Source organism: uncultured Stenotrophomonas sp. (genome assembly GCF_945952405.1).
Lineage (GTDB): Bacteria > Pseudomonadota > Gammaproteobacteria > Xanthomonadales > Xanthomonadaceae > Stenotrophomonas.
In genome coordinates this window covers 112,804-226,277 of sequence record NZ_CAMFIA010000006.1, presented here as the reverse complement: position 1 = coordinate 226,277, position 113,474 = coordinate 112,804, and the positions used below count along the sequence as shown (strand labels likewise).

Sequence of the window (113,474 nt, the reverse complement as noted above, 5' to 3'; positions counted from 1 at the left end):
CTTCGAACAGGGTGACATCGTGTTCGCCGTCCAGCCACCAGGCGCTGGCCAGGCCGGCAATGCCTGCGCCGATGATCGCGATGCGCATGTCAGTCCCTCGCCTTGGCCAGCACCCACGCGGGAATGGGCTTGAGCCCCCAGACCAGGCCGAGTGCCGCCATCAGCCGCAAGCCGTACCAGGTCAGGTCCAGCTCCCACCAGCGGAACCCCTGGCGGACAGTGCCGGGGAAGAAGTGGTGGTTGTTGTGCCAGCCCTCGCCGAAGGTCAGCAACGCCAGCCAGAGGTTGTTCCTGCTGTCATCGCGGGTCTCGAAGCGGCGCCCGCCGAAGCGGTGCGCCAGCGAATTGATGGTCACCGTGGCGTGGAACAGCACCACCGTGGAGATGAAGAAGCCCCACACCAGCAGCTGCGGGCCGGTGGTGTGCAGGCCGGGTGCCCAGCGCTGCAGGGCAGCGCCCAGTGCATACAGCGCCGCGGCCAGCAGCACCGGGACCACGGTGTCGAAGCGGTCCAGCCAGCGCAGCTCCGGGAAGCGCGCCAGGTCCGGTACCCGCGACAGGTCGGTGGCGAAGGCTTCGCGGGTCAGGAACCAACCCATGTGGCTGCGCCAGAAGCCACCCTCGCGGGGCGAATGCGGGTCCAGCGGCTGGTCGGCATGGCGATGGTGGTGGCGGTGGTGGGCCGCCCACCACAGTGGGCCACGTTGCACGCTGGAGGCGCCGATCACGGCGAATACGAACTGCACCGGACGCGACGCCTGGAAGGTGCGGTGCGAGAAGTAGCGATGGTAGAACGCGGTGATGGCGAACATGCGCAGCGCGTAGAGCGTGGCGGCAACGATCACGGCGGTCCATGAGGCCCCCACCCAGATCACTGCAAGGCAAGCGACATGCATCAGGGCAAACGGAACCGCGCGCAGCCAGTCGATGCGGCCGGGCGTTCCCGCAGCGCCTTCTGCGGCGCTGCCGGTGTCGACCCAACGGCGCACGGTTCGCAGCAATCGCCAGCGACGGTTTGGGACGGGCGCTGCAGAGGCCATGAGGGTTCCCGACGGAAGTTGTGTATTCCTTTACGCGCGACGATGCACGATGGATGCGCAGGACAGGAGAAAAGTGCTTTCACCCGGGCGTCACGCCGCACGAGGCGACGAGCGGTTGGCGCCACGCCTGCTGCCACTCCGCGGCCGTGCCGCTGCGGGGTGCCGAGCTGAAGCGCACCACCACCTGTGGATAGGTGCCGCGCGCATCGCGGAGATTGCTGGTGCCTTCGAACTGCAGGAGCCGGCGGTCCGCATCGGCATAGACCAGCTGCAGGCGGGGCGCGATGCCGCCATACCAGGTGTCGAGGGTGACCTGGATCTGCTGGGCAGCGGTGCCCTGCCAGCGCACTGGCCCGATCCGGCGAACCTGGACCGGGTAGTAGCGCTGCCGGCCCGGCACCAGGAATGGCAGCGAGAGGCGTTCGCCGCGCATCAGCGCCGGCCAGTGCCGGCGTACCGCGGCGTCAAAGCCGGCGTCGATCACCGCGTCGGCGGGCAGTGCCAGGCGGCGTTGCCGGCGGGCGGAGGCGGCGTCCTCCTTCCAGCTGATCAGTACGCCGGCGGCAGAGACCGCGATGTCCGCCTGCTGGCCGCTGCGCGCATCCTCCAGCGCATACCCGCGCGCCTGCGCAAGCGAGGTTGCCGGCAGATGCTTGCGGGCGAAGGGGCGGCCGTCCGCACACTGGTACAGCACCCAGCGCTCGGCGCCGTCTTCGGCTGCCTGTTGCCAGTGCGCTTCGCGGTAGGCAACGGTGCCTTGCCCGGTGCTGGCAACGCCCTCGAAGTGCAGCCAGGGCGCCGCGCAGGCGGCATGGGGCAGGCACAGCAGCAGCCAGAGGGTTCGCATGATCGTCATCCGCAGGGAGGGCTACGGGCATACGTCAGCGGCGCCCGCCTGGATGCACGCAGCCGCTGCATCCAATCGCCGTCGTCGCGCGTACAGAGGACAGACCTTCACGTGCCCGCCGCGAACGCAGATGTACCCTGACGCCGCCAGCCCCGCCTTCAACTTCGACAGCGCACGCATCGTGTCCAGTTCACAGCAGCCGAGCAGCGAGCCGAAGAACTGGTCCGGTGACATGGACGGGGTGGCGCGGTTGCGTGACCGCGATTGCTTCATGCGCATCTATGACCACTTCATGCCGCGCTTGTGCGTGTACCTGCGTGGCCTTGGCGCGCAGGATGCAGTTGCCGAGGACCTGGCGCAGGAGTGCCTGCTGCGGCTTTGGCTGCGTGCCTGCGAGTACGACCCGGCACAGGGCGCGCTGAGCACGTGGCTGTATCGCATTGCGCGCAACCTGCACATCGACCGGGTGCGGCGCGAGCGGAGCTGGATGCTGGTGCAGGCGGCGGTGGAAGAGGCTGCCACCGCGGACGTGGGGGAGCGCAGCAGCGCCGAACAGTTCGCCGACCAGGCACGATTGCGCCAGCGCATCAACGAGCTTCCGGCGGTGCAGGCGCGGCTGGTGCGCATGTCCTATTTCGAGGCCAAGAGCCACGGTGAGATCGCCCAGGCCCTGGGCATGCCGCTGGGTACGGTCAAGTCACACCTGCGGCGCGCCTTCCTGCAACTGCAGTCGAAGGTGGGAGGTGTACCGTGAATCCGCACCACCACCTGCACGAATCCACGCTGTTGAGCTACGCGGCCGGCGCGCTGCCCGCGCCGCTGAGCATCGTGGCAGGCGCCCACCTGGAGCAGTGCCCGCATTGCCGCCAGCGGCTGCGCGATGCCGAGGCGATCGGTTCGGTGCTGCTGGAACAGACCCAGCCCGCGGCGGTCGAGGCTGACGCTCGGCGGGAAAGCTTGCGGGCGGCGATGCTGGAGCGGCTGGGTACCGAGCCGCCGATCAGCGTGGCAGCGCCGGTGCGTATCGCCCGGCCGGAGCGGCCGGAGTCTGATTCCGATCATCTGCCGCTGTCGCTGCATCCCTACTTTGGCGCGTCGCTCGCTGGCCTGCGCTGGCGCTGGATGGCGCCCGGGGTGCACTGCATCCGCGCCGAACAGATGCCATCGCTGATCATGCTGAAGATCGCTCCGGGCAAGTGCCTGCCCATGCACAGCCATGGCCGCAGCGAACTGACCCAGATCCTGCGCGGCGCATACAACGACGCGCTGGGCCAGTTCGCGCCAGGCGATGTGGCCGATCTGGACGAGGACGTCGAACACCAGCCCGTCACCGCACCCGGCGTGCCCTGCATCTGCGTGTCGGCACTGGATGCGCCGCTGGTGTTCAGTGGCTGGCTGGCGCGGAAGATCCAGCGCTTCGTCAAGCTCTAGCGCGGAGATGGCCATGGCCAGAGGCGGTTCAATGCAGGTGTTGCTGACCGGTGCTGCCGGGTTGGTGGGGCAGGGGGTGGCACTGGCCTGCCAGCGTTCGGAGCGGGTGGCCGGGTTGACCGCGCTGGTCAGGCGCCGTGGCAGCCTCATTGGGGCCGGTAGCGAGCGCGTGGTGCCTGACTTTCTGGATCTGGATGAGCAGCCCGAGCCATTGGCAGGCTTCGATGCCTGCTTCTACTGCGCGGGCGCGCCGCCGTTGGGGACGGCCGAGGCCGAGTACCGCCGGGTCACCCTGGATACCACGCTTGCCGTTGCGCGCGCCTGGGCTGCGGCCAATCCGCAGGGCTGCTTCCTGTATGTGTCAGGTGCCGGCGCCGATGCGCGCAGCCGGCTGATGCCGCTGCGGATCAAGGGCGAAACCGAGCAGGCGCTGCAGTCACTGCCGGTGCGCACGGTAATGCTGCGCCCCGGAGGTGTGCGCCCGGTTGTGGGTACCGGCACGCGCCATGGCCTGCTGAAACCGTTGTACTGGGGTGGGGCGCCGTTGATGGCGCTGGCGGAAGCGATCACGCCCGCGCTGGTGGTCAGCAACCTGGTGCTGGGCCAGGCGATGATTGCGCTGGCCGGCAGGGAGCACCCGCCCGCCACGGTCGAGTGCGCGGACATCCACCGGATCGCAGCAGGGGGGCGCGATCCGGCGGGCTGAACTCAGTGCGCCGCCGTCTCCAACGCGGTGCGTACCGCCTGCGCCAGATCACTGCGGGTGAACGGTTTCGGCAACAGCGCGGCGACCCGACCCTGGCTGCCCACGGCGTCGTGGTCGCGGGGGTAGCCCGAGGTGAACAGGACGGCGACCCCGTGCCAGCGCTCGCGGACTTCGCGGACCAGCTCCCAGCCCGACATGCCCGGCATCACCACGTCGGAGAACAGTAGATCAACCGTGGTATCCGGACGTTCCAGCAGGCGCAGTGCGGACGGACCGTCATGCGCCTCCAGGACGCGGTAGCCCAGGGCGCGCAGCGCGTCGACGGTGTGCGCGCGGACATCGTCATTGTCCTCGGCCACCAGGATGGTCTCCTCACGCGGCGAGTAACCGGCCAGCCCGGTCTGCGGTGCACTGGCCTCGCAGGGCAGGGCCAGGGTGGAACGCGGGAACATCATGGTGATGCTGGTGCCGACACCGGGCACCGAGTCGATCAGTACATGGCCGCCGGACTGCTTGACGAAGCCGTGCACCATCGACAGCCCCAGCCCGGTGCCACGGCCGACCTGCTTGGTGGTGAAGAACGGCTCGAACACCCGCGCCAGCGTCTCTGCATCCATGCCGTGGCCGTTGTCACGGACCCGCAGCATCACATACTCGCCAGGCTGTGCGTCGGGGAACAGCGCGGCGTAGTCGTGGTCGAGGTGGCTGTTGTCGACTTCGATCACCAGCCGCCCGCCATGCGGCATGGCATCGCGCGCATTGACCGCCAGGTTGAGCACGGAGGCCTCGAGCTGGCTGATGTCGATTTCCACGCACCAGATGCCCTCCGCGGCACGAATCTCCAGCTGCACCAGCTCGCCCAATGCGCGCTGCAGCATGTCATGCATGTCCAGCAGGCGGGCATTGAGATCGGCGGCCTGGCTGCGCAGCGGCTGGCGGCGTGCAAAGGCCAGCAGGCGCTGGGTCAGGCTGGCAGCGCGGCCGACGCCCTTGAGGGCGTTGTCGAGTGCGCGGCCGACCATCGCACCCGGTTCACCGGCGCGCTCGCTGAGCAGCATGGCGTGCTCGACGTTGCCGGAGATCACGGTCAGGATGTTGTTGAAATCGTGCGCGATGCCGCCGGTGAGCTGGCCCACGGCCTCGATCTTCTGTGACTGGCGCAGTGCGTGCTCGGCCTGCAGGCGGGCCGTGGTCTCCACCGCCTCCGATACCACGGCGGTCACCACGCCGTCCGCATCCAGCAGCGGGCGGAACGAGAAATCGAAGCTGCGCCGGCCGGTAGGCAATTCGAGTTCCAGTGCATGCAACGAGGCGTGGCCCTGCGCGGCGCTGGCGACGGCCTGGTCAATGGTTGCGCCGACGTCCTCGGTGAGCGCGAACCAGAGCGACTGCCCATAGCGCTGGCCGATCACATCGGGCTTGTCGGCCAGTACGGCGGCCAACGATGCCACATTGGCATCGACCACCTGGCCGGCAGGATCCAGCAGCACCTGGTGCTGGAAGCTGGATTCGAAGATGGCCTGCAGGCGGCGCTTGCTGGCCCGCAGTTCGGCTGTGCGCGCCTGTACCTGCTGCTCAAGCAGCTGGTTGTCCTCGCGCAGGGCCAATTCGGCCTGCTTCAGCACGGAGACGTCGCTGCCCAGGCAGATATAGCCCACCACATCGCCATCGGCACCGCGTTCCGGCACGCAGTCCATCTGCACGAATCGTGATTCGCCGCTGCGATGGACCAGCTCTACCTGGAAACGGGTGCGCTCGCCCTGCAGTACCTGCTGCAGGCTGGGCAGGGCATGCTCGAATGCGGTGATGCCACTGACCTCGCGGGCGGTGCGGCCGAGCAGCTCGGCCAGGCTGACGCCATGCCAGTCCAGGAACGCCTTGTTGGCGAAGCGGTAGCGGTGCGTCCGGTCGAGCTGGGCGATCAGCGCTGGCACCGCATCGGTGACCTGCTGCAGCTGGGCCTGGCTGTCGTTCAGGGCAGCCTGCGCATGGGCAAGCTGGGTGCGTTCACGCGCTTCCTGGCGTGCGCGCCGGATCGCATCCGGCAGTCGCTGCAGTCGCTGCTTGACCACGTAGTCGCGTGCGCCACGGGTCAGTGCCTGCACCGCCAGCTCTTCGGTGAGCGTGCCGGAGACGAAAATGAAGGGCGTGTGCGGAATCCGCTCGCGCGCGAGTGCGAGCGCCGCATCGCCATCGAAGCCCGGCAGGACATGGTCGGCCAGGATGACATCGAAAGCGCGGTTCTCGATCGCTTCGATGAACGCATTGCGTGTCCACAGGCGCTCGGCTTCGAAATCGAGGCCGGCCCGCTGCAGCTGTGCGGTGATCAGCTCCGCATCAAGCGCACTGTCCTCCAGCATGAGGATGCGCAGGCGCTCGCTGCGGCGCGATCCATCATGCATTGTGCTGCCCCGATCCGTTGGGGCGATGCGGCGGTGGCTGGTTGGTGATGCCCCAGAACATGCCCAGGCCCTGGATGGCATCGAAGAATTCCTTGAAATCGACCGGCTTGACCACGAACGCATTGACGCCCAGCTCATAGCTGCGCACCAGGTCCTGTTCTTCACGGGAGGAGGTCAGCATCACCACCGGCGTGCTGCTCAGGTGCGGGTCGCCGCGTACCTGCTCCAGCACCTCCAGGCCGTTCACCTTGGGCAGCTTCAGGTCGAGCAGGACCACCACCGGGCCACCGTGGCGGGCGCCGGCGAACTTGCCTTCGCAGCGCAGGTAGTCCAGCGCTTCGGCGCCGTCGCGTACATGGATGACATCGTTCAGCAACTGGCAGCGCGAGAGCGCGGCCATTGTCAGTTCGGCATCCTTGGGGCTGTCCTCGACGAGGAGGATCGGCCGCAGGTCCCTCATGGGTGTTCTCCGGGTGTAATGGGCAGGGTGAAATGCAGCGTGGCGCCTTTGCCGGGCTCACCCTCGGCCCAGGTCCTGCCGCCATGGCGGCTGACGATGCGGCGTACATTGGCCAGGCCGATGCCTGTGCCTTCGAATTCCTCCACATGGTGGAGGCGCTGGAACACGCCGAACAGTTTGTCGACATAGCGCATGTCGAAGCCGCACCCGTTGTCGCGCACGAAGAAGTGGTCTTCGTCCTCGCTGCGCGCATGGCCGACCTCGATCATCGCGTGTTCGCGTTCGCGGGTGAACTTGACCGCATTGGACAACAGGTTCTGCCAGACCAGGCGCATCATGGTCGGGTCGGCCAGGACCTGGGGCAGCGGCGCCAGTTCCCACTGCACGTCACGACCTGCGTAATCCAGCGCCAGGCTGTCGCGGACGTCCTTGGCCAGTGCTGCCATGTCCAGCCGCACCCGCCCGAGCGTGGAACGCCCCATCTGCGAGAAGCTCAGCAGATCGTCCACCAGGGTGCCGGCTGATTTGGCCGATTCAACGATGGTATCCAGGAAGCGGCGTTCGGTCTCGTTGAGGCGTTCGCCGGCCGAGCTGGCCAGCAGCTCCGAATAGCCGACGATGTGGCGGAACGGCGCGCGCAGGTCATGGCTGACCGAGTAGGAGAACGCTTCGAGTTCCTTGTTGCTGCGCAGCAGCTGCTCGTTCAGCTCGGCCATTTCCTCGGCCTTGCGCAGCACGATGTCGACGATGGCGGTACGCATTTCATGCGCGGCATCACGGTCGGCATCGTTCCAGGGCAGGCTGCGTTGCTGCACCGTTTCCTTCCAGGCCTCGAAGGAGTTGCGTGGAGACAGGGCAACCCCGGCGCTGGCCGTCTTGCGCGGGTCGCCGCCCCAGCGCACGGTGCGCACCACTTCGGGGCGGAACCACATCAGGTAGCTGTCGTGCAGCTGCGAGATGGAAACCGCCAGCAGGCCGCTGGCCAGGTCGCACAGGCGTGCGCCCGGTGCCCACTCGGCGGCCAGGTGGTCGCTGCAGTAGATTTCCTGCCCGGCCTGCTGCTGGGCCAGCCAGTCGGCCAGCGCCAGTACATCGCTGGCGGCCGGGCACTGGCCGACACGCATGCAGTCGCCCTTGTGCACGATGGCGGCGCCAGCCGCACCGGTCAGCGACAACAGGCTGGCCTCGTCGCGGTGCAGCGCCGCCATGAAGTCTTCGTCGCCGGCCATGCGGGCCAGCAGCTTGACCAGCAGCGAGCGGCGGGCTACGCGCTCTTCAATGGCGCGGGCGCGCTCCTTCAGGGCAATCTGCAGCGACAGGATCTGGCCCATGAACTCGCAGGCGGTTCGCACGTGGTAAGGCAGCCGGCGGGGCTGCACCGTGTGGCAGGACACCAGGCCCCAGAGCTGCCCCTCATGCACCAGCGACACCGACATCGATGCACCTGTGCCCATGTTGCGCATGTACTGCAGGTGCACCGGCGAGACACTGCGCAGCACGGCCAGGCTCAGGTCGGTCGCCGGCGCATTGCGATGCGCCTCGCTGCGCAGCAGCGGGGTCGCGGTGTAGTTGTTGTCTGCGATCAGGCGTACCCGGTTGCGCCGATACAGCTCGCGGGCCTGGGCCGGAATGTCCGATTCGGGGAAGCGCAGGTCCAGGTAGGAGGGCAGCAGGCCGTTACCATCCTCGGCGACGACGATGCCGTTCCAGCCGGCGTCGAACTGGTAGACCAGGGTGCGATCGAAGCCGGTGAGCTGGCGCATGTGGGCGGCAGCCAGCCTGCACAGGTCTTCCACGCTGGTGGCGGTCTCGATGCCCGTCATCAATTCGCGGATCGCCGGGTAGAGTTCTTCGAGCGAGCCCGGCTGGCCGGGAACCGGCGCTTCCAGCTCGATCAGCAGGTCGGTGGCAGAGCGGTGCAGCAACAGTTGATGGCGGCCAAGACCGTCCAGGTGCACGGCGCCGACATGGGCGCTGCTGCCGACGGTGGCCTGCTGGAACAATGCCTGGAAGGGCGTCAGCACGCCGCCGAGGACCTCGCTGACATGCTGCTCGAGGGGTTCTCCGAACTGTTGCAGCAGGCCTGGTTGGCTGATGGCGCGCTCGCGTACGCGCAGTGAGTGCGGTTCAACGACCAGAAGCACGCCGTACGGCTGGATGGCTCCGGGGGTGTGAATCGGTTCGCGCGCACAGTGGTGGAGATCAACGTCGTGCGCGGACTCAGCAGAAGGCATCAAAGGCAGGGCTCATGATTCGTGGATGGCTGCAGTGGCTCAGCACGGCAGCCGGTGTCCATGGATGGTGAAGCAAAAGTGTCGGTTCGGATACCACCATGTGCATGTGAAGAACCTCTCATTGAAAACTGAACTCTTCATCTTTCGCGGAAAGTACATCTGCGCTGCACGCCGGCTCCACAGCCATTTGCCTACGGTGGCGTCCTGCCCATCAACCACCACGCCCGTGAACCTGCAGACCCTGCCTCCAGCGCCTTTCCGTATGCTTGCCGACAGCTGCCAGTTCGAACTGCTGGATGTGGACGCGCTGCAGGATCCGTCCAGCGGGCGTCTTCTCCACCTGTATTCGCTGGTGGCGCGCTGCTTGTCCTGCGAAACGGTGTTCAAGGCGCAGGAAGGGCAGGGCCTGGTCAGCCATTGCGCGGTCCGGGTGGTGAGATGTCCGGGCGGCTGCGGGCAACAGGCCTTCAAGCCCGCCCTGCTGCGGGCGTGGCGCCCGCATGCCGCCGCGGCCCAGGCGTGATCGGCTTGCGCCGTGGTCACAGCAGACCGGGATTGGCGCGCCAGACCGCGTAGTTGAGCGCGGCGGCGAATGAAATCCAGGCGAAATAGGGCACCAGCATCATTGCCGCACCGCGGTGGATGCGCGCGAAGGCAGTGAGGGTGGCGCCGACCAGCACGATCAGCACAAGGATATCGGCGAAGGCGGGTCCGCCCAGCTTCCAGCCGAAGAACAGCCAGCTCCACAGTGCATTGGCGGCCAGCTGCAGCAGATAGAGCAGCAATGCCGGTTGTGCTGCACGCCAGCCGCGCTCACGCCACACCCACCAGGCCGCAATGGCCATCATGGCGTAGAGCAGGGACCACACCGGGCCAAACACACTGGCCGGCGGTGCCCAGCCGGGCAGCGCCAGCGTGCTGTAGAAGCGGGCGGCCGAGGTGGAGGCCCAGGCGCCCAATGCGCCTGCGGCGAAGGTGACCGCGATCCATCCCAGAAGTCCCAGCGCCGATGTGCCTCGCTTCATTCGAGCAACTCCCTGATACGTATGCAGTCGCATACGTATGGGCGCGGCAAATGGATGCAATGGCGCCTGGATCAGTCTGAAGAGCCGGCGCTGCCATCGGTCCCGGTCGTGGGCAGCAGCGACGGCCGCTGATCGAACCACTCGCGGGCCTTGGCCAGGTGCCACTGGCGCTGGTCGCCATCAAGCTCGATGGCCGCGCCCAGCAGACCCCAGCGCAGGTACAGGTCGCCGCGCTTGCGCTGCTCAAGCAGATCCAGGCGGGCGCGGAGCGAGAGGCGATCGTTTTCTGCGTGCAGGCCATCGACCAGCAGACGGCCCGGGCGCCAGCGCAACCTGGCCTGTGCGTCCACCTGTCCGGAATCCAGCAGTGACAAGGTCCAGCGTGGGTAATCGGTGCGCTCGGCAAACACCGCCAGCAACGGGCGCGCGTCACTCAAGGCAAGGTCGGCAACAGCATCGATCTGGAAGGGTGGCTTCGCGTCGATCCGGCCACGCGTGAAGGTGGCGCGGCCTTTCCAGGCAGGGGAGCCCTGCGTTGCGGCCACCTGTACGTTGCGCAGCTCGACGGTGCTACCGGACAGATCGAAGTGGCGCTGGTTGAAATCGCCTCGGCGCAGCGTTGCGTTCACCTCCACGTCGCCGCCCATGTCCAGTCCGGCCACCTTCGCGCTGGCGTTGCGTCCCTGCAGGCGTGCCGTGCCGTGACCGACGCGGCCGTCGGTGTCGAGGGTGGCATCGCCGCTCAGGTGGCCGCTGCCCCGCAGCAGCCGCACCTGTGAAGTACCGAGGTAGCGGTTGTACGCAGCCAGGTCCGGAATGCTGGCCTGGCTGAAGCGGACCCGGGCACGCACCCCTTTGCGCAACGCCTGCAGCTGACCATCGCCGCTCAGGTCCACGGCAAGATCCTGGCCGTCGAACAGGCGCACATCGCTGGCGTCGCTGGGGCGCGCAGTGAAGCGGGGCAGCCGGATCGCCAGCTGGGCCTGGCTGGGGTGGCCGGCCTTCAATTCACCATGCGCGCTGGCGGTGCCGGCCAGCTGCACCCCGGCGATTTCGGCCACTGCCTCGGCCGAGGGGATGTCGATCGTGCTGCCTTCGATCAACTCGCCGTTGCGCAGGCGCAGATCGGCCTGCAGCGTGCCGCCTCCGTCCAGCTGCAGCCAGGGCTTGCGGACAAACAGGGCAGGGATCCAGTTGAGCGAGGTGAAGGTCCACTCCCCACGCACGCGGCCGGAGCTGCGTTCCAGCAGTTCGGCCGGCTGCTGGAACGGGATGTCACGGCCACGGACATGCAGGTCGGCATCGATGCCGCTGGCCGAGCCCGGACGGGGCGGCAGCCGCGCCTGCACGCGCATATCGTTGGCGACGTTGAGCTGCAGCGCCAACACGCCACGTGCGGGCGCACCGTCACCCAGGTAGAGCGGCACCTGCCAGAGCGCATGGTCGCCCGGTTGCAGCTGGCCATCGAGCAGGTGCACCGCCACCTGCAGGTGGCCGGGAACGGGGGCACTGGAGATCCTGGGGGTGCGTGCATCGGTATCCATGCGCAGGCCCTGGCTGCGGGCATCAATGTCGAGCTGGCCACGCAGCAGCTTCAGCTTGGCCAGCCCCGGCGCCTGGTCCCGGTAGTGACGTGGATAGCTGAAGCGTGCGGACAGATCCATGTCGCCCAGCAGCTGCACACCGTCATAGCTGGTATCGGCCGCACTGAACGAGAGGGTTGAATCGAACAGCTGCGAAGGGCCTCCGCGCAGCTGCTTGAGAAAGCCGACGGTTCCCTTGCCCTGGCCGATGATCAGCAGCTTGCCCAGCCGTGCGCTGCGGATGCTGTCGCTGTGGATGGCGTCAAAGCGCAGGGTCCAGCCCTGGTCGCCACGCGGTGGCGATGGAACGGCTTCCGCGACGCGGCTGATCTCGGCTGAGACCCCGGTTGCCTGCAGCCATGGCACCCGCACTTCGCGGCGGAACAGGGGCAGTACCGCCAGGCGCGCGCTCGCCCGGTCGGCGCGCAGGACGTAGACGGTATGGTTGACATGGCCGCGCAGGCGAACGTTCCAGGCGACCACATGGCCCGGCAGCAGGGTGAGCGCCGGCCCGGTGGTCATCACGAACTTGTGCGGCTTGCGGTTGGTGACCTGGTCGAACAGCGGTGTGTTGAGGAAGATGTTGCCGGCCAGCAGGTACGCGGCGTACATGATCAGCAACAGGCGCACGGCGAGGCGCGCTGGGCGGGGCCACTGCGAATAGCGCGCGGAGATCAGGGGGCTTCACCTTCTGGACGTAGACTGCAGCGCCACTATTGCGGAGCGATGGGGGGCGCAGCGTGAAAGATCGCGTGCAGGGCGGTTGAAAGTGCCGCATCGGGTTGATTAGGTGGCTGTGCAGATAAGTGCAATGTGTTTTCCCGGGATTATCAATGCAATCCGGCCGGCCTACGCTGTGCCTGTCGGTTCCATCCCATGGAGACAACAAATGAGCAAGCAACAGACTGTCAGTTTCAAGAACCGTAGCTGGGACGTCGCGGCAACCCTGCGCTTCCCGGAAGGCTTCGATCCGTCCGCAAGGTACGCCGCCATCGTCTGCGCGCACCCGATCAGCAGCTGCAAGGAGCAGACCTCGGGTGCCATCTACGGCGAGGCGCTGACCGCCGCCGGGTTCATCACCCTGGCCTTCGACGCCTCCACCCAGGGTGCCAGCGGTGGCGAGCCCCGCTTCATGGAAGATCCGGCCAGCCGCGTGGAGGACTTCCGTTGTGCCATGGATTACCTGATGACGCTGCCCTACATCGATGAAGATCGGGTGGGCGTGCTGGGCGTCTGCGGCGGTGGTGGCTATGCGGTGAGCGCGGCCACCACCGACCATCGCTACAAGGCAGTCGGCACGGTGGTGGCTGCCAACTACGGCCGCCTGATGCGCGAGGGTGACATGTCACCGGACGCTGCGTTGAAGACCCTGCAGGCGCTGGCCAAGCAACGCACCGCCGAAGCACGGGGTGCCGAACCGTTGATCGTGGGTTACATCCCCGGCTCCGAGGCTGAGCGCGAAGCGGCGGGTATCAACGACATCGACATCGTTGAAGCCGTGCAGTACTACTGCACGCCGCGTGGCCAGCAGCCGGGATCGCCGAACAAGCTGCGCTTCACCAGCACCGGCGGTGCGCTGAACTGGGACGCCTTTGCGTTCACCGAGCATCTGTTGATCCAACCCCTGCACATCGTCATCGGCGGCGTACCTGGGGGCTTCGGTTCGTATCGTGATGGCCTCGAACTGTACGCCAAGGCGCGTTCGGCGCAGAAGAGCATCCAGATCGTCGCAGGCGCCAGTCACTACGAACTGTATGACCAGCCCGAGGCGACCGGGCAGGCCCTGCAGCAGCTGATTCCGTTCTACCAGAAGCACCTCGGCGCTTGATCGCCCGGCGACATCCAGAATCGAGCCTACCCCGCCGGCCCATTGCAGGCCGGCGGGTGTCTGCGTTACAGCTGGATCTGCACCGTGGCAGCGCCATCGAAGGCGGTATCGATACCACGCGCACGCCACTTCGCCAGATCCGCCTGGCGGTTGGCCAGGGTCGCCTCCCAGATCGAATAGGCATCCGCACCCAGCATCAGCCGCACCGGCGGATCATTGCTGGCGACAACGTCCAGCATGCGCTGCGCGGCCTTTGCCGGGTCGCCCATCTGCTGCCCGGAGGACGACTCCAGGTAGGTTTCGAACGGCTCCACGACCGGCCGGTAGGCGTCGATGCGGTGTGCGGGGCGCATGTTGACATCGCCGGCGAACTCGGTACGGAACGCGCCCGGCTCCACCAGGGTTACCCGGATGCCGAGCGGCTTTGCTTCAATCGCCAGCGCTTCGCTCCAGCCTTCGATGGCGAACTTGGCCGCACAGTAGGGGCCGGCCGCGTTCATTGCCACGAGCCCGGCGATGCTGCTGACCGTGAGAATATGGCCGGCGCCCTGGCGCCGCATCTGCGGCAGGACCGCCCGGCTCATTTCGGCAGCGGCAAAGAAGTTCAGCTCCATCTGCTCGCGCAGCTGTTGCAGGCTGAACTCCTCGCAGGCACCGACCACGCCGCGGCCGGCCACATTGGCCAGCACGTCGATGCGCCCGAAGCGTTCGATGGCTTCGGCCACGGCACGGCTGCGGCCATCGGCATCATTCACGTCCAGCGCCAACGGCAGCACACGGTCTTCGTGGCCTGCGGCGATCGCGCGCAGGCGGTCCAGCCGCCGCGCGGTGAGGATGGCGCAGTCACCGTGGGCGATGACTGCTTCAGAGAGGGCCTTGCCCAGGCCGGAGGAGGCGCCGGTGATGAACCAGACGCGTGATTTTTGTGTCGTCATTGGAGATTCCTGCGGGATGTGGAATGGCACGCGATCAGATGATGGTCAGTCCACCGTCCACCACCAGCTCGGCACCGATGACATAGGAGGCATCGTCACTGGCCAGGAACAGCGCGGCCTTGGCGATTTCCTCCGAAGTGCCGACGCGGCCGATCGGAATGCCCTTGAGCAGGCGTTCCAGCAGCTGTGGGTCTTCGGTGAAATGGGTCGCCATCGGCGTGTCGATCAGCCCGGGGTAGATGCCATTGACGCGGATGCCACGGCGGGCGAAATCGACGGCGGCGGCCTTGGTCAGGTGCCGGCTGCCGCCCTTGGAGGCGCTGTAGCCGGGGGGTACGTCGGGGAAGACGATGATGCCCGCGGCGGACGAGATATTGATGATTGCGCCGCTGTGCTGCCGCTCCATCTGCGGCGTGACTGCCTTGATGCCATGGAACTGGCTGGTCAGGTTGACGTCGATGACGTGGCTGAAGTCTTCGGCGGTGGCGTTGTCCCAGCGGCCGTCGCGCGGGCCGGGCGTACCGGCGTTGTTGACCAGGATATCGATGCGGCCATGGCGTTCGACCGTGCGCGCGGCGACCTCGGCCCATTGCTCGGGCCGGGTCACGTCAAGGAAGGCCGACGTGGCGCGTTGGCCCTGCGCAGCAAGGTCCTGCACGAGGGCGTCAAGGTTCTGCTTGCGATCGGGGGTGCCGGTGGCGACGACGATGGCGCCTTCGCTGGCGAAGACCCGGGCGATGACCGCGCCCATGCCGGTGCCGCTGCCGGCGCCGGTGATGATCGCGACTTTGTCCTGCAGGCGTTTCATGCGGAATTCCTGTGCGTTGACGGGGGCGGGGCGGTGGTGTGCCGCCGTGTAATCCACGATAGGCCCCGGATTCCGTACGATCCATGCCGTGGCGTCCGCCTGGCTTCTTCGAGCGTACGGAAATGAGCGCAGATCCGTTGTCCGACGTGTTGTCATTGCTGCAGCCGAGCAGCCAGTTCTTTGCCGGTTTCGATGCCGCCGGCGACTGGGCGTTCGACTTCCCGGCGCATGAGGGCATCAAGTTCACGGCGGTCATGCGGGGCGGTTGCTGGGGCAGCGTCCACGGCGAGCCGGAGCCGCTCCATTTCGAAGCAGGGGATTGCTTCCTGCTCAACAGCCGGCGCCGCTTCGTGCTCGCCTCGGATCCTGCAGTGGCCATCCGCAGCGGCGAGCCCATCATCGAAGCGGCGGCGCGGCAGGGCGTTGTCACCCACAACGGAGGCGGCGATGCCTTTCTCATCAGCGGCCGGTTCGCGTTTCCCGGGCGCCACGCCGCGGTGCTGTTCGATGCGCTGCCGCCCTTGATCCACGTGCCGCGGGCGTCCGGGCAGGCGGGCGTGCTGCGCTGGGCGCTGGATCAATGGGCCAGTGAGCTGCGCGCACCGCAGCCGGGGGCAGGGCTGATGTCCACCCATCTGGCCCACCTTATGCTGGTGCAGGTATTGCGCCTGCACCTGGCCACCCCGGGCAGGGTGCCGAAGGGCTGGTTCCTGGCCCTGACCGACAGCCACATCAGCCTGGCGCTGGGCGCGATGCACGCGGCGCCGGCCACGAGCTGGTCGTTGCAGTCTCTGGCGCGCATCGCCGGGGTGTCGCGCACGGTGTTCGCGCAGCGCTTCAAGGCGCTGGTCGGGTATGCCGCGATGGACTACCTGTCACGTTGGCGGATGCTGCTGGCGGCGGACCGGCTGGCCAACAGCGGCGATGCCGTATCCAGTATCGCCTTTGCGGTGGGCTACGAATCGGAAAGCGCGTTCAGCACCGCCTTCAAGCGCATCATGGGGCAGGCGCCCGCTCAGTACCGCAGGCAGGCCGCGACGGCCAGTTGAACGGAATCAGGTCGTGCGCCGAGGCGACTTGGCCGGCGTATGCTTTCCTGTGCCACGCGCGGGCTTCGCTGTGCTGCGCTTCCGGCTGTCGTCCAGGTTGTCGCGCAGTGCCTGCAGCAACAGCGTGAACACCGGCGATGCCAAGCGCCGGTTCGGGTAGTACAGGTGATAACCCTCGTAGGTCTTGCGCCACTCCGACAGCGCCTCGACCAGCTCTCCTGACTCCAGCCGGTCCTGCACATAGTGCAGCGGCAGATAGGTGAGGCCGACGCCCTGCAGGGCGGCATCGCGCATCGCCGAAATGCTGTTGACCACCACCTGGCCTTCGGACTTGACCCGGTGGTCGCGACCTGCACGGGTAAAGGTCCAGGCATAGATTTCACCATGGGTGGGCAGCCGCAGGTTGACGCACTGGTGCTCCACCAGCTGCTGCGGCTGCTGCGGCGCCGGGTGGCGGGCGAAATAGGACGGCGATGCGACCACCACCATCGGGATGGGCGCGCTGATCGGCACGGCAATCATGTCCTTGGCGACCAGGCCGCCACGACGCACGCCCGCGTCGAAGCGGCCGCTGACAATGTCGGTCAGCCCGTAGTCGGTGGTGATTTCCACGCGGATATCCGGGTAGTCGGGCACCAGCCGGGCGATGGCGGGCATCAGCACGGCATGCACCGCGTACTCGTCCGCGGTCAGGCGCAGGGTACCGGCCGGCTTGTCGCGCAGTTCCCCGATGCGGGCCAGCCCGGCTTCCAGTTCGCTCATGGCCGGGCCGATGAGGCCGAGCAGGCGCTCGCCGGCTTCGGTCAGGGCCACGCTGCGGGTGGTACGGGCGAACAGGCGCAGCCCCAGGCGGGTTTCCAGTCCGCGGATGATCTGGCTGAGCGAAGACTGGGTGATGCCCAGCCGGATCGCGGCGCGGGTGAAGCTTGCCTCTTCGGCAACCATCAGGAAGGCCGAGAGATCCTTGAGGTGACTGCCTGCCATTGGGTGACCCTGCTTATAAGTCCATTACGATTTTTGCGGATTATCACCGCGCACTGCCAGCCCTATCGTAGCTGCCATTCCACACAACGTGGACAGCAACCTGTGAGGACGGCAATGAAAGCAGTGCAATTCCCCAATGGCAACATCACCATGGCCGGCCAGCTGCATGTGCCGGAGCACGCCGCATTGTCGGCCCGTCATCCGGCCATCGTGGTCGTGCACCCGGCCGGTGGCGTGAAGGAGCAGACCGCGACGGTGCATGCGGCCGGCCTGGTCCAGCAGGGCTTCGTGGTGTTGACCTTCGATGCCTCCTGCCAGGGCAACAGCACCGGTGCGCCACGCGGCAATGAGAACCCGTATGCGCGCGTGGCCGATGTGAGCGCGGCGATCGACCTGCTGGTCACGCTGCCGTTCGTTGACGCCGATCGGATTGGCGTGCTCGGTATCTGTGCCGGGGGCGGCTATGCGGCACATGCCACGATGAACGATCGCCGCATCCGCGCGGTGGGCACCGTCAGTGCGGTCAACTACGGCCTGATGTTCCGCCAGGGCTGGGAAGGCGGCGCAGATCCGCGGGATTCGCTTGCGCTGCTTGACGCCGCAGCGCAGGCCCGCAGCCGTCAGGCCGAGGGCGGACAACTGCAGTACCAGGATGCGCTGCCAGCCAGTCGCGAAGCGGCCACACACCCGGACTTTGCCGAAGCCTTCGACTATTACCGCACGCCGCGCGGCCAGCATCCAAACGCCAATGGGCTGTTCCCGCTGCAGAACCTGGCCGAACTGGTGGGCTACGACGCCTTCAACAATGCCGAACTGTTCCTCACCCAACCGTTGCTGGCGATCGCCGGCAGTGAGGCGGGCACCCGCTGGATGAGCGAGGAGCTGCACCGTCGCGCGGCCAGCACCGACAAGCATCTGCTGATCCTGGCCGGTGGTACCCACGTGGCGCTGTACGACCAGCCCGAATTCGTGACGCGCGCGGACGCCGCCCTGGGCGACTTCTATCGTCAGGCGCTGGTTGCGCGCTGATCACGCCGATACGGCGCTTCGTTGAACTACTCAAGGATCCTGCAGATGAAGACCCAGGCCTATGCTGCGCTGTCGGCAACCACACCCATGGTGCCGCACACCATCGAACGTCGTGAACTGCGCGACGACGATGTCGCTATCGAAATCCTCTACAGCGGCGTCTGCCATTCGGACCTGCACATGGTCCGCAACGACTGGGGCAGGGCGATCTATCCGGTCGTGCCTGGCCACGAGATCATCGGGCGTGTAGTGGCCACCGGTGCGTCCGCGCATCGCTTCAAGGTAGGCGATGCGGTGGCTGTCGGCACCTTCGTCGACAGCTGCGAGCACTGCGACCAGTGCCACAAGGGCGAACAACACATGTGTCGCGACGTGCTGACCGAGACCTACAACGGCCTCGACCGTGTCACCGGCGAGCCGACCCTTGGTGGCTATGCGCGGCACATCGTGGTGAAAGAGGCCTTCGTTCTGCGCGTCCCGGAAGGGCTCGACCTGTCTCGTGCCGCACCGCTGCTGTGCGCCGGCATCACCACCTATTCGCCGCTGCGTACCTGGAACGTCGGCCCCGGCAGCCGGGTGGCCGTGGTCGGCCTGGGTGGGCTGGGCCACATGGCGGTCAAGCTGGCGATCGGACTGGGCGCACACGTCACCGTCATCAGTCGCTCGCGCGCCAAGCAGGCCGACGCGCTGGCCCTCGGTGCAGAGGCACTGCTGCCGACCGACGATGCGCAGGCGCTGGCGGCTGCGGCCTCCAGCTTCGACCTGATCGTCGACACCGTACCGAGCAAGCACGATATCAATCCGTACATTCCGCTGCTGGATATCGACGGCACGCTGGTGGTGGTCGGGCAGCTGGGTGACCTGCAGGAGCCGTTCACCGTGCCCATGATCATGGGTCGTCGCCGCGTGGCGGGCTCGATGATCGGCGGCATCCGCGAGACCCAGGAAATGCTGGATTTCTGCGCGCGGCAACAGATCCTTCCGGATTGCGAGTTGATCCGCATGGACCAGATCAACGAAGCCTTTGATCGGCTTGAGCGCGCCGACGTGCGCTATCGCTTCGTCATCGACATGTCGACGTTGGCCTGACGGCCTGCGTTGCACTGGACAAGGAGCAGGGCATGCGCACGGCATTGATCATTGGCGGTTCGCTGGCAGGCCTGTCAGCGGCCCTGGCACTGGCCAACGTCGGCGTGGCCTCCACCGTGCTCGAGCGGGCACCGGCGCGCGAGCGCAGCGGTGTGGCCATCCGCGCCGGCGGCACGGCCTTGCGCATGGCATTCACTGCGCAGGCCAGCCAGCGGGTAATGGATGCACTGGGCGGCGATGCCATCGAACAGGCCGTGCTGCCGCATGCGTGGTGGGACGTCTACCGTGCGCTCCGCCAGGCGGCCAGCGTTGAGCCTGGCATTACGCTGGTTGATGGCGAGGCGGTGGCCATCGTTGGTGAACGGGTCGGCGCGGCATGGGCGCGTAGCGCAGAAGGGCGGGAGTGGACCGCCGACCTGCTGATCGGGGCCGATGGCCACCGCAGCGTGGTTCGACGGAGCGTCGCGCCAGGGCAGCCCGAGGCTTCCTACGCAGGCTACCTGGCGTGGCTGGGGCAACTGGACGTGCCCTGCCGGAACGCGCGTGCGCTGCGCGGTGTCGAATTCCATTCGGCCGGTCACGATGTGCTGGCCATCTACCCGCTGCTGGAGGCTGCCCAGGCCAGCCCGCGACGCGTGGGGTGGGCGTGGTTCGAAGCCCGCAGCACACCCTTGTTGCAGGCCCTCGGTGCGGTTGGCGAGGACCGGGTGCGATTCACGCCGACCGCGGAAGCGGTGCCCGAAGACGCCCGCATTGCATTGGCCAACCGTGCACGGGCGCAGTGGCCTGCGCCGTGGGGCAAGGCACTTTCGCGGGCCATCCGGCAGGCAGGCGCGCTGCCGATGCCCATCTCCGAATACGTGCCCGCGCAGGTCGCGCGCGGGCGCCTGGCGCTGGTGGGGGACGCGGCCCATGCGCAGTCGCCGATGACCGGCGCCGGATTTGCCGAGTCCATGCTTGATGCCCTGCACGTGTCGCGGGCGTTGCGCCTCGAACCGGACGTGGTGGACGCCCTGGCGCTCTACCAGCAACGGCGCCTGCCCCACATGCGCGAGCAGGTGCTGCATGGCCAGGTCTTCGGGCGTTCGTTCCGCGACGCCACTTCACCGGGTGCGGCGCGCCGGCGCTGGGCCTGATTTCATTCCGAACCGAGACAGAGACATGTTCAGTCACGTAACCCTTGGCAGCAACGATCTTGTGCGGTCCCGTCGCTTCTACGACGCCGCGCTGGGAGTACTGGGCGCGCGCCCGGCACTCAGCCTCAATTTCAATTCCGAACGCATTCTCTACCAGCACGCCGGTAGCCTGCTGGTGCTGGCCACGCCGTTGAACGGCGAAGCGGCCACCGCCGCCAATGGCGGCACCATCGGCCTGCGCATGGCCAGCCCGGCACAGGTGGACGCCTTCCATGCTGCGGCGCTGGCCAACGGCGGAACCTCCTGCGAGGACCCGCCCGGTGTGCGCGAGACGCCGGCGGGCACGCTGTATCTGGCCTACCTGCGTGACCCGGACGGCAACAAGCTGTGCGCGTTCCATACGCTGGCCGATTCCGCTCCGGCGCACGACACTGCGGAGGCCTCGTCGTGAAGCGCGCTCAGCATCCCCTGGACTCCGGCTTCGACCGGAACAGTACCGCAGCCGATGTGGCGCGGGGCATCGACCTGCGCGGCAAGCGGGCCATCATCACCGGCGGCCACGGCGGCCTGGGCCTGGAAACCACCCGGACCCTGGCCAGCGCCGGCGCTGACGTGCTGGTACTTGCGCGCAACCCGGCGGCGGCCCGTGCGACGCTGGCCGATCTGCCCGGAGTGGAGGTGGACCTGCTTGATCTGGCGGATCAGGCCAGCGTGCGCGCCTGTGCCGGGCGCTTCGTCGGCAGCGGACGCAAGGCCGATATCGTGATCTGCAATGCTGCGGTCATGGCCAATGATGAATCGCGGGTGGGTAACGGTTGGGAGTCGCAGTTCGGTACCAACCACCTGGGCCATTTCGCTTTGGTCAATCTGCTGTGGCCGGCCATTGCGCCCGGTGCACGCATCGTTTCGCTGTCCTCGATGGGACATCACTATTCGCCCATGCGGTGGACGGACGTGCAGTTCGAGGCAGGGTATGACAAGTGGCTGGCCTACGGGCAGTCCAAGACCGCCATCGCGCTGTTCGCGCGGCACCTGGATGTACTCGGTCGCGATGCCGGCGTGCGTTCCTACTCGGTCCATCCGGGCAAGATCCACACGGCGCTGCAGCGCCACATGGCACTGGAAGAAATGCAGGCATTGGGCTGGCTTGATGCAGAAGGCCGGTTGATCGACCCCAGTTTCAAGACGCCGGCGCAAGGTGCGGCGACGACAGTGTGGGCGGCCACATCACCGCTGCTGGACGGCATCGGTGGGGTGTACTGCGAGGACTGCGACGTCGCACGGGAGGAAGACCTTCCCGCGCCGAGCGAAACGGGTGTTCGGCCGTATGCGGTGGACGCCGTGCAGGCAGAACGCCTGTGGTGGCTGTCGGCCGAGCTGACCGGGATCAACGCGTTCGCTGGCGTGACACCAGGCGCGGCGTGATGCCGGCGGTGCGCGCCCCCCTGGCCGAACGACTGCGCCCGGTATCGCTTGCCGGCGTTGTCGGGCAGTCCCATCTGCTGGCGGAGGGGCAGCCGCTGCAGCAGGCATTGGCAGCAGGCCTGCCACGATCGATCATCCTGTGGGGACCGCCGGGGTGTGGCAAGACGAGTATCGCGCACCTGTTACTGGCGGCATCGGGGCATCGCCACCTATCGCTGTCTGCAGCGTCGATGACGCCCTCCGAACTGGGCCGGGCATTGGCGGTGGTCAAGCACCAGGCAGGGCACGGCCACCTGCTGTTCGTCGACGAGGTTCACCGCCTGGATCGTGCTGCGCAGCAGCTGCTGGTAGGTCATCTGCAGGCCAACGATGCCCGTTTGCTTGCTGCCACCACCGAGAATCCGTCGTTCCAGCTGCGTCCGTCACTGCTTGGACGCTGCGACGTTCATGTACTGCAGCCGCTGCAGCCCATCCACATCATCCGGCAGTTGCGGCGTGCGCTGGCAGATCGGAAGCAGGGGCTGGCACATCGCAATCTGAGGATCGACGACGACGTCCTGGTCACCATCGGCGCGCGCGCCGATGGTGACCTGCGCAGGGCACTGAATGCTCTGGAGATCCTGGCGGATCTGGCGCCTGCGGATGGCCGGATCACCCATTCGCTGCTGGAGGACGCGCTGCCCCGCCGGGTGCGCCGCTTCGACAAGCAGGGTGAACTGTTCTACGACCAGATTTCCGCGGCGTTCAAGTCGGTGCGCAGCTCCAATCCCGATGCGGCGCTGTACTGGGTGTGCCGGATGCTGGATGGAGGCTGTGATCCACGATACCTGGCCCGCAACCTGAGCAAGATGGCCATCGAGGATATCGGCCTGTCCGATCCGAGAGCACAGACCAAGGCCCTGGAGGCATGGAAGGTGCTGGAGCGCTTTGGTGGCGAGCTGGGCGCGGCTGCGCTGGCCAACGCCACCCTGTACCTGGGGGCTACCCATAAATCGAATGCCACGGTCATGGCGTGGCTGAACGCGCGCTCGCGCAGCGGGTCAGTTACGGACGCTGGCTGAGTGATTGCGGTCAGGCGCACATGGCCTGCGTGTCGCACGCGGCGCCTAATGACCTCAACACGAGGTTTGCGACCGGTGCGTGGAATCCCAGGCCCGGCGCAGCTGTTTCAACTCGCGCACGATGTGCGCCTCAACAAGGTGAATGTGAGATGCTACTTGGTATCCAGAACAAGCTAGCCGTCGTTACCGGTGCGACCCAGGGCATCGGCTATGCCATCGCCAGTACGTTGCTGACGGAGGGTGCGACGGTGGTGGTGAATGGCCGCAGGAGCGACCAGGTGGACCTGGCTGTGGCGCGGCTGAAGGCCGAGCACGGCGCTGCGGCACCGGTGCAGGGCGTGGTTGCGGACCTGGCCAGTGCGGCGGGCTGCAACGTGCTGCTGGAGCGGGCGCCGGCGTGCGACATCCTGGTCAACAATGCCGCGGTCTTCGAGACCGCCGACTTCTTCGACATTGCCGATGACACCTGGGACACCTACTGGGCGGTGAACATCATGGCAGGCATGCGCCTTGCACGGTCGTACCTGCCGGCCATGGCAGGCAAGGGCTGGGGCAGGGTGGTCTTCATCGGCTCGGAGTGTGGCATCAGCACGCCGCCCGACATGCTGCACTACGCAACCACCAAGACCGCATTGCTGGGCCTCTCGCGTGGCATGGCCAAGCGCATGGCGGGTACCGGCGTGACTGTCAACGCGGTGTTGCCGGGGCCAACCCTGAGCGAGGGCGTCGAGGCGATGCTGCAGGAGGAAATCCGCCGCACCGGCAAGAGCATCGAGGAACAGGGCGCAGCGCTGGTGAAAGCCATGCGGCCGTCGTCGATCACCGAGCGCTTCCAGACTGCGCAGGAGGTGGCCAACCTGGTGGCCTACACCTGCTCCAGCCTCGCATCCGGCACCACCGGCGCCGCACTGCGTGCCGATGGTGGCGTGGCCGACACCCCATTCTGATGTCCCTGGCTGCCGCCGTCAGTCCGCATCCATGTCGGTGCGGAGCTGACGGCGATAGCGGCCCGGCGCAACGTCCATCACCCGGGTAAAGGCTGCGATGAAGGAGAACTCGGAGCTGTAGCCGACGTCTGCGGCGATGCGTGCCAGCGTCTGCTGGGTGCTGCGCAGGCGGGAGGCGGCCAGCAGCATGCGCCAGTTGGTCAGGTACTCGATGGGCGAAACGCCCATCAGCTGCTTGAAGCGGCCGGCGTAGACCGTGCGTGACATGGCCGCGATGCTGGCGAGATCATCCAGCCGCCAGGTGCGGGCCGGCTCGCCATGCATGGCACGGATGCTGTCGGCGATACGCGGGTCGGTCATGGCCTGCATCCAGCCAGGTGGCAGGGCAGGGTGCTCGACGGACAGGAACAGGCGGAGCATCTCCACCAGCATCAGATGGGCGAGGTGCTCAACCACCAGCGCGGCGCCCGGGCGTGGCTGTACAAGTTCCTCGGCAAGGCGGGCCAGGGCGCGGCGCAGCAGGAGGGCCTCGCTGTCGCCATGTGACACCTGCACGATGCCGGGCAAGGGGTCGAGGACGCGCACCGCATCGGTATCGGCGAAACGGAAGCTGCCGCTGACGATCAGATGGTCGCCGCCGCCGTGCAGGGTCTTGCGGCCGGTGGCTTCAAGGTCGAGTAGCGAGGCGGCATCCACCGGCGTGAGTTGAGGGTCACTGCACAGTACATACGAGCCGGCCTTGCTGAGCAGGAAGCAGTCGCCTTCCTGCAGATACTGCGGCCGTTGGCTGCCCTCGGCGGAGATCCAGCACTCGCCGCGCTCGACGTCGCAGAACTTGATGCCCTGCCGGTTGGGAAAACGCAGTGACCAAGGGCCCGCCACATCCAGCGCTGCGGTGCGCGTATGGGTGGGGCGGAGCAGGGTGAGTACTTCAGACAGAGGATCCATGCACCAGAACGGCAACAGAAGGGCCGGGCATAGCGTACCGCGCCAGCCCATGCTCCGGCGCGAGGCGGGCGGACGATTGCACATCAACCACGAACGGTGGCGAATGGTGCAGCCGGTGCTCCGTTCCTAGAATTTCCCGCTGGACGTGCCGGTCGCCGGCCTGCGTCCCGGTCCATCTTTCCACCTCGGCCGCAGGGTGCTTGCCGCCCTGCGCCTTCCGGGCCTTCTACGTGAACCCACTTCCAGAATTACGGTGGCCGGCATGAACGCGGCGGCTACCCTGTTGTTCGCATTGAAGCTCTATGTGGCCTGCATGCTGGCGTTCGTCGCCTCCGTACACCTGGGCCTGGAGCAGAATTACTGGGCCAGCGTGACCTGCGTCGCGTTGGCCAATCCAATCTCGGCCAATGTCCGTTCCAAGGCGCTGTACCGTCTGCTGGGCACTCTCGGTGCCGGCGCGACAGCGCTGGCCATCGGCGGCCTGTTCGGCATCCTCTCGTTCCCGGTGGTGCTGGCCAGTGGTGTGGTTGCCACGCTGGGCTTCACCGTGGCGGCGGCCAACCGCACCCCGCGGGCGTATGCGCTGCAGTTGTTCGCCGTCACGTTGTGCCTGATCGCCGTCGGCAACGTCGAACATCCCGGGCGTCTTTTCGACATCGCGCTGCTGCGTGTCACCGAGATCTGCATCGGCATCGCCGCGATCACCGTGGTGGACGGCCTGGCACCCACCGCACTGGGTCCTTCGGTGAGAGCCCGCCTGCGTCGCTGGTTGCCGGAGGTCAGGCAGTGGCTGGACGATGCGGTCGCCGGCAACGTGGCTTCGGACGTGGCCGTGCAGCATCGACTCAAGGCCGTGGCCGATCTTTCGGCACTCTCGCTGGTGGCCGAGCAGCTGCGTTTCGACAGCACGGTAAGCAATCGCCAGCACCGGCTGCTGTTCGCCCTGCAGCGGCGGCTGGCGCGTCTTGTGCCCCTGATCGGAGCGTTGGAGGCGACGACCGGGGGCGGCTCGCGCCTGCATGTTCCGGCCTGGCGCGAACGCATCGTGGCAACCCGTCAGCGCGACCTGGCGCGTGCGCAGCAGGCATGGGCCGACATCCAGCAGCTGGATGATGCCCTGCAGAAGGGCGACCCGCTGCCGCCGCATCTGGAGCGCAGCCTGGCCAGGAGCCAGCCGTTGCCGCTCGCGCCGGATCATCATCACGCGCTTCGCATCGGTGGGGGCTGCGCCCTGGCGTATGCGCTGATCTGCCTGTTGTGGTGGGCCACCGGCTGGGCACAGGGGCCGAACATGCTGATCATGGGTACCGTGACGCTGGCCTTCTTTGGCATTTTCGATGGTGCCAACCTGGCCGCGATGAAGTTCGGTCGCTTCGCCGCGTTGTCGGTCGCGTTGTCGGTGGTGCTGGGCTACCTGCTTCTCCCCGCAGCCCAGGGCTTCAGCGGATTCGCACTTGCCTGTGCGCTGGTGATCCTGCCATTGGCGGTGTGGAGCATCGAGGAGCCCCTGGCGATCCTGCTGCTGGCACTGACGCTCAGCAATGCAGGTCTGGCCAGTCACTACCAGCCCCAGGATTTTGGCACCTTCCTGGACATGGCGGCGGGAACCCTGGTCGGCATCTTCTTCGGCTTCTTCTGCCTGCTGCTGGTCAAGCGGATGGGCGCTGAAGTGGCCTCCAGACGCTTGCAGGAGGACGGGCGGCAAGACCTGGCGACGCTGGGCTGGACCGCGGACCGCGACGTAGAGCACGCGTTCCTTGAGCGCGATCTCGATCGCATCGGGCAGCTTGGCGCCCGCGCCACTGCTACGAATACGGTGGCGGCAGCACACCTGTTCCGGCAGCTTCGCCTCGGCCACAGCCTGGTGCAACTGCAACGTGCTACCCGCCATGCGGCAGGGATTGAACGCGACGTGCTGGATGCGTTGCTGCGTCGACTCCACCGTGAGCTGGCGGGTGCAGAGTCGCCCGGAATGCTGGGCGATCACCTGGATCGGGTGCTGCGACGCGACTTCCAGCCGGGAAGCCCGCAGGGAGATGCGCTGACCGATGCACTGGTTCACCTGCGCCTGGCCCTGGAGCCGGTGCCGGCACAGAACGGAGCGGCGCCATGATCGGTGAACTCGACCTGGCTGGACTGTTTGTCTCGCCGTTGCTGCCATGCCTGCTGATTGGATTCGTACTGCGCATCGCACTGTCGCGCGTGCTGGATCGGATCGGCGTCTATCGGCTGCTCGGCAACCGTCCACTTTTTGACCTGTCGCTGCTGGTGATGCTGGTCGGCGCGCTCATGGTTCTCTTTCCGCTTGTCTGGCGCACATCGTCATGAAGAATCTGCAACCCCTTCTGCTTGCCGTTGCCCGGCAGGCCCTTACCCTCATGTTCAGTGCCATTGCTGCGTTCGTGGCCTGGCACATCTACAGCTACTACATCCGTGCGCCACAGACCCGCGACGGCAAGATCCGCGCCGATGTCGTGGCTTTGGCCACCGAGGTCTCCGGCCGCGTCTCCGAAGTACATGTGAGAGACAACCAGCAGGTGCAGCGTGGGCAGGTCCTGTTCGTGCTGGACCGTGACCGCCTGGCCAATGCCCTGGAACGGGCGGACGCCGCGGTGGCATTGGCTGCGGAGCGGTCCCGCGCTGCGCGCCGTGAGGCTTCGCGCTACGGTGGACTGGTCGGAGTCGCGTCCGACCAGGACATCGCTGCCCGCCGCACCCTGGCGGAAGAGGCTGCGGCCAGTCATCGGCAGGCCATCGCCGAGCGCGACCTGGCGCGCTTGAATCTTGAAAGCGCAACCGTGCGTTCGCCGGTGAACGGCACCATCAGCAATTTCTCGCTGCGCCCTGGTACCTACGCCAGCGCGGGCCAGCCGCTGGTGAGCGTCGTCGACAGAGAGAGCTATCACGTTGCCGGCTACTTTGAAGAGACCAAGCTGCCACGCATCCGTGTGGGTGCGCCGGTGCTGGTCCATGTAATGGGCGAGACCGCCGCGCTGCATGGCCACGTGGCCGGCCTGGCGCCGGGCATCGATGACCGTGAGCGTGTGACCGCAAATGGCACCCTGCTGGCGAACGTCAATCCGACGTTCACCTGGATCCGGCTGGCCCAACGCATTCCAGTGCGGGTCGAGCTGGATGACATTCCGGAAGGGATGGCGATGATTGCGGGGCGCACCGCCACGGTGACCCTGATCGAAGACGATTCGCGGGAGGGTCCATGATGCGCGCCGTTCCCCGTGGACACGTCGCCCGCAGGCTGCTCCCGGTGTGCATGGCGCTGGCCATCAGCGCGTGCCGTACCCTGGGGCCGGACTACCGGCCCCCGGTGCCGCCGGTGGCAGACCTTGCGCTTCCATCACTCGCAGTCGCACAGGGAACGTCGGCGGCCGTCAGCACCGTGCCGCTGCCAGAACGATGGTGGCGGCTGTACGACGACCCCGCGCTCGATGCCCTTGTGCAGCGCGCCCTTGCCGCCAACACTGATCTGCGGATCGCACAGGCGCGGCTGGAGCAGGCCCGCGCACAGGCGCGGGAGGTCCGCGCCGCAGCGGGTGTGGGTACTGCTGTCAGTGCCGGGGCAGGTGCCGGCCAGGCGTCCAGCCTCGGGCTTGGATCCAGTGCAGGCGTGCATGCCAGTTTCGATGCGGGCATCAGCATCGATTACGATCTTGATCTGGCCGGGCGGGTAAAGCGGCTGCTCGAGGCGCAGGACGCGCAGACCGAGGCCGTCGCTGCGGCGCGGGACCTGGCCACCATCGGCATTGTCAGCGATGTGGTGCGCGCGTACACCGACAGTTGCGCCGCTGGCGCGAGCCAGCAGGTGGTGGCACGTTCCATTCAGCTGCAGGCCTCGGAGCTGGCATTGATCGAGCGTGCGTGGAAGGCCGGGCAGCAGCCAGCCATCAATGTCACCCGCGCCAAGGCGCTGCTTGGGCAGCTGCAGGCGCAGATACCGCCGCTACAGGCCGGCCAGCAATCCGCACTGTCACGACTGGCGCTGCTGCTGGGACAGGCACCCGCGCAACTGGCTGCGCAGTACCAGCACTGCACCTCGATTCCGACCATGGCCGGTGTGGTGCCAGCGGGCGAGGGCGCCGACCTGATCCGACGACGCCCGGACGTACGTGCGGCCGAGCGTCGACTGGCAGCGGCCACGGCACGAATCGGTGTGGAGACGGCGGGCCTGTATCCCAGTGTCCATCTTGGCCTGAGTGCGGGTGCCACATCGCGTCGACTGGACCATCTGTTCGACGATTCCGCACTGCGCTATTCGGTGGGCCCGCTGGTGTCATGGAGCTTCCCGAACCGCTCCGTGGCGCGGGCGAGGATCGATGCCGCCGACGCGGCGTCACGGGCTGAACTCGCCGCCTTCGACGGTACGGTTCTCAAGGCATTGTCGGAAACAGAGGCTGCCGCGGCAGCCTATGCCAAGGCATTGGAAGAGAATGCCGTACTGGTGGATGTACGCGAGGCGGGCCGACTGGCCCATGCGCAACAGCAGCAGATGCTGAAGGCAGGAACCGTATCGGCATTGGACGCGCTGGATGTGGCACGTAGCCTTGCGGCGGCCGAGCAGGCCGTCGCCACCTCCGATGCGACGGTGGCTCGAAGCCGCATCGCCCTGTTCCTGGCGCTGGGAGGAGGGTGGGAGTCGTAAGGAAGGGCCGGAATGCAATCGGGGCCATGGCTGGCCCCGATGCACCGTGTTCTCCTCAGGCAAGACGAACGCGCGGTTGAACGCAGCCGTTCAGGCGTTCGGCCATCCACAGCAGCGTCGCCTTGCGGAAGCCGTGCAGCGCATGCTGGTGGCGGCGATAGACCAGCGCATGGCTGAGATGCGCGAATCGCCCCTTGATCGACGCGCCGCGGAAGAATCCGAAGTCTCCCAGCGTGCCGAAGGCGTTGTAATCGCTGATCGACACGAGTGCACCGAAGTCACGGAAGACGAAATCGGGCAGCGGTCGGCCCTCGAGCCAGGCCGGAAGGTGACGGGCCAGATGCTGCGCCTGCTGGGTGGCCACCTGCGCCGTGGGTGGCAGGGCGCGTGTGGTGCCGGCCAAGGTCAGGCTTGCGGCATCCCCGATTACGAAGACGGTGTCATCCGTTGCGGCCTGGAGGCTGGGGCGCACCCGTACCTGATTTGCATGATTGAGCTCCAGCCCATCCAGCCCCTCTGCAAACGTGATGCCTTTCACCCCAGCCGCCCAGACCATGAGGTCGGCTGGAACCAGGCTGCCATCGGCCTGACGGAAGCCTTCGGCCTCGGTGGCGATCACGGATGCCCCCGTCAGGACCTGGAAACCGATCTGGCGCAACTGGTGCGTGGCCGACGCCGAGATCGCTGGGGTAAACGCCTGCAGGATGCGCGGGCCTCCCTCCAGCAGGGTCAGATCCAGGCGATCACGCAGGGTAGGGTCTGCATAGCTGGAAGCGAGTTCCAGCAACCGACTCAGTTCCGCAGCCAGCTCGACACCGGTGGCACCGCCCCCGACGATGGCCACACGCAGGTGCTCGTCCTGGGCCATGGCACGCATCACCCGTGTTCGAAGTGCATCATTGAAGACTTCGGCCTGGGCCAGACTGTCGATGAAGTGGCAGTGCTCGCGGACACCAGGCGTGCCGAAATCATTGGCATGACTGCCCATGGCGAGGATGAGCACGTCGTAGGGGATTCGATGCGCGGGTACCCGCAACTCTCCGTCGGGTGAGCGCAGGTCGCCGATAAGGACTTCCTGCGATTCGCGGTCCAGGCCGCGCATTTCCCCCGGCTGGTAGGAAAAACCGTGCTCGCTGGCATGTGCCAGCAGTACCACCTGTTGCTGCTGCAGGCTGCGCGTGCCCGCTGCCAGCGTGTGCAGCATGGGCTTCCAGATATGGGTGGGGCTCTTGTCCACCACAGTGACGGCGGCGCGGCCGCTCCGACCCAGCTGTTGGCCGAGCTGGGTGGCGAGCAGCAAGCCGCCGATACCACCGCCGACGATGACGATTCTCTTCTGATCTGACATGGGGTGTGCCTGTTGGCGCAAGGACGAGACCGTCCCGCGCCGGATGGGCTCAGACAATGACGTAGCCGCCATCGACAACGATCTCGGCGCCAGTGACATAGGACGCTTCATCGCTGGCCAGGAACAGCACCACATTGGCGACTTCCTCGGCACGTCCGAAGCGCCCCAACGGGATGCGTGAACGCATGCCATGGTTGGCGCCATCGTTGGCGATCAGGTCCTTGTTCTGTGGCGTATCGATGATGCCCGGGTGCACCGAGTTGACGCGGATGTTGAAGCCGGCGAACTCGGCGGCCGCCCCCTTGGCCAGCAGGCGGTTGGCGCCCTTGGACGGGCAATAGCCAGGATGGATGCCGGTGATGGCCACGAGCCCACAGATGGACGACATGTTCACGATCGAGCCCTTGCCCGCACGCTTCATGTGCGGGCTGACCGCCTTCATGCCGAGGAAATGGCTGTTGAGATTGAGCTGGATGATGGCATTGAAGCCTTCCAGCGTGGCGTTGTCCCAGGTGTCAAAGGGGCCGGGAAGCCCGGCGTTGTTGACCAGCACGTCGATGCGGCCGTGCGCTGCGATGACCTGGCCGACCACGTCGTTCCACTGGTCTTCGCGGGTGACATCCAGGGGCAGGGCCGTGGCCGACAGGCCTTCAGCGCTGAGCTCGGCCGCGATGGTTTGTGCCGCGTCGGCACGGATGTCAGTGATGAAGACGTGGGCGCCCTCGCGCGCGAACAGGCGGGCATCGGCCGCCCCCATGCCGGCGCCCGCGCCGGTGATGATTGCTACCTTGTCCTTCAAACGTGCCATGTGAACGCCTCTGTGCTATGGATGATGGATTGAGAGGCCCTTGCGCTGCGGCTCACTGGCCGGCGCCGGGTTCGGCATCCATTGGGCGCTCTGGCGGCTCTCAATCCCATGTGCGGGCGTCCGCATTACCTGCGGGATTGTTCGCTCCTGGTTTCTGCTAGTGTCCGCCTTGCCCATCACGCCTCTCTGCAGGGAACCGCATGGAAATCCGACCTGCCAGTGCGGACGACTTCGACCCCATGTGGGCGATCTTCAGGGCCGCGCTTGTGACCGGAGACGCGCTGCCCTTTGCCGGCACCTTCCAGGCCGGGACATTCCGTGACCACTGGTTCGGGGTGCAGGGGGCGCATGTTGCGGTGCTGGAAGGCCGGATTGTCGGGATGTACAGGATGGGCGCCAACGTTCCGGACCTGGGTGCGCAAGTGGCGAGTGCCACCTACGTGGTCGATTCCGCCGCGCAAGGACGTGGCATTGGCAGGGCGCTGGTGCAGCACAGCCTGGACCGCGCCAGATCGGAAGGGTTCCTGGCCATGCAGTTCAACTACGTGGTCAGTACCAATGCGCCAGCGGTTGAGCTGTACCGGAAGCTGGGCTTTGCCGTGGTCGGTACGCTACCGGCGGCCTTCCGGCATGCGACGCTGGGATTGGTTGATGTGTATGTGATGCATAGGTTCCTGTAGCCCACGATGCAGCAGGTCTCAGCGCAGGCGGCCCGCGCTGCTTCCACGTACAAAGGCGGTCGCCAGTTGCAGCGCAGCTTCGCTGCCACGATCGCCGCGCAGCGCGTGAACCAGCCGGCCAGGCGTCATGCCCGTCCAGCGCACAAGATCATGGGTGGCGTGCGCCTGATCGGTGTAGCCATGACGTGCAGCAGCGGTGGCAATGCGGGTGGCTTCTGCATCCAGGGTGCGCAGCATCGCCTGCAGCCGGCACACCCGGGCATATTCCTTGGGTGTCATGCCTACGGCGGCCAGGAAGCGGGATTGCAGGGCGCGCAGGGACATGCCAAGGCGTCGTGCCAGCTCGGCGATGCGCAGATCCCCCTCCAGCGCATCCAGCTGAGCAACCGCCTGTTCCATGCGCTCGTCCAGGGCGAAGCCGGCGCAGCGTTCGCGCAGGGCCTGCCAGAGAGGTTCCGCTGTGCCGTTGGCCGCGCTGGCTCGTGCGGCAGCGCTGAACGTTCCGGCGAATGCGGCATCCAGAGCATGCAGATCCGGCGCCTGATCGCGGAGTCCGGGCAGCCGGATACCAGCCACCAGGGCGCTCGCGGCAGGTTGCAGCCGGATACCGATACACAACACCGGGCCCACGGCCTGCAGGCGGATCGGCCCGCGCTGCTGTGCCGCGAAGCAGAACGGCAGATCCGAGCGGATCTGGCCATCTGCGCCGTGCAGCTGCATTGGCACGCCGAGCTCCGCCAGCAACTCGCAGCGTCCATCTGGATAGATGACCTGTATTCCGCTGCCGGGTGCATCGTCCCGCAGCCACCACAGGCATTGGACGTGACGATGCAGGTCGTCGGGGGGCGGGTGCTCGAGATAGTCCATGCGGCATCGGACGCCATCCTGCGTGTTTTTACAAGCGAAGCGGACCGCAGGACGTTAGCCTTCGGCACATCCTCCAGGAGATCAGGACATGCCGGGATCGAGAACGTGGGCGCTGTGCGCGGGGCTGGTGTTGGGTGGAAGTGCGAACACTGCTGCGGCGGCCAGGTTTGACTGGCTGGCCGGGCATTGGTGCGGTGGTAGTGAACAGCGCAGGATTGAAGAGGTCTGGCTGCCCGAAGCCGGCGGCGCGTTGCTTGGCATGTCACGAACGTTGCGCCGCGAGCAGATGGAGTCGTTTGAATACATGCGGCTGGTGCCTGCCGGATCGACGGCCGGCCTCCATGTGCAGCCCAATGGCGTTGCACCGACCCAGTTCGACATTGCCGAAGTGGGTGAGAGGCGGGTGGTGTTCGAGAACACGCAGAATGACTTTCCGCAACACATCGAGTACAGGCAGAGCGGTGTATTGCTGCACGCCAGCATTTCCGGGCCGGGAGATGACGGGAAGATTCTCAGGATTGCATTCCAGTATCGCCGCTGCGGCGAATGAGCATTCCAATGGTTTCTGGCAGGGTGCGTGCTGACGGTTCATTGGGGTCGGGGCGACTCCGCAGGTCAAGTTGTCGCCGACCATCGCCGACCATCGCGCGGGACGCGGCACGGTGCTTGAAGCCGCCGTGAAGCTGGCCAGATCTCCTGCGCAGTGAAGGCCGCGCGGTGTTTCTGCACGAAACCCGGGCAGGCTGATCGCTGCCTCGGCGCGCCGATATGCCCGTCAATTTCCTGGCAGTACCTGGCACGGTATGGCGACGCACCCGGTATGTCGAAGACTGCACACGCACACGCCTGTTCAACCCCGTGAAGTCGCGAAAAGTGACTGATCCTTGCTCCCTCTCAATCAATCAGGAGTGGGGATGGACACCGTTGTGGAGCAACCCTCTACGGGGGAGGGTCAGCAGTTCAGTCACTATCGGATCGGGGGCACGCTGGGCGAGGGGGGCTTCGGACGGGTCTGCCTGGCCTGGGATGAGCGGCTGGCGCGTGAAGTCGCGATCAAGTTCTCGATAGGTGATGAATCCGGTCAACGGGGGCTGCGCTACGAGGCCCAGCGGCTGGCCGCGCAGGCGCACCGTGCCTTCGTAGCGGTCTATGCACTGGAGGAACACGCCGGCCAGCTGGCGATGGTGATGGAGCGCATCCGCGGCATCACCCTGGCGCAGGCGTTGGACCGGACCGGCGCGTTGCCCGCCGAGCGGGTGCTGCGTCTGGGTGCATCGGTGGCCGAAGCCTTGGCCGTGGCCCATCGCCACGGCTGGGCGCACGGTGACCTGAAGCCCTCCAACGTGATGCTCACCGAATGCGGGGACGTGCGTATCCTGGATTTCGGTGCTGCTGCGGCCATCGACCCCGAGCAGACCGTCAGCACGGTGACTGCCCAGAGCGCGGCAGGGACGCTGGCCTACCTGGCCCCCGAACGCCTGCTGGGTGCGCGCGCGGGCGCATCCGGCGACATCTATGCGCTTGGGCTGGTGTTGCACGAGGCGCTGAAGGGCGGCCGTGATTTCGAGGCCGGCGCGGCGTGGGGCGGATTGCATCGGCGCCTGCATGGCGGCGCGGCCGGGCGGCGGCTGCCGCGCGGCACCGATGCCGCGCTGACCGATCTGGTCGAGCGGATGACGCGCCGGCACGCGCAGGACCGTCCGCGCTCCATGTCCGACGTGCATCGGACACTGCTGAAGGCGCAGGAGCAGCGGCACGAGCGTCGCCGAAAGCGTGCGGAGCAGCGTGCGGTGCTGGGCTTGATCGTGTTGTTCGGCCTGCTCGCCGTGTTCATCCAGGCGCGCGACGCGCGCCAGGCAGGGTCAGAGACCGTTGCGGAGGTCGGCGCCGCGATCGATCCGGTGGTCCGCGCGGAACGCCTGTTGGCTGACTTCGACCAGGCCGGCACTGTGGCCGAAGCGGTGGCGCTGCTCGAGCAGCGACTGGCGAGCGACCCGCACGATGCCGGTGCCGCAGCGCTGCTGGCCATCGGGTATTGCTTGCGCTACGCCGGTGATGAGCGCGATGAAGTTTGGTTGAGCCGCGCACGCGCGGCAGCCCAGCACGCCGAGCGTGAGGAACCGCAGCGGGCCATCGTGCAGGCGGCGCGAGGCTGGGTGGAGGAGTACCTGAACAACAAGGCCGACGCAGAAGCCCACTATCTGCGGGCGCGGGTGCTCGATCCGGGTGATCGCCATGCGCTGCTGGGCCTGGCGCGCCTGTACGCGCAGTCGGGCCGCGCACGCCTGGCCCAGCAGGTGCTGGCTGACGCCATGCGGCGGCTCCCGGCCGACCGGAGCTTTGTCGACACCCAGGGGACGCTGCTCTACCAGCAGGGCGACCTGGCCGGTGCCGAGCAGGCGTTCCGCCGCAGCATCCTGCTCAAGCCCAGTGGCGTGCAGGCCTACGTCAGCCTGAGCGGCGTACTGCTGCGTGCGAACCGTCTCGATGAGGCGCTTCATGTGCTGCAGCAGGGCCTTCGACAGGGCAGCAATGGCCGCCTGTACGGCAACCTGGGCACCCTGCTGTACATGCGCGGTGACTACGCTGAGGCTGCCACGGCGTTCGAGCGTGCATTGTCCGATGCGAAGGGCAGCCCCAACGACTACCTGAAATGGGCCAACCTGGGCGATACCCTGCGCTGGTTGCCTGGCCGTGAAGCGCAGGCGCACGCGGCGCACCAGCGCGCCCTGCAGATGGTGGACACGCTGTTGCAGCGCAGCCCGGACAGCGTGACGCTGCAGAGCCGCAGTGCGCTGTACGCCGCCCGGCTGGGACAGGCTTCGCTGGCACGGCAGCGCATCGACGCCGCACTCGCGGGTGGCAATGATAATGCAGACCTGCAGTTTCGAGCAGCGCTGGTGGCCGAACTTGGCGGCCGTCGCGAGGCTGCGTTGGCGCACCTGCGGGATGCTATCGCGCGTGGCTACCCGCCGCATATGATCGCCGGGGAGCCGGATCTTCTGGCTCTTCGCCGGGATCGGCGCTACCACCGCATGCTTACAGGGAAGACAGAATGAGTGTGAACATCACCCCGCCCGTGGCCGATGCCGCGATCATCCGGGTCAGTTTCGATATCGACCAGGTCAGCTCGGACCTGTTGTGGCAGGCCGCCGTTGCAAAGACCCATCGCGATCTCTATTCACCGGTCGGCCGCTATGCCGGTGCCGTGCATTTCCGCGAAGGCGATACGGTCAGCGTGGAGGTCACCGGCTATGGCCGCAGCGGTACGCTGCTGTCGACCAATATCCTCGATGCGATGCTGTACACGGTGCCGCACACCTCGGGCGAACGGTTCTCGGCGCCATCGCCGTTCTCAAGCGTGCGTGCCACCACGCCGATCGAGCAGTGGCAGCCGGCCCGGATCGAGCATGACCGTGAACCCGGCTTCAGTGCGTCGGTGCAGCGTTCACTGACCCCACTGACCGTCGTGCAGGACGACGGCCGCTGGAAGCTGTCATTGATCCTGACCGTGGTGATCGAGCGGCTGACCAAGGCGGGCCCGCAGCAGGAAATCCGCGTGTTCTCGTTCGATCCGGAAGCCGAGGTGGGGTCGGGCACCGAACCGCCGCTCTAAGTCCCTGGCCATGGGCACTACTCAACACGGATGATGTAGTGGACGGCCATGTTGCGTGGGCGTGTCTCATGCGCGCTCACGCGACCGGTGACCGGGTCGGTGGTGTTCTGGGGCTTTGTCGGCAGGTTGCAGGCCTGCGCTGCATTGCCGGAAACCGTACTGCCGATGGGTTCGCTGTAGTCATGCTGATGCGCCTGCAGGGCATCCCACTGCAGCGAGCCGACACCGGCATAGTCCGGGGTGCCGTCCGCGCAACGACGCTGGTCGCGGTCCGGATCCACGCCTGCGCCGCCGTCAACCCCGCGGACGAACATGCCGCGCAGGTCGGGCAGGTTGAAGATGCCGCGTTCGTACTGGCCGCCGTACAGGCAGCCCAGCGCGGCAAACAGGTCCGGGTAGCGTGAGATGCGCATTTCGCGGCCATCGCAGGCCATCCAGCCAAGCGGTTCCAGCAAGGCACGGAGTGGGCCATCCGTGCGGCTCGCGGCAGGCGCGGCAACGGCACTGCCGCCGCTCGACCAGGCCGGATTGGGGGCCTGCGAAACCTGTGCAAGGTCGCCGAGATAGAGGCAGACGCTGCCGATCGGCTGGGCGCTGTTCATGCCTCGTCCTTGAAGTCGGGCAGGGCATCCCCGTCCTGCAGGACGCTGATATCGGTGGCCACCATCAGCTCCCACGCCTCCCGCTCAGGTGGCGCGGCCGGCGTGGCCGAGATCACCTTGAGATCGTCCGCCAGGTCCAGGTAACGCAGCGTTGCAGGTTCGTTGGCCGGGGTTGGCTCCAGTGTTGCCTGGAACGTAGGCACCAGCGCGTCATCACCCAGCCACATCATGCCTGTCGCGAGGAAGTAGAGCAGCGCATTCTCATGGCCCGGCGCTACCGGCAGCAGTACCCGTGCCTGCGCGGCCTGCAGGAACGGGGTCAACCCGGCGTCATCAGGGTCCGGCGCGGGTGCCGCTTCGGGATCATCGATCAGGGTATAGGTCAGCTCCGGCCACTCCAGTGCCTGGTCCAGCCACAGCTGCAGGGCGGGCGCCACCTGCAGGTCAGGCGCATCGGTACCGGTGCGCCGGCGGGACAGGGCAAGCAGCCCGCGCACGCCTGCCCGTTGCAGTTCAAGGCGGATGCTGCGCTGTTGCGCCTGCGCATCGGGGCGGCGCCGGGGCGATGCGCCGGTGGCATCGAAATAGCGGAGCAGCTCGCGCCGCCAGGCCTCGATCAGCCGATCGTAGAGCCGTGATTTCCAGGTCGCGAGCAGCTCCGGCGTGCTGGCCAGGCGTACATCGATGTTCAATCCATAGACCGGCAGCGGCGTTGCGGTCGGTGCAGGGGCGGGCACCTCCTCCGTGCCGACAGGTGCGACCAGGACGATGCTGATGGGCAGCGCACCGGTCTGCCCGGCCAGGGCGATGTCCGGCAGCACGGCTGAGGCCTTCCCCTCGGTGGTGAACCCGGCCATGCCAATGCTGCCTCGTACGTTCCAGCCCGGGCTGGAACTGGCCAGGGCGATGCTCGCCGAGATCGCCTGGTAGCCCGGCGGCAGCGGCAGCTGCTGGCTCAGCAAGGGTGTGCCGCTCTCGAACACCGTACAGGCATGTGCCTCGGGCGCGGGCGGAAGCTCGCTGACCTCCACGCCGTAGCGTGCCGACAGCGCGGCGTAGTAGCAGGGGCTCTGCGGATCCAGCGAAAGATCATTGAACTGGTGCAGGCCCAGCTGGGCTGGCGCCAGCGGCTGCTCCAGCGCCTGCCCATACTGGTCACGGCGAGCGTGCACCAGCCGCTCGCCCGGCCGCGGGACACGGTATTCCAGCATCAGCCGATGGCCGACGGAGACCACCCAGCACCGGTAGCGGGCATTGAGCCAGCGGTAGACGCCACGCTGGTTGTCGGCGCGGCCGCGACGATCGAAGCACTGCGAGACTTCACTGCGGCGGGTGTGCCGATGTCGCTGCAGCCGCTGCTCGCCCAGCTGGGTGGTGACCCGTTGTGCGGCGCGCTGGACGATCCGTCGCGCCAGCGTGGCACTGTCGGCCAGGCTGTCACGGGTGGGCTGGGTGTCCACCGGCATCAGCGTGCAGCTTCCGTCCTGCTGGCACTGGGTGGGCGGACCGTAGGTGGTTGAATAGTCGAGCTTGAACTGTTCGCGCAGCGCGTTGTGGACTTCCGATTCCAGCGTGCTGGCGAGGCCGTCGCGCAGATCCTCACGGGTATCGGCCACGCCTGTCCGAGCGCTGTGCTCGCTGAGCGAGTCAGCGCGCTCATGCCGGGCGCGCACCTTGCGCTCATCGGCCATCACGCTCTCGATATGGCTGATTTCTCCCAGCGCGTAGCCCAGCAGGCGGCGCTTGACCTGTTGCAGCTCACCGATCGCATAGGGCTGGATCGGGATGCTCGATGGCTCTTCGGCCGGGGCGGGCCCGGCGGCGGGCAGCGGGAAGACGGGAGGAGGCAACAGCAGGGTGGCAGCCAGGCCACTGCGCAGACGTTCTGGTGGCCAACGGCCCTCGAAACCGGGTGCGGTATCGCGCGACAGGCGGCCCAGCAGTGTTGCCGCCTGGAGGGTGCGGGTGAGTGCGTCGCGCTGGCGACGGTCATAGCCAAGCACACAGTTCAAGGCGAACACGTTCTGCCAGATCCGATCAAGCATCTGCGCGAATTCGGTCGAGGCCATGACCTGCGTGATCGCCGGCCAGGGTTGACCCCAGAGCTGCACGATCAGATCGATCAACGCTTGGCGGCTTGGCAGCGGAATCGCCGCAGCAGCCAGCGCGAAGCGCTCCAGCGCAATAACGTCCGGCCCCAGCACGGCAATCGTGGGCACGCATTGGCCGGTATAGGGCGCATCGCCCTGCAGGAACATCACCGCCTGCTCGAGCATCTGGCTGCGCGCAGTGTCTCCCGCTGCAAGCAACGCGGCCAGCTGGCAGTACAGGCGCGGGTCGGCGGTCGTGCAGGTGGCGGTGTAGGCGATGAAGTTGTCCTCCTGGGCCCGGGTCGAAGTGCCCGGCCACGCCCGCAGCTGGATATAGGGGAACAGGTCGCCCGCTTCCTCGACCCGCGACTGCACCACTTCGCCCGGCGCCTGTTCCGGCACCGGGGCGGGCGGCACTGCTTCGCCCAGCAGTTGCGGCGGGGCGCTTCCGCCGGGGTAGCGGAGCTGGTCCAGCAGCAGTGCGGCGCGACTGGCATCGAAATGCAGCTGGCCGACGATCATCATGCCCGGCGAGGTTTCACCGCGCGCATCGAACGCCAGTATCGGATCGTTGGATACCAGATGCTTGCGTGCGAGCAGCTGCCCCTGCCAGGACACATCCACATCGCAGGCCAGCGCATCGGCGCTGAAGGTCCAGTTGATGCGCACCGGCCCCTGCTCGAAGACCCCCGCGTTGTCAGTGCCCGGCATCGCCATGCGCGCCCCCTTCGAATGGCCCTGCGATCCGTGCGAGATCGGTAAAGCCGCCGGGATAGCCGGTGTCCACCAGCCATACTCCGATGCTGCCGTCAGCATCGACACGACGCTCGATCCGTCCCCACAGGATCCGGTTGTTGGAATAGGGGTCCACAAGCGAGAACCTCAAGCGTGGGGTGGTGCTGTCCAGAATCCTGCGGGCGATGAGGTTGACCGGGTCCATCGAGGAAATGGCCCGGTCGATCAACAGCAGGGCGACGTCGAACGCACCGTCCACCGGATCACTCCAGTAGATCTCGATACTGGCGTCCGGCGAGGGCGCCCAGATGTTGCTGGGCAAGGGCGGCGAGTCGTCATGGAGGGGAGGCAGCGAAGATGCAGTGGTCATGATGGAACTCCTTGGAGTGGAGCGGGACGGGCCCGGGCCCGTCCCGCGGTAGATCAGGCCTTGGTCAGCGAGTAACCCTTCCACTTCGACCCGGTGACGATCAGCGAATCGCCCTCGAGCACCTCGAGCTGGGTCTGGCTGATTTCCTCCTGCACCAGGCGCTGACCCTTGTAGGTGAACTGGGAAACCACGGCGACGAACATGCTCGCGCGCACATCCTCCATGAACAGGCCGCCCGGCCAGATGACCTGCGGCTCGTAGATCGCGTCCTGGCCGCGCAGGATGGAAGCCTCCACGCCGATGCTGAAGTTGTTGACCACGCGCACTTCATTGAGCACCAGGTCGGTGAAGCTCTGGTTGATCACCGCACCATTGGAGCGGCGGTCCTGCGAGGCAACGCTGTCGATGGTGAACGCGGCGGAGGTTTCAGCGAAGGACGCCGGCTTGGCCGAGGTGTCCAGCTGGTCGGGACGGGAAGCGTCGTTCGAGTAACGCACCTGCAGGCCGAAGTCATCCGGGATCTGGATGACCGAGTTGCCACCCGGCGGCGGTGCGGCAACCTGCCAGGCGATCGTGGCCAGGGTCGGGTTGCTCACCGGCTTCTGGAACACGGCCAGTCGAACGGTTTCGCCGGTTTCGTTGATCAGAGTGATGGTCGACATGAAGGACTTCCTTGAGATTGAGGGTTGATGGGCGAGACGCAGCGTGCGCCTCGATGAGGGACTACACACAAACCGTGCCAACTCCGCCGAACCCACCATGGCAAGGGCTCGCGCCCGCCCGGACAGGCCATGAGCCGGGCGGGCGGGTCGGCTGACATGTCGGCTGACATGCCTGGCATGTCCCTCCGCGGCCCGTGCAGACATCAGGTACGATCCGGCAACGGCCATGGAATGGGGGCAGGGACCGGTGTCGCGACGCACAGCTGACAGGGAAGCCACGTTATCGGCGCCGATCGAGGCGCTGGCGGCACAGGCCACTGCAACGCTCGGATTGACGGTGCTCTGGCATCCGCGTCGGCGTCGTATTGGCGAGCAGGCGGCCTTGTTCCTTGAACGCGGCGCGGCCGAGTTGAACCGGAATGCGCCCGCGTTCTTCGCCGCCGCCAGTGACGTTGGCGAGGCGCTTGAACATCAGGGCGTTTCGAGGCAATCCCTGATCTTCCGTGCAGGCGACGACGGTAGCGTGCTGCTGAGTGCCCCGGCATCGACGATGCGCGTCGAGATCGACGGTGTGCCGATCAGCGAAGACATGCGCGGGACGCCCATTGCATTCGACAGGACGCGGCTTCGCCGCGGGGTGGTACTTCGATTGGGGGGCAGTGTCCTGCTGTGCCTGGGCTATATCGGTATCGGCAGCGCAGGGCAGGGCGGCAGTGCGCTGGTCGGGGTGAGCCCGGCGATGACGCGGGTACGTGCAGCAATCGCCCAGGTCGCGGCCACCGACATGCCGACCCTGATCCTGGGTGAGACCGGCACCGGCAAAGAGCTTGTGGCGCAGGCCATCCATGCCGCCAGTGCGCGTTCGCACCGGATGCTGGTCAGTGTGAACATGGCCGCCTTGAACGAGTCGCTGGCGGCAGCGGATCTGTTCGGCGCGAACAAGGGGGCCTACACCGGGGCACAGGTGGCGCGCGAAGGCTATTTCGCCGAGGCCGACGGCGGCACGTTGTTCCTCGATGAGATTGGCGACACGCCTGCGGCGGTGCAACCGATGCTGCTGCGGGCGCTGGAAACCGGCGAATACCGGCCGCTTGGGAGTGCACGCAACGCGCGCGCCGACGTACGCCTGATAGCGGCCACCGATCGCGATCTCTCCACGCCAGGCTTCAACCAGCCATTGCTGCGTCGCCTTGAAGCCTTCGTGATTGCAATGCCGCCACTGCGCGAGCGTCGCCAGGACATCGGTGTTCTGATCGTGCAGCTGCTGCAACGTTGGCAGGGCAGCGACGCTGCACCGGTGGAGCTGCCTGGCTCGGTGGTGCAGGCGTTGTGCCTGTATGACTGGCCCGGCAACGTCCGCCAGCTGGCGCATGTGCTGCGACGGCTGAGCCTGGCGACACAGGTACAGGAATGGCCGGACATGCAGGCATTGCTGCCGCCTCCCGTGCCCGCGCCCGTTTCCCTGTCCGTGCCTGCGATGGACGCAGGGCCGGCGGCCACTGCGGCGCCGGCCGTGCGCTATCGCTCACCGTCGCGGGTCGGCGAGCACGATGTGATTGCCGCACTGGAAGCACACCAGTGGTGTGTGCGCAAGGCGGCCGAGCATCTCTGCGTCTCGCGTGCTTCCTTCTACGTGCTGCTGGACGCATCGCCGAGCATCCGCCGCGCCGATGACATTCCGCTGGACGAGATACGCCGCGCGGTCGCGCAGGCCCCCGACGATCCGGGCCACTGGGCCTCGCAGCTGCGCACACCGCGCGAATCCCTGCGCCGGCGCGTGCGCCAACTGGGCCTGGCCAAGCGCCTGTAAGCCACGCGGTCGCGGTGCGAACCGGTGTGCGGCAGGCACGCCGATGACTTGGCATGGATCGTGCGTTTATCCCTCGTGACAGCCATCCGGCCTGTCTCAACCCAACGAGGGTCATCCCATGACACGCATCGACTTCGTCGGTCGCGGGCTGCTGTTGTCCGCGATCCTGATACTGACCGCCTGCGGCACAGGCACCATCAAACCCACGCCACCACCAGGGGTGGGCGCTCCCGTCGTCAACGTGGTGGATCCTGGCAATCTGGTCGTGCATACGCTGCCGATCGGTGCTGGAAACTGCCAGATCGCCCAATGCCCTTCGGGCAACCGTCTGGTGGTGATGGACTGCGGCTCCAAGGGGGCCGGCACCCAGGACTGGGACGCGGGCAGGGTAAAGAGCTACGTCGAAACGCTGATCGATGACAAGAGCGAGATCACGGTGAGTGTCAGCCATCCAGACGAGGACCACTACAACTACATCGCCCCCGTGTTTGCCAACATGAAGGTGAAGTCGTTGTACCTGGGCGGGGACTGGAGCCAGTACAACAGCACCTTCCAGGACTGGGTCAAGACGCAGAGGATCAACAGTGCGGCGCAGGTCAACATGTACACGGGGTTCTACGCATCCACCACGCCCGAGCCGGGGTTGAGCTGCTGGAAGCCCGAGCACGGGGGCAGCAGCATGCAGGTGGCCAGCTACATCCTGGGCGTCAACGCGGGCACCACCAAGAATGATGGCAGCATGGTGGTGGCGATGCGCTATGGAGACTTCACCACGACCTTCACCGGCGACATGACCCAGGCGACCGAGAACAAGCTGCAGCTGCCGACCGGTGTCAAGAGTTTCAAGGCCAACCTGCTGACTGGCGCACATCACGGCGCATCCAGCCAGGGCAGCAATTCGGTGGAGTGGGCCAAGGCGACCAGCCCGGATTTCGTGATCTTCAGCGCCGGGCTCCGCTACAGCCACCCGCGCTGCGACGCCGTGGACCGCTACACCACCGTGGGCGCTGCGCTGCCTGAGCACGAGTACTTCTGCGGGAACAGCGGTACGGGCGAGAACCGGAAGACCACAAACAACATCCTGGTGACCGACTCCAATGGATTGATCGTCATCGAAGCCGATGCCCATGGCGCGATGAAGGTGCTGCCGGTGAAGTTCTGATCGACGAAGCGGCGCACTGAACGAGGCGGCTGCCTGCGGGCCGTCGCCTCGGTCGCGTCCGCGTCGAGGTGGTTGAGTAGGGCTACGGTTCGTTCTGGCGGATCAAGTGCAGGGTCATCATCGGGCCGCTGCAACCGGACGGGATGGTGGCGGCAAGGCTCGATCGGGGCAGCTCAGCCGCGTGGCCACCCCCGAAAGAGGCTGCGACCCCGAATTTCAGGACCTGTCCTGATCCCGCGCCCTGAATCCCGACCGGCGTCCCTCCCTCCAGCGCCAGCGAGTAGCCATAAGGCCACGCCGCGAGGTAGGCCGTACCCGTCTGATCAACGAAGTAGACACACCCGTTGATGGGCTTCAACACGCCTCTGAGCAGGCCTGTGGCAAGGACGGCGCTGGCCGCGGGCGAAAGCCTGACCAGCACAACTGGCCGGGTCTCCCGGGCCATTGCCGATACCGCCGCAGGGATGCAGCTGGCAATCAGCGCGAATGATAGAGCGACACGCCTGGCGGATCGAATGCTGGCTGCCATGACCCCTTTCCATATCGATTTCAATCGATGTCAATCAGGGAACACCATTCCTTCCTTGACCTAATGCATTTAGCCGTCAATGGCTTGGACCTCGGCAGGGTGCCACATTATTGTCCTCGACACATTATACAAGTGGGTATTGCCCTAGTAGCTCGCTCTCCCGGCAAGCTACTATGGCAGTGCTCCTATGCATGTGGATGCCGGAAAACCTGCCGCCTTGGATCGCAGGCGGTGGAAGCGCTACATTTGGCGCTCCGCAAGGCTGGATGCCCCGCATGAAGTCCAAATCCCACACTGTCTTGAGCCTGTTCAGCGGAGACCGCCAGTACCGCGTTCCGTTTTTCCAGCGTCGTTACACCTGGAAGCAGGGCGAACAGTGGGATCCACTATGGGAGGACATCCGTTCGAAAGCCCAGCTGAGGCTCGACGGAGTCAAGGGCAGTCCGCACTTCCTGGGTGCGGTCGTCATGGAGCCACATGTGTCTGGCATCGATGAGATGCGGTCGTTTGACGTGATTGATGGCCAGCAGCGCCTTACCACTCTGCAGTACGTACTTGCTGCGCTGGGCGTCGCTCACAACGAGCTGAAGATTCCAGTACCGCCCTCGGCACTGAAGTGCCTTGCCAACACCGGTGATGACGTGCAGTCCGAGCAGGATGCTTACAAGGTCTGGCCGACATTCACCGATCGCGCACATCACCTGAAAACGCTCGGGGCGCGCAGCATGGGCGAGATGTGGAAGGCCTATCCGGCTCACTTCACCCAGCGTGGTACGTTGCTGGTGCATGACGCCAGCAGGCCATTGTCGCTCGGCGCAGTGATGTTCTTCGCCAGCTCATTTCAGGAATGGATGACGTCGGATGGTCGCAATCCTGTTGCAGCAGGCGAAGCAATCGCCTCGGCGATTCTCGAAGATATGCAGCTCGTCTGCCTTACACTGGAATCGTGGGATGACCCCCAGGTGATCTTCGAGACGCTTAACGACCGTGGCGCCAAGCTGACCGCCGTCGACCTCATTCGCAACCTGATCTTCATGCGTGCCGACCAGGATGAAGATGCGGATCCCCACGCGCTCTATTCTGAGCATTGGCTGAGCTTCGAAGGGCCGGAGTGGACGGGCGAAGAACGTCGTGGCCGGCTCAAGAAAACGCGCCTCGAATGGATGATCCGCTCGATGCTCGAGGCGGTAACGGGTCATGAGGTCGACCAGCAGCGGCTCTACAACGACTACAAGGACTTTGTCGGACGCGGAGACGTACCGAAGAGTGCAGAGCAGCAGCTGCTGCTGCTCAAGGAGATCGGAATGCACTACCAGGCGTTGGTCGCGGGTACTGGATCCTCGCCCATCGGTCGTTTCGGACATCGAGCGAGCGCCTATGAGGCCAGCACTGTCTATCCCCTGGCGTTGAAGATTGCCATTTCAGGCCTATCGGCCGACGAACAGCGGTGGATGTACCAGGACCTGCTCTCATACCTGGTGCGTCGCGCGGTCTGCGGTCTTACCACGAAGAACTACAACCTGCTGTTCCTTGGTGCCCTCAAGCACATCTCCGGTGATGATGCGATGTCGCCAGCCCGCTTGCGCGACTATCTCGCCAGCTCGATGAGCGATACAACCCGCTGGCCGCGCGACGACGAATTCCGTGCCGCCCTGGTCTCCGCGCCCCTCTACCATGGCAACCTGGATGCCCCGCGGGTCCGTCAGCTGCTGACCGAAATCGAGGGCGCGCTTCGCCTTGGCCAGAAGACGGAGGAGCCCGATGTACCGAGCCTGACCCATCTGGATATTGACCACATCATGCCGCGCAGTTGGCATACCCACTGGCCGCTCCCCGATGGTCTCTCGGTGACTCCGAAGGAGATGGATACAGCCAGGGCTGCGCAGCGGGACGGGCTCGAACTCTCTGCAACCCAGGATGCCATCCTTGTGCGAGAGGGCCTGGTCAACACCCTGGGGAATCTCACCCTGCTCAACCTCAGCGTGAATCGGTCTGCACAGCACCACAGCTTCCCGTTCAAGCGCGACCAGCTCATCAAGCACACCAATCTGAGTCTTAACATCCACCTTCTTGTGCTGCCCGAATGGGACAATGTGCGCATTCGGGAACGGTCGGAGAAACTTGCCAGCATCGCCTTGCGGCTCTATCCAGGGCCGACAACGAGGAGCGAGGTGTCCTGATTGACGGCCGCGATGCCCATGAGTGGCACGACGACCTTAGCCACTGGCTCCGGCCAGATGGAATCAAATGCCGGGAATGTGGCGATGATGACCTGATGCAGTGCCTTGCCTGGAGCCGGCTGACCGGGCCCGGCATCTGCAGGAGGCGAAGTAAAGGGCATGACAGCGCTTCCCCTCGCCACATTCACCCCGCTGCAGCGAAAATGCATCACCAGGCGCTCTCTGGCATGCGCCATCCACTGCTGCAGGATCGCGAAGATGTCCAACACCCCCCTTGCTGAGTTGCCAGCTGCCGCCGTGGCGAGCGGCTGCGTCGAGGTCCGCGGCGCACGCGAGCACAACCTTCGGAATGTCGATGTCTCCATTCCGCGCAATGCACTGGTGGTGTTCTCCGGGGTGTCGGGCTCGGGCAAGTCATCCCTGGCCTTCGGCACGGTGTTCGCCGAGGCGCAGCGGCGCTATTTCGAATCGGTGGCTCCGTATGCCAGGCGCCTGATCGACCAGGCCGGCGTGCCGGATGTGGATGCCATCGACGGCCTGCCGCCGGCGGTGGCCCTGCAACAGCAGCGCGGCGCCAGCAATGCACGCTCATCGGTGGGCAGCGTGACCACGCTGTCCAGCCTGGTGCGCATGATGTACTCGCGCGCAGGGGCTTACCCGGCCCATCAGCCCATGCTCTACGCCGAGGACTTCTCGGCCAATACGCCGCAGGGCGCCTGCAGCACCTGCCATGGCCTTGGCCACGTCTACGAGGTGACCGAGGCCCTGATGGTTCCGGATCCGTCGCTGAGCATCCGCGAGCGCGCCATCGCCTCCTGGCCGCCGGCATGGCATGGCCAGAACCTGCGCGACATCCTGGTCACGCTGGGCTACGACATCGACGTGCCCTGGAAGAAGCTGCCGAAGAAGGACAGGGAGTGGATCCTGTTCACCGAGGAAACCCCGAGCGTGCCGGTCTATGCAGGATTCACGCCGGCCGAGACCCGTGCCGCCCTCAGGCGGAAGCAGGAGCCCAGCTACATGGGCACGTATACCGGGGCGCGCCGCTACGTGCTGCACACCTTTGCCACGACGCAGAGTGCACTGATGCGCAAGCGCGTTTCCCGCTACATGCAAGGCAAGCTGTGTCCTGCCTGCGACGGAAAGCGCCTGAAACCGGAGGCGCTCTCGGTGACGTTCGCGGGCGTGGACATCGGCGAGTTCATGCGGCTGCCGCTGGACCAGCTGGCGGATCTGCTTGCGCCTGTGGTGCAGGGTGATTTCGGCGCGCCGGGCCGGGGCGCGCGCGGTGGCAAGAGTGCCACGCGCCGCGGTCGTGCCGGCGATGCCAACGTTCCCGGCCTGCAGCTGACCGCGGCCCTGTCGGAAGAGAAACGGCTGGCAGCGCAGCGGCTCGCCGCAGGCGTGATGGCGCGGGTAGGGCAGCTGCGCAACCTCGGGCTGGGCTATCTCTCGCTGGATCGCGCGACGCCGACCCTGTCTGCAGGTGAACTGCAGCGCCTGAGACTGGCGACACAGCTGAGCTCGCTGCTGTTCGGCGTGCTGTATGTGCTCGATGAACCCTCCGCAGGCCTGCATCCTGCCGACAGCCAGGCGCTGTACGACGCCCTGGGCCGGCTGCGCGACGGCGGAAATTCGGTGTTTGTCGTCGAGCACGACCTGGAACTGATGCGGCGCGCACAGTGGCTGGTGGATGTGGGCCCGGAGGCGGGCGAGGGTGGCGGGCGCGTGCTCTACAGCGGTGAACCCGGCGGCTTGCGCCAGATCCAGGACTCCCGCACCGCGCTGTATCTGTTCGACCAGGTGCCTGCGCCAGGCAGCCGGCAGCGCAGCGCCGGCAGCTGGCTGGAGCTGAAGGGCATCCATCGCCACAACCTGCAGGGCGTGGATGCGCAGGTGCCGCTGGGATTGCTGACCGCGGTGACCGGCATTTCGGGATCGGGCAAGTCCAGCCTGATGGCGCAGGCGCTGCCTGAGCTGATGCTGCTGCACCTGGGGCATGAGCCAGCGGAGGAGGGCGCAGACGGAGACCCAGGCGAGGGGCCGACCGTGATCGAAACAACCCGGGGCCGCCTGGCTGGCGACGTGGAGGCGATCCAGCGGGTCGTACAGGTCGACCAGAAGCCTATCGGCCGCACGCCGCGCTCCAACCTGGCGACCTATACCGGCTTGTTCGACCACGTGCGCAAGCTGTTCGCGGCGACGCCCGACGCGCGCCGCCGGCGTTTCGATGCGGGCCGTTTTTCGTTCAACGTGGCCAAGGGCCGATGCGAAACCTGCGAGGGAGAAGGATTCGTCAGTGTGGAGCTGTTGTTCATGCCCAGCGTCTATGCACCGTGCCCCACCTGCCACGGTGCACGCTACAACCAGGCCACGCTGAAGGTGCAGTGGAATGGCCGCACCATTGCCGACGTGCTGCAGATGACGGTGGATCAGGCGCAGGTGTTCTTCGCCGAAGAGGACGCCATTGCCCGGCCACTGCAGTTGCTGCACGACATCGGCCTGGGCTATCTGCGGCTGGGCCAACCCGCCACCGAGCTTTCAGGTGGAGAAGCCCAACGCATCAAGCTGGCGACCGAACTGCAGCGCAGCCAGCGCGGGCGAACGCTCTATGTGCTGGATGAACCGACTACCGGGCTGCATGCGTCGGATGCAGACAGGTTGCTGGTCCAGCTGCAGCGCCTGGTTGATGCGGGAAACACGGTGGTGATGATCGAGCACGATATGCGCTCGGTCGCGCAGGCCGACTGGGTGATCGACGTCGGGCCTGGCGCAGGCGGCGCCGGGGGCACCATCGTGGCGAAGGGAACCCCGCGACAGGTGGCCCGCGCCAAGGGAAGCAGGACCGCGCCGTTCCTGGCGCGTGAACTGGGGCAGGGTGCCTGAGATGGAGTCAGCATCAGGGTGTGTTGAGGCGCTGGGCGGCGCCCTGCTGCAGCGGGGCTGATCCTGCAACCGCGAACCGCTTGCATCCCGTAGGCCGACCGGGGCGGAGGGAGTTCCAATTGCAAATGCCTCTCACTACACTTGCGGTGCCACCCCCTCATTCTGCCGCCTGCCACGGCCAGCATTCCGGTCCTGAAAGTGAATTTCCCGCCCATCCTGTGCAGACCGCAGGCACCTGCTGTGGGGGCGATGTGTCCACGCTAGGTCGGCGTAAGGACGCATCAACCTGCCCGGCGCCATCGGCGGAGACCGGCCTGGCAGAGGAGGGCTCCGCACTGGGCGGAGGCCTCCTTGCGAAAGCCTATGCCCGCTGGCGGGCACCCATTCTGCGCGGGCTTGCGCGTGTCAGGGGTGGGGACGGTGAGGATGCCCTGCACGACGGCGCAGTCAAATGGATTGCGGCACGCCCGGCGCTCGCGTCCTGTGATCAGCAAGGCGCCTACCTCCGCAGGACGGTGATGAACACCGTGGCCGATGAATATCGTGAACATCACGCAGGCCGCCGTCTTCAGACCCTGCCGCTGGCAGATGCGGAGGAGGCTGGTCACCCGATGGCCAGCGATGAATCACACTGCCCGTTGCAGCTCACCGCGCAGCGACAGCGCCTGGAACGCCTGGCAGAAGCCCTGGAGGAGCTGCCGGAGCGCCAGCGCGAGGCATTCGTACTCTGCCGCTTCGATGGCCTGACCCAGGAAGACGTGGCTTCGCGCATGCAGATCTCCCGGCGCATGGTGGTCAAGCACCTGTCGCGTGCGGTTGCCTACTGCGAAGTACGGGTACGCTATGCATCCCTGGCGCAGATGCAGGCACTGCATCGGCCAACCGAGGCCGGCGAGGAGTTCATGCCGGCCACTGATGCTGATCCCGGCTGCCGATGACCGACGCCCCTTCTGCCGCAGGATTCGACCCGTTTGCCTTGCATGAGGCGGCGGCCGCATGGCTGGTGCGCAGGCAGGGTACAGACTGGCGGCCGGATGATGAGGCCGCCCTGCAGCAATGGCTGGCTGGGAGCGAAGCGCACCAACGGGCCTTTGCCGAAGTGGCCAGAACCTGGCATGACCTGGGTCAACTGCCGCGGCCGGTGCTGGCCTCGGACAGGCAGGCGGCGCCCGTCCCGGTGGCAGCCGGCGCTGTGCGGCGGAGCGGCACGGCGCGCCGCACGCGGTTGTGGCGTCAGCCCCGTGCGGCGGCGGCGGTTGTGGCAATGCTGGCGCTGGGCTGGTTCGGCTACGGCTGGTACACCGCGCCCCGCTATGTGCAGGATGTGGCGACCGGTGTTGGCGAGATCCGTGATCTGCAGCTGCCGGACGGCTCGCGGATTTCGCTCAATGCACGCAGCACGCTGGCCGTGCATTTCTATCGATCCCGCCGTGAAGTGGTGCTCAGCCAGGGCGAGGCGTTCTTCGAGGTTGCGCCGGCTGCTGACCAGCCCTTCATCGTGGATGCCCAGCGCAGCCGGGTGACGGTGGTCGGCACGGCGTTCAATGTGCGCAACGGGCCGGGCGAGGTGCTGGTCAAGGTGCTGCATGGCCACGTGCGGGTCCAGCCGGATCGCGCCGAAGGCGCCGCGCCGGTCAACCTGCACGCCGAACAGGGCGTCGCCATTACCACGCTCACCGGCGACCATCGCCCCATTGCGGCAAGCGCCGACAGCATCGGCGGTTGGCGCAACGGCCGCCTGGTGTTCCGGCGTACTCCGCTGGATGAAGTGGCACAGGAGCTCGCGCAGTATCTGGGCCATCCGATCACGCTGGGCCAGCCGGGGCTGAAGTTCCTGCCTGTTTCCGGCTACGCGGCAACTGACGCCCCGACCAGCTTCCTGGAAGCGCTGCCGGACCTGTTGCCCGTGCAGGTGACCCGCAATGCCCAGGGCGGCTATCGCATCGACGAGCGGCCCGTGACGCGCTGACGCCGGAACGGATAATTCTTCCGGCGCGGGTTCCCACCCCATCCCCATTTTCCGTTTACCCCAGTGAGGCCAGTGGTGGCCAAGCATGATGGAGCGGCAATGGGGTACATGAAGATCAAGCGCGCACTCGTGGTCCGCGCGTTCACTACGGGGGTTCAGGCCAAGCGGCTGCCGCTGCTGGCACTGTGCATTGCCAGCGCGCTGGCAGCGCCGGCCATCGCACAGGCGCAAGCGGCCGCGCGCATGCAGTTCCATATTCCGGCTCAACCGCTGGATGCCGCACTGCGCAGCTTCTCCGAGCAGTCCCGGCAGCAGGTGCTGTTCAGTGAATCGGCGGTGGCAGGCCGGCGGTCCCCGGCGTTGAGCGGCAATTACACGCCCCAGGAAGCCCTGGCGCGCTTGCTGGAAGGGAGTGGGGTGCGTGTCAACGCCACGCGTCCGGGCGTGTTCACGCTGGCACAGGAAGCGGCGTCACCTGGCCGCGGCAAAGACACCCAGACCACCCTGCAGACGGTGAACGTGACCGCCAATGCCCCGAGCGATGGCACGTACACGGCACGAGAGCTGAGCCTGGGCAAGCTCGGCCAGAGTATCCGGCAGACCCCGCAATCGGTCAGCGTGATCACCCGGCAGCAGCTGGACGACCGCAACCTCACCACCCTGGACGAGGCGCTGGCGCAGACCACCGGCGTGACCAAGACCGCCCGCAACTTCGGCAACCACAAGTTCTCGATCCGCGGCTTCACCGTGGACGACAGCAACTATCTGGTCGATGGCGTGGCCGGCATCGTCTATGCCCCTGTGGGCTGGCTGCCCATCGATACCGCCGTGTTGGAACGGATTGAAGTGCTGCGCGGTGCCGGCGGCATGATGCTGGGCGCGGCCGACCCCAGCGGCGCGATCAACATGGTCCGCAAGCGCCCGCGCGACCAGGCCCACCTTGATCTGGCGGCAACCCTCGGCTCATGGGACAACTACCGCGTCGAGGTTGATGGCGGTGGGCCGCTCAATGCCACAGGCAGCGTGCGCGGCCGGCTCGTCGCCGCCTACCAGGACCGCGACTACTTCCAGCGCGGGACCTCATCGAAGGCGCCGCTCGCCTATGGCGTGATCGATGCTGACCTGGGCCCGGATACCACGCTGACCTTCGGCCTGCGTCACCAGGCCAATGACACCGACGGCTACTGGCTGTTCGGCCTGCCGCGCTATACCGATGGTGGCGCTCTGGACATCAAGCGTTCCACCTCACTCATCCAGGACTGGAATTGGCAGGAGGGCTCCGTTGACGAAGCTTTCGCCGAGGCCGAGCATCGCTTCAACGAGCGCTGGAAGGCGCGTCTTTCGGTGAACCGCACCGAATCGGACGTGGACCAGCGCGTAGCGGTTCCGCTGGGCGGAGTGGATCGGGCCACCGGCATCGGTTCGCGCTTCTATGACATCTACTTCAACCGCTCGCGCGTGCGCAGCGATGGCATCGACCTGCACACCACCGGAAGTTTCGAAGCCTTCGGCCGCAGCCACCAGCTGCTGCTGGGCGCGATGTGGTCGCGCCAGCGTACCCGCCAGAGCTCGGCGGACCTGGCCATCGACGTGCCGATCGATGTCTACGCACCGGACCACAGCGCCATTGCGCAGCCGCTGCAGCCGGCATGGGACTGGGCAGAAAACGCCCGCGCCCAGCAGAGCGGTGTGTACAGCAACCTGCGGCTGCAGCTGGCAGCGCCGCTGCACCTGACGCTGGGCGGCCGGCTGAGCTGGGTCAAGTACCAGTCCCGTGATGGCTTCAGCGGAGCCAAGAGTCGCGACTACGAACAGAAGCACGAGTTCACCCCCTACGCGGGCCTGGTCTACGATCTGGGCCCGCAGTGGTCGGTCTACGCCAGCTACGCCGATACCTTCCAGCCGCAGAGCTCGTACGTGACCTCGTCCGGTGCGGTGCTGGACCCGGCCATCGGCGCCAACTACGAGCTGGGCGTGAAGGGTGAATTGAACGATGGGCGCCTGAACGTCTCCGCTGCGGTGTTCTCCATCCGCAAGACCGGCAACGCCGTGGTGGACGAATCCGACCCGGGCAGCTGCCGTGGCTCCCTGGCTTCGTCCGATTGCTATCGCAATGGCGGGAAGCTGCGCAGCAAGGGCTTTGAACTGGAAGCCAGCGGCGAACTGGCACCCGGCTGGCAGATGATGGCCGGCTATACCCACGTCACCAGCCGCGACGACGAGGGCGCGACCATCAGCGCCGAGACGCCCCGGCACCTGTTGCGCCTGTCGACGTCCTACCAGCTGCCCGGCAGGTGGAATGCGTTCTCCGTGGGCGGCGGTGTCTCGGCGCAGAGCAGCTATTCCTACCCGGCGTACGACGATCCGGACTGGCGGATGGGCGCGGCGGGGCGCGCCGTGTGGGACCTGCGTGCCGGCTACCGGATCAATCCACGCTGGAGCGTTGGCCTCAACGTGGCCAATCTGTTCGACACGCGCTACTACGCGATGGTCAGCCAGATCCGCCGCGGCAACTTCTTCGGCGAACCCCGCAACGTGATGCTGACGCTGCGCGGATCGCTGTGATCATCCGCTACCGGCGTGGCAACGGCATGCGTGGCATGGGCACGGCATGAAATCAGGCTTCCGCCAAAGCATGTCGTGGCTGCACACCTGGTGTGGCCTTACCTGCGGCTGGCTGCTGTGCGCGATCTTCCTGACCGGCACACTCAGCGTGTTCCGCGAGCCGATCACGCGATGGATGGAGGCCGGCCCTGTGCCGGCCTCCTCTGTGGTCCCGGATGCGGGTACGCAGGCGGCGCGTGCGCAGCACTGGCTGGCTGGAAATGCCAGCGAGGCGCAGGCGTGGGCGATTCGCTGGCCTGCCCAGCAGGGTTGGCCGCTGGCGCTGTCATGGCAGGATCGCGATGGCACCACTCACGAGCGCTGGCTGGATGCCCGAACGGGCGCGCCGCACCCTCGGCCTCGTCTTCGGGACACCGAAGGCGGGCGCCATTTCATGTCCTTCCATTACACCCTGCATGGCGGCATGGCCGGCTACTGGCTGGTCGGCTGGATCACGGCCTGCATGTTGCTGGCACTGGTGTCCGGCGTGGTGGTGCACAAGCGCATCTTCAAGGACTTCTTCACCTTCCGCCCTGGCAAGGGCCAGCGCAGTTGGCTGGACGCGCACAACCTGAGTGCCGTGCTGACCCTGCCGTTCCTGTTCATGATCGGCTACACGGGACTGACGTTCTTCTACAGCAGCTATCTTCCGTGGCCTGTGCGGGCGGCCTATGGCGATGCGGAGGATGCCTATGCGCGCTATGAACACGAACTGGCACCTGCGCAGCCCGTCGCGGGCGCCGTCCTGGTGGCCGGCGCCCGCCTGCCGGACCTGCCGGTCCTGCTGGCGCGGGCACACGCCGTCAGCGGTCAGCCGCCGGCACAGGTCATCATCCAGGCGCCGGGTACGGTACACAGCGTGGTGGAAGTGGAGGGCCGCAAGCTGCTGGGGAATGCTGACAGGCACCTGTTGAGCGAGAGCAGCCGGGTGATCTTCGATGCGGCCAGCGGCGCACTGCTGCAGCAGCATGTGCCGCATCCGGAGCAGCGGGGTGCGGCGCAGGTACACCAGACCATCGAAGCACTGCACAAGGCGGACTTCGGCGGCTGGGCAGTGAAGTGGCTGTATTTCATCAGCGGACTGCTGGGCACGGCGATGATTGCCATTGGCACGCTGCTGTTTTCTCTCAAGCGGCGCAAGCGCAGTGAGCACGAGTTCGGCGCCGCTACGGCGGGCATCTACCGCTGCGTGGAAGCGTTCAACGTGGCATCGCTGGCCGGGGTGGCACTGGCCAGTATCGCCTACCTGCACGGCAATCGGCTGCTGCCACTGGAAATGAGCGATCGCAGCGCCTGGGAAATACGCATCTTCCTCGCGGCCTGTGCCGCCTCCGTGGTGCACGCGCTGTGGCGTCCGCCACGACTGGCCTGGATCGAGCAGTTGTGGCTGGCCGCAGCGCTGTGCCTGGCGCTGCCACTGGTGAATCTGGCAACCACCGGGCAGGGGCTGCTGATGTATCTGCAGCAGGGCGCATGGCAACAGGCGGGCGTGGAGCTGGTCGCACTGGCATTCGGGCTGATGCTGGCAAGAATGGCCGTGATGCTGCAGCGCCGTTGGCCGCGGGCGCAGGAGGCCGCGCGCCCTGCCAAGCCCGTGGCCGGGCAGGGCGCGGCCCATCGCTGGCAGGTGACCAGCCGGGTGCTGGCCGCCTCGGTGGGCACCTACGTGTTCAGCGCGCTCACCGCGACAGCACTGGCGCTGCTGTTGCCGGCACTGCTGAAGGTCGGGGCGGCTATCCCCGTCCTGAGCAGTTCATTGCTGGGTTTCGTGCTGATGGTTGCTGTCGCCGTGGGTGTCTTCAGCGCCCGTAGCGTGGGGAGGGTGTGGCTGGGTCTTGTTGGGGGGAGTGCCCTCATGGGGCTGCTGGTGGCCGTTCTGCGGCCAGGGTGAGGGCAGGGGGCTGGGAGGACAGGCTCCTGGACGGGATCATGCCTGATATGGTTTCGCCAGCATGTATATTCGCCTCTGGCCAGAAGCCGGTGTCGATCAGGGCTGATTGCCCAGTATCAGATCGAGCCCCTTCTACTGCACGGGGCGGCGAACGCCGTCCGTTGTTGTTCGCAACGCGCTACGCGATGAAATGTCCTGCATCGAAACTGACCTCAGGGGGTCGTCATGTCTCGATTCAAAAGGCTGTGTCTGGTGTTGATTGCCACTGTGCTGATGGGCGGTTGCAGCACATTCCGCAACGTTGTCTACACTCAGGATGAGCGGCGTACCGAGCAGCCTGCGTTCTTCATGGACCGACGCGGGGATCTCTATCCATCTGGCGATGTATACGTAAGCAAGTGGGGCGTGTTGGGGCACCGTTTCAAGGAAGCCAACCTTGAGGCACATTTTCGGCGGCAGGCGCGCCGGCAATCACCGGATTGGCAGCAGCTTCTCCGCAGTACCGGGGTACAAGCGACCGGAAACTTCGAGAGCGACTGGAACTCAGTGCAGAACGTGCTGGTGCGCCGGGCCGCTGAAACGTTCAAGCACGAGGGGGCTGGCGACGTACTGCTGGTAGTGCATGGTTTCAACAACGGTTTCAGCAAAGCCAACGAGTGGCTCGACCCCTTCCAGGATCACATCCGGCACGCGCATCCCGGCACGCATGTTGTGCGGATGTACTGGGATGGGCTGTCCAACAGGACTGGAATTGGTATCTGGGGGGAGGCTCAGTACAACGGCCCCCACGTGGGGCAGTCGCTTCGGCGCATCCTGAACCAACTGGATTCAGGCACCAGACTGCGTATCTTTACACATAGCTCCGGGGCCTACGTCGTTGTCAATGCTCTCGGCAACGGTGGTGCGAGCTTCCAGGACTTCAGCGATAGAAGATGGAGCGAACAGATCCGCACCCGCGCAGGGCAGACGGAAGGTGAGTACGCGATCCCCACCCGAATTGCGGATCTCCGGGTAGCCATGCTGGTGCCTGCGCAACCCACCACCGCGTTTGATCGGTTTACCCAGAACAAACAGCAGGGCGAAGGATTGGCAGGGGTGATTCCAACGCTTCTGATCCTGGGCACGAGCGCGCAGGATTCAGCCACGACGAAGCACTTTGTCGGATGCGACAAATTCGGAGTTACCTGCATGGCAACTCAGCCAAAGAGCGCATGCAGTGAGGTCAGAACTGCGCTGGAGCGGCCTGGGCAACGAGCGCCTGTGGTCATTGTCGACTTCCCACGGCCGAGCGGCGGTGATCGACACAAGCATGGTGTCACCGCCTACATGAAAGACACCCAGGAATGGGGTCGGCTCATCGGAAAGCTCCTTGGTCCCGCAGGGGGCGAGGGGACATCGGCACATGCCGGCAGCGTGCCGATCTGCTCCTAGCCGACGACCCCGCATGCCGCTCGGATTCGGGCAGCCCGCATTGCGGGGCTGCCTCACGTTAGAATCAAGCTGGAAACTGACGCCCCGGTCAACGCGGGCCTCCATCAGGACGACCGACCATGGATGATGAGCTGGAAGCCGAAGCCGTTCTTGAGTTGATTGTTGAGCACCTGGACGCATTCAATGCTGCCGGGCAGGAGCAGCCCGAAGGTCTCGCACAGCTTTCAGGGGCCGTCCGCGCCGCCATTGCTGATCATCCGGACGACGTGCCTGGACAGGCCGCAGCCGCATTGGCCGTTGTAGCGGCCTATGGCACATTGATCGACCAGGAAGAATTCGATGAGACCCTCTCGCAACTGCGCAGGATCGAAGGGCTGCAGTCGATTCAAGACGTGAACTACCTCATTCCGGGCCCACGTGGGGAGATCGAATGGTCACTGCGTGGGCAGCTGCCTAAGAAGCAGGACATCCGTCTTGATGAGAATGAGCGACTGGCCATTTCCCGGTTTATTGGATCGGCGCTGGACTGGGATTTTGAGCCGCCAGAGAATCAGGGCGGAGGCCCCCGGCCATGACAACACTCAGCAAGGCTACGCTACTTAAAGCACTGCAGCTGGCGGTGAAACGCGCAGGCATTGTGGCCTCGTCAAGCAACTGGGCGCAAGGCAAAGCGTATGAACTGAAGGTGCTCACGCACATCGTGAACCTGCTGGACGCGACGGATGGTTACACGCTCTGGTGCACGCCGAATGTCGATACGCAGCTTACCTTCGGAGGTGGGCCGTGCAAGCCGGATGCCTCCAAGTATGACTTCATCACGGTGCGGGACGGAATGAAGCACCACGAACTCTGGATCTCCGTGCAGTTCACGACATTGAGCTACAGGAGGGGCGGTTCCATTGCGCCGCCCAAATGCTCGGACCTTCACGAGCTGGATATTGGGCTGTATGAAGGGCCTTTGGGCTCCAGCTACCCCAGTTACGAAGAGGTGGTCTTTGCGGCCTCCTGCAAGGCTGGAACATGGCACAAGATGCAGGCTCGCGAAGCTCTCGGACTTCGGCGTGAGCTGGGCTTTCTCTCGGAAGAATTGCCCAGCCTTGCGCAGTGGTTTGAAGCTGAGGTCCCAACCAATCCTGCTTCGCCACTGGCGCTGTACTCGCGCGATATCAACTCAGTCAAGTATGCCGGGTCACTTTCTTCGCTAGGCCTCTATGTAAAGCACTACCCCTGAGCCAAACGGCTGGCTTGGAACTACCCAGCGCTCAACGCGTGCTGCAGAGCGGGGCAGGGAGGACGGAATGCTCACAACAGCCACCGGACCCTCCCGCCTCGGCGTGTTCAAATGGTGCATCCACGGGGCGCGCAGCGTTCAGATGGCGCGCCCGCTGAGTCGCCGGTGTCTGAGTCCAGGACTAGATGGCGAGTCCCAATGCAGTTCCGAACACCCATTTGCGTGACGCGTCACGCTGGGCGTTGGATGGGAAGGACCTTCCGGGCAGCGTGAGTGCGCCTGAGCAACGCTCCAAAAAAGCGCCTTGCGGTCTACGTGCGTTTGCGGCAGAGCCACAAGCGCACTGGCGAGGCCTTTCCTGCGGACAGATCCGGGCTGCTAGCAGACGGATCGGCGTCGGGCCAGCTATCAACACCCATGGTCACACCGGGCAAGGGCCGGCCAGGGTGCGATGACGCACAATCAAGCGCCAAGGCTGAGCAGGTGTCGAGGCTGAGGCAGGAAGCGTGGCTGTCCCTCATTGTGGCGAGAACATAATATACAGACTGCGGCACTACCCTGATCCAAGCCTTTGATTTCAATCACCTTTGCGCGTGCGACGCCTGGTGCTGCGAACACTACCAGCACCAGCACTGCCGCCGCCGCGCTTAGCCTGTCCAAGACCGACCTCCACACCCGGCGCTCCACCGGAGAGGTCGCACGCTCCGCGTGAATCCTCGCGAGCCAGACAGCGCCATCCAGCTTTCCCAGCTCGCAAAGCTGCGCAATTCGCTCGTCTGAAAGCCCGGCAACGCCCTTTCGGGCTTGGTGCAGGGTCTGCCGCTGAATTCCCAGTTTCGTCGCCAAAGCCATGTCGGACGGGAGTCCCGACCGTTCCCGCACTGCGTCTAACAGCTCTGCAAGGGCGTTCATGTGATGAGTCCTATTGACACGACGTGATGGGATGAGTTTACATGCGCCGCGTGATGTAGATGCATCACACCCGCCAGTCGCTCCCCAAGACCGCTGGCGGGTTCTCTTGGGGCTTGGGGAAGGGGGTAGGGCATATGGATGCACTCGTTACCGCCGCGCTGCTGGGTTCCGTCGCAGCCGTTTCACTGGGACTGGTCAAGTTGGCTTCGTGGTGCGCCGGCCGGGTAGGGGAGAGTTCCCGCCGTGCTGCAGGTGAAGCGGCCTTCGTAGCCCAGGCACGCGCCGAACTGGCCGCAACCGGCTGGACCGCAAATCACGAAACCCTCTATCAGGCCGAAATCGCCGCCACCAAGTGCGGTGATCTTCTGGCCGCAGCCCGATTTGCCGAACAGCAGGAGCGCGCCGCATGAGTAGGTATCCCTCATTCGCCGAGCTGGCGGAGTTCGATATGGGCCTCGCGGTAGTCGCTGTGTTCGTGTCGCTCGTCGTGGGCGGAGCCATCGTCTCCATCGTCATCGAACAGGCTTGGTTGGCGATTCGTCGCCTGTGGAAGCTCGGGAAGGAGCGCTCCAATGGTCGGTGATCGCGCGGTGCTGGCCGAGTCGGGACTCCCCGCGTCTAACAGGGGAGTCAGTGAATTCAGGAACGCTGAGGGAACCCTGACGGTCGGCATCGACTGGTTCTCCGCCTCTATCGACCTGCGCGCAGCGCTGGACGAACTGGCCTTCCGTGATGGAGACAGCTTCGAGGAAGTGCGCCAGTGGATCGAGTTCTCCTCGGACAACGCCCGCATTGCGGCCCTGCAGGTGTTCTGCTGGTTCTTCGCCGGTCTTGGCCTTGAACTGGATGAAACCGTGGGCGGCGGTCGCTTCTACACCTGGCGCATCAAGATCATCGACGCGTCCAAGAAGTTCGTCGGCATGATCGAACTCGGAGGCGAGGATTGCCGTCGCGCAGATGGCACCTATACCGCCCGCATCGAATTGACCGGTGACGGATGCACGGCGATAGGCGCAGCGCGCTGCGGCCATGCGAAGCGGTGGCTGGAGCTTCGAGCGAAGCTCGAAAGCTGCGCCGGAAGGATCACCCGTGTGGATGTGTGCGCCGATGACCTGATTGGCGACTATCCGCTGCGCCTCGCACAGAAGTGGTACGAAGAAGGCGAGTTCAACAACCGCGGCCAGCGCCCCAAGGCGCAGTTGGTGGACGACTACGACAGCGGCGACGGCAAGACGTTCTACGTCGGCGGGAAGAAGTCTGAAAAGCAGCTGCGGGTGTATGAGAAGGGCAGGGAACAGGGCGACAAGAGTTCGCCGTGGGTGCGCTACGAAGCGCAGTTCCGCAACTCCAACCGCAAAGAACTGCCGCTCGACATTCTGCGCGACCCGGCCTCCTACCTGCTCGGCGCCTATCCGGTCTTGTCCTTTCTGCGCTGCGTTGCCACGCGCATCGAAATCACGAAAGCCGCAGTTGAGGCGACGTGGAAGAGCGTGCGTCGCCACATCCGCCGCCAGTACGGTGCGGCCCTCAACTTCATCGCCAAGAACTGCCCTGACGATCAGTCATTGCGGGCGGTAATCGAATCCTGCACTTCGCCATCGCTGCCGAAGTGGGTCACAGGTGACACCGCAGCGCAGTGGCCCGAAATCGCGGCCGTACAGCCAACCTCAAAGGGGTAACGAAATGCAGAACGTCATCAAGGTCACCGTCCTGTCGTCCAGCGTTGATGAGCGCGGGGGCAGCTTCAAGAACGACGCGGGTGAGAACGTCGAGTACACCACGCGCAAGCAGAAAGCCAAGCTTGAAACGGGTGGCTTCGCGTACCCGTATGACGTGCGCCTGGACAAGGGCCAGCAACCCTACGCAGAGGGTGAGTACGAACTGGACGTCACCGCAATGGCTCAGGTGAACAAGGGCGTTCTGTCGCTGAGCAAGTTCACCGTCCTGCGCATGGTGCCGAAGGCGCCGCCGCGCGCAGCGGCGCCGTGATCGCGTCGAACTGCTCTCGCCACAACTGAAGGGGGTGACCCGTGGCGAAGGTTCTGATGTGCATCCAGTTCAACGAATCGACCAAGCAGTGCGAAGAGCAGGCATGGGTTGATCAGTCGGATTGGACAACGTATTTGCCCACGGTGGAACAGGCCACTGCCGTGGGAGGTGTGTACTTCGTTGGCCTTATGACACTGGCAGTCCTCAAGGGACTGTTGAACCCAAAAATCGTGGAGGAGTGAGCGCATGACCCGCAACAGCATTAATGGCCTGTTGGCCACCCTGAGCAACAAGGCCAAGTCCGCAGCCATCGTCACCGGCAGCACCCTGGCAGTTTCCCCCGCGTTCGCGTTCGCCGCAGGCGATTTCGACGGCGTCGAGGTCATCGCCAAGGTCGTCACGTACACCGCGGTTGGTGTGTCGATGGTCGGCGCGTTCATCCTCGGCCGCTGGACGCTGAAGGCCCTGGGCGTGATCGGCAAGTAATGCCGACTGAAGCTTGACCAGATGGGGGAGGGGAGACCCTCCCCCTTTTCATATGGAGGGGGTATGGAAGGCTTGATTGTTCTGATTTTCATGATGCACGCGGCTCACGTTTCCGCATCGGGCTGGAACTGACATGAGGGGCCTCCTTCTCATTCTGTGCATTGCGGCCACGCTTGCTCTTGCCGCTGTTCCGAGGGGCGCCCAGGCTCAAACTACGGACCAGCCCTGCAGGGGCGAGCGGTGCGATCAGGGGGAAGCCTACTCAGCGTGTATGAAGTACCCAGTGGGCCGGGAAACTAAACGCAGGTGCGACGTGTTCGGTCCGTTCTCAGGTGGTGACGGCAGCTATCACCTTGTGTACTGGTACCGGAACGACAGCAACGAAGAGATTGGGCCTGTCAACAGCGTCAACAATTTTCTGTTCCAGCAATCGTGCAAGAAGCGGAACACCGAATTTCCCCCAGGAAATGCGGCGCCTTGGTACAACGAGCCTGCAACCTGCATCAGTGGATGCAAGATCACCGGCAACGTCTTTAGCCAGGCTAACGGCGGAGTAAAGGTCTACGGCATGACCGATCGCACCTATACGGGCGAGGTCTGTGATTCGCCAAAGACCGGTAACGACATTGGTCCTGACCGGAACAAGGAGGCTGAGGCCAAGCCGAAGGGTGATGAATGCACTGCACTTGGGGGTGGTCAGACCGCATGCGCCAAGCCAAACGGCGATCATTGCGCTACGTCCTCAACTGGAAAGACGTTCTGCTGGAAGCCGAGCGAAACGGGCCAGAAGACCGACGGGCCAGATGCACAGACCAAGGGCGAGAAGGGCAAGCCCGTGCTGCCACCTACGCATACCGATCCGTCAAAGGAGTATCAGCGCAAAGAGGGGCACCAACAGACGGTGTGCATGAACAACTCTTGCGCGACATACAACGTCACCAACTACGGCGAGACCTCGAAGGGGACGGCGAAGAATTCAACCGGCGACAACGCTGCTGACGGCACAGGGAACACCAGCGGTAACGGTACGCCGGGCAAGGGTAGTGGTAGTGGTAGCGGCGGAAAAGAGGGGGAGGGGGACTCAGCGTCTGACAGCGGCAACTGCGAACAAGCGCCTGCTTGCGTGGGAGATACGCTCAAGTGTTTGCATCTGAAGTTCACGTGGAAGATTCAATGCAACACCAAGGGGTCGGAGATCAGCAAGGGGAACGGGTGCAGTGACACAGACGTTCCCGTCTGCGCAGGTTCGAGCTGCAAGGCGGAAGCGTATGCCCAGGTCCTTCAACAGTGGAAACAGCGGTGTGCAGTGGAAGCAATGGGGCAGGGCATGGCCGAGCGTGCTGGCAAGATCGGCAATCCTGACGATGAGGGGGTTGTTGATGGAATCTGGATCAAGCAGGGCAACGGAAGTGGTCCGAAGCTGCGGCAGGATCTGATTAGCGTCGGCGGGGGTGGCTCGTTGTTTCCAGACATTACGCTGGAGGGGCAGAAGTGGGAGATTCCCTCGCAATTCTGGGACATTGTTGCCGGCGTGCGAATGCTGATCATTGCTGCTGCCACGGTGATGGCAATGTTCATCGTAGGGAGGAACATCTGATGTTCGAGTGGGCAAAGTCGTTTGCTGACAATTTTTTCGCAAACTCCGCCGATGCGATTCACAAGCTGGTAAAGCTCAAGGCCGCGATCTGGCTTGGACGGATTCTCTCCGCTGTCGGGCTTGGCTTCGCGGCGCAGCATTTCATCTACAACCCTCTCATTGAGTACGCGCAGAACGCGTGGTCTTCGATCCCTGCGAGCATTGCCAATTGGGTTCACGCCTTTGGCATCGACTCGGCTGTGTCCATCATCCTTAGCGCCTACGGCATTCGCGGTGCTGAGCGCATCTTCATTCAGCGCAGGAATCAGAGCCAATGATCGGTGATACTGCTTCAATCTCGTTGCTCACGGGCTTGCCCGGCGCTGGAAAATCGCTGCGAATGGCTGAGGCGATCAGCAAGTTGGTTGAGAAGGGTGAGCATGTCTTCGCCTGCAACATCGATGGCTTGAAGATTGCTGGTGTTACGCTGTGGGAGGACGCGAAGAAGTGGCGTGAGCTACCCCCCGGATCTATCCTGTTCGTTGATGAAGCTCAGGCTTTCTTTCCAGAGCGACGTGGCGGTGATGCGCCTGATTTCGTGCGCATGAACAAGATTCGCCATGATGGAATTCGCCTTGTCCTGGCGACTCAGCAGCCCAATTACCTTGACACCTACCTCCGCGGCCTGGTGGGTTATCACGAGCACCTCCTTAGGCGCTCTGGAAAGCAGGAAAGCTTCCTCTTCCGTGAGAATCAAGTCATGGACGTCGTGCGGCAGAAGCTCGCCACGATCAAGCGCAACTACGATTACGAGATATACAAGTTCAAGCCGCGCTACTTCGCTTGCTATGACTCGGCGCAGACCCATCAGATCAAGTACCAGATGCCAGCGCTGGTCAAACGGGCATTGATGATTCTGCCAATTGCTGCACTCTTGGGCGTCGGCGCTTGGTATACCGTTTTCCGTGATAGCAGTCTCGCGCAGGCTGCGCCCGCCGAGGTAAAGGCGCCGTCCTCGACGGCGCCGGCATCGGCGGGCGCAGCGGGCGCGGAACGCGGCAGGGTTCAGGTGAAAAGCGCCGAGGGCTATGTGCAGAGCATCACGCCCCTCGTATCGGATGTGCCTTGGTCGGCACCGGCCTATCTCGATAGGCCTATCGTTTCGGATCCGCACTTGTACTGCATGAGCACCGACAATTCCTGTCGATGCGTGACGGATCAGGGAACCAAGCCGGTGGTCACCGTTCGGGATGACGTGTGCCGCGACATTGCCCGCTGGGGTGAGCCGTACAACCCCTTCAAGGCGCCGGCCGGGAATAGGGGAGAGCAGCGATCCGATGGGGGCGAAACGCGTAGCACGTCCACGTCGTCAGAGGGGGCTAATCGCTCGCAGGTCCAGCAAAGCGGCCCAGGCATTCAAGGGGGCATTGTGAGCCGTCAGCAACGCGCAATGGGAAGCTTCCCCGAGTCGCCGCAGCACACGTCAGCGAGCTATATGACGACGCCCGCTATTCCGTCCAAGCTGTAATTTGCGTGACGCATCACGGCTCGCACGGAATGGACCGCCCGTTCTGCGTTAACGATTCGATACCTTGTTCGGTGCGAATCAGGTATACCCCACCTCGGCAGGAGACGTTGTCCGGCACCGCCATGATGCTTTCGGGAAGAACTCTTCGGGCATTCTCTTGCTCAAGTTCAACTTGCCAACTCGGCTTCGGTGCCGCCCGCTGCGGTGGCACCGGGATGGTCTCATGCTCAGGACATGCACGCCGATCGTTTCGTTCCTGAGCAAGGACGCCTCGGGTTGCCATCAGGGCGAACCCAGTGCCGACCAGTGCCATTGCCAGAATGCCGCTAGCTACTTGCCATCCAGCCTTATCCATGTGCGCCCCTGTGATCGTCCTGCGCGCATTCTAGCCGGGGTGTAGGGGCGGCGCCCCTACGGCGAACGCCTCACACGCGCTGGCGTGGTCTTGGCCCCGGTGTCGGCAGGATTGCTGTAGGTGGTTCGGCGTCGGGGCCAGCCATCACCCCGGTAGACCGCCTTGCGCGGCGCCGGGCAATCTCGGCCAGATCAACGATGCCGGCCTGCCCAAACGGGCGCCGTTTGCCGCCTCGGGCCTGCTCCATCATTCGCCGCCATTCCTGCGCCTGCGCTGCCAGCAATGAGATCCATGCTAGATCTTCCGGCAGTAGCTCGCGGCCTTCGGGGGTGACCAGTCGGCCATGCTTAAATGCAAAACCGGCCCAAGGGCCGGTTAGGTTGCGGTCACGCACAATCAGGCTCCATGCCAGGTAAGGAGCCGAGGCTGACGCAAGAATTGCGCCAGCCAGCCCCGCAGCAAAGAACATAATATACATTATGCGCAATTGCATCAGGCGCTTTGGTCAGCGCTGGTCCTTCTTCGTCGGCTGATTGACGTTGAACGGCCGCCCCCGCTGCAGCAGACATTCGCCCCGATTGCTACGAAAGTTCGCCCCCCAATTACTGGCTTGCCCAAAGAGACGCCCCCGAGACTTCTGCGCGAACAAGAATTCGCCCCTTGCTCCGCTGAACATTGTGGTATCCGCGCCTTCTGCTTCACCAATTCGGTAGCTTCGACACACCCGGCGACGGTCTGCCTCAAATCTGACGGCCTCAACTGCCGAGTTCTCGACAGATTTCAAGGCTGCCTCCCCGTAGCGTTGATGGGCCTGCTGCTGCATGCATTGCATTCTAAGGACATGACCGTAGTCATGATTCCACAATTGCTCCATGCACCAAAACACGATCAGGGTGAGGAACCTGGCGCCTAGTGCTGACGTCCTTCGCATGCAGCCATACTGCCCGCAACTGGCCTTTGCCACGACCAGAAATTTGCGAAATAGCGATGAATGCAGCTGCCGTGTCCGCACTCAACCTGGGCTGCGTCAGATACCATGTGATCTGCACCAGATGCGGCTGCGGAGTACTCCCCAATGAACGAAACTGATCGGTCGATCATGGTCATCGCCTTGGTCATCGCCGTCTGGGCCTCTTGGTTTACAGGCTGGGCGATCTGGCTGGCAAATAGAGCGCGTCGTAGAAAGCTCCTTCGAAGTGAATGAGCTCAGGAGGCGTCGCGCCGCGATCGCTGGTTGGCGCGACCCCCAGAGGTGATCATCCCGGGCCGTGCCTGTACTGTGGTCACTTGCTTCGTGCATCGACCCTAGAGTAGTGTTGGGACAACAAAGCTTTCTGAATCAATAATTTACTTCGCATAACGCATCTTATGTTTGTCAGGGCGATGTAAATGTCGATATGGCTTCGGTTTTTGCCGGATGCTGCCGATCTTTCGTCGAGGTGCGGCTTTCCCTGATAGACACTCAGGATTTCCTCTGACAGATTCGCTTGGCCAATCCAGGCGCAGCTAGGGAAACTTGCATGGCAGCTCTATATGTACTGAGTCGTTCGGGAATGCAGTACCGCTTTGTCCTTAAGGCCGGCAACAACGAGATCATCCTCACCAGTGAATTGTACGCCTCCAAGCAAGGGGCACTGACTGGAATTGCTTCAGTCAAGGCGAACTCTCCTGACGATTCGCGCTATGAGCGCAAGAACGCGGTAAACGGCCAGCCGATGTTCAACCTCAAGGCCGCTAATGGCGAGCGCATTGGTACCAGTGAGACCTACTCTTCCACCCAAGCCCGCGAGGCAGGAATTCAGGCTGTTAAGAACAACGGGCCAACTGCGCCAGTTGACGACCAGGCTTGAGTTCCAAATGGGGAGCGTGCCGCTCCCCATTCTCGGCTACCCCGCCCTGCCCTGGGGTGCCTGCCACACCCACCGGCCAAAGATACAGATGAGGTATCTGTGCAGCGGATAGCTGCCGAGCAGGTGGGCGCGGGCATGAGCGCAATATCAGATGGCGCTCTTGCCGAGGACGACGATAAGCTATACTACGTGTACCTGATCTCGTGTCGCGGACCGTCAAGCACATACGTAAAGATTGGCTTGTCCTGCAATCTCAAGCGCCGAATTTCCGAGATTGAAACTGGGTGCCCTTACAGGATCCTGCAACTCCAACAGCTCCGAAACGCGCTGAGTCGAGCAAAAAGCCTTGATGTTCGGCTTCCATCGCCGTTCTCCACATGCGCCGTAAGAGGCCGCATAGCGCACTGGCGCTCTTGCGCAGGTTGGCGCCATCGAGTGCAGCATAGTCTTCGGCCAGCGCAGGCCATATCCGTGCAAGATCCGATTCAAGATCCCTGAGAAGATTCTCAAGCGTCCAGTCTCGCTCCCCTGTCCCGATAGCCGGCGAATAGAGGTATCGCTGGCCACAGACATTCCTGATGTTCGTTAGCTTCTCATCCCCATCTGACTCGTCTCTCGAAAATATCCAGACTTTCGGTTGCTTGGTCTTGCGAGTCTCCGACGTTGCGTAGTAGCGCAATTAGAACTTCGGAACCCAGTGCTGGTTCTTGGGACGATTCTGCGTGATGGCTTGGCGAGACATGTAAGAGACTTGATCCTAATAGGGCTGGAACGGCGGCTCCCGCCGCACCTGCGATTTCGTGCCGCCACTAGCCGCCGAGCGGGCGCCGATTCCAGATCTCACTGCTATTCCGGAAAGTATTCCAGTCGCGATCATCGTCGACCCTAAGCCTCCCAATCCTGGGCTGACCACTTTCAAACATCCATTGCGAACAAGAGATAATCCTTTCTATTGCGTCAACGATCACCATGCGTGGCGACCGCTTCGCCAGATGCAACGCGACTATTTCCTTTCTCTCCTCGTTGAAAAGGAGGGTTGTGATAACCGGCTCCGACGTCATAAGGCGAATCTGGCCATCAACTGGCGTGTAGACGCTCCACGCGTAAACGTCCAGCTTCATCAGGTCCAACAGTAAGTGGATGCAAGTGTGCAACCAACGCCCGAATCCTGACATACCATTGCGCGACAGGATTTCGCGAGCAGACCAAGGACACAATCCGCGGTCGATATGGCCGCCAAGACGATTACGGATAACCGACAAGTCACCCTTGGGGTCAATGGGAACCAAACTCACGAACTCAGTCTTGATCTTCGACACCTGGGACACCGTAGCCTTGTCCAGCCAGCGCTTCGCGTCCGCATCGCCGGCGATCTGATTGCACAGATTCACTATCGTCACTGCTAGGGAGTGAAGCGGAACCGAAAACTGTTTCAGCTGGCGCCTTCGCCGATCAGCATCTTGGTGCATTGAAGCATTTTCAAGTGCAAGTTCGATGTCGCGCAGTGCTTCTAGGCAATGCCATAGCTTCCTCGCAAGCTCATTGGCGGGATACCAGTCAGGCGTCTCGTGATTATCGTCGAGTGCGTCGACGATCGAGCGTTCTTCTGTGTCTTCATAGATCGGCATCCCCTTTTGGGTTGCTGACGATTTCTCTTCTAAGCCCATATCCGCTCCCGACGCCAGTCCGCCGACGCTACACTCCTGCCGAATGCCGGCAGTCATCTTTCTGACTACACCACGATTCAGTCTCATGCTTCGAGACTTAGAGTCGAGAGGGGCGGAGTGCGGTTACTGTCCCGACCGGACCCTCCTGGCGTGCCTGTACTCTACCCCGTGGAAAGACTGATCGAGACCGCGTTCTGAGGGGAAGACAACCAAGTTTCTGCCACCCTCGCGTACGGAACTCGGAAAGACCAGGCCTTCTAGAGTCGCCTTTCCCCCCTGCTTGAACACTTGCGCCAGATACTCACAGACTACTTGCGAAGGCACGTACTCCACGTGTTCCTGACCGTTCTTGATCACCGGCTTGGAGATCGCGTCCACGAAACCCCCAGCGAACAGCAGTTTCTCGCGCTCATTCTTATTCTCCAGGTCGAACACCGATGGCGGTGGCGGCAGGCGCGTCAAATCGATCACCAGCAATGGCTCGGTCAGCTCGAAGGTCGCCATGAACGTCGCTTCGGTCTTGGCGGTCGACTTCCCGATCTCCCGCAGCGCGGTCTTGGTGTCGAACGCGACATACAGGTACGGAATGCCCGCCGGATTCATGCGTCCTGCACGCGCCTTGTCGAAGGGAGGTGCTCCCAACTCCTTGGCGCACGGGCTCCAGGCATCCCCCCTCTCCTTCATGCGCGCCCGAAACACCCGCGTGCCCTCCGGGACCTGCCTGACGTAAGGGCGGAGGCGATTGCCCAGCACGCCCAGCATGTGGCGTGGCTCGACGTCCTGCGCGCCAGCCGTGGAGATCTCGCCCACGGAACCGAAGTGGAATCGCGTCTTGTGCTTGATCACCTCGACAAAAGACGCCCACGACCCAAGCATTACCTCGTGATCGTGAGCCGACGCCCAATGACCATCCACTGCGGCCACCCAGCCGTTTCCCATGTCCGCATCGACGATGTCGGCGATGAGATCCGGGTGGCCATCGAAACCCAGGCCGTAGAAGACCTCCTGGATGTCGATCGGATCGATCACGAATCCGCGATCCCACGGCACGCCGGCGTCCGTAGGTTCGTGGTAGTAAGTCCACACTGCGGCATACACGGCTTCCTGCAGCGCTTCGACTGCCGCGACCTTCCTCCTGTTTCCGCAGTAATCGCACCTGCCTGATCGTGCCGCGTCCCGCACGATCCGCTTCAGTGCCGAATCGTCGACGCAGCCTGAACAAACTACCTTGTCTACGCCGCTCCAGCCACGCTCTTCGGCCTCCATCCAATCGGTCTTGACCTGGCCCATTCGGATCACCCAGCGATGTTCGCCCTAGCATAGCCTTGGGTGTCAGCAACAGACCATAGGTCGCCAGTTGCCTACGTGTTCTGAGCCCGAGCGGTGCCGGGGTCCACTCAGACCTCGGGAGGCGGGGCAGCAGCCGGTCGGGCGCCTCTCGGTCGCTACGGGCCAACAGCAGCGTGGCGCTGACATCGCGTGTCAAGAACGATGCCTACTACGGCTCTCGGTCACGAATGACTACTGAAGCCCCCTCCAACGCTGTTGGCACCACACAATCGGCCATGAACAGCAGCCATGATTCTTCGGGCCCGCGGTCCCGCCAAAACTGGGCATGGTTGAGCTGCACAGTGTTGCCAGAGGCCTGCCCCCATCACTGGTCCGACGAAAAAACCCGGTACGAACCGGCACCACCTCGCTTCTCGCGTTTCAGCGCAACGGCTACAGCGTGCAGTGTGAGCACGTCCGCGCCTTGACGAGGCTACGGATCTACTCGTTCGAGCTGGCTATGGAAGTAAGCAATGCGGTCATCGCCCGCCACTGCCGCAGCTTCGAGCTGCCACCGGGGTCACCACGAATGGCAGCACTACATGGCGCTGGTCCAGCGCAAGCCCGGGCTCTGCGTGACGGCGCACTGTCCCGCACCATTGCCCAGCCGCTGCGCTAATTGCAGAATCCCCACTTCGCCACCCTCACGGCGACCGCGCGATGACAAAGATCCTGGCCGTCCTGGTCCACGGTCTCGAAGCGGGTCTGGTGGCGGCGGAGCTGGTGCTGTAGACCTGTTCGTGAAAATGCATCCGACACGGTCAATCACCGCTCTGCTCCACGATACTCTCGAAATCATAGCTCCCCGGAACGCCAAGCTTAACGAGTTGTCCGACAATGCCGTCGATACGATTGCGCATCGGATGGGCGTGCGTGAGTAGTGACGAATCTTCCTCCGCGGCTGTGTTCAACCATTCCACTAGCCGCCGACCGATTCCGAGCTCCACCCACATCCCGATATCGGTAGGCAGCCGCTGGAGCCATTCTTCCGCAGCATGCAGCAGGAAATCGAGATGCCGCACCCGTGGCGCTACGAGCAGCATGTTCATTGTGCACAACGCGACGAAGGGAGTGGGTCCGCCCCGCACGAACGGGCGCAGCACCTCCAGAATAGGATCGATGCGATCAAACACTGCTGGTACGAGGTAGCTGGTGGTGCCACCGATCAGGTTATGCGTGTTCAACAATAACTTCGCGACCACGCCGCCGGTGTCGCGATCAACCGACAGATCGCCCGGCCGTGGATCGCGGTTCCAGTAACGCAACTTCGAAGCGCGGGCCACCATTCGACGGCGAAGCTCCACCGCGCGCTCGGGCGAGCGCGTTATGTCGGTGAAGTAGCTGACATCGGCGGCGTGGAGCACGATCTCCGAAACGTCTCCGAACGAGCGGTCCGGAAGTCCTTCGATCTGCGCCAGGAGTTCATCGAACCGATCGTCGCGGGCATCCATCAATTGGTTTGCGACGAGGACGTAGAAAACGTTGTTCCATTTCATAGGCTCCCGGTCCACCTCGACGTCAGGCGGATGACCGAATCCGTTTTTCCTCGCAGACCAGATGGCGTAGGCCCCGACGATCTCAGAATGCCATTCCCGTGCCACACCATTGCCCGCCAGAAGATTCAGCCACAGCGCGACAACCTGAGTGTCAATGTGAACGCTCGCTTCTGGAATCCGTCTTAGGCTTGCTGCATCTTCGGGATTGTCGGTTCCGGCCGAGCGCGGGCTTCGCACACGTGTGTGTTGCCTGAGAATCGGCTCTTCCTCCGGAAAGGCGGGCCAGACAGGTTCGGAGCTTCCGTCCAGCCAAGCAATCTCGGCTTCGACTGCCAGGCGATCGACGTTCTCCTTCTCACGCCCATATCTCGTCACTTCCGCCTTGTCCTCGTCCCAGGGGCTGTACCTCCAACGACTCGTGGCGAAGGCGGCACGCGCGGCGGACTTCAGCAAACGCGGATCGGTTCCGGCGATGGCATCCAGCGCCGCCAAGAACGCCGGCACCGCACAGCGGTCTTGCCGCGTTGCAGCGCGAAGCAATGCATCGCGATCGGAATTTCGGCCGCGCCGGCGCCAAAGATGGATCAATGCCAGCACCGACAGGGCCTGAGGATTGTAGGCGAGCGCTGAGCTTGAAGTGCGGTAGCTTTCTCCCTCTCGGGACAAGGTGAGCCTGATAACCTCGCGCACCCAATCTTCGTGTTCATCCAGCAGCGCGTCGTCGCCGTCTCGCGCCGCGAGCATCGCCGTCGCCGCGAGGCGCGTCGACCTCGAACGCAACACATCGGAGTCGGTGTCGTCCGGCAGCTCGCCGTTCGCGAACTCCACCGATTCGCGTGCGACGGTCGTGGTAGCGTGCGCGAGGTCGTGTATCGCGAGCTGGATCTTCGATTCGATTTCGATGGAGCGACGGCGACCGCTGTGATGCTCGTCAAGGCACGCTAGATGATCGGCCTCTGCCGGCGGTGATCGATACTCGCGCCGGTCTCCGACGGCGACCCAATTGCGTTCGTCAAGCACGTTCAGCGCATAGGTACCCATGAACCCTGGATCGCCGAAGTCCGCATGCGCGGTGTACGGTCCAGTCCTAACAACTGCTTCTTTTAGCAGTGTCCTCACCCGCCGAGACGCTTCGTCGTCCCGAAGATAGCCCAGCAAGAATCTCTCGAGCGCAACACCTCTCGAGCGTTTCGCTTGGAGGTCAGCGAGACGTACTCTTCCGGCCGGCTCCTGGGCAACGCCGAAGCCCAATGTCGACAGGGGATCATGCCCTGCCCGTCCTCGATCCGCCGCCAACAATTCCGGGGACGCGATGAAGGGAACCAGCAACTCCCGACTCGCCGGCCAGTGGGACAGCAGAAGATCGATCGCCACAAGCAGATAAGCCGCGCAACTGCCGTGGGGGCCGAGGATGTCGGCTATGACGGCATCCAACTGCTCTCCTGCCTCGACGCGGCCGTGTCCCCATGCTTCCAACGCCATCAGCGCCGACGCCACCGAGTACTCGCGAGCCTGGTCGCGCGACCAGAGGTACGTTTGGGTCCATGGGAAGAACCGTGGACCGTCGTCGAGCGCGAGCAAGAATCCGGTCGTTTCCGGATCGCCGTAACCGGATCGGAAGGCAACCGCTTCATCGACGAGCTTGCGCACGAGGTCGAGGCCCACGGTGGGCGCCGCCTCCAGCAGGTCCAGGAAGGGCGTCTGCGCCGGTGATGGCGGCAGGTAGTCGCTGTCGTTGAAACTGAACGCTTGATCCCGGCGGCGACCACCCTGGCTTCGACGGTCTTGAGGTTCGATCAGGCTCGCCGCAACGAGATCGGCGAGTTCCTGCGGCGCTACGCGCGCGATGGTCGCGCTGAATAAGCGGACCTCCTTGAACTTGAATCCGTCGTTCTCCGTGGCGACCGCGCGCAAATAGGCCTTCGTCTGCTCCAGCGCGTAGGGCGATAGCAGCAAGGACACCGCCCTGAGCTCCGAGATCATGGACCTGCGGTCGATGCGCAAGGGCGTGGCCCCCGCAGGAATCAGGACGTCCGCGTCCGGCTCGTCGAGCTGACGCAGCCAGCCGAAGAGCATTCCAGCGATAGATCCGGCCAATTTCGGTGCGCCGGTGACCAATAGGTACAGGACCTGCACAAGCTTGACGACAGGCACAATCGCCTGAAGCGGAATCTCCGCTGAGTGGCGCACGCACCATTCCACCAGTCTGCACGCGGATGCCGTGGTTGGCACGCGGATGGTCTTCGGGAGCGAGGATGCCCATGCCGCCGATTCGCCGGTCAAGTCTCGCGCCATGTCGGCGGGCGACGCTGTTTCCACTGTCGTCACCGCGACGCAAAGCTCGACGAGCAGCGCGCCGTCCCGTGTGAGGAGTTCCGCGCTACTGCGCTCAAGCAAGGTTGCTGAAAGCTCCGAACGAACGATCGCCAGTAGCGCCTGGCGCCGCCAGGTACTGTGTGACCCTTCAACTGACAATCTTTCGAGGAGCGCAAGCCACTGCGAGTCGTCGGCGGCGAGCTCCAGCGCAAAGCGTCCGGCGAACTCCACGCCGCGCGCGACCTTCGCCGACGCCGGAATCCCGAGGTCAAGCGTGTTGAAACCATCGGGATCCTCGTGCAAACGGGCGCCCACGGCCCAGTCCCGAAGCACGTCGTGATAGAACCGTAGATGGTCGCGCCTGGATTCGATCAGACTCTGGGAACGCAGGAGGTGGTTGCGCGCGGGCGAATCACCCCGAGCCTCGATGACGTTGCGGCCTGCGAGCGCGGCGTCCGCGAGATCGGCCATCAGTCGCTGGGCCGCTCGCCGGTCGGTGGACTCCGCGGAATCTGCGGTTTGCCACCAGTGGCTTGAAAGCGCCGCCTCCGACCGGATCGTCGTGGTCGACGGCACCTTGAGCAGTCTCGAGAGCCTGTACAAGTTTCGGGTGATGGCTGCGGCGGCGTGTCCAGGCGCCAGGAGCGCCCGAAGCTCAGGGGCATGCTCGCGCAAAGCCTCGACTTCATCGTCGTCAAGCTCGCCGACGACGACCGTGTGTACCGGTCCAAGCAGCGATGCCAATTCCGGCGCGAGCCAGCCGTCTCCGTTTGCGCCGTACTCCGGCCGCGAGGTGGCTACGACCGACAAGCCTTCGATCGCTGCGACTTCCCGTAGCAGATCATTGACCGTCCGCCGTTGCGCAGGAGACGTGAACATCTCGAGGCTGTCAATGAAGATCACTCCGCCACCGCTCGTCGCCAAATCTGCCAGGAACTCCCGTGCCGTCGCCTGAAGATTCAACGTCTGCGCCAAGGCCGGCCAACCGCCCTCCGGCGTGCTCACTGGATCGAGAACGAGAACGTTGGCTTGGGCAGCGATGCGCTCGGCGGCATGCTTGAGCACCGCCGACTTGCCGGCGCCAGGACCACCGCTGATCTCGACGAAGCGATGCTGATCGAGGGCCAAGTCAAGCGCCTCGATCGCTTTGAGTCGAGGAAGCTGGACACCGGCGACGCTGTTGCCGATCTCGGCCAAAGCCTGTCGTGATCTCTCCGCCAATTTCAGCCTTGGTACGGAGAAGTCCCGGTCGCCGGCGAATTGGAAGCCGCGGTCGGAGAGCAGCCGACGCAGTTCGACGCGTTCGACGAAGCCGCCTACCTTCGCCCTCTCAAGCGAGATTTCGATCAGGTTGCTCCACAGCGCTTCGGCACGCGGTGCATCCTGGGGAGCGAGGATCAGTCCGGCAACGAACAGCCCGTGGGTCCTCGCCAGCGGCGCACTCGACTCGAAGTCGAACTCCAGGATCAGGAACCGCCGGACGAAACGCCAGATCGCATCGTCATCATCCGCAACTCCTGCCGCCAGAAGGTTCGCGCGGAACGTGCCGGCGAATTTCCGCATGTCGGGCCCGGATACGCCTTTCGCCGCCAGTCGGCTAAAGAACTCGGCTCCGGTCGCAGCCTTGCGTGCCCATTCGAGGACGTCTTGGTATGGACCTGAGATGGCCCTGCTCGTCCGCTGCGTCGCAACGGCAAGCCGATGCCTATCTTCGGGAATTCCTTGCGCGGTACTCCTGGCTACCTGCCTGCACACCTCTTCGAACAATGTGTCCTTCGGAGAGAACGAGATCGTTCGCTTCGACTGGATCTCCAGCAGCATCTCACCGGCGTGAGATGTTCCATGGATCACCAGATCGTCAAGCGAAAAGCCCTGATCTACGCCTTGGTAACGAACCCGCTGGATGAGCGCTCCGGGCAACCCGCGCGCCTCGATATCGGCGAGGAGCGCCAGCAGGTAGAACGCACCAAGCTCGCCTTCGATGTAGGAGCCGGCGCCGCCGCGTGCAGCGGGACTCGATTCATGACTGACGGCGGTGGGATCGTCACGGTGCATTGCCATATTCTGCCCTGAATCGCACCGGGTTTTGTGGCCTCTTATGAGGCTGAGGATCCCGTCTGCCGCCCTCGCCTACCCCGACAAATCTTCCTAATCCTCAGTCCTGGTCGATGCCCGCTTCCGGTCAAAAACGGATATGGGCCAACATCTGAATTAGGTCGGCCCGCGGTGAACTATTGCGTACCTACTCCGCGACCAATGATGCACATTCCGCTTAGTGTTGATGCGAGTACTTCCGTTTCCGAATTGGGCGGTTGCTCAAGGTCGTCCATAAAAATTTCATTAAATGATCTAGCCAATTCTGAAAGCTGATTGTGAGCATTGTCGATTGAACTGATCACATCGGCAAGACTCACGGGCTGAGGCATGTCTGAACCTTGGTCGGAGTGAACGGACCACTTATTCGTGGCCGAATCAAAGCGCACTTCATGGTGCCCGTTGGGCCCTCCGGTGGGCATGATCTGGGAGGGCTTGAACCAGAACGTGTGGACAAGCAGCCTGCGGCGATGCGATTGAATCTGGCCTAGCGTATTGAAGTATGGGAATGCGAAGAAAACTGCATGTCCAGCTGCTTCAAGCTTTTGCAGGCGATCCAGTTGATCCTTAGCCTTCGTGCGATTTAGCTTCCACTCCCAAGTCGTTCCATTGACATATGCACGTTTGTATTGAATAAGAGCCCCTGTGGCGCCTCCAAATACGCCCGCGTCGAACCCCCACTGCGCCTCCTGTGCTTGGGTAGGTCCCACGGCAAAATAGGGCGTGTTGTGCTGATGTGACAGCCAGTTAATAAACTCGGTGGTGAGATTAAGCTCGACAGTCTTCTCGGAAATCATAGAACTCCCTTAGGATGCCTAACCAGCTGACAGCCGAATGTCTGAGCTCGGCCGTAAGACTTATCCACAGTACGCTGCATAGAGGCCCAGCCCTCTGAAACGAATCGATCTTAGGACGCCTAGGTCCGGCAAACAAGCCGAGCTATAGCCAGCGTCAACAAGGGCAGAGCATGCACTTCGGCAGATGCTCGAAAGCTGCCCTTCCCCACCCCCGATAAACAGCCCTTATCCATGACTGACCTTGGGCCTACTGTGATCCCATGGAGATGAGAGATAAGGTGCGGGCGCGCTTTGGCGTTAGCCCGATTGACGCCAACGACCTGTATCTCTCCAAGATCCTTGATCAAGGCCTGCCCCTTCTCCAGGAAACCAGCCAACAGCCGTCCTCCAGCGACCTGTCGCCCTACGCGTTCATTGAGCCAGGTAGCCTGGACCTTGCCAGCTGCAAGAACGTCGGCTGGAGCGAAGCTATCCGGCCTGCCGGCCAGCGGTTCCCCAAGTGAAGCCAAGCCCCCATCGAGGGGCTGCACTATCGTTGGCCTGGAGCTGTCGCTCTTCGCATAGGCTGTGGCCACCATCCGGCCTCTCTTCGGCGACCAGCCACCCAGCACCAGCTCGGTCCCAAGCTTTTCGACCGGCAAGCGAGCCTCGGCTGCCGCCCTCACGTAATTCGGCCACAGTTGATCCACTACCAGGCCCAACTCGGCGGAGAGCTGCTCCATCGTGAAATCAGCACGGAAGCTCGCCTGCAGAGCCAGCTCATAGACGCGAATGAAGAACTGCGTGGAGCCGCGCGCGGCCATCACAAGGTTGTGCTGCGGAACCAGCAGCAACTTCGCGCCAGAGGAACGGGCTCCGGTCTGGGCATCCTCTGCCAAGGTGTCAACAGCAACGAGGAGCTGCTCAGCACGCAGCAAAACGTTGAGGATGCTCATTGTGTACGCCCGGTGGCCCACACAGACTATCCATCCTATTCATGCGCAAGTCGAGCCCAATATGACGCTCACCTTGGAGCAGATTGCTGAGCGACTGCGCGCGTGCGAGGTCGACTTGGAAGCCCATCGGGCGTACCTCAAGGCAATGGAATACGCGCTTGGCGCCACCATCGCCACCCATAGCGATCCGCCATCACTGGCCCGCATGTGGGACCTGATGCTGGTAGAAGCGGCGGACGTTCACGCGGGCAGCAACGGCCCTGTTTTCACCGCTGCCCTTCAGCAGTCTCTTCGGATGCTGACCGATCAGATCTCCTCGATCGCCCCCAAGGCTACCAATCAGCGCCCAGCAGACCAGTAAGGATTCGCTCAAGCTCGGCGGCGGCCTCCTGCTGGGAGCCCACTTTGATCGAAAGACCGCTTTGCGACGGACCGGGCCTGGTCTCAAACCGCGTAATAGTGCCGCCCCCACGGCCATCCACCTGCACCCTGGCCGTTACGGTTCTGCCCCTGGCGCTGAATGTCCAATCTTGAAACTCATGCATCTATAGATCTCAGTGTGGGAGCAGAAGGTAACGATTACAAAGTGATGCGATGAAGGGGCCAACCCATCCCCTAGGTGGGTACCCGAGATTTCGCCCGCCATGCTCCTGTCTCAACGTCCCTGCGTAGCGCCCACGTCTTGGCGGGTATCTTTGCACCACGGGCCGTGAGGTACTCTGGCATTGAAAGAAGAACCTCTTCCCCCCTTACCGAGCAACTGGTCGAGAGGACTACGCCATCACTCAACTCCACCAGGCATGTGGTCTCGCCCTCAGCTTCCGGCAGTCTGCCAGAGAGATCGGCGGTAGCCCCGGGATAGATGTGGGTATGCGTGAACTCAAAGCGCATCGATCTGTCCCCTGCCGCCCTTGATTGCTTATACACCCGGGCACAGCACAGGGTGTAGTCTCCGGGAGCGCCGCATCAATTCAGGCTGCCGCCGGCTCGCGGCGTTGCGCAACCAGGTCGGCGAGTAGCTCCATACCCGTAACGGGATCAAACCGGCCTTTGAGGCGCTGAGCGAAATTGGTCCAGTCGGCACGGACCAAGGACTTAAGCTGAGGGGTGGTCACCCGCATGAATAGCAATGGCTGTTCCGGAAAGCGAAGCTGCTGGACGTTGCCTCGAGCGAGTTGCACCAGTTCCGAATGGATAGCCAGCGACTCGACGTAGACCAAAGTTGCAGCTACCGAGCTGGCGGCCCCCTCGAGGTAGGTGAAGAAGCGGCTTCCATCGAAGCACACAACCGCACGCGACCCGCGCGCCTCGTTGAACCTAGCCCCGGCGGTCATTAGTTGGGCAAGCCGACTTTCATCCACTTCCTCTACAGCAGAGCTTACGAACACGACTGAACACTTGAGCATGCGGCACAACCTCGAATTCAGAAGCGATCGTATGCCCAGCCCTGTGCTCAGCGCGTGCAAGAAGCAAAGGAAGAAGTGGCGGACAGTCGCGGAACTTTCACGCTGGCACAACTACTCTCCGCACGCCACTCAAGACTGAGCGGTCGTGAGCGGCATCAGGCCGCTGCGCGCAATTCGCAGGAAGCGATCAGCCCTGACACCGTCGCCCCTGAATGATCAAGAGCAATCCCCTAAACGCACCGCCCCTCGAGCCAAACTCCCCTCAGTTCGTGTGGAAAACCAGGTTCAAGGACAAATGTGTCTACACCGGTTGCGGAGTCGGCCTGCCCGGGCGCATTGAGAGCGATCAATAAGCCGAGATCTACGCAACCAAGCAGGCGCATGCTGCACAGCTTGCGCACGTTAGGCTTTCGCAGTGCCGCGAGGTGTTCGTCCGAAACACCACAGCGGCACTGATCACCGTCCACCATTTCCTTTCTCAGGCAGCTGAGAAGGATGCAGTCTTCTTCCTCTGCGCAGATGCGGAGGTTGCTGGTCAGATCATCGCCACACTCAACATACAGGACATGCCATCCTGAGCAGCCTCCTACGTCTTTCTGCAGAGCTATGACAGTGGCCCTAGGGGGCGGAGTGTCCGCCAACTTCCACTAAAGCATGTCGGGGGCTGCAGGATGGCCTGATCGAAGGGTGGATGGCCGCCAGTCCAGACGAATGCCGCACAGATAAGCCATTCATATTGAACCATCCAGCAAGCGGAGTCGATCACTCCAGTTGTGTGACCAAATGCCGATAAAAGCGGGACAAGCAATGCGACTCTGACTCTGAGTTAGGTACAAATCCGTTTCAGGGGGAACTGATTGACCGTCTCTGGCAACCGCGCGCGATTTCTGTCGACGATTCTGGGTTCTGCAGCGCTGTCCATGCTGGCGATGCTGATAGTTGCTCAAGCCGTCTTGTATGTTGAGGATAGTGAGTCCACAGAGACCATCGCTGAAGCGGTGGTAGCTCGAGCAGAGACTGTCTCTCGAGCCCGACGCGTCGCTTCAGATGCAGCGCTGAAGTCTGCTGTCATTGCGTGCTCCGACGAAGACGTTCGAGCACTCAAGGAAATCGCGTTCAACTCGAGCTATATGAGTGACGTGGGACGCATCCAGGAGGGTCACCTGCTGTGCAGCGCGCTCTGGGGAAGGATCGTTCCGTTCAAGCTTCCTGCGCCGCACTATTCATCGGGCGAGACCAAGCTATGGAATACGTCCGATCTCGTTGGCTCGCCTTACGGAGGCACCAACCTGATCGCCCAGGGCCAGACATTCACGGTGTCATCGCCCTCGTCCTTCGATGGCTTGGACCCCGCGAGAACCAGCACATTCACTGTCGAAACGCGTGATCGCTCCTATGTGTTCCGGAGTGTGGAACCTGCAACGGACGCCAGTGAAGCCGCATCATCCCGCATACGGCTGAGCCGATGCAGCAACAAGGCAAACGTCTGTGCATTCGTATCACGGCCCCGGCGGGGCATCTGGGACCTTGCCCCATCTCTGCTCTACACCATCATCGGCATAGGTGCCGCGCTTGGCATTACCTTCTCGTACCTCCTTATTCGCCGAAACAGGACCGCAAGGCAGACGCTCCAGCAGCGCTTCAGCCTTGCCATGCGCCGAAACGAGATCGAGTTGGTGTATCAGCCTCTATACACCGTTGTGGATAGGCGCCTTGTCGGGTTCGAAGTGCTAAGCCGCTGGAGCCCAGCTGGCGAAGGCGAAATATCTCCCGGCATCTTCGTACCAATGGCCCGCCAACTTGGCCTGAGTTCAGATCTTTTCCGGTACGTACTGTCGAAGGCGCTGAGAGAGATGGCACCGGCCCTCGCAGGCGAGAATGCACCATACCTGAGCATAAACGCTGAGCCCGTTGACATGGCTTCGGAGGATACTGTTCGTTTCGTCGTAAGCGTCACGCAGCAGGCCGGTGTTCTACCGGATCAGGTCAGGATCGAGATCACCGAACGTGAGGAACTGGTCTGCCCTGGCGTAACCGCACACATGGCAGCGTTGGCAGCATTGGGATTCCGATTCCTCATTGATGACTTCGGAACTGGCAGCTCCAACTTCTCACACTTTGCCCAGTCTCCCTTCATCGGTATCAAGATTGACCGCATGTTCGTATCGGCCATCACCGAGGAATCACCCTTGCGCCCGGTGTTGCCGGGCATGTACCAGATCGCCCGCCAGCTCGGCCTGGAGGTGATCGTGGAAGGAGTGGAGACTGCGGAACAGGATGCATTGCTGCAGCAGATCGCGCCTTCTGCTGTAGGCCAAGGATGGCTCTACGGCACTCCTGTGCAAGCTGATGCCGCCGCTGTCCTGGCCAAATCACACAATGGCGACGAGCCATTCACTGATCCGTGAATGGCACCTATTCCACTATGTACTCGCGCCGAGGAATGGCGTAGCAAGACGAAAGACGACTGTTACACGCACGAGCCTTCCCCACTCAGTGCAACCGAACGGTTGATGGTGTTCACACCCATCGCTGCTGACGCCCCGAAAGGGCATCGTCGTGATCGGATCTGAGTCGAAGCTATGCAGCTTGCACGTAGGGCGCTACAGCTGCGGCCAGCACATCAATTCCCCATGCCGATCCATCAATTTCATCAGGCTCACTCTTCTTGAAGCGCGACCAATCGGCCCTTGCCAGCTTGCCCACGAGCAGCTGATCGGCCGGAAGTCGATGCATTGACCAATAGGGGAACTGCCTCGTAGATATGCGGCCTCTCGCCAGTTCTACGACGCCCGTGTGGCTCGTCGACTGCAGCACGCGCTCATAGACGCTGGCGACTCCATCTTCCGGGCCTTCAAAGTACTGCACGAATCTTGCTCCGTCGTACAGCAAAACTCCCGTTACGCCTGCCACCTTGTTGAACCTGGCAGCATCCGCCACAAGTGCCTCTAGCTGCTCAATCGAAAGATCTTGAACTGCTTCGCTTGCGTATACAACGGCCCGGATGGGCATGTCTTTGCCTTGGAAGAGGGCCACGTCGGCACCTATTCACACTCTATCACTCGGCATGTAAGTGGGGCCGTGCTGTCCTGCCGCGCCTGCGCTAAGCGCCAAGCAATTAGCAACGCCCGCCTGATTGGCTGTCCATCAAGTATCCGTCATCCTCGAAACTGAACCAGACTTGGTTCACATTTCCCATCGCCTAGCGCGACAATCGTGTAGGGGCCTGTCGGCCCCGCCACGGGGAGTGGAGCCATGTTCAAGCGAGGGGAAGACGCGTTCCTGGTGCTGGAGCTGCGTGTAAGGGAGTGCGAGCGCCGTATTGCAAAGTCCGATGGCCGAACCAGGGCATTGGAATGCGCCATGAGGGCGGTTGTCGCCAGTGCTTCTAATCCCTCGGCCTTGCGCGCCGCGTGGGCGCAATTGATTCCGATGGTCGTGGAGAGCCATGCCGACGAGCGTGGAGAAGCGGCCAATGACTACCTCGATGGTCTACGCCAAGGCCTCAAGTTCGTCACTGAGCAGATAGAAGCGGCCGCAGAACGGTCCTGCCCTCCTCGGAGGTAGTTCCGAAGGCCGATCTAATACTCGGCTTCTTGATGCCCTGCCCTAGGGAGAATTCCCTTCGATGGCCCAGACACTGTCCTTGTGGCCGATCTTTGCGCGCTTCCTGGATTGCCTCGCCAGTTGCCAGAGAATGGCAGCAGCGACAAACGCGGTCGCGTCCACGGCCACCCCCGCACTTGAATGGTTCCAGGTGCCGGGGACGCCGGCCAAAGCCGCAAGGCTGCCGACCGGGATCAGTGCCGTCACTACGGCGCCAACGTACAGCAGCTCATAAGCGGAGCGCGCGGCCCCACGCATGAATGCCCAGGCCACTGCCAGTAGGAAGGCCCCATAGTAGATGCCTTCATGCCATGCTGGGACATTGGCAATCAGCCCAGGAAGCCACTTGGTAGCTGCCAGTGTTGCCGAGATGCCGATGACACAGCCTAGGGACACACCGATGGTCAGCGATCCCAGCACCCGGGTGGATCGCTTCTGCTCCGGCAGGTTGGCATCGCGCTGCTTCTTGCGTCGTGACTCGATCCACAGCAGGTTGCCGGTGTAGAACACGATCGCGCCGCCAAGCCCAAGCAACAGGTACATCCAGCGGACCGGGTTCCCGCCAAAGCTGCCGAAGTGAAGCATAAAGAAGGCATTGACCGCCGTATCCCAGCCACGCATGTGCCCGGGGAGATCATGTGTATCGACCTCGCCGGTGTAAGGATCCAGATGAGTGCTCATGTAGGTGCGGGCACGCGTCCCGTAACGGACATCCAGGCCGGTGACACGCCCCTCGACCACACTGCCCTTCTGCTGGAAGCCCAGGCTGTAGACCTCGAAACCCGGAAGCTGTGCCTTTACCTTTTCCAGCAGTGCAGGAGCAGGCAGAGGCTGGGCGCCCGGAGCGGGCCCGGCATCGTGCTCTTCGCCCCATTGGATGCCGTTGGGATAAACCACCTTGTCCTGGATGTCGTAGATCTGATCGTGGAACGCGAATACCACGCAGGTCACGGCCATGATCAGGTGGAATGGCAAGCTGACAATGCCCAGCGCGTTGTGCACATCCAGCCACATGCGCTTGATGTTCTTGCCTACCCTCACGGCGAAGAAGTCTTTCACCAACGTCGGCAACAGCACGATGACGCCGGAGATCAATGCGACGGCATACATCAGCGCAATGATGCCCATGATGGGGCGCGAAATCGCATCAGGGAACGGCAGGCCGACGAACTGATGCAAGGTGTCGACAAGCTGCGCCACCGGTGCCTTTCGCAGCTGCTCCACCTGGAGCCGCCCTTCCGCGTCGAAGCTTGCGCCAAACTCCGTGAACTGCCGTGGCTTGTCGCCACGTACTCGCCAGATCACGCGGGCAGGCGCTTCAGGCGACGTCTGCACCATCACGCTGTAGTTCTTCGCCGCCTCAGGATGCGCCTTGAGCACCGCGGCCAGCAGTTCAGGTGCACGTTCCATTGGGACCGGCGCAGACAGCGCAGACGGGGGTGTTGCCCATCGCTCCAACGGCTTCTCGAACATGGTGATCGAGCCGGCATAGAAGGCAACGAACAGCATCAGGCCAGCAAAGATGCCGACCCAGATGTGCACGTCCTTGTAGACCTTGATGATGTCGTTGCGGATCTTCATGTGAGGTCCAGTCAGCCCAGATGGCTGCGTGCCAGCCAGAGCGCGCCAAAGGCAACCACGTTGGCAGCACCGAGCCATAGCCAAGCGCTTGCGCTGCTACGAAAAAGGAAAACAAATGACAGGATCGGGGCCCACAGCAGCGCGACCAGCCACATGTTGAACTGGGCCTTGCCACCGCCGCCATCGATGCCGCCGGGCCCGAACCACGCGAACAGGCCGGACAAGGCCAGGGAGAGCCCGAAGCCCAGGAACACGCCGGCGCAGGTCTTTCCGAACCAGTGCCGGCTCTGCAGCTTGTCAGGGCTGGCCATGGGCACCTCCACGCTGTCGTGCGCGCCAGACACCCAGGAAGGGCGCGGCCGACCAGACCAGCATCAGGATCGTCAGCCAGGTGAAGAAGGCGGCGCCACTGCCCATCAAGGACAGGAACAACGCCAGCGAGACCAGCGACAAGGTGCTGCCGGGAATCCATTTTCCACGGACAGGCCAAGGTCCGGCGCGCCGCCACTGCTGTTTCGGCGACGCCAGATAGAACAGCCATGCCCCAAGCACACCCGTGGCTGAGGCCAGTACCGCCATCACGACTGACATTCTGGAAGTCTCATGGGAAAGCCCCGTGACCTGGCTGGCCGGTCACGGGGCGGAAAGGGTTACCAGGTGAACCGGGCGGTGGCCGTGACGGTGCGTCCCGTGCCGAAGAAGCACGAGGAGACACCGCTGCACGTGGTCACGAATCGCTTGTCGGTCAGGTTGCTGACGTTCAGTGCGAACTGCGTGCCCACACTCCCGATCGCACCGACGTCATAACGGATAGCTGCATCCCACATCGTGTAGGACGGAATCAGGTAGACGTTGGCGCTGTCACCGTAGCTTTCACCGTTGTAGCGGACGCCTGCGGCAAGGCTCAGGCCTGCGAGTGCCCCGCCCTGGAAGGTGTAGTCACCCCACAGCGCAGCGGTCCAGTCCGGAACCATCGCCAGCTGCTTGCCTTGATAGCCGTTGTTGCTCTTGGTGACTTCCGAGTCCATCCACGATGCGGCGCCGATCACGCTGAAGCCATCGAGTGGGGTGATGCGGCCTTCCAGCTCTACGCCACGTACGCGGCCTTCGCCATCCTGGACTTGGCACTGGCTGGAGCCGGTCGTGCCGCAGGTGTTGTGGCTGGGATCCGGATCGTTGGTCAGGATGTTCTGCTGGCGCAGATCGTAGGCTGAAAGCGTGATCAGGCCATCGAATCCAGACGGCTGATACTTCACGCCCACTTCCCACTGCTTGCCGGTGATCGGATCGAAGGGTGTCCGGTCGAACGATTGGGTAGCCGTGCTGCCTGCGGGCTGGAACGACTCGGCATAGCTCAGGTATGGCGTCAGGCCGTTGTCAGCCACGAACAGGATGCCAGCGTTGCCGCTGAAGGCTTCGTTCTTGATGCGGCTCGGCGCGCGTGCGCCGTAGCGATCCGTAGCCACGGTGTACGACTGCGTCCAGGTGTCGTCCTTGGTCCAGTCGTAACGACCACCCACGGTGAAGCGCCACTTGTCCAGCGCGATCTGATCCTGCAGGTAGGCACCCGTCTGGCGGTTGACGCCCCCCGAGTAGCTGATGCTGTTGGTCACCGGAACATAGCCGGTGTAGACCGGATTGAAGATGTCGATCGGCGCCGGATCACGCATGGCACCGCGCGCCGCATCCCAATCGGCCTTCTGCCAGTCCACGCCCACCAGCAGGGTGTGCTCGGCCGAGCCGGTCTGGAACTTGCCGGTAACGCGGGTGTCGATGGTGTCGCCCTGAGAGTCTCCCTCGCCCCACGTGGCGCGCCGCTTCTGGGTGCGTCCGTCCGGGTTCAGGCCGCCATTGGTCACCACGGTGCGGAAGGTCGATTCCACGTTGGTGCGGCGAGCGCCCTGGCTCAGGGTCCAGTTCTCGTTGAAGGCATGCTCAAACAGCCAGCCAGCCGTCCAGATGGTTCGGTCGTAGGTGTTCCAGTTCGGTTCGCCAATGAAGGTCGTGTTCTTCATGCGCCCATAGGGGGTGGCCTTGAGCGTTCCGTCCATCGGCAGGAACTGGTAGGTCGAGCCGCCGTCATCGCGCTGATAGAGGCCAAGCACCGTCAGTCGCGTGCGCTCGGCTATCTGGAAGGTGTAGCTGGGGGCCAGGAACCAATGCTGCTGCTGGGTGTGCTTGATCTGTGTGTCACCGTCGCGATACAGGCCAACCAAGCGCCCAAGGTGGCGCTTGTCATCCGATGCCATCCCCAGGTCGAATGCGCTGCTGTACTGGCCGTTCCCATCCAGACCCAGCTGCAGCACCTGCTGCTGATCAGGTGTTGGTGTCTTGCTGACCTGATTGACCATGCCGCCCGGAGCCACCTGACCATACATCACGGCCGACGGCCCCTTCAGCACCTCGACACGGTCCAGGTTCCAGCTGTCCACCATGGTCCGGTTCCACTGGCCACCCTGCGGCGCACGCATGCCGTCGACGGTGACGTTGTTGCTCCAGCTGCCGGCATCGAAGCCGCGGATGCGGAAGTCATCGACGCGATTGTCGATGCCGCCGCTCTCCAGAACCACGCCGGCCACGTAGCGCATCGCCTCGTTGAGGTTCTGCACACCGCGGGCATCGAGCTCCTCGCGGGCAATGACCGAGACCGACTTGGCCATCTCCGCAACCGGAGTGTCGGTCTTCGTAGCGCCGGAGGTGTGGGTGGTCGTGCGATAGGCGTTGACGCGCACCGCATCCAGCGTCGTGGCGCTGCCATCGGGTGCTGCCGGGGGTAGCGTTTCCGCATGGCCGGCCAGCGGGATGGCTAGCAACAGGACAACGGACACGGACAACAGTGAGCGCATCGGGGCGCGGGATGTAGTGGCGATCTTGTTCATTTGGAGGCCTACGGTAGGAAGTGCGCCCTAGGCGGCAGCTGCGGCGGCGTTAATTTCGCGTTAAATAATACCAAATGCAAATCGTTCGCACTAGCATCCAGCTCCACCAAGCCCATGTGTCACCATAGGTGCTTCAGCGAAGGCGACCAATGGTGCAGATCTCCGCAACAAAATAGTGCCGACTGGAAGGGCCTGCAGCACATTGGTCTGGAGAGCAACAGCGCCAGCGCTGCGACAGGGAGGCGGCGAACAATGGGTTGCCCATCAAGGAGCCAGCCCTGCATCTTTCAGGGGCATGCCCTGAAGGCGATTGCCTTGCCTCAGCAATGCAAAAGATTGCAGTGGGGACTTCCCCTGCCCTGTCTCCACACGCCTGCCAGGGAGGTCCTGGGCGAGGATCGCCCCAGTTAAAGCCGGGTGCGTCGCTTACCGCGATATCGCGCGCTAGTCGTCTATCCCAGCGATGTCCGCTATCGGTTAGAAGCAGACAGCAACCCTAGCCCGGTAGACATCCATCGGCCCCAAAGGGGCGATGCCATGTCAGGGCAGTCAGCACGACCTTAGCTGAACGCTCCGCACAGCAGGCTATTGACCTTAAACAAAGCTTCAATCTTAGAGTTGCCTTAACGCTCGGATCTGCCGCATCCGAGTCCTAACGCGCAGACCTGCTGAGCGGATATCCGCCAGACAGCACGCCACTCTAAGGAGCATGCGATGAACACCCCGATTCAAGGCCGCGATCATTCCATTGAGATGGTCGCTATTGAGATCACTCAACCTGGCGGCCCCGAAGTACTGAGCCCGACAACCCGCCCTATCCCTTCGCCGAAGGCAAATGAAGTCCTCATCAGGGTGGAAGCTGCTGGTGTGAATGGCCCTGACATCCTGCAGCGCAGGGGACTCTACAACCCGCCTCCCGGCGCATCCGACATCCCAGGATTGGAGATTGCGGGTGAAGTGGTAGCTGTGGGCGCCAATGTCATAGATCACGCAGTGGGAGATCGCGTTGCGGCGTTGCTAACCGGTGGCGGCTATGCTCAGTACGCGGTGGCTGACGAGCGCGTAACAATCAGCATCCCAGAAGGTCTAAGCATGATTGAAGCCGCTGCGCTACCCGAGACGTTCATGACAGTGTGGCTCAATCTGTTCCAGCGTGGGCAGTTCAAGGCCGGTGAATCGGTTCTGATCCACGGCGGCGCTTCTGGTATCGGAACGAGCGCAACCATGCTCGCCCGCCAGTTGGGCGCATCTACGATCATTACAACCGTCGCATCGAAGGCGCATCAGGAGGCTAGCCTGCGCCTGGGAGCGGATGTCGCCGTGAATTACCTCGAAGATGACTTCGTTGCCGCGGTAAAGGATGCGACAGATGGCGCTGGAGTTGATGTGATTGTGGACATCATCGGCGGCGACTATGTGGCCAGAAACTACGAAGCGGCGGCCATGAACGGTAGGATTCTCCAGGTCAGCGTGCTGAAGGGTCCAGCCAAGGAACTCAACCTGTGGCCCATGCTGGCCAAGCGGCTGACTCACTCTGGCTCGACCCTGCGCTCGCGGACCCATGAGGACAAGCAAGGCATCCTTTCCGAGCTGAAGCAGAATGTTTGGCCGCTGATTGCCGAAGGGCGTGTGAAGCCTGAAGTCTACAGCACGTTCCCGCTGGACAAAGCTGCTGATGCGCATAGGTTGATCGATAGCGCAGAGCACATCGGCAAGGTTGTCCTCGTAAGCCAGTAATCGGAGTGCTCGTTGCAAGCCTCACTGCCCCCTAGCCTTCTTCTACGCATGTGGTCATGCCGTTGCTGAAGGCCTCAGGGCTTCAGATGCTCATGACCCCGTGGAGTGTGAATCAGGAGATGGCGCTGGCTTGCAACAGCGGATTAAGGCGGGGATGTTCGACTCAGGCCGGCAGTTGCGCTTCGCCGGATTCAGTGCATCCCCTGCCCTTGCGCAGCCTGCTTCGTCTTCAGAAGCCCGCATCTTGTGATGAAGCGAGGCCTTACGGACTAACGCCGAATTCGTTTCGTGGCCGGCGCTTTCCCGACGTCCACCAATTGGGTCCTCGACAGAACGTGCCGGGCGTTGGTTGCGCAATCCATATCCTGTGGTTTGGCATCGATCTGCGCAATCAGTTCCAGCAAGTGCGCCTTGTTCTCCGTGAGTTGGGCCTGCAGTTTCTCGATGTCCTTGATCTTTCGCTGTAGTGTTCCGAGCAACGTGCCGTGCTCCCAACTTGCGAGGTCGCTCGGAAGCAGTACGCGCAGCTCATCCAGGCTAAACCCTGCTTGCTGTCCGGTGGCGATGAGCCTGAGTGCGAGTACCGCATCCTCGGGGTAGCTCCGATAGCCGTTGTCCTGCCGCTCCACTGCCGTTAGCAAGCCGATGCGTTCGTAGAAACGGATTCGGGATGGCGCCAAGCCCGTGCGCTGGGCCAGTTCTCCAATTTTCATGTTAGGCCTGCACCAATTGATAACGGTATTCGACATTAAACATTGCTTCAAGGTTAGCCTTGTGCCGTCGCGCTATCAAGTGCAGTTTTGAGGAAGCCTTAACAATGCAGACGATCCTCGGGGCCAATGGCCAGATCGCCACCGAACTTGCCCGGGAACTCCGGCACACCTACACCGGTGAGCTGAGGCTGGTGAGCCGCAACCCCCGTAAGGTGAACGACACGGATGCTCTGATGCCAGCCAATTTGCTGGACGCCGAGCAAACGCTGAAAGCTGTCAAGGGCAGCAGCATCGTCTACTTCACGGCGGGCTTGCCGCCGGACACGAGAATGTGGGAGACGCAGTTCCCGACGATGCTGAAGAACGCACTGGATGCCTGCCGTGCGGAGGGCGCCAGTTTTGCCTACTTCGACAACACGTACATGTACCCGCAGGACGCGCGACTGCTGACTGAGGACGCGCCCTTCGCGCCAGTAGGTCGCAAAGGCGTCGTGCGCGCAGCTATGGCCTCAATGGTGCTGGAAGAAATGGCTCGCGGTGCGATCCCTGTATTGATCGGTCGCGCCCCTGAGTTCTATGGCCCCGGCAGGACGCAGAGCTTTACCAACGCACTGATCATCGACAAGCTCCAAGCTGGAAAGAAGCCGCGCGTACCGGTGCGCGATGACACCCTGCGTACCCTGATCTGGACGCCTGATGCGAGTCGCGCTCTTGCTGTCCTGGGTAACACTTCTGATGCTTTTGGCCAGACATGGCATCTGCCGTGTTGTGACGACCGCCCCACCTACAAAGACTTCGTCACAATGGCCAGCCAAGTTTGGGGGCGCGAGCCGTCCTACGGAGTCATCAGCAGGTGGATGCTGGCGGCTGCCGGACTTTTCTCCAAACCCGTGCGGGAGATCCAGGAACTGCTGCCGCGCTACGAACAGGACAATATCTTCGACTCCACGAAATTCAAGCGAAGGTTCCCGGAGTTCCAAGTCACGACCTACAGCCAAGGCTTGGAGCTAATTCGAAAGGACTTCTCCCCTCAGTAGCATGCTCGACGGCCGGCGCAGAACCGCTGGACGCCACCTGGCGGACTTTTGTCCGGCTAGGTCGCGATGCCTCCAGCTGCGAGTCCCGTCTGTGAATACCAGGTGTAGTTCTTCTACTTCACGGAGAAGGCGCCCTGCTCTTCCCAAGGGTAAAGGCGATGCCCAATTCGGCGATCTTGCCGAAGGGGGCATGTAGCAGCCCCGGCAGATTCCAACGCCCCTGCACAAACACGCCCTTGGCTTGGCTCATGGAGCGGAAGCCTTCGACACCATGATAGGCGCCCATGCCGCTCGCACCGACGCCACCAAAGGGCAAGTCGTCTTGTGCCACGTGCAGCAGGGTGTTGTTAATGCCCACATTGCCCGAAGTCGTGCGCGCCAGCACTTGGGCACAGCCTTGATCCTCGTTGCCGAAGTAGTAGAGCGCGAGCGGCCGCGGTCGAGCATTTACATAGCCGATGGCTTCATCAAGGGTGGTATAGGTTCGCACAGGCAGGACCGGCCCAAAGATCTCCTCCTGCATGAGCAACGCCTCGTCGTCGGGGTTGATGACCAGCGTTGGTGCCAGGATGCGCTCGCGTACCGCTACGTCGTCAGGGCATTGGCCGATCTCAAGTACCTGCGCCCCCCGATTGCGCGCGTCATTGATCAGTCCGCTCAGGCGCTGGTAGTGACGCGTGTTGATGATCGTCGTGTAATCGGAACTGTCCAGCCCGTTGGGGTAGAAGCGCCTGACCGTGTTGGTGTATTGATCGATGAATGTTTGCAGATCGCTTTCATGGACCAGAGCATAGTCCGGTGCCACGCAGGTCTGACCGGCATTGGAGAGCTTCCCGAACACCAGGCTTCGTATCGCGCGATCGTTGACGTGACCACGCGCGATGACTGCTGGGCTCTTTCCGCCCAACTCCAGGGTCACGGGGACCAGGTTGTCGCTGGCAGCGCGCATGACCTTGCGCCCAACCTGCGTGCTGCCAGTGAATAAGAGGTAGTCAAATGGCAGTGCGCTGAACTCGGCCCCGACTTCGGGCCCACCTAGTATCACGGCGACCTCATCTTCTGCGAAAGCTTCAGCGAGCACATCGTGCAGCGCCTGACTGGCTCGTGGCGTGAGCTCCGAGGGCTTGAGCATGGCGCGATTGCCCGCAGCCAATGCAGTGGCCAGTGGCACGAGCGTAAGAGACAGAGGGTAATTCCACGGCGCCATTACCCCTACAACTCCCAGTGGTTGGTATTCAACATAGGCGCGACCAGAGCGGTAGGCAAACTGCACGTGGCGGCGTTCACGCTTCATGAAGCGGCGAAGGTTTCTGAGCAGGTAGTCGATGGCCTGGATGATGCAGGCCAACTCCATCAGGTCGGTTTCATGCCTTGAGCGATTGCCGAAGTCTGCACTGACTGCATCCTTCAGTGCCTCACGATGTCGCAGCACTGCAGCGCGTAGTCGTTGAAGCCGTGCCTCACGCAAGGAAAGGCTTGGCGGACCATCTTGCAGGAAGGCAGAGCGCTGTCGACTCAATACGTCAACCATTTCAGTACTTCCTTGAGCGAGCGTCACGGCGATCACTCCTTGGCGAGAGGCTTGGGTGCGTACAGGACGGCTTGGAAGTCGGGCACGTACTCATACTTGAGCATCTTTCCCAGCTTCAATGACGAGATGAAGCCTGACAGGCTGCCATCGGTCAGCGTGAGCTTGACGGCATCGCGGCTGGACGTACTGGCTTGGCCCAACTGGCGCGCAGTGGTGTGCCCGGTCTGGAGATTTCCTTGCTGGTCAAGATTCGTGAAGTAGTTTGTCACGAAGGTCTCTTTGCTGGAGCCAACATCGAGCTTGCGCGTTTCCAGGGTTACATCCAGCGCCTGGGTCTGGCTGTCGAAAATCTTGACGACAACGTCCTTGTCGCTTTCGTTGTAGTCGATTCGCGTCAACCACTTGGGCAAGTTGTAGCCAACAACGCCACGGACACGCGCCAGTTCGGTGTCGACCGGCAATTTAAGTACATAGCCCCAGAAGTCATCTGAAAAGGATTGACCCATTAGGGAGAGCGGTCCCCAGCTGGTAGAGCCGGGCTTGCTGGTGACGACGGACAGCCCAATCTCGTTATAGCTATCGTTGTCGCAGTACTGATAGGAATAGGCGGTCAGCGCGACCACGCCACGTCCGGGCCACACTTGCAGGGGCTGGACCTTCTCCAGGACCTTCGGCGGCATCAGCTCACGTAGCCTGTTCAGATCTGCGGTGAAGATGACAGTGATGCGGCGGTTCTCGTAATAGAAGTTGGGAGACCAGCTCTCAAACCCAATGTTCACTTTTTCCTTGGTGATGCCCTTGAACCAGCTGAGGTCGGTGTCAGGCGCCTCCGCGGCAATGACCGACAGCGGTGGGTTGGATCGATAGCGGTCATACAATCCCCCCTTCACCACGGGAACATCGTGATCGCCAATCTTGATTAGTGTCGTCTCGGCTGCTTGAGCAAATGCTGCGGCAGCCAGCAGGCCGGCGCCAAGGATGGGAGCTAGCGATGCGGTTCTCATGTCTATTGCCCTGAAGGCGGAGGGGGTGCCCTTGAGCATAGGATTGAAGTTAACTTTAAGGTCAACCCCTCCCACCTCTCCTCTCTTTTGGGTCGACTTCGCCCGCGTCCAGGCCGTTCCACGCCGCTCGCGTAATGAGGGCTTAGCGCCAGGTTGCGCTACTGGCGTGTCATCAGGTCGATTTGGGCTTGCGGGCAGCTCTCACGCGATGAGCAGAATCTGATGCATGCGGCGCTGGATGAGCGTCAAGGAGCTTCATCAGCCTTGCCATGTTATCGGTACACGAGATGCCGTCGGGACGCTGACTGACACCGTCGATGATGCTGATCAGGCGTGCCTCGCTCTGCCGGAGCTGCCGGATCAATTGTCGAATCTCCCCTACTCTTGCGGTCAGTGATTCGACCAAGCCCTCGTGGTCCCACTTTGCCTGGCCAGCCGGCAGGAACTGCCGGATCTGATCCAACGAGAATCCAGCGCGCTGCGCGCTATCGATGATCTGCAGCACGCCGGCGGTCTCAGGCGAGTAAACGCGGTAGCCATTGTTGCCCCGAGGGGCAATGCCGATAAGCCCCTCTGCCTCGTAGAACCGAATGCGCGAAGTGCTGAGGCCCGTAGCCTTGGCCAATTCTCCGATCTTCACTTTCGCCCCCTTGACCTTAAAGTCAGCTTTAAACATACACTCATTTGACCGCCAGCGTGGCAGCGTTTGCGGTGCGGACGGGCAGCCCATGGCCGGCCATCGCCCAGTTCGCGGGGTTTCACTCGCGAACTGACAGTCATACCTATCTTGGAGAGCGAGATGAGCTACGTAACGACAAGCGACGGCGTCGAAATCTACTACAAAGACTGGGGCCCGAAGAACGGCAAGGTCATCTACTTTCATCATGGCTGGCCTCTGACCAGCGATGACTGGGACGCGCAGATGCTGTTCTTCGTGAACAAGGGATTCCGTGTGGTGGCCCATGATCGGCGGGGGCATGGTCGATCCACGCAGGTATGGGATGGACACGACATGGACCACTATGCAGATGATGTGGCAGCCGTAGTGACCCACCTTGGCGTTCAAGGTGCCACGCATGTCGGCCACTCAACAGGTGGCGGAGAGGTGGTCCGCTACATTGCCCGTCATGGGGAAGACAAAGTGTCCAAGGCGGTCCTGATCAGTGCCGTCCCCCCGCTGATGGTCAAGACTGCTGGAAATCCCGAAGGCACTCCCAAGGAAGTCTTCGACGACTTCCAGGCTCAGCTCGCCGCCAACCGTGCAAAGTTCTACTACGACGTCCCTGCAGGGCCGTTCTACGGGTACAACCGCCCTGGCGCCGAACCCTCTGATGCCGTGATCTGGAACTGGTGGAGGCAAGGGATGATGGGCGGGGCCAAGGCGCACTACGATGGCATCGTCGCATTCTCGCAGACCGATTTCACTGAGGACCTGAAGGGAATCACGATCCCCGTACTGGTAATCCACGGGGATGACGACCAGGTTGTGCCGTATGCCGACTCCGGGCTGCTGTCTGCCAAGCTGGTGAAGAACGGAAAGCTCAACACCTACAAGGGCGCACCGCATGGCATTCCGACCACGCATGCCGATCAGGTCAACCAGGACCTCCTTGATTTCGTGAATAGCTGAAAAGCTGGGGTGTCGCACACCCGTGCAGTCAGGTTGCATACGTGACAGCCGTGTACGCACGGCTGTCCGCTTGAGGGGTGCACCTGCCCAATCCGTCCCTTCCAGTCACTGCATGCGACATTGCACTTCTAGTGCCTGCAACCGACATGATGGCTGGCGCGCTTCGAGGATGAGCGATGACCAAGCGAGTACTGAACGTCGTTACAAATGTCTCCCACTTTGAGAACCCTGCGCATAGGACAGGGCTTTGGTTGTCGGAACTGACGCACGCCTACGACGTGTTTGCTCACCACGGCTACGAACAAGTTCTGGTGAGCCCTCAGGGCGGCCTTTCGCCACTGGAGCCCCGCGCACTCAAGTGGCCTCTACTGGATCGTTCAGCTCGAAACTGGTTGGAGCGTCCCGATCAGATGTCCCTTCTGGATAGCACCCTCAGCCCTGCCCAGGTGGATCCAACGATCTTCGATGCAATCTACTTCACCGGCGGGCACGCGGTGATGTGGGACTTCCCAGAGTCGTATCCACTCCAAGAGATCACTCGCATCATCTATGAACGAGGCGGCATTGTTTCGGCGGTCTGTCATGGATACTGCGGCCTTCTCAACACCCGGCTCAGCGGGGGCGAACTCCTCGTCAAGGGGCGGCGAATCACCGGGTTTTCCTGGACAGAGGAAATCCTGGCGGGTGTTTCCAAGGAGATGCCTTACAACGCCCAGCAAGAAATGTCTTGTAGAGGTGCACTCTACGAAAAGGCAGTTCTTCCGTTCGTGCCAAAAGTTGTAGTCGATGGAAGACTTGTAACGGGGCAGAATCCGCAATCAGCCAAGGTGACAGCCAAGGCAGTAGTGGCCGCGCTAGATGGCAACAATTAGTTTTCAAGCCTGTTCTGCATTGGCCAGCCTCGGCGCAGGAGTCAAAGCCTTGGGGAGGAAATCGCATATCCACCATACGTGGTTGCATTCCGACGCTTGCCATTTCCTCGGATGGGCCATCCCAGGACGACTGGGGCTGAGCTCCTTCCCCAGTTAAGAAGGCGGCTCGCGCCCTACCCCTGATAACGCACGCTTATCGATAAGACGAGGAACGGAGCCTGGCCGAAACCGGCTTGCGAATCGGTGGCATGATAAGTCGAACGCTTCGGCCGATCCAGGCGCGACAAGGGGCTTCGGTAGGAGACGAAGCGTAGTCGCCGCAGCGAAATCGATGAAACGCTGAGCAAACTCCAATTCGTAGTCGAATTGAGCTTGAAGCGCGTCGGCATTCCTACGCTACTCCAGACGATCGAGATCAGGGTGCTGGCACAAGCACGATCGCAATAGCCGATAGGTGCTGTCGCAATGGTGCGCGACGGGTGCGTCCGACGAGGTCGTTGTCATGCAAGGACCGATGCTTTAGTTTCGAGTGCCTGCGACGTCTTCACAGAGGGATGTCCGGAGCAGCGGCCCAGCGCCTTCGCTTTGACCTAAGGAGCTTTTCCAGAAGCCGTTCGCTGCGCCGCCCCATAGCCCTGACTAGATCGTACTCTTCCCTTTGAACACGACCCTTGTCACAGAGGCCGATATCCTTCCGTACGTCTAAGCGCAGATGCGTCGGGCAACTCCAAGTTGTACCGGGTTGGTGCAGCGCCCAGTGCGAGGAATAGCTGAACGGGTCACACAGCATCGACTGTCTGTTGGAGCGAGGAACCAGCGATTGTAGTCGTGCTAGGTTCGCAACCCATGCCTCAAAAGAGCTGATGTAGCTAGCTGCCGCTGCGTGCAGATCCGGCAATCGCATCGGAACCTCGGATCGTGGATGTACTCCCATATCAAATTTCAGCGAGCTTAGTTCCTGGCGCCGCAGCAGAAGCCATAGCGCGTACGCTTGACCGGCGCAGCACAAATGCGGCTTGAGCGTAACGGGGCGCCAGCTAAAAGTCCGAGCACGGCGCATACGTAGGGGCGCCGCCCCTACACCCCGCATCGCTACTCCCGACAACGCAGCCACTCACCCTTGGCATTTCGTAGTTGTTCCCAGCCGTTGCTCAGAGCGCTGCCATAGGCAGGCATGCGGACAATCTCGCTCGATGGCGTCGGTATGCCTTGGCGCCGAGCTTCACTTTGGATAAGCGAACGTTCAATGTCTGTGCAGTACAGCCGGATGCGTGGATCCGCATGCTGCTGGCATTTGAGCGGCTCGGCGCCGGGATTGCTAGCCTTAGGTGTCGTAGCTGTGTATCCGGGCGGCGGCTGCGTCCCCACGGCCGAGCGTAATTGCTGGGCAGCGGCGCCGTAAGACAGCAAAAGTAGAGCAAAGGCCACTAGATTGAGGCACCTCATTAACCGCCCTCCCCTTTGCCGGCGATGCTTGGAAACGGATTGTAGGTCGGGGTAAGCAGTCCCGCGGGGAAATCTCTCAGCCTTAGAACCATCTCATGGAAGTGGGCCTGCGTGAGCACGATTCTCTGGCCTTCTCGAAACCACTTGAGTACCTGTAGTCGGCATCTTACTTGTTCCCTGGACTGAGGGATGGCCACCTCTCAACGCGACAGTACGCACGCATTGTGGGCTCGTGGGTTACAGCTATTGGACTCGACCGCAACAGCTACGGTACCCACAGCATGCGACGGACCAAGGCATCGCTGATATATCGCCGCACCAAGAATCTCCGCGCAGTTCAGATCCTGCTGGGCCACACCGAACTTGAGAGCACTGTGAGGTACTTAGGGATTGAGGTTGAAGACGCATTGGAACTGGCGGAGCAAACAGAGGCCTAAGGGGAGAGTATCTAGAGGAACCGCGGCCTCCTTAGGGCAATCTGGAGGCCGCTTTCGGCCATTAGCCGACAGCCACCCCATGCCTGATTAACATCCCAGACCACGGCTGACCTTGAGCTCGATACGGTCAATGAGTTTGGGAGCGCTACGGCAATGGCCTAAGCCCCCTCCCTGGTCAATGACTCTAGCCTGTCCCTTCTCGGACGTCCTAGGGCACTTCACGTTGATGTATCGTCCGCACAGAAGATCCCATGCATCGCGCCCAGCAATGCTGCAACGCGCGGGTCTGCCATGCGGTAGATGATCGACCGTGATTCCCGTCGGGTCGCTACAAGCTTTCGCTGACGGAGTTCGGCCAGTTGCTGGGAGAGCGCCGGCTGTCGAATGCCGGTGGCTTCCTCCAGTCCGCCCACCGTCATTTCACCTTGCGCGAGCTGGCATAGCAGCAACAGGCGCGAGGGGGTGGCCATGAAGCGCAGCAACTCGGCCACTTCGGGCACGCGCTCCTTCATCGTGGCTAGGTCAGACGGGCTGAATGGGGGGCTGGTCACAGGCAATGGCAACTTGGGCGGCTGATGTGATGCGAACACCATGGGTAAGCCGTGCAATCTAGCATGTTTCAATAGTTGCACATATTACGTAACTATGTAATTCTCAGGCCACGAAGCCTCCTGGAGCCAGTCATGATTCCATCCGTAGCGGTAGACGCCCCCCTGGATCAGGCTGTGCGCCTGGTCAGCGATGCGCGTGCCGGCCTGTTTCCCTCGCCTTCCGTGAAGACGTTCTTTGATCCTGCTACGTTCACTGCCAGCCACGTCGTACGCGATCCAACGTCTTCAGCGTGCGCCATCATCGACAGTGTCCTGGACTTCGACATGGCCGCAGGCCGCACGTCCACGTCCTCCGCATCGGCGTTGGTGGACTACGTACGTGCCGAGCGCCTGCAGGTGCAATGGTTGCTGGAAACCCACGCGCATGCCGACCACCTGTCCGCGGCTCCATGGCTGCAGGAGCAGGTGGGAGGCGCGCTGGCTATTGGCGAACACATCACCGCAGTCCAGGAAACCTTCGGCAAGGTGTTCAATGCCGGTACTGCGTTCAAGCGGGATGGCAGCCAGTTCGATCGCCTGTTCGCTGACGGTGCCTCCTTCCGCATCGGTAATCTGCAGGCGATGTCGCTGCATGTGCCAGGCCATACCCCCGCTTGTCTGGCGTACGTGATCGGCGACGCCGTGTTTCCTGGAGACACGCTGTTCATGCCGGACTACGGCACCGCCCGATGCGACTTTCCAGGTGGCTCGGCGCGCCAGTTGTATCGCTCGATCCAGCGCCTGCTGTCCCTGCCCGACGCCGCCCGCGTATTCCTGTGCCATGACTACAAAGCCACCGGCCGGGACCATTTCGCATGGGAAACAACCATCGGTGCCGAAAGGACAACCAACCTGCATGTGCACGAGGGCGTGAGTGAAGCCATGTTCGTGGAACTGCGGGAGGCTCGTGATGCCACGCTTCCGATGCCACGGCTGATCCTGCCGTCAGTGCAGGTCAACATGTGCGCCGGCCATCTGCCCGAACCCGAAGAGAACGGCGTGCGCTACCTCAAGCTGCCGGTGGACCTGCTATGACGCTCTCTCATCTGGCTTGGTATTGGCCGCTCGCTGGCGGTGCCATGATCGGAACAGCGGCCGGAGCCTATCTACTCCTTCTCGGGCGCGTTGCTGGCATCTCGGGTCTGCTTGCCAGGACACTGGGCATGCCGGGTGACGGCGGACGCAGCAGTGCTGCCCTCTTCCTGGCCGGACTTGCCCTGGCGTCAGGCTTGGCAATGGCGGCCAGGCCCATACCCCTGCCGCCGCTCTCCGCAAACGGAGCAGTGGTATTGGTGATTGCCGGACTGCTGGTGGGTTACGGAACTCGCCTTGGCGCTGGCTGTACCAGTGGGCACGGTGTCTGCGGACTAGGCCGGGCATCGCCGCGTTCGGTGGTGGCGACCTGCGTGTTCATGCTCGTGGGCATGGCCACGGCGACCCTGGTACAGATTGCGACCGGAGGCCCGGCATGATCCGTCTTGCCGCGTTCCTGTGCGGCGCACTCTTCGGATTGGGCCTGGTCGTATCCGATATGGCCAACCCAGCCCGCGTGCTTGCTTTCCTTGATGTGAGCGACGCCTGGGACCCCTCCTTGGCGCTGGTCATGCTAGGCGCTCTGATTCCTTCCGGCGCAGCCTACCTGTGGATACGCGCCCGAGGAACACCACTGCTTGCCGCGTCGCTGCACATTCCCACCCTTCGCATCATCGATCGGCGCCTGGTCATCGGTGCGGCGGTATTCGGCCTGGGTTGGGGACTGGCCGGAGTGTGTCCCGGCCCGGCCATCGCGTTGCTGGGAACCGGCCAGCCCTTCGCGATCATCTTCGCCACGGCAATGATCGCTGGTGTGCTCCTGCATGGACTCATTCATCGCCCCACTGCAACTACGGGACAACCATGAACCTCAAGCCACTCTCTGCCAGCCTCAAGGTGTCCGGTCAGCTCCTGCCGGAGGATATTGAAGCCCTGAAGGAGCTGGGCTTTGCCAGCGTGATTTGCAACCGGCCCGACGACGAACAGCCGGAGCAGCCCAGCCACCATGCGCTGCAAGCTGCCTGCCACCAGGCGGGCATGCAGTTTGCCTATCTTCCTGTAGTGCCTGGCGTCATTACCGATGATGAGGTGCATACCTTTGCCAATTTGATCGACGCGCTGCCACGCCCTGTTGCCGCGTACTGCAGAACCGGCACCCGTGCTGCGATGCTTTGGGCGCTGTCGGAAGTCGTTCACAATGGAGCGTCGTTTGCCCACGTCCTGTCTGTTGCTTCGGACGCGGGCTATGACCTTTCCTCCATCGCAACACGGCTGCAGCAAGGACCGGCGTCCGGCGACTGACATATGGAAACGCTATCTCTGCTGCAGTGGGTGCTGGGCGGCCTGTCTGGCATCCTGGCCGGCTTCGTCCTGGGGGTGGTCGGCGGAGGCGGATCCATCCTGGCGGTACCACTGATGCTCTACGTGGTCGGAGTGGACAATCCGCATGTGGCAATCGGCACCAGCGCCCTGGCAGTGGCGGTTAATGCGGTGTCGAATCTGGTGATGCATGCCCGTAGAGGGAATGTTCGTTGGCCCTGTGCCTCGGTCTTCGCCTTGGTGGGGATCGCGGGCGCATACCTCGGTTCCAGCTTGGGCAAGGCGTTCGACGGCAAGAGACTGCTGGCACTGTTTGCTGTGGTCATGGTTGTTGTCGGCATCGCCATGCTTCGCAGGCGCAACTCGCCTGGACTCGCAGATGCTCGGCTCGGCAGACGCAACGCGCCAGCTCTGATTGGACTGGGCGCCACCGCCGGCGGGCTTTCCGGCTTCTTTGGCATTGGTGGAGGTTTCCTCATCGTGCCCGCACTGGTGGCCGCGACGGGAATGCCGATCATCGCCGCCGTCGGAAGCTCGCTCGTCGCCGTCGCCGCATTTGGCATGACCACCGCACTTAACTACGCGCATGCAGGTCTGATCAACTGGAAGCTCGCGGCAGTTTTCGTCGTTGCCGGCATGGCTGGCGGTGTTGCGGGTGCAGCAACTTCGACGAAGCTCGCCAACTATCGTGGAGCTCTGAACACGATATTTGCAATACTGATCTTCATTACTGCCGCATACATGCTGTGGAAGGTGAGCTGGCCGGCTATGATCTAGACCACAGCCGAGCACTGATAGCCAGCGCAGCGCTTCAAAGGAATTGATAGGAAGATACTACGAACGTTGGTCCACATCTTCCAGAGTCAAACAAGATGCGACGACTCGAAGCGCCTTGCGATCAGCTTCGAAATCCATGGCCAATAGGCCGCGCTCCAGTGCGATGCGGGCATGCGTCTGTGATGCAACTCTTGTCGCTTCACCAGTGTGGCTGGACCATGCACAGAGCAGCCTGACACAGGTCCCGATGACGTCGATGCAGGTGCCAGGGTCGTTCACCGCAGGTGACATGGCTCGCTGGGCAATTTCCGCAAGCACGACCAGCCCGAATCGTGGGTCATTCTCGATGGAGCGCGCGTCACTGAAGGAAATGGCTGAGATCACTTCACTCTGCACTTCCGCAAGCGGGCTCCCTTCGCTGGCTATCAAGGGACGGGCTGGGGTCGCGAACGTACCCGGCTGGCAGAGCAGATGAACGCGCAGATCATGTTCCTGTGCAATGTCGTCGATCCGGGCGACGTCGACATGTTCAACGTAGGCTACCTGACCGCCAACCAGCAGTATCGCCCCCTCCCCTACCGGGACCGCACTGGCTCCGCCGAGCCGAGGCTCCGCGGCGCGGCGCTTCATTGCCGCTTTGGTCGCCCGCTCCACCAGATCGATGGTTTCGCCAACGCGGCCAAAGCGTGAGAACTGCTCGGCAGCCCTGAGCAACGTCACTGTGATGACGATGATGACCGCGATGGTTGCCCCGAACAGCACAAGCCGGCCGCTGTCTCCGTAGATGCCGGTGCTGAGCGCGATCAGGCCCACGATCGAGAACAGAAAGGCACCAATGAAGGTGGCCAGCGCACCTTGGGCCCGGGTGTCTTCGATCAGCAGGCGGGCCGCGCGCGGGGTGGCGCTGCTCGACGCGGACCCGTAGGCCGAGACCATGGTGGACAGCGAGAAGGTGGTGACCGTCAGCATCGACGCGGCAAGTATGCCAAGAATGTTACCGACGGAATCGGCGCCGATCCGTGCAGCAAGGCCGGAGGGAATGAGGAACTTCAGGAACGCACCGGCCAACGCCGTGATGATGCCCAAGGCGCCATACAGGGTCGAGCGGAACCACATCCGCTTGGTAACTGTGCTCGCTGCAAGCCTCAATCTGGTGAGCACGGGCTACGTCCTGGGCAGTTCGACCATCAATAGCACGGGCGGGCGCCGAGGCCATGTCAACGCACGGTTACGCCCGGCCCAAGGCAGATGCCGCTCCTCCGGGCGGCATCTGTGTACGGATTCTACGAGCGCACCTTGTCCAGGAACTGACGGTGGCGCTCGACTGATCGAGCACATCGTGGATGAGCTGAACCTTGGTCCACCCCGTGACGTCGTAGTCCTGCCCGCCCACCCGCAGATAGACCTCCGCGCGGTAATGGCGGGTACCCTCGCTGACCGGTCGACGGGGATCCTGCAGGGCGAACGTCGGCGGCTCATAGGGCTGGGGCCGCACGGAGTAGAAGAAGTCCATCTCCTCGCCATGCCCAACCTGCAGCCACGCACGACCATCCTCCCTCTTGGAGACCTGGACCGGCAAATCCTGCTTGCGCAGCTCAGCCGCAACCTCTTCCAATGCAGGAATGACGCGCTGCTCGATGAGGTTACGAAGAACAGCGCAACCAGGATGACCGCCAGCGAAGAGGTCAGCATGGTCAGCGGCAGGTGCTCCAGGAACTCGAAGAGCGCCATCGAGCTGTCGGTTGAGACCGCCTGCACCAACTGCTGGACGCCCTCTGCCCGTAGCAGGTGCAACGCGGTGTTGCCGTAGATGGTTATCCACAGGAATGTGAAGCCAAGCGGCACAAGCAACACCCCCACCACGAACTCACGGACGGTGCGTCCACGTGAGATGCGCGCGATGAACGTGCCTACGAAGGGCGACCAGGCAATCCACCAGCCCCAGTAGAACAGCGTCCAGCCACCCAGCCAACCCGTGGGTTCGTACGCATAAAGGTTGAAGGTCATCGAGAACAGCTGGGAAACGTACATGCCGGTGTTCTGCACCAGTGCCTGCATCAGGTGCACGCTGGGTCCACAGACCAGCACGAAGGCCAGCAGCGCCGCCGCCAGGATCATGTTGAGCTCGGACAACCTGCGTACGCCGCTGTCCAGGCCAGCCACGACCGAGCCAGTGGCCACCAGTGTGATGACGGTGATCAAGCCAACCTGAGCGAGCGTACTGACCTCCAGGCCGAACAGGTAGTTCAGGCCGGCGTTGACCTGCATGACGCCCAGCCCCAGCGAGGTGGCCAGGCCGAAGATGGTACCCAGCGCGGCAAACGTGTCTACGGTATGTCCCAACGGGCCGTGGATACGGTCACCGATGAGCGGATACAGCGCGGACCGTACACGCAGAGGGAGATTGTGCCGGTAGGCAAAGTCCGCCAGGGACAGCGCTACCACCGCGTAGATCGCCCATGCGTGGATGCCCCAGTGGAAGAAGGTGATGCGCGTGGCCTGGCGGGCAGCGGCGGCCGACTCGGGCGAACCGACCGGCGGCGTGGCGTAGTGCATGATGGGCTCGGCAACGCCGAAGAACATCAGACCGATGCCCATGCCAGCAGCGAACAACATGGCGAACCAGGAGCCGTAGCTGTAGTCCGGCGTACTGTGGTCAGGGCCGAGCTTGATGCGGCCGTAACTGCTGATGGCGACGCCGACGACGAAGACCAGGAAGCCGGCTACTGCAAGGATGGTGAACCACCCTGCATCATTGGCAGCCCATGATTTGGCCGCGGTGAACCACCGCGTGGCCGTATCGGGCGCGATGGCAGCAAGCGCCAGCAGCGCGATGACGATGGCTGCCGTGGGAATGAACACCTGCGGAAGCATCCGCTGGCGAACGGGGGGATGTTACGGAGCCGTGCTCTGCATGGATACCTCCGTGCTATTGGGTGAAATAGCCTCCGGCTTGCGCGAGGCCGATCAGAAGTAGAAGCCGATGTTGAAATTCAGACGTGAATGCCAGCGGGAAGGGCCTCCTTCGTCGATGCCGATACCATCACCGCCGGCAAACCACATGTTGCGGCCAGCGATCCAGTCGACATAGGTAAGCATGATGCCTTTCTGCAGGCTGCAGCCGGTCACGTTCTGCCACGAATCACGTAGGCCCGCGCGGTGCCCGACCGGGCGGGTCATGCTCAGGTTGTTATAGCAGGTGATGTCATCCATCCAGCCCTTCTGGCCGAACGAATAGGCGATGTTGGCGCTTGGCACATCCGCCTGCGCTGCAATTTCGAAGGGGGATTGGAACGCCGACATCGCGATGCGATCTCCGGGTACGTCATAACGGTACCGCGCCCACTGCAGCTGCGCGGTCCAACCATCGCGCTGCCACTGTGCATGAAGGGCAGCGCCCTGATGACCGTAGTGATGCCGTGTCTGAGAATTCTGCACCTTGCCAGCAAACGCTGATGCGCCCAGCAGCAGTTCGCCGCCGCCCCAGTTGCGCGCGTTCTCCACGCGTGCATGCAGTCGTTGCCGCTCGCGATACGGCAACGCCTCGGTCTGCGCGACATCAAAGGAGTAGCGATCGTAGCGAGCCCCGGACCCGTACTCGTCTCCGGAAAACCAGCCAAGATGCCAGGTTGTGCTGCCGCTGCGGTGAATCATCACAAGGCCAGGATCGTAATCATCCTCGATGCCCAGGTAGTAGCCGGAGCCAAACCAGAAACTCTGCGAAACGGTGGGGAGCAGCCCGAACGGAATTTGCTGGATACCTGCTTTCAACTGGGTAGCATCGGAGAACTGCCAGCCCGCGTAGGCGTGATGCACGGCGTCGAAGCCATCGTACCAGCGGTATTGGGCGGAGAAGAAAAACGGTCCGGTTCCAGCGTCAAGGTCTGCACGCATCAGTTCAAGCTGAAGGCGGCTGGTCGGCCCGTAGTCGAGCCAGCCGTAATTGAACCTTACCGCACCACCAGGCTCGAAGTAGGAGTCGCCGTTCCGACCAGGTTCGGATGCCTCTGTGGGTAAGGAAACGCTGGCGAGCAAGGCGATGGCAATAGAGGAAATTGCTCTCACGATCGGGCTGTCTGCCTCTGTGTTCTACATGCGAAAGCGCGCCAGTGTAACGTTGCATGTTGTGAAGAGCGCGTCGGCCGATGGCCGACGCAGCGCAGTTCCGTGTCATCAGGAGTGGAAAGTGTTCCCGGCGAACGAGGCGACCTTATCGTCAGACGTCGGCAACGATCATGACGTCAGCGATTGACGTCGACCACGATGCGTTAGGTTTGCTCAGCAATCTGTGCCGCAGCTCGCCGTGTTTTTGCCGTGTCGCTTGGCGTCATACAGGGCCTGGTCCGCTCTTGCGAGCCACTCTTCGGCACTGGTCGTCGGGGGCGAGGCAGCAATGCCGATGCTCACGCTCAGGTCCAGCATTGCGGCATCACTGCCCGTATCAACGTGGAGCAGGCTCCTGATCTTCTCTGCCAGCAGCATGGCCTCAGCCGGCGTCTGCCCGGCGAGCAGCAGCGCGAACTCATCTCCGCCCAGGCGCCCCGGTGTGTCGCCGGGGCGTGACACGCTGCGCAGGACCGCAGCGATACGACGCAGTGCTTCATCGCCGGTGCGATGGCCCAAGGTATCGTTGATGCGCTTGAAATCGTCCACGTCCAGCATCAGCAGGCAATCCGTCCGGCCCAGGGCGCGCCCCGCTTCGATCATCTGCTGGGCGCGGTGCATGAGGTAACCGCGATTGGCCAGTTCCACCAGTGGGTCCATTCGGCTGAGTCGCTGCAACTGCCGGTTCTGTGACCTGACCCGGCGCGCAAGACGCCAACTCAGTGCACTCAATCCGATCCCGTAGACAAACAGGAACGGAAGGCTGAGCAGGAATGTTCGGGAAGAAGTGGCCGGCTGCCAGGGCGTGCCCATGGCAAGCCATGCAGCAAGGAAACCGAGCAGAAGCGCAGCCGTGGCCTTCAGCGCCAGCCGTGCACCGCCGGCCGCGATCTTGTCTGCCACTAGCAGCGCGGCGAAGAGCGCGCTGGGCACCGCGCTGACGGCCATGAAGGCGATCCATGCCCCGCCCAACAGCGAGTCGACGACCATGCACCGGAACTGCACGACGGCGGGCCGGGTGGCGCGCCTTGTCAGCAGCTGTGCAATGGCCGGCCAGACCAGCGCGTTGACCAGAAGAAACACGAATGCCAGCCTGCCCATGCCGCGCTCCAGGCCCACCGATGCAATGGGGAGTGCAGCCAGCGAGGCGCCTACGAAGCGCATCCATCCAATCCGGCGGGCAGCCCCCATGCCCTCAACCGCAACCTCGTCCGAATCAGTGAAGAATGGCATCGCGTCCCCCACCCGTATCCATGATGTCCCCAGGCGCCTTCTGCTCTTGTGCAGTCTGTCGCTTTGCTGTCAACGGCAGGTCAACGCACGTTGCGGCGGCTAGTATCGCTCCCGCCTGAGATGGTGGTGCCAGCCGTCAGTGACCGCTCACGCTCGCCGATGCGGCGCGATAAAGCCATGCTGCGACGCTCCTCCAGCCATGCGTAAAGCATGGGCAGCGGCATCGGTTGCGCGAAGAAATAGCCCTGAAAATACTCGCAGCCCAGCGTGATCAACAGGTCGCGTTGCTCCACCGTCTCGACCCCTTCCGCCAGCGCGTTCATGTCCATGACCTGGGATATCTCAACAATCTTGCCCAGAAGGCGTTGCGCACTCTCATGGGTGGTGACCTCCTGCACGAACTGCCTGTCGATCTTCAGCTTGCGAATGGGTAGGGTCCGCAACGTGGACAGGGACGAATAGCCCGTGCCGAAATCATCCAGTGCCCAGGTCACGCCAAGTGCCTCAAGATCAAGCATTCGGTCGATCATCTCTGCCGTATCGGTGGATAGTGCGGATTCGGTGAGTTCCAGTTCCAATAAGGCTGGGTTGATTCCGCTTTGGTTGACCAACTTGGCTACCGAGGGTACGAACGCCTCATCCAAGAGTTGAACCGGACTGATGTTTACGGCCACCCGCATGCCACGCGTATGGACATGACCGGCCCATCCAGCGAGCAGCTCGCAGCCCTGCCGAAGCACCTCCAGCCCTATTTCGTTGATCAATGCGCTTTCTTCGGCCAGCGGAATGAACGAGTCTGGCGATAGCATGCCCGCCGACGGATGCCGCCAGCGAACCAGTGCTTCAACGCCGATCACGTCGGCGTCGACATGCACCTGTGGCTGGTAGTGAACCTCTATCTCACCGTTGCGCACTGCACGTCCGAGCTCACGCTCCAGGCGTAGGCGCTTGCCGATATCCAGTCGGTGGATGCCGAAGATCGCCGCCAGAAGCACCATGGATATCGCCGTGTTGAAACGCGCGCCCCAGTGGCGAACCTCTACTGGCGGTGAGATGCCTGGCGCAATTCGATCGAGTGCCCCCAGCGCAAACGCTGCAAACATTGCCAGGCAAAGCAACGGAAACACCAGGGAGCCATAGCGTTCGCGCGCTTCGAATGTAAAAGCAGCACCTGCGGCCAAGGGCAGAAGGAACAGGTGAACCGAGCGTGGCACGCCTGCGATGGGCGCATCAATGGCCGCGATCGCACAGACAGCTGCCAGCACTCCGTGGGCGACGATCAGAATGGACGCACCGTCACTGCGCTTGCTTCGGAGAAGCGCGAGGAAACCTACGGCGATCAAGCCGACAAATACAATGGATAGCTCGGCCCGTCCGAAATACAGGTAACAGGATGTCCAGGCCAGGCCCAGGCAGATGCACGAGATGCCCGCGAGTGACAGTATGGCGGACACCTTCTCGCGGCGAGCACGCCTCTGAATTTCAGAGCACCACGCCCAGCGTCTAACGCGCGACCCGTCATCACCAGTGCCTCCTCCGACGCCCCTTCCACTTCCCTGAATCCGCCCATGCCCGGCAATGGCAGTTCAGCCGTTGGACAGCATCACATGCTGGAGCGAGGTGGCATGCCTGAGAATATCAAAGCAACGCAGGACACCCAAATGTCGGTTTTTTGGCGCATGCCGCAGCATGTATGGCAGCAGTGCAGTACACCTGAGGGCCCTGCCAGGCGCGGTCACCTGGCAATCAGCTGTCAGGGGCGCCTTGATAGGCCGAGCCTGCTGGCCAGCTCACCTTCACCTCAAGCCCGCCCAGTTTCTGTGAGGTGCCCAGCGTCACACCCGCGCCGTGGGCATCGGCCACCTCCCTGACAATGGACAGCCCCAACCCGCTGCCCTGCACCCGGCTCCCCAGCGTTCGGTAGAAGCGGTCAAAGACGCGATCGCGCTCTTCCTCGGCGATGCCCGGACCGCTGTCGGCAATGATGAGAAACACCCTGCCCTCCTCCTGCATCACGCAGACATTCAGGCGACCGCCGACGGGGGTGTAGCGCACGGCGTTCTCCAGCAGGTTGCGAACCAGCGCGCTCAGCGCGGCCTCATCACCCCTGATCTCCGCGCTGTCCAGCTTTAGTTCGATGTACTGTCGATTTACGGAAAGGATAGGACGCAGCGCATCCACCTCCATGCCGACCAGGCCATCCAGGCTCAGGCGCACCGAAGTCAATCGGGATACGGCTTCTGCGCGGTTGAGTGTGAGCAGCTGCGAAGCAAGGCGCTCCAGCCGCGCCACTGAGTCGCTGACCATCTCCTGTGCGCGAACCCTTCCTGCATCGTCCGGCGCCATGCGTGCGTTGTCTGCATGCACTTTCAGCGCACTGATCGGTGTGCGCAACTCGTGTGCGGCATCGGCTACAAACCGCCGCTCACGCGCCAGTGCCTCGTTCAGTCGCCCAAGCAGACCGTTCACTGCCTGCACCAGTCCTCGCGCCTCGCGCGGCACGTCAGCCGCGTCCAGTGGCGACATGCGCTCGGGATCACGCCTGCCGATCTGGTCCGAGACGCTCTGCAGCGAGCGGGTCACGTAATTGACGCTCCACCAGATCACCAGCGCCATCAGTGGCAGCGCCAACAGCAACGGCAGCAGGGTGCCTCCTGCAATATCTTCGGCCAGCTCTTCGCGGATGTCCGACCGCTCGCCAGACTGGAACCATCGGCCCCCACGGGTCTGAAGCGTGAAGGTACGCCATTGTTCGCCGTCGATTACGGGACTGGCGTAGCCGGCCACCAATGCAGCCAATGGCCGGGTGGGAGCGCTGTCCGAGCGGAGCAACAGGCGCTGCTTCGCGTCCCATACCTGGAAGGCAAGCTTGCTCTCATAGGCATGTCCATCGCTGAACGCCAGCGCGTCGCCCACGCCTTCCGCGTGCCCGTGCCAACCACGCAGCACAATGGGGTCGCCAGGAAACGCAGTCAGGTCACTCAATGGCTCATCTACCAGGCCCATCAGTACCCGCGTGGACTGCACCAGCCGGGCATCGAACATTTCCCCCGCTTCCTGTAGGCCGGCGCGATAGCTGAAGAATCCAGCCACGGCCATCAGAACCGCCAAAGTCCCCAGCAGGGTCAGCAGCAGAGTGCGTCGCATCGACCTCATGCATCCGGCTCCGGCGACTGCCCCAGCGCATACCCGATGCCTCGCACGGTACGCACGATCGCAGGGTCGACCTTGCGCCGCAGCTGATGCACATGAACATCCACTGCGTTGCTGGCGACGTCCTCATCCCAGCCGTAGAGGTGCTTCTGGATCGTTTCTCGCGCCATTGGCCGCCCGTTCTGCTCCATCAACAATCTCAGCAGCGAGAACTCGCGGCGGGTCAGATCCAGCGTCCGTCCTTTCCATCGCGCCTCCAGCGTCGCCGGATCAAGATGGAGGTCACCGGCGTCCAGCGTGGGATGCGAACGTCCGCTGCTGCGCCTGACAAGCGCGCGGACGCGCGCCAGCAGCTCGGCGGTATCGAAGGGCTTCCCGAGGTAGTCATCTGCTCCAACGTCCAGCCCGAGCGTACGGTCGGCCGGGCGTTCGCGGGCACTGAGGACCAGAATCGGCACCGGGTTTGCCGCCGCCCGAAGGCGGCGGATCACTTCGATGCCGTCTACCCGTGGTAGACCCAGATCGAGCACCACCAGATCAAAATCCCCATCCTGCGCAGCCAGGAGCGCGGCCGTGCCGTCTTCCACCCAGTCCACGGCGAAGGCGCCCCGTCGAAGCGCGGTCCGGATGCCTTCACCCAGGGAGCGGTCGTCTTCGACGAGGAGGATGCGCATGAGGGCAGTGTCCAGTCGCGGACTTCACTTTGCAAGATGGCCCATCACATCGTGCAGCTTGGCCTCGATCTCATGCCGGCGGCCGGCATCGGCCACATCCCGTCCTGGCCGGGCTGGTGCTGCCAGTGCCTTCTGCAGCGCCGCCTGCGCTGGGCCCCACTCCTTCTGATCGCGCAGGAAATCGCCGTAGAAATAGTTGGCATCGATACCATTGGGGTCGATATCCAGCCCCTTCTTCAGCATCTGCCGCGCCTGATCGTCATCGCCGAAGCCCAGCGGCCAGCCCGGTACCTGGTAGTAGAGTGCGCCCAGACTGGTATACGCCGCGCCATCCAGGGCCCGGGGATCCAGTTTCAGTGCGGCCTCGAAATCGGCGCGGGCCTGCTTGACCAGGCTGAGTGCGCCCATGCCACCCTTTTCGCCCGCAAGGCTGGACAGCACGATGCCCTCCCAGATCAGCGCACCGGCATCCCTGGGGGCCGCCTGCCGGGCTTGCGCGGCCTGCTTGGACAGGGCCATGAACGCCGCCTCGCGCTGCGGCTTGGGCGTCTGGTAGTTGATCTGCGCCCAGCGGTCACGGATCTGCGCCACCGGCACTGAAGGTTCGGCGGCCACAGCGACCCCGACCAATACGGCAGCGGCAATAAGAATGAGATAGAACATGGTCTTACCCTGCGTGCGCTTCATGGGAGGTGTCCTTGCTGGGAGGGGATGCGGAAGAACTCGCTGCGGTGGTGCCACTGCTGGCATGGCGCCTGACGATGGGTAACTGTTTGCGGAGGCTACGGTCCACCAGCTCTGGCAGCAGGCCGTTCAACCGAGCGAACAGCCGCTCTGGCCAGCCAAGCTGCAAGCGCGGATTGCCAGAGCGCAGTGCCTGCAGCAAGGCCGTTGCGACCTTCTCGGCCGAGTCGTGGGAAACGCCCAGTTCGGCGTTCATGGCATCCACGGCGGCGCTGTTGAAATCGGTGCGGGTGGCGCGTGGTGAGAGGTACTGGAACTTGACTGTGCTGCCGGCATACTCGCGGCCCAGACCTTCGACCAGGCCGCGCAATCCGAACTTGCTGGCGCTGTAAGCGGCAAAACCCGGGAAGGCCAGGCTGCCGAACGTCGAGCCGAGAACGGCCACGCTGGCGTGCGACTGCCGCTCCAACAAGGGCAACAAGGCGCGGATCAGCAGCATGGAGCCAACCAGATTGGTCTGCATCATCTGCTCCAACGCCTGCTCTGTCTGTGCGCCGAACAGTCCGAAGGCGGCGCTGGCATGGCCTACGACCAGCACCGAAGGCGGCCTGGATAGCGCATCAATTTTCGCCAGCAACGCGCCGCGGCCCGCCGCCGTGGCGATATCGGCAACGACCGGTATGACAGACCCTTCCGGCAACGTGTCAGTGAGCGCCTGCAGCCGATCGTGGCCCCGCCCCACCGCCACGACCTGCGCGCCCTCGCCCACCAGGCCGCCGCAGAGCAACCTTCCGATGCCGCCGCTGGCTCCGGTCAGAACGACCGTACGTCCACGCAGGTCCATCAGGCAGCCTCCGCAGTACGCGCGCCGCCACTGCGCAGGGTGCGGAAGATATCGCCGTAGAGCACGTAGAAGCGGCGTGCCGCATGGATAACGGCCTGCTGGTCGCTGGGATCATCCAGCCTGTCCATCAGCGATTTGAAGAAGCCGACATGCTCGATATCCAGATCGCCATGCGAAAGCAGATAGCTGAAGGCGTTGCGCGGAAGATCCAACGACGTCTGCAGGGTGTTTGCAGCCTGCGTTGCCAGCGCCACACTGGTGCCCTCCAGCACCAGTACCATGCCAAAGAAGCCCACAGGGTTCCCGCGCTGGATGGTGTCGTAGGCGTAGCTGACCATGAGTTCGGTGGCCAGTGCGGGTTCGGATGTTGCAGCAGCGGACCGATCACCGCCGGCACCTGCAATATCGTCCAGCACCCATTCCTGGTGGCCCATCTCTTCTTCGATGTACTCACCGATCGCGGTCCGCAGCCATTCCAGGCGCGCAGGCAGGCGCGAGCCACAGGCCATCAGCAGCGGTACCGTGTGGCGCACGTGGTGGTACGCCTGTTGCAGGAACGCCAGATAGTCACCGCGGTCGATGCGGCCCGCCAGTGCGTCGCCGATGATGGGAATCTGCAGCAGCGACTGGCGCTCGCTGGCGGTCTGGGCAAGAAGGTGATCGTGGAAGCTCATGCAGGGTCTCCGATGGTGCTGAACGCAGGGCGCCGGTAGGCGGCGTCGATCACTGCCTGGTAGTGGGCGAGGATGGCCTCGCGAC

At 63.6% G+C, this 113,474-nt stretch carries 105 protein-coding genes and 3 pseudogenes (2 of these 108 only partly in view); 57 read left to right on the top strand and 51 right to left on the bottom strand.

Going from position 1 to position 113,474, the window contains the following annotated elements; all coding sequences use genetic code 11:
• The 3 genes from Q0P60_RS08815 to Q0P60_RS08805 all read right to left on the bottom strand — a co-directional run.
• A protein-coding gene (locus Q0P60_RS08815; RefSeq protein WP_294991269.1) for an FAD-dependent oxidoreductase crosses the window boundary here: on the bottom strand, window positions 1–88 show its start. It extends 1,190 nt beyond the left edge of the window; the window shows 88 of its 1,278 coding nt (coding positions 1–88); it begins with the start codon at window positions 86–88; its stop codon lies off the left edge, out of view.
• Window position 89: 1 nt separating this feature from the next.
• Entirely contained in the window at window positions 90–1,040 is a 951-nt protein-coding gene (locus Q0P60_RS08810) for an acyl-CoA desaturase (RefSeq protein ID WP_294991266.1), read from the bottom strand.
• 79 nt (window positions 1,041–1,119) lie between these two features.
• On the bottom strand, window positions 1,120–1,887 hold the full coding sequence (locus Q0P60_RS08805) for a hypothetical protein (RefSeq protein ID WP_294991263.1): 768 nt from the start codon (window positions 1,885–1,887) through the stop codon (window positions 1,120–1,122).
• Between the two features lie 130 nt (window positions 1,888–2,017).
• Here Q0P60_RS08805 and Q0P60_RS08800 point away from each other — a divergent pair, with 130 nt between their 5' ends.
• The 3 genes from Q0P60_RS08800 to Q0P60_RS08790 are packed head-to-tail and all read left to right on the top strand — an operon-like array spanning window position 2,018 to window position 4,024.
• Complete coding sequence (locus Q0P60_RS08800) at window positions 2,018–2,641, top strand: sigma-70 family RNA polymerase sigma factor (protein ID WP_294991260.1); 624 nt, start codon at window positions 2,018–2,020, stop codon at window positions 2,639–2,641.
• Window positions 2,638–3,318, top strand: coding sequence for a ChrR family anti-sigma-E factor (locus Q0P60_RS08795; protein ID WP_294991257.1), 681 nt, complete (start codon window positions 2,638–2,640; stop codon window positions 3,316–3,318). Before Q0P60_RS08800 ends, Q0P60_RS08795 begins: the two co-directional genes overlap by 4 nt.
• A 13-nt stretch (window positions 3,319–3,331) precedes the next feature.
• Window positions 3,332–4,024 carry an oxidoreductase gene (locus tag Q0P60_RS08790; RefSeq protein ID WP_294991254.1) on the top strand — a complete coding sequence of 231 codons (693 nt, stop codon included), beginning with the start codon at window positions 3,332–3,334 and terminating at the stop codon, window positions 4,022–4,024.
• Window positions 4,025–4,026: 2 nt separating this feature from the next.
• Here the strand turns inward: Q0P60_RS08790 and Q0P60_RS08785 are convergent, their stop codons facing one another.
• Genes Q0P60_RS08785 through Q0P60_RS08775 form a run of 3 tightly spaced genes read right to left on the bottom strand, consistent with a single transcriptional unit; the run spans window position 4,027 to window position 9,120 of the window.
• Window positions 4,027–6,426, bottom strand: a complete 2,400-nt coding sequence (locus Q0P60_RS08785; RefSeq protein ID WP_294991251.1) for a hybrid sensor histidine kinase/response regulator — start codon at window positions 6,424–6,426, stop codon at window positions 4,027–4,029.
• Window positions 6,419–6,886: a response regulator gene (locus Q0P60_RS08780; RefSeq protein ID WP_294991248.1), complete on the bottom strand. Its 468-nt coding sequence runs from the start codon at window positions 6,884–6,886 to the stop codon at window positions 6,419–6,421. Before Q0P60_RS08780 ends, Q0P60_RS08785 begins: the two co-directional genes overlap by 8 nt.
• A complete protein-coding gene (locus Q0P60_RS08775; RefSeq protein WP_294991245.1) occupies window positions 6,883–9,120 on the bottom strand; it encodes an ATP-binding protein in 2,238 nt (745 codons plus the stop codon). The genes Q0P60_RS08780 and Q0P60_RS08775 overlap by 4 nt, the downstream gene beginning before the upstream one ends.
• A gap of 226 nt (window positions 9,121–9,346) precedes the next feature.
• Here Q0P60_RS08775 and Q0P60_RS08770 point away from each other — a divergent pair, with 226 nt between their 5' ends.
• Window positions 9,347–9,643, top strand: a complete 297-nt coding sequence (locus Q0P60_RS08770; RefSeq protein ID WP_294991373.1) for a hypothetical protein — start codon at window positions 9,347–9,349, stop codon at window positions 9,641–9,643.
• Window positions 9,644–9,659: 16 nt separating this feature from the next.
• Here Q0P60_RS08770 and Q0P60_RS08765 read toward each other — a convergent pair whose 3' ends face one another.
• Both Q0P60_RS08765 and Q0P60_RS08760 read right to left on the bottom strand, forming a co-directional pair.
• On the bottom strand, window positions 9,660–10,145 hold the full coding sequence (locus Q0P60_RS08765; protein WP_294991242.1) for a TspO/MBR family protein: 486 nt from the start codon (window positions 10,143–10,145) through the stop codon (window positions 9,660–9,662).
• 71 nt (window positions 10,146–10,216) lie between these two features.
• Window positions 10,217–12,340, bottom strand: coding sequence for a hypothetical protein (locus Q0P60_RS08760; RefSeq protein WP_294991370.1), 2,124 nt, complete (start codon window positions 12,338–12,340; stop codon window positions 10,217–10,219).
• 277 nt (window positions 12,341–12,617) lie between these two features.
• Between Q0P60_RS08760 and Q0P60_RS08755 the strand changes: the two genes are divergently transcribed.
• Window positions 12,618–13,556, top strand: a complete 939-nt coding sequence (locus Q0P60_RS08755; RefSeq protein WP_294991239.1) for an alpha/beta hydrolase — start codon at window positions 12,618–12,620, stop codon at window positions 13,554–13,556.
• Between the two features lie 65 nt (window positions 13,557–13,621).
• On the opposite strand, the gene Q0P60_RS08750 is transcribed toward Q0P60_RS08755, so the two are convergent.
• Window positions 13,622–14,491 carry an oxidoreductase gene (locus Q0P60_RS08750; protein ID WP_294991236.1) on the bottom strand — a complete coding sequence of 290 codons (870 nt, stop codon included), beginning with the start codon at window positions 14,489–14,491 and terminating at the stop codon, window positions 13,622–13,624.
• A gap of 34 nt (window positions 14,492–14,525) precedes the next feature.
• Window positions 14,526–15,299: an SDR family oxidoreductase gene (locus tag Q0P60_RS08745; protein ID WP_294991231.1), complete on the bottom strand. Its 774-nt coding sequence runs from the start codon at window positions 15,297–15,299 to the stop codon at window positions 14,526–14,528.
• An 83-nt stretch (window positions 15,300–15,382) separates the two neighbouring features.
• Here Q0P60_RS08745 and Q0P60_RS08740 point away from each other — a divergent pair, with 83 nt between their 5' ends.
• The gene (locus Q0P60_RS08740) at window positions 15,383–16,348 is read left to right on the top strand and encodes an AraC family transcriptional regulator (protein WP_294991228.1); all 966 of its coding nucleotides are present in this window, start codon (window positions 15,383–15,385) and stop codon (window positions 16,346–16,348) included.
• Between the two features lie 6 nt (window positions 16,349–16,354).
• On the opposite strand, the gene Q0P60_RS08735 is transcribed toward Q0P60_RS08740, so the two are convergent.
• On the bottom strand, window positions 16,355–17,332 hold the full coding sequence (locus Q0P60_RS08735) for a LysR family transcriptional regulator (protein ID WP_294991225.1): 978 nt from the start codon (window positions 17,330–17,332) through the stop codon (window positions 16,355–16,357).
• Here Q0P60_RS08735 and Q0P60_RS08730 point away from each other — a divergent pair.
• The 7 genes from Q0P60_RS08730 (at window position 17,318) to Q0P60_RS08700 (ending at window position 24,019) form a co-directional block, all read left to right on the top strand.
• Window positions 17,318–18,361: an alpha/beta hydrolase gene (locus tag Q0P60_RS08730; protein ID WP_294991222.1), complete on the top strand. Its 1,044-nt coding sequence runs from the start codon at window positions 17,318–17,320 to the stop codon at window positions 18,359–18,361. The genes Q0P60_RS08735 and Q0P60_RS08730 overlap by 15 nt on opposite strands.
• A 45-nt stretch (window positions 18,362–18,406) precedes the next feature.
• Window positions 18,407–19,450 carry an NAD(P)-dependent alcohol dehydrogenase gene (locus tag Q0P60_RS08725; RefSeq protein ID WP_294991219.1) on the top strand — a complete coding sequence of 348 codons (1,044 nt, stop codon included), beginning with the start codon at window positions 18,407–18,409 and terminating at the stop codon, window positions 19,448–19,450.
• Between the two features lie 32 nt (window positions 19,451–19,482).
• A complete protein-coding gene (locus Q0P60_RS08720) occupies window positions 19,483–20,586 on the top strand; it encodes an FAD-dependent monooxygenase (protein ID WP_294991216.1) in 1,104 nt (367 codons plus the stop codon).
• A 25-nt stretch (window positions 20,587–20,611) separates the two neighbouring features.
• Complete coding sequence (locus tag Q0P60_RS08715; RefSeq protein WP_294991213.1) at window positions 20,612–21,037, top strand: VOC family protein; 426 nt, start codon at window positions 20,612–20,614, stop codon at window positions 21,035–21,037.
• Window positions 21,034–22,011, top strand: coding sequence for an SDR family NAD(P)-dependent oxidoreductase (locus Q0P60_RS08710; protein WP_294991210.1), 978 nt, complete (start codon window positions 21,034–21,036; stop codon window positions 22,009–22,011). The genes Q0P60_RS08715 and Q0P60_RS08710 overlap by 4 nt, the downstream gene beginning before the upstream one ends.
• Window positions 22,011–23,072 (top strand): AAA family ATPase, encoded by a 1,062-nt coding sequence (locus Q0P60_RS08705; protein WP_294991207.1) that lies wholly within the window; start codon window positions 22,011–22,013, stop codon window positions 23,070–23,072. Before Q0P60_RS08710 ends, Q0P60_RS08705 begins: the two co-directional genes overlap by 1 nt.
• Window positions 23,073–23,221: 149 nt before the next feature.
• Window positions 23,222–24,019 carry an SDR family oxidoreductase gene (locus Q0P60_RS08700; protein WP_294991204.1) on the top strand — a complete coding sequence of 266 codons (798 nt, stop codon included), beginning with the start codon at window positions 23,222–23,224 and terminating at the stop codon, window positions 24,017–24,019.
• Between the two features lie 18 nt (window positions 24,020–24,037).
• Here Q0P60_RS08700 and Q0P60_RS08695 read toward each other — a convergent pair whose 3' ends face one another.
• Window positions 24,038–24,967 (bottom strand): AraC family transcriptional regulator, encoded by a 930-nt coding sequence (locus Q0P60_RS08695; RefSeq protein ID WP_294991154.1) that lies wholly within the window; start codon window positions 24,965–24,967, stop codon window positions 24,038–24,040.
• A gap of 262 nt (window positions 24,968–25,229) precedes the next feature.
• Here Q0P60_RS08695 and Q0P60_RS08690 point away from each other — a divergent pair, with 262 nt between their 5' ends.
• From Q0P60_RS08690 to Q0P60_RS08675, 4 genes are read left to right on the top strand one after another with little or no spacing between them, the layout of a single operon-like run.
• A complete protein-coding gene (locus tag Q0P60_RS08690) occupies window positions 25,230–27,080 on the top strand; it encodes an FUSC family protein (RefSeq protein ID WP_294991151.1) in 1,851 nt (616 codons plus the stop codon).
• Window positions 27,077–27,295 carry a DUF1656 domain-containing protein gene (locus Q0P60_RS08685; protein WP_107431840.1) on the top strand — a complete coding sequence of 73 codons (219 nt, stop codon included), beginning with the start codon at window positions 27,077–27,079 and terminating at the stop codon, window positions 27,293–27,295. The genes Q0P60_RS08690 and Q0P60_RS08685 overlap by 4 nt, the downstream gene beginning before the upstream one ends.
• On the top strand, window positions 27,292–28,188 hold the full coding sequence (locus tag Q0P60_RS08680) for an HlyD family secretion protein (protein WP_294991144.1): 897 nt from the start codon (window positions 27,292–27,294) through the stop codon (window positions 28,186–28,188). The genes Q0P60_RS08685 and Q0P60_RS08680 overlap by 4 nt, the downstream gene beginning before the upstream one ends.
• Window positions 28,185–29,624, top strand: a complete 1,440-nt coding sequence (locus tag Q0P60_RS08675; RefSeq protein WP_294991141.1) for an efflux transporter outer membrane subunit — start codon at window positions 28,185–28,187, stop codon at window positions 29,622–29,624. Before Q0P60_RS08680 ends, Q0P60_RS08675 begins: the two co-directional genes overlap by 4 nt.
• Before the next feature lie 55 nt (window positions 29,625–29,679).
• Here Q0P60_RS08675 and Q0P60_RS08670 read toward each other — a convergent pair whose 3' ends face one another.
• On the bottom strand, window positions 29,680–30,972 hold the full coding sequence (locus Q0P60_RS08670) for an FAD-dependent oxidoreductase (protein WP_294991138.1): 1,293 nt from the start codon (window positions 30,970–30,972) through the stop codon (window positions 29,680–29,682).
• Between the two features lie 49 nt (window positions 30,973–31,021).
• Entirely contained in the window at window positions 31,022–31,780 is a 759-nt protein-coding gene (locus Q0P60_RS08665; protein ID WP_294991135.1) for an SDR family oxidoreductase, read from the bottom strand.
• 200 nt (window positions 31,781–31,980) lie between these two features.
• Here Q0P60_RS08665 and Q0P60_RS08660 point away from each other — a divergent pair, with 200 nt between their 5' ends.
• A complete protein-coding gene (locus Q0P60_RS08660) occupies window positions 31,981–32,460 on the top strand; it encodes a GNAT family N-acetyltransferase (RefSeq protein WP_345780322.1) in 480 nt (159 codons plus the stop codon).
• Window positions 32,461–32,478: 18 nt separating this feature from the next.
• Here the strand turns inward: Q0P60_RS08660 and Q0P60_RS08655 are convergent, their stop codons facing one another.
• Window positions 32,479–33,327, bottom strand: a complete 849-nt coding sequence (locus Q0P60_RS08655; protein WP_294991128.1) for an AraC family transcriptional regulator — start codon at window positions 33,325–33,327, stop codon at window positions 32,479–32,481.
• Window positions 33,328–33,415: 88 nt separating this feature from the next.
• Between Q0P60_RS08655 and Q0P60_RS08650 the strand changes: the two genes are divergently transcribed.
• From Q0P60_RS08650 to Q0P60_RS08640, 3 genes are all read left to right on the top strand, one after another.
• Complete coding sequence (locus tag Q0P60_RS08650) at window positions 33,416–33,877, top strand: DUF6265 family protein (protein WP_294991125.1); 462 nt, start codon at window positions 33,416–33,418, stop codon at window positions 33,875–33,877.
• A 364-nt stretch (window positions 33,878–34,241) separates the two neighbouring features.
• Window positions 34,242–36,386 carry a serine/threonine-protein kinase gene (locus tag Q0P60_RS08645; RefSeq protein WP_294991124.1) on the top strand — a complete coding sequence of 715 codons (2,145 nt, stop codon included), beginning with the start codon at window positions 34,242–34,244 and terminating at the stop codon, window positions 36,384–36,386.
• Window positions 36,383–36,943: a hypothetical protein gene (locus Q0P60_RS08640; protein ID WP_294991121.1), complete on the top strand. Its 561-nt coding sequence runs from the start codon at window positions 36,383–36,385 to the stop codon at window positions 36,941–36,943. The genes Q0P60_RS08645 and Q0P60_RS08640 overlap by 4 nt, the downstream gene beginning before the upstream one ends.
• Before the next feature lie 17 nt (window positions 36,944–36,960).
• Here Q0P60_RS08640 and Q0P60_RS08635 read toward each other — a convergent pair whose 3' ends face one another.
• From Q0P60_RS08635 to Q0P60_RS08615, 5 genes are all read right to left on the bottom strand, one after another.
• Window positions 36,961–37,545 carry a phage tail protein gene (locus Q0P60_RS08635; RefSeq protein WP_294991118.1) on the bottom strand — a complete coding sequence of 195 codons (585 nt, stop codon included), beginning with the start codon at window positions 37,543–37,545 and terminating at the stop codon, window positions 36,961–36,963.
• Window positions 37,542–40,352 carry a hypothetical protein gene (locus Q0P60_RS08630; protein ID WP_294991115.1) on the bottom strand — a complete coding sequence of 937 codons (2,811 nt, stop codon included), beginning with the start codon at window positions 40,350–40,352 and terminating at the stop codon, window positions 37,542–37,544. The genes Q0P60_RS08635 and Q0P60_RS08630 overlap by 4 nt, the downstream gene beginning before the upstream one ends.
• Window positions 40,333–40,740 (bottom strand): hypothetical protein, encoded by a 408-nt coding sequence (locus Q0P60_RS08625; protein ID WP_294991112.1) that lies wholly within the window; start codon window positions 40,738–40,740, stop codon window positions 40,333–40,335. Before Q0P60_RS08625 ends, Q0P60_RS08630 begins: the two co-directional genes overlap by 20 nt.
• Before the next feature lie 53 nt (window positions 40,741–40,793).
• On the bottom strand, window positions 40,794–41,402 hold the full coding sequence (locus Q0P60_RS08620; protein ID WP_049429274.1) for a hypothetical protein: 609 nt from the start codon (window positions 41,400–41,402) through the stop codon (window positions 40,794–40,796).
• Window positions 41,403–41,682: 280 nt separating this feature from the next.
• Entirely contained in the window at window positions 41,683–41,874 is a 192-nt protein-coding gene (locus Q0P60_RS08615; RefSeq protein ID WP_294991105.1) for a hypothetical protein, read from the bottom strand.
• Window positions 41,875–41,925: 51 nt separating this feature from the next.
• Here Q0P60_RS08615 and Q0P60_RS08610 point away from each other — a divergent pair, with 51 nt between their 5' ends.
• Together Q0P60_RS08610 and Q0P60_RS08605 are read left to right on the top strand one after the other, a co-directional pair.
• On the top strand, window positions 41,926–43,212 hold the full coding sequence (locus tag Q0P60_RS08610; protein WP_294991102.1) for a sigma 54-interacting transcriptional regulator: 1,287 nt from the start codon (window positions 41,926–41,928) through the stop codon (window positions 43,210–43,212).
• Between the two features lie 118 nt (window positions 43,213–43,330).
• Window positions 43,331–44,374 (top strand): hypothetical protein, encoded by a 1,044-nt coding sequence (locus Q0P60_RS08605; RefSeq protein ID WP_294991099.1) that lies wholly within the window; start codon window positions 43,331–43,333, stop codon window positions 44,372–44,374.
• 82 nt (window positions 44,375–44,456) lie between these two features.
• Here the strand turns inward: Q0P60_RS08605 and Q0P60_RS08600 are convergent, their stop codons facing one another.
• The gene (locus Q0P60_RS08600; RefSeq protein WP_294991096.1) at window positions 44,457–44,903 is read right to left on the bottom strand and encodes a hypothetical protein; all 447 of its coding nucleotides are present in this window, start codon (window positions 44,901–44,903) and stop codon (window positions 44,457–44,459) included.
• 275 nt (window positions 44,904–45,178) lie between these two features.
• Between Q0P60_RS08600 and Q0P60_RS08595 the strand changes: the two genes are divergently transcribed.
• Window positions 45,179–47,083, top strand: coding sequence for a DUF262 domain-containing HNH endonuclease family protein (locus tag Q0P60_RS08595; protein ID WP_294991093.1), 1,905 nt, complete (start codon window positions 45,179–45,181; stop codon window positions 47,081–47,083).
• On the opposite strand, the gene Q0P60_RS08590 is transcribed toward Q0P60_RS08595, so the two are convergent.
• Window positions 47,047–47,349 carry a hypothetical protein gene (locus Q0P60_RS08590; RefSeq protein ID WP_294991090.1) on the bottom strand — a complete coding sequence of 101 codons (303 nt, stop codon included), beginning with the start codon at window positions 47,347–47,349 and terminating at the stop codon, window positions 47,047–47,049. The two genes, Q0P60_RS08595 and Q0P60_RS08590, sit on opposite strands and share 37 nt — an antisense overlap.
• On the opposite strand from Q0P60_RS08590, the gene Q0P60_RS08585 reads away from it, so the two are divergent.
• The 9 genes and pseudogenes from Q0P60_RS08585 (at window position 47,342) to Q0P60_RS08545 (ending at window position 59,095) form a co-directional block, all read left to right on the top strand.
• Window positions 47,342–49,969, top strand: coding sequence for an excinuclease ABC subunit UvrA (locus Q0P60_RS08585; RefSeq protein ID WP_294991087.1), 2,628 nt, complete (start codon window positions 47,342–47,344; stop codon window positions 49,967–49,969). The genes Q0P60_RS08590 and Q0P60_RS08585 overlap by 8 nt on opposite strands.
• Before the next feature lie 125 nt (window positions 49,970–50,094).
• The gene (locus tag Q0P60_RS08580) at window positions 50,095–50,907 is read left to right on the top strand and encodes a sigma-70 family RNA polymerase sigma factor (RefSeq protein WP_294991084.1); all 813 of its coding nucleotides are present in this window, start codon (window positions 50,095–50,097) and stop codon (window positions 50,905–50,907) included.
• A pseudogene (locus Q0P60_RS08575) lies at window positions 50,904–51,065 on the top strand (DUF4880 domain-containing protein); the annotation flags it as partial. The gene Q0P60_RS08580 and the pseudogene Q0P60_RS08575, both read left to right, overlap by 4 nt.
• Before the next feature lie 168 nt (window positions 51,066–51,233).
• Window positions 51,234–51,938: a FecR domain-containing protein gene (locus tag Q0P60_RS08570; RefSeq protein ID WP_294991367.1), complete on the top strand. Its 705-nt coding sequence runs from the start codon at window positions 51,234–51,236 to the stop codon at window positions 51,936–51,938.
• Between the two features lie 108 nt (window positions 51,939–52,046).
• A complete protein-coding gene (locus tag Q0P60_RS08565) occupies window positions 52,047–54,503 on the top strand; it encodes a TonB-dependent receptor (RefSeq protein WP_294991080.1) in 2,457 nt (818 codons plus the stop codon).
• A 70-nt stretch (window positions 54,504–54,573) separates the two neighbouring features.
• Window positions 54,574–56,433: a PepSY-associated TM helix domain-containing protein gene (locus Q0P60_RS08560; protein WP_294991077.1), complete on the top strand. Its 1,860-nt coding sequence runs from the start codon at window positions 54,574–54,576 to the stop codon at window positions 56,431–56,433.
• 252 nt (window positions 56,434–56,685) lie between these two features.
• Window positions 56,686–57,864, top strand: coding sequence for a hypothetical protein (locus tag Q0P60_RS08555; protein ID WP_294991074.1), 1,179 nt, complete (start codon window positions 56,686–56,688; stop codon window positions 57,862–57,864).
• 119 nt (window positions 57,865–57,983) lie between these two features.
• Complete coding sequence (locus Q0P60_RS08550; protein ID WP_294991071.1) at window positions 57,984–58,439, top strand: hypothetical protein; 456 nt, start codon at window positions 57,984–57,986, stop codon at window positions 58,437–58,439.
• Window positions 58,436–59,095, top strand: a complete 660-nt coding sequence (locus Q0P60_RS08545; protein WP_294991068.1) for a hypothetical protein — start codon at window positions 58,436–58,438, stop codon at window positions 59,093–59,095. The genes Q0P60_RS08550 and Q0P60_RS08545 overlap by 4 nt, the downstream gene beginning before the upstream one ends.
• Window positions 59,096–59,557: 462 nt before the next feature.
• Here the strand turns inward: Q0P60_RS08545 and Q0P60_RS08540 are convergent, their stop codons facing one another.
• Window positions 59,558–59,947, bottom strand: coding sequence for a DUF3693 domain-containing protein (locus Q0P60_RS08540; RefSeq protein WP_294991364.1), 390 nt, complete (start codon window positions 59,945–59,947; stop codon window positions 59,558–59,560).
• A gap of 194 nt (window positions 59,948–60,141) precedes the next feature.
• On the opposite strand from Q0P60_RS08540, the gene Q0P60_RS08535 reads away from it, so the two are divergent.
• The 9 genes from Q0P60_RS08535 to Q0P60_RS08495 all read left to right on the top strand — a co-directional run bounded on the left by Q0P60_RS08535 (window position 60,142) and on the right by Q0P60_RS08495 (window position 65,586).
• Entirely contained in the window at window positions 60,142–60,417 is a 276-nt protein-coding gene (locus Q0P60_RS08535) for a hypothetical protein (protein WP_294991065.1), read from the top strand.
• Window positions 60,414–60,590, top strand: coding sequence for a hypothetical protein (locus Q0P60_RS08530; RefSeq protein WP_294991062.1), 177 nt, complete (start codon window positions 60,414–60,416; stop codon window positions 60,588–60,590). Before Q0P60_RS08535 ends, Q0P60_RS08530 begins: the two co-directional genes overlap by 4 nt.
• Window positions 60,580–61,686, top strand: a complete 1,107-nt coding sequence (locus Q0P60_RS08525; protein ID WP_294991059.1) for a replication initiation factor domain-containing protein — start codon at window positions 60,580–60,582, stop codon at window positions 61,684–61,686. The genes Q0P60_RS08530 and Q0P60_RS08525 overlap by 11 nt, the downstream gene beginning before the upstream one ends.
• A gap of 4 nt (window positions 61,687–61,690) precedes the next feature.
• Window positions 61,691–61,996, top strand: a complete 306-nt coding sequence (locus tag Q0P60_RS08520; protein WP_294991056.1) for a single-stranded DNA-binding protein — start codon at window positions 61,691–61,693, stop codon at window positions 61,994–61,996.
• Between the two features lie 41 nt (window positions 61,997–62,037).
• Entirely contained in the window at window positions 62,038–62,238 is a 201-nt protein-coding gene (locus tag Q0P60_RS08515) for a hypothetical protein (RefSeq protein ID WP_294991053.1), read from the top strand.
• Window positions 62,239–62,242: 4 nt separating this feature from the next.
• On the top strand, window positions 62,243–62,482 hold the full coding sequence (locus tag Q0P60_RS08510; RefSeq protein ID WP_294991048.1) for a hypothetical protein: 240 nt from the start codon (window positions 62,243–62,245) through the stop codon (window positions 62,480–62,482).
• A 313-nt stretch (window positions 62,483–62,795) separates the two neighbouring features.
• Window positions 62,796–64,079, top strand: coding sequence for an A coat protein (locus tag Q0P60_RS08505; RefSeq protein ID WP_294991043.1), 1,284 nt, complete (start codon window positions 62,796–62,798; stop codon window positions 64,077–64,079).
• Entirely contained in the window at window positions 64,079–64,396 is a 318-nt protein-coding gene (locus Q0P60_RS08500; protein WP_294991040.1) for a DUF2523 family protein, read from the top strand. The genes Q0P60_RS08505 and Q0P60_RS08500 overlap by 1 nt, the downstream gene beginning before the upstream one ends.
• Window positions 64,393–65,586: a zonular occludens toxin domain-containing protein gene (locus Q0P60_RS08495; RefSeq protein ID WP_294991037.1), complete on the top strand. Its 1,194-nt coding sequence runs from the start codon at window positions 64,393–64,395 to the stop codon at window positions 65,584–65,586. Before Q0P60_RS08500 ends, Q0P60_RS08495 begins: the two co-directional genes overlap by 4 nt.
• A gap of 425 nt (window positions 65,587–66,011) precedes the next feature.
• Here the strand turns inward: Q0P60_RS08495 and Q0P60_RS08490 are convergent, their stop codons facing one another.
• Complete coding sequence (locus tag Q0P60_RS08490) at window positions 66,012–66,410, bottom strand: DUF3653 domain-containing protein (protein ID WP_294991360.1); 399 nt, start codon at window positions 66,408–66,410, stop codon at window positions 66,012–66,014.
• Window positions 66,411–67,461: 1,051 nt separating this feature from the next.
• On the opposite strand from Q0P60_RS08490, the gene Q0P60_RS08485 reads away from it, so the two are divergent.
• Window positions 67,462–67,791: a YegP family protein gene (locus tag Q0P60_RS08485; RefSeq protein ID WP_294991034.1), complete on the top strand. Its 330-nt coding sequence runs from the start codon at window positions 67,462–67,464 to the stop codon at window positions 67,789–67,791.
• 809 nt (window positions 67,792–68,600) lie between these two features.
• Here Q0P60_RS08485 and Q0P60_RS08480 read toward each other — a convergent pair.
• Complete coding sequence (locus Q0P60_RS08480; protein WP_294991031.1) at window positions 68,601–69,515, bottom strand: hypothetical protein; 915 nt, start codon at window positions 69,513–69,515, stop codon at window positions 68,601–68,603.
• 66 nt (window positions 69,516–69,581) lie between these two features.
• Window positions 69,582–70,748, bottom strand: coding sequence for a HEPN-associated N-terminal domain-containing protein (locus tag Q0P60_RS08475; protein WP_294991028.1), 1,167 nt, complete (start codon window positions 70,746–70,748; stop codon window positions 69,582–69,584).
• A 385-nt stretch (window positions 70,749–71,133) separates the two neighbouring features.
• On the opposite strand from Q0P60_RS08475, the pseudogene Q0P60_RS08470 reads away from it, so the two are divergent.
• Window positions 71,134–71,516: pseudogene (locus Q0P60_RS08470) on the top strand (IS21 family transposase); the annotation flags it as partial.
• A gap of 32 nt (window positions 71,517–71,548) precedes the next feature.
• Here Q0P60_RS08470 and Q0P60_RS08465 read toward each other — a convergent pair.
• From Q0P60_RS08465 to Q0P60_RS08455, 3 genes are all read right to left on the bottom strand, one after another.
• Window positions 71,549–76,654 carry a hypothetical protein gene (locus Q0P60_RS08465; RefSeq protein WP_294991025.1) on the bottom strand — a complete coding sequence of 1,702 codons (5,106 nt, stop codon included), beginning with the start codon at window positions 76,652–76,654 and terminating at the stop codon, window positions 71,549–71,551.
• Window positions 76,655–76,830: 176 nt separating this feature from the next.
• A complete protein-coding gene (locus Q0P60_RS08460) occupies window positions 76,831–77,490 on the bottom strand; it encodes a hypothetical protein (RefSeq protein ID WP_294991022.1) in 660 nt (219 codons plus the stop codon).
• Window positions 77,491–77,609: 119 nt separating this feature from the next.
• Window positions 77,610–78,425: a hypothetical protein gene (locus tag Q0P60_RS08455; RefSeq protein ID WP_294991019.1), complete on the bottom strand. Its 816-nt coding sequence runs from the start codon at window positions 78,423–78,425 to the stop codon at window positions 77,610–77,612.
• A 61-nt stretch (window positions 78,426–78,486) separates the two neighbouring features.
• Here Q0P60_RS08455 and Q0P60_RS08450 point away from each other — a divergent pair, with 61 nt between their 5' ends.
• On the top strand, window positions 78,487–78,786 hold the full coding sequence (locus tag Q0P60_RS08450) for a hypothetical protein (RefSeq protein ID WP_294991016.1): 300 nt from the start codon (window positions 78,487–78,489) through the stop codon (window positions 78,784–78,786).
• 610 nt (window positions 78,787–79,396) lie between these two features.
• Here the strand turns inward: Q0P60_RS08450 and Q0P60_RS08445 are convergent.
• Window positions 79,397–79,831 (bottom strand): BLUF domain-containing protein, encoded by a 435-nt coding sequence (locus tag Q0P60_RS08445; RefSeq protein WP_294991012.1) that lies wholly within the window; start codon window positions 79,829–79,831, stop codon window positions 79,397–79,399.
• A 920-nt stretch (window positions 79,832–80,751) separates the two neighbouring features.
• Between Q0P60_RS08445 and Q0P60_RS08440 the strand changes: the two genes are divergently transcribed.
• Window positions 80,752–82,239, top strand: coding sequence for an EAL domain-containing protein (locus tag Q0P60_RS08440; protein ID WP_243831303.1), 1,488 nt, complete (start codon window positions 80,752–80,754; stop codon window positions 82,237–82,239).
• Between the two features lie 172 nt (window positions 82,240–82,411).
• Here Q0P60_RS08440 and Q0P60_RS08435 read toward each other — a convergent pair whose 3' ends face one another.
• Window positions 82,412–82,843, bottom strand: coding sequence for a BLUF domain-containing protein (locus Q0P60_RS08435; protein WP_294991357.1), 432 nt, complete (start codon window positions 82,841–82,843; stop codon window positions 82,412–82,414).
• Window positions 82,844–83,086: 243 nt separating this feature from the next.
• Between Q0P60_RS08435 and Q0P60_RS08430 the strand changes: the two genes are divergently transcribed.
• Window positions 83,087–83,398, top strand: coding sequence for a hypothetical protein (locus Q0P60_RS08430; protein ID WP_094001450.1), 312 nt, complete (start codon window positions 83,087–83,089; stop codon window positions 83,396–83,398).
• A 42-nt stretch (window positions 83,399–83,440) separates the two neighbouring features.
• On the opposite strand, the gene Q0P60_RS08425 is transcribed toward Q0P60_RS08430, so the two are convergent.
• Genes Q0P60_RS08425 through Q0P60_RS08410 form a run of 4 tightly spaced genes read right to left on the bottom strand, consistent with a single transcriptional unit; the run spans window position 83,441 to window position 87,897 of the window.
• Entirely contained in the window at window positions 83,441–85,018 is a 1,578-nt protein-coding gene (locus tag Q0P60_RS08425) for a PepSY-associated TM helix domain-containing protein (RefSeq protein WP_294991002.1), read from the bottom strand.
• Between the two features lie 11 nt (window positions 85,019–85,029).
• Window positions 85,030–85,329, bottom strand: coding sequence for a hypothetical protein (locus tag Q0P60_RS08420; protein ID WP_294990999.1), 300 nt, complete (start codon window positions 85,327–85,329; stop codon window positions 85,030–85,032).
• Window positions 85,316–85,609: a hypothetical protein gene (locus Q0P60_RS08415; RefSeq protein ID WP_294990996.1), complete on the bottom strand. Its 294-nt coding sequence runs from the start codon at window positions 85,607–85,609 to the stop codon at window positions 85,316–85,318. Before Q0P60_RS08415 ends, Q0P60_RS08420 begins: the two co-directional genes overlap by 14 nt.
• Window positions 85,610–85,668: 59 nt before the next feature.
• The gene (locus tag Q0P60_RS08410) at window positions 85,669–87,897 is read right to left on the bottom strand and encodes a TonB-dependent siderophore receptor (protein WP_294990993.1); all 2,229 of its coding nucleotides are present in this window, start codon (window positions 87,895–87,897) and stop codon (window positions 85,669–85,671) included.
• Between the two features lie 714 nt (window positions 87,898–88,611).
• On the opposite strand from Q0P60_RS08410, the gene Q0P60_RS08405 reads away from it, so the two are divergent.
• Complete coding sequence (locus Q0P60_RS08405; protein ID WP_294990990.1) at window positions 88,612–89,634, top strand: NAD(P)H-quinone oxidoreductase; 1,023 nt, start codon at window positions 88,612–88,614, stop codon at window positions 89,632–89,634.
• Window positions 89,635–89,903: 269 nt separating this feature from the next.
• On the opposite strand, the gene Q0P60_RS08400 is transcribed toward Q0P60_RS08405, so the two are convergent.
• Complete coding sequence (locus Q0P60_RS08400; protein WP_097047822.1) at window positions 89,904–90,347, bottom strand: MerR family transcriptional regulator; 444 nt, start codon at window positions 90,345–90,347, stop codon at window positions 89,904–89,906.
• A gap of 104 nt (window positions 90,348–90,451) precedes the next feature.
• On the opposite strand from Q0P60_RS08400, the gene Q0P60_RS08395 reads away from it, so the two are divergent.
• Window positions 90,452–91,384: an SDR family oxidoreductase gene (locus Q0P60_RS08395; RefSeq protein WP_294990983.1), complete on the top strand. Its 933-nt coding sequence runs from the start codon at window positions 90,452–90,454 to the stop codon at window positions 91,382–91,384.
• Window positions 91,385–91,502: 118 nt separating this feature from the next.
• On the opposite strand, the gene Q0P60_RS08390 is transcribed toward Q0P60_RS08395, so the two are convergent.
• From Q0P60_RS08390 to Q0P60_RS08380, 3 genes are all read right to left on the bottom strand, one after another.
• Window positions 91,503–92,915 carry a coniferyl aldehyde dehydrogenase gene (locus Q0P60_RS08390; protein WP_294990980.1) on the bottom strand — a complete coding sequence of 471 codons (1,413 nt, stop codon included), beginning with the start codon at window positions 92,913–92,915 and terminating at the stop codon, window positions 91,503–91,505.
• 32 nt (window positions 92,916–92,947) lie between these two features.
• On the bottom strand, window positions 92,948–93,919 hold the full coding sequence (locus tag Q0P60_RS08385) for a hypothetical protein (protein WP_294990977.1): 972 nt from the start codon (window positions 93,917–93,919) through the stop codon (window positions 92,948–92,950).
• 172 nt (window positions 93,920–94,091) lie between these two features.
• The gene (locus Q0P60_RS08380; RefSeq protein WP_217992684.1) at window positions 94,092–94,595 is read right to left on the bottom strand and encodes a MerR family transcriptional regulator; all 504 of its coding nucleotides are present in this window, start codon (window positions 94,593–94,595) and stop codon (window positions 94,092–94,094) included.
• Between the two features lie 123 nt (window positions 94,596–94,718).
• On the opposite strand from Q0P60_RS08380, the gene Q0P60_RS08375 reads away from it, so the two are divergent.
• The 3 genes and pseudogenes from Q0P60_RS08375 to Q0P60_RS08365 form a co-directional block, all read left to right on the top strand.
• Window positions 94,719–95,549, top strand: coding sequence for an alpha/beta hydrolase (locus Q0P60_RS08375; protein ID WP_294990972.1), 831 nt, complete (start codon window positions 94,719–94,721; stop codon window positions 95,547–95,549).
• Window positions 95,550–95,725: 176 nt separating this feature from the next.
• On the top strand, window positions 95,726–96,421 hold the full coding sequence (locus Q0P60_RS08370) for a type 1 glutamine amidotransferase domain-containing protein (protein WP_294990970.1): 696 nt from the start codon (window positions 95,726–95,728) through the stop codon (window positions 96,419–96,421).
• A 1,610-nt stretch (window positions 96,422–98,031) separates the two neighbouring features.
• Window positions 98,032–98,304 (top strand): annotated as a pseudogene (locus Q0P60_RS08365) (tyrosine-type recombinase/integrase); the annotation flags it as partial.
• A gap of 218 nt (window positions 98,305–98,522) precedes the next feature.
• Here the strand turns inward: Q0P60_RS08365 and Q0P60_RS08360 are convergent.
• On the bottom strand, window positions 98,523–98,816 hold the full coding sequence (locus Q0P60_RS08360) for a metalloregulator ArsR/SmtB family transcription factor (protein WP_188218411.1): 294 nt from the start codon (window positions 98,814–98,816) through the stop codon (window positions 98,523–98,525).
• Window positions 98,817–98,987: 171 nt separating this feature from the next.
• Here Q0P60_RS08360 and Q0P60_RS08355 point away from each other — a divergent pair, with 171 nt between their 5' ends.
• From Q0P60_RS08355 to Q0P60_RS08335, 5 genes are read left to right on the top strand one after another with little or no spacing between them, the layout of a single operon-like run.
• Entirely contained in the window at window positions 98,988–99,929 is a 942-nt protein-coding gene (locus Q0P60_RS08355; RefSeq protein ID WP_294991354.1) for an MBL fold metallo-hydrolase, read from the top strand.
• Window positions 99,926–100,366, top strand: coding sequence for a YeeE/YedE family protein (locus Q0P60_RS08350; protein ID WP_294990963.1), 441 nt, complete (start codon window positions 99,926–99,928; stop codon window positions 100,364–100,366). The genes Q0P60_RS08355 and Q0P60_RS08350 overlap by 4 nt, the downstream gene beginning before the upstream one ends.
• On the top strand, window positions 100,363–100,794 hold the full coding sequence (locus Q0P60_RS08345) for a DUF6691 family protein (protein WP_294990960.1): 432 nt from the start codon (window positions 100,363–100,365) through the stop codon (window positions 100,792–100,794). Before Q0P60_RS08350 ends, Q0P60_RS08345 begins: the two co-directional genes overlap by 4 nt.
• Window positions 100,791–101,228, top strand: a complete 438-nt coding sequence (locus Q0P60_RS08340; protein ID WP_294990957.1) for a TIGR01244 family sulfur transferase — start codon at window positions 100,791–100,793, stop codon at window positions 101,226–101,228. Before Q0P60_RS08345 ends, Q0P60_RS08340 begins: the two co-directional genes overlap by 4 nt.
• Window positions 101,229–101,246: 18 nt before the next feature.
• Window positions 101,247–102,023 (top strand): sulfite exporter TauE/SafE family protein, encoded by a 777-nt coding sequence (locus Q0P60_RS08335; RefSeq protein ID WP_294991351.1) that lies wholly within the window; start codon window positions 101,247–101,249, stop codon window positions 102,021–102,023.
• Between the two features lie 57 nt (window positions 102,024–102,080).
• Here Q0P60_RS08335 and Q0P60_RS08330 read toward each other — a convergent pair whose 3' ends face one another.
• From Q0P60_RS08330 to Q0P60_RS08280, 11 genes are all read right to left on the bottom strand, one after another.
• A complete protein-coding gene (locus Q0P60_RS08330) occupies window positions 102,081–103,184 on the bottom strand; it encodes a DUF2254 family protein (protein WP_294990954.1) in 1,104 nt (367 codons plus the stop codon).
• 3 nt (window positions 103,185–103,187) lie between these two features.
• Entirely contained in the window at window positions 103,188–104,885 is a 1,698-nt protein-coding gene (locus Q0P60_RS08325) for a BCCT family transporter (RefSeq protein WP_294990952.1), read from the bottom strand.
• 105 nt (window positions 104,886–104,990) lie between these two features.
• Complete coding sequence (locus Q0P60_RS08320; protein WP_294990949.1) at window positions 104,991–106,088, bottom strand: hypothetical protein; 1,098 nt, start codon at window positions 106,086–106,088, stop codon at window positions 104,991–104,993.
• 213 nt (window positions 106,089–106,301) lie between these two features.
• A complete protein-coding gene (locus Q0P60_RS08315) occupies window positions 106,302–107,291 on the bottom strand; it encodes a sensor domain-containing diguanylate cyclase (protein WP_294990946.1) in 990 nt (329 codons plus the stop codon).
• Between the two features lie 149 nt (window positions 107,292–107,440).
• On the bottom strand, window positions 107,441–108,814 hold the full coding sequence (locus tag Q0P60_RS08310; protein ID WP_294990943.1) for an EAL domain-containing protein: 1,374 nt from the start codon (window positions 108,812–108,814) through the stop codon (window positions 107,441–107,443).
• 292 nt (window positions 108,815–109,106) lie between these two features.
• Window positions 109,107–110,495, bottom strand: coding sequence for an ATP-binding protein (locus tag Q0P60_RS08305; RefSeq protein WP_294991346.1), 1,389 nt, complete (start codon window positions 110,493–110,495; stop codon window positions 109,107–109,109).
• 17 nt (window positions 110,496–110,512) lie between these two features.
• The gene (locus Q0P60_RS08300) at window positions 110,513–111,187 is read right to left on the bottom strand and encodes a response regulator transcription factor (RefSeq protein ID WP_049455266.1); all 675 of its coding nucleotides are present in this window, start codon (window positions 111,185–111,187) and stop codon (window positions 110,513–110,515) included.
• Window positions 111,188–111,211: 24 nt separating this feature from the next.
• Window positions 111,212–111,874 carry a hypothetical protein gene (locus Q0P60_RS08295; RefSeq protein WP_309250475.1) on the bottom strand — a complete coding sequence of 221 codons (663 nt, stop codon included), beginning with the start codon at window positions 111,872–111,874 and terminating at the stop codon, window positions 111,212–111,214.
• Window positions 111,855–112,715 carry an SDR family oxidoreductase gene (locus Q0P60_RS08290; protein ID WP_294990938.1) on the bottom strand — a complete coding sequence of 287 codons (861 nt, stop codon included), beginning with the start codon at window positions 112,713–112,715 and terminating at the stop codon, window positions 111,855–111,857. Before Q0P60_RS08290 ends, Q0P60_RS08295 begins: the two co-directional genes overlap by 20 nt.
• Window positions 112,715–113,389: an iron-containing redox enzyme family protein gene (locus Q0P60_RS08285; RefSeq protein WP_125425959.1), complete on the bottom strand. Its 675-nt coding sequence runs from the start codon at window positions 113,387–113,389 to the stop codon at window positions 112,715–112,717. The genes Q0P60_RS08290 and Q0P60_RS08285 overlap by 1 nt, the downstream gene beginning before the upstream one ends.
• Window positions 113,386–113,474, bottom strand: partial view of an AMP-binding protein gene (locus tag Q0P60_RS08280; RefSeq protein ID WP_294990933.1) — the end only. Its footprint extends 1,402 nt past the window's final position; only the last 89 of its 1,491 coding nucleotides appear in the window; its start codon lies off the right edge, out of view; the stop codon is at window positions 113,386–113,388. The genes Q0P60_RS08285 and Q0P60_RS08280 overlap by 4 nt, the downstream gene beginning before the upstream one ends.

Coding starts and splice junctions, on each gene's coding strand:
- Q0P60_RS08810 (WP_294991266.1), bottom strand. CDS start 1,040: ATGGCCTCTGCAGCGCCCGTCCCAAACCGTCGCTGGCGATTGCTGCGA.
- Q0P60_RS08805 (WP_294991263.1), bottom strand. CDS start 1,887: ATGCGAACCCTCTGGCTGCTGCTGTGCCTGCCCCATGCCGCCTGCGCG.
- Q0P60_RS08800 (WP_294991260.1), top strand. CDS start 2,018: ATGTACCCTGACGCCGCCAGCCCCGCCTTCAACTTCGACAGCGCACGC.
- Q0P60_RS08790 (WP_294991254.1), top strand. CDS start 3,332: ATGGCCAGAGGCGGTTCAATGCAGGTGTTGCTGACCGGTGCTGCCGGG.
- Q0P60_RS08785 (WP_294991251.1), bottom strand. CDS start 6,426: ATGCATGATGGATCGCGCCGCAGCGAGCGCCTGCGCATCCTCATGCTG.
- Q0P60_RS08780 (WP_294991248.1), bottom strand. CDS start 6,886: ATGAGGGACCTGCGGCCGATCCTCCTCGTCGAGGACAGCCCCAAGGAT.
- Q0P60_RS08775 (WP_294991245.1), bottom strand. CDS start 9,120: ATGCCTTCTGCTGAGTCCGCGCACGACGTTGATCTCCACCACTGTGCG.
- Q0P60_RS08765 (WP_294991242.1), bottom strand. CDS start 10,145: ATGAAGCGAGGCACATCGGCGCTGGGACTTCTGGGATGGATCGCGGTC.
- Q0P60_RS08760 (WP_294991370.1), bottom strand. CDS start 12,340: ATGTACGCCGCGTACCTGCTGGCCGGCAACATCTTCCTCAACACACCG.
- Q0P60_RS08755 (WP_294991239.1), top strand. CDS start 12,618: ATGAGCAAGCAACAGACTGTCAGTTTCAAGAACCGTAGCTGGGACGTC.
- Q0P60_RS08750 (WP_294991236.1), bottom strand. CDS start 14,491: ATGACGACACAAAAATCACGCGTCTGGTTCATCACCGGCGCCTCCTCC.
- Q0P60_RS08745 (WP_294991231.1), bottom strand. CDS start 15,299: ATGAAACGCCTGCAGGACAAAGTCGCGATCATCACCGGCGCCGGCAGC.
- Q0P60_RS08740 (WP_294991228.1), top strand. CDS start 15,383: ATGCCGTGGCGTCCGCCTGGCTTCTTCGAGCGTACGGAAATGAGCGCA.
- Q0P60_RS08735 (WP_294991225.1), bottom strand. CDS start 17,332: ATGGCAGGCAGTCACCTCAAGGATCTCTCGGCCTTCCTGATGGTTGCC.
- Q0P60_RS08725 (WP_294991219.1), top strand. CDS start 18,407: ATGAAGACCCAGGCCTATGCTGCGCTGTCGGCAACCACACCCATGGTG.
- Q0P60_RS08720 (WP_294991216.1), top strand. CDS start 19,483: ATGCGCACGGCATTGATCATTGGCGGTTCGCTGGCAGGCCTGTCAGCG.
- Q0P60_RS08715 (WP_294991213.1), top strand. CDS start 20,612: ATGTTCAGTCACGTAACCCTTGGCAGCAACGATCTTGTGCGGTCCCGT.
- Q0P60_RS08705 (WP_294991207.1), top strand. CDS start 22,011: ATGCCGGCGGTGCGCGCCCCCCTGGCCGAACGACTGCGCCCGGTATCG.
- Q0P60_RS08700 (WP_294991204.1), top strand. CDS start 23,222: ATGCTACTTGGTATCCAGAACAAGCTAGCCGTCGTTACCGGTGCGACC.
- Q0P60_RS08695 (WP_294991154.1), bottom strand. CDS start 24,967: ATGGATCCTCTGTCTGAAGTACTCACCCTGCTCCGCCCCACCCATACG.
- Q0P60_RS08690 (WP_294991151.1), top strand. CDS start 25,230: ATGAACGCGGCGGCTACCCTGTTGTTCGCATTGAAGCTCTATGTGGCC.
- Q0P60_RS08685 (WP_107431840.1), top strand. CDS start 27,077: ATGATCGGTGAACTCGACCTGGCTGGACTGTTTGTCTCGCCGTTGCTG.
- Q0P60_RS08680 (WP_294991144.1), top strand. CDS start 27,292: ATGAAGAATCTGCAACCCCTTCTGCTTGCCGTTGCCCGGCAGGCCCTT.
- Q0P60_RS08675 (WP_294991141.1), top strand. CDS start 28,185: ATGATGCGCGCCGTTCCCCGTGGACACGTCGCCCGCAGGCTGCTCCCG.
- Q0P60_RS08670 (WP_294991138.1), bottom strand. CDS start 30,972: ATGTCAGATCAGAAGAGAATCGTCATCGTCGGCGGTGGTATCGGCGGC.
- Q0P60_RS08665 (WP_294991135.1), bottom strand. CDS start 31,780: ATGGCACGTTTGAAGGACAAGGTAGCAATCATCACCGGCGCGGGCGCC.
- Q0P60_RS08660 (WP_345780322.1), top strand. CDS start 31,981: ATGGAAATCCGACCTGCCAGTGCGGACGACTTCGACCCCATGTGGGCG.
- Q0P60_RS08655 (WP_294991128.1), bottom strand. CDS start 33,327: ATGGACTATCTCGAGCACCCGCCCCCCGACGACCTGCATCGTCACGTC.
- Q0P60_RS08650 (WP_294991125.1), top strand. CDS start 33,416: ATGCCGGGATCGAGAACGTGGGCGCTGTGCGCGGGGCTGGTGTTGGGT.
- Q0P60_RS08645 (WP_294991124.1), top strand. CDS start 34,242: ATGGACACCGTTGTGGAGCAACCCTCTACGGGGGAGGGTCAGCAGTTC.
- Q0P60_RS08640 (WP_294991121.1), top strand. CDS start 36,383: ATGAGTGTGAACATCACCCCGCCCGTGGCCGATGCCGCGATCATCCGG.
- Q0P60_RS08635 (WP_294991118.1), bottom strand. CDS start 37,545: ATGAACAGCGCCCAGCCGATCGGCAGCGTCTGCCTCTATCTCGGCGAC.
- Q0P60_RS08630 (WP_294991115.1), bottom strand. CDS start 40,352: ATGGCGATGCCGGGCACTGACAACGCGGGGGTCTTCGAGCAGGGGCCG.
- Q0P60_RS08625 (WP_294991112.1), bottom strand. CDS start 40,740: ATGACCACTGCATCTTCGCTGCCTCCCCTCCATGACGACTCGCCGCCC.
- Q0P60_RS08620 (WP_049429274.1), bottom strand. CDS start 41,402: ATGTCGACCATCACTCTGATCAACGAAACCGGCGAAACCGTTCGACTG.
- Q0P60_RS08615 (WP_294991105.1), bottom strand. CDS start 41,874: ATGTTCAAGCGCCTCGCCAACGTCACTGGCGGCGGCGAAGAACGCGGG.
- Q0P60_RS08605 (WP_294991099.1), top strand. CDS start 43,331: ATGACACGCATCGACTTCGTCGGTCGCGGGCTGCTGTTGTCCGCGATC.
- Q0P60_RS08600 (WP_294991096.1), bottom strand. CDS start 44,903: ATGGCAGCCAGCATTCGATCCGCCAGGCGTGTCGCTCTATCATTCGCG.
- Q0P60_RS08595 (WP_294991093.1), top strand. CDS start 45,179: ATGAAGTCCAAATCCCACACTGTCTTGAGCCTGTTCAGCGGAGACCGC.
- Q0P60_RS08585 (WP_294991087.1), top strand. CDS start 47,342: ATGTCCAACACCCCCCTTGCTGAGTTGCCAGCTGCCGCCGTGGCGAGC.
- Q0P60_RS08580 (WP_294991084.1), top strand. CDS start 50,095: ATGCCTCTCACTACACTTGCGGTGCCACCCCCTCATTCTGCCGCCTGC.
- Q0P60_RS08570 (WP_294991367.1), top strand. CDS start 51,234: ATGCTGGCGCTGGGCTGGTTCGGCTACGGCTGGTACACCGCGCCCCGC.
- Q0P60_RS08565 (WP_294991080.1), top strand. CDS start 52,047: ATGAAGATCAAGCGCGCACTCGTGGTCCGCGCGTTCACTACGGGGGTT.
- Q0P60_RS08560 (WP_294991077.1), top strand. CDS start 54,574: ATGTCGTGGCTGCACACCTGGTGTGGCCTTACCTGCGGCTGGCTGCTG.
- Q0P60_RS08550 (WP_294991071.1), top strand. CDS start 57,984: ATGGATGATGAGCTGGAAGCCGAAGCCGTTCTTGAGTTGATTGTTGAG.
- Q0P60_RS08545 (WP_294991068.1), top strand. CDS start 58,436: ATGACAACACTCAGCAAGGCTACGCTACTTAAAGCACTGCAGCTGGCG.
- Q0P60_RS08540 (WP_294991364.1), bottom strand. CDS start 59,947: ATGGCTTTGGCGACGAAACTGGGAATTCAGCGGCAGACCCTGCACCAA.
- Q0P60_RS08535 (WP_294991065.1), top strand. CDS start 60,142: ATGGATGCACTCGTTACCGCCGCGCTGCTGGGTTCCGTCGCAGCCGTT.
- Q0P60_RS08530 (WP_294991062.1), top strand. CDS start 60,414: ATGAGTAGGTATCCCTCATTCGCCGAGCTGGCGGAGTTCGATATGGGC.
- Q0P60_RS08525 (WP_294991059.1), top strand. CDS start 60,580: ATGGTCGGTGATCGCGCGGTGCTGGCCGAGTCGGGACTCCCCGCGTCT.
- Q0P60_RS08520 (WP_294991056.1), top strand. CDS start 61,691: ATGCAGAACGTCATCAAGGTCACCGTCCTGTCGTCCAGCGTTGATGAG.
- Q0P60_RS08510 (WP_294991048.1), top strand. CDS start 62,243: ATGACCCGCAACAGCATTAATGGCCTGTTGGCCACCCTGAGCAACAAG.
- Q0P60_RS08500 (WP_294991040.1), top strand. CDS start 64,079: ATGTTCGAGTGGGCAAAGTCGTTTGCTGACAATTTTTTCGCAAACTCC.
- Q0P60_RS08495 (WP_294991037.1), top strand. CDS start 64,393: ATGATCGGTGATACTGCTTCAATCTCGTTGCTCACGGGCTTGCCCGGC.
- Q0P60_RS08490 (WP_294991360.1), bottom strand. CDS start 66,410: ATGTTCTTTGCTGCGGGGCTGGCTGGCGCAATTCTTGCGTCAGCCTCG.
- Q0P60_RS08485 (WP_294991034.1), top strand. CDS start 67,462: ATGGCAGCTCTATATGTACTGAGTCGTTCGGGAATGCAGTACCGCTTT.
- Q0P60_RS08480 (WP_294991031.1), bottom strand. CDS start 69,515: ATGACTGCCGGCATTCGGCAGGAGTGTAGCGTCGGCGGACTGGCGTCG.
- Q0P60_RS08475 (WP_294991028.1), bottom strand. CDS start 70,748: ATGGGCCAGGTCAAGACCGATTGGATGGAGGCCGAAGAGCGTGGCTGG.
- Q0P60_RS08465 (WP_294991025.1), bottom strand. CDS start 76,654: ATGCACCGTGACGATCCCACCGCCGTCAGTCATGAATCGAGTCCCGCT.
- Q0P60_RS08460 (WP_294991022.1), bottom strand. CDS start 77,490: ATGATTTCCGAGAAGACTGTCGAGCTTAATCTCACCACCGAGTTTATT.
- Q0P60_RS08455 (WP_294991019.1), bottom strand. CDS start 78,425: ATGAGCATCCTCAACGTTTTGCTGCGTGCTGAGCAGCTCCTCGTTGCT.
- Q0P60_RS08450 (WP_294991016.1), top strand. CDS start 78,487: ATGACGCTCACCTTGGAGCAGATTGCTGAGCGACTGCGCGCGTGCGAG.
- Q0P60_RS08445 (WP_294991012.1), bottom strand. CDS start 79,831: ATGCTCAAGTGTTCAGTCGTGTTCGTAAGCTCTGCTGTAGAGGAAGTG.
- Q0P60_RS08440 (WP_243831303.1), top strand. CDS start 80,752: ATGCTGGCGATGCTGATAGTTGCTCAAGCCGTCTTGTATGTTGAGGAT.
- Q0P60_RS08435 (WP_294991357.1), bottom strand. CDS start 82,843: ATGCCCATCCGGGCCGTTGTATACGCAAGCGAAGCAGTTCAAGATCTT.
- Q0P60_RS08430 (WP_094001450.1), top strand. CDS start 83,087: ATGTTCAAGCGAGGGGAAGACGCGTTCCTGGTGCTGGAGCTGCGTGTA.
- Q0P60_RS08425 (WP_294991002.1), bottom strand. CDS start 85,018: ATGAAGATCCGCAACGACATCATCAAGGTCTACAAGGACGTGCACATC.
- Q0P60_RS08420 (WP_294990999.1), bottom strand. CDS start 85,329: ATGGCCAGCCCTGACAAGCTGCAGAGCCGGCACTGGTTCGGAAAGACC.
- Q0P60_RS08415 (WP_294990996.1), bottom strand. CDS start 85,609: ATGTCAGTCGTGATGGCGGTACTGGCCTCAGCCACGGGTGTGCTTGGG.
- Q0P60_RS08410 (WP_294990993.1), bottom strand. CDS start 87,897: ATGAACAAGATCGCCACTACATCCCGCGCCCCGATGCGCTCACTGTTG.
- Q0P60_RS08405 (WP_294990990.1), top strand. CDS start 88,612: ATGAACACCCCGATTCAAGGCCGCGATCATTCCATTGAGATGGTCGCT.
- Q0P60_RS08400 (WP_097047822.1), bottom strand. CDS start 90,347: ATGAAAATTGGAGAACTGGCCCAGCGCACGGGCTTGGCGCCATCCCGA.
- Q0P60_RS08395 (WP_294990983.1), top strand. CDS start 90,452: ATGCAGACGATCCTCGGGGCCAATGGCCAGATCGCCACCGAACTTGCC.
- Q0P60_RS08390 (WP_294990980.1), bottom strand. CDS start 92,915: ATGGTTGACGTATTGAGTCGACAGCGCTCTGCCTTCCTGCAAGATGGT.
- Q0P60_RS08385 (WP_294990977.1), bottom strand. CDS start 93,919: ATGAGAACCGCATCGCTAGCTCCCATCCTTGGCGCCGGCCTGCTGGCT.
- Q0P60_RS08380 (WP_217992684.1), bottom strand. CDS start 94,595: ATGTTTAAAGCTGACTTTAAGGTCAAGGGGGCGAAAGTGAAGATCGGA.
- Q0P60_RS08375 (WP_294990972.1), top strand. CDS start 94,719: ATGAGCTACGTAACGACAAGCGACGGCGTCGAAATCTACTACAAAGAC.
- Q0P60_RS08370 (WP_294990970.1), top strand. CDS start 95,726: ATGACCAAGCGAGTACTGAACGTCGTTACAAATGTCTCCCACTTTGAG.
- Q0P60_RS08360 (WP_188218411.1), bottom strand. CDS start 98,816: ATGAAGGAGCGCGTGCCCGAAGTGGCCGAGTTGCTGCGCTTCATGGCC.
- Q0P60_RS08355 (WP_294991354.1), top strand. CDS start 98,988: ATGATTCCATCCGTAGCGGTAGACGCCCCCCTGGATCAGGCTGTGCGC.
- Q0P60_RS08350 (WP_294990963.1), top strand. CDS start 99,926: ATGACGCTCTCTCATCTGGCTTGGTATTGGCCGCTCGCTGGCGGTGCC.
- Q0P60_RS08345 (WP_294990960.1), top strand. CDS start 100,363: ATGATCCGTCTTGCCGCGTTCCTGTGCGGCGCACTCTTCGGATTGGGC.
- Q0P60_RS08340 (WP_294990957.1), top strand. CDS start 100,791: ATGAACCTCAAGCCACTCTCTGCCAGCCTCAAGGTGTCCGGTCAGCTC.
- Q0P60_RS08315 (WP_294990946.1), bottom strand. CDS start 107,291: ATGCGCTTCGTAGGCGCCTCGCTGGCTGCACTCCCCATTGCATCGGTG.
- Q0P60_RS08300 (WP_049455266.1), bottom strand. CDS start 111,187: ATGCGCATCCTCCTCGTCGAAGACGACCGCTCCCTGGGTGAAGGCATC.
- Q0P60_RS08295 (WP_309250475.1), bottom strand. CDS start 111,874: ATGAAGCGCACGCAGGGTAAGACCATGTTCTATCTCATTCTTATTGCC.
- Q0P60_RS08290 (WP_294990938.1), bottom strand. CDS start 112,715: ATGGACCTGCGTGGACGTACGGTCGTTCTGACCGGAGCCAGCGGCGGC.
- Q0P60_RS08285 (WP_125425959.1), bottom strand. CDS start 113,389: ATGAGCTTCCACGATCACCTTCTTGCCCAGACCGCCAGCGAGCGCCAG.